Annotated in this window: 87 protein-coding genes and 1 tRNA gene (1 of these 88 running past the window's edge); 44 read left to right on the top strand and 44 right to left on the bottom strand. The window is 64.8% G+C overall.

What is annotated here, in order from left to right; all coding sequences use genetic code 11:
• The 5 genes from MFF62_RS23395 to ltrA all read right to left on the bottom strand — a co-directional run.
• A protein-coding gene (locus MFF62_RS23395; protein WP_238265502.1) for a type II secretion system F family protein crosses the window boundary here: on the bottom strand, positions 1 to 143 show its beginning. It extends 1,123 nt beyond the left edge of the window; only the first 143 of its 1,266 coding nucleotides appear in the window; the start codon lies at positions 141 to 143; the stop codon falls past the left edge of the window.
• Between the two features lie 156 nt (positions 144 to 299).
• Entirely contained in the window at positions 300 to 2,021 is a 1,722-nt protein-coding gene (gene pilB / locus MFF62_RS23400) for a type IV-A pilus assembly ATPase PilB (RefSeq protein WP_238265503.1), read from the bottom strand.
• Positions 2,022 to 2,341: 320 nt separating this feature from the next.
• A tRNA-Pro gene (locus MFF62_RS23405) sits at positions 2,342 to 2,418 on the bottom strand.
• A gap of 115 nt (positions 2,419 to 2,533) precedes the next feature.
• Complete coding sequence (gene ispB, locus MFF62_RS23410) at positions 2,534 to 3,463, bottom strand: octaprenyl diphosphate synthase (protein WP_238265586.1); 930 nt, start codon at positions 3,461 to 3,463, stop codon at positions 2,534 to 2,536.
• Between the two features lie 164 nt (positions 3,464 to 3,627).
• Positions 3,628 to 5,328: a group II intron reverse transcriptase/maturase gene (gene ltrA, locus MFF62_RS23415; RefSeq protein WP_238265504.1), complete on the bottom strand. Its 1,701-nt coding sequence runs from the start codon at positions 5,326 to 5,328 to the stop codon at positions 3,628 to 3,630.
• 1,631 nt (positions 5,329 to 6,959) lie between these two features.
• On the opposite strand from ltrA, the gene rplU reads away from it, so the two are divergent.
• The 4 genes from rplU to proB all read left to right on the top strand — a co-directional run bounded on the left by rplU (position 6,960) and on the right by proB (position 10,055).
• Entirely contained in the window at positions 6,960 to 7,271 is a 312-nt protein-coding gene (rplU, locus tag MFF62_RS23420; RefSeq protein ID WP_008647259.1) for a 50S ribosomal protein L21, read from the top strand.
• Between the two features lie 50 nt (positions 7,272 to 7,321).
• Positions 7,322 to 7,582 (top strand): 50S ribosomal protein L27, encoded by a 261-nt coding sequence (gene rpmA / locus MFF62_RS23425; RefSeq protein WP_061955320.1) that lies wholly within the window; start codon positions 7,322 to 7,324, stop codon positions 7,580 to 7,582.
• Between the two features lie 210 nt (positions 7,583 to 7,792).
• Positions 7,793 to 8,890: an Obg family GTPase CgtA gene (gene cgtA / locus MFF62_RS23430; protein ID WP_238265505.1), complete on the top strand. Its 1,098-nt coding sequence runs from the start codon at positions 7,793 to 7,795 to the stop codon at positions 8,888 to 8,890.
• 46 nt (positions 8,891 to 8,936) lie between these two features.
• The gene (proB, locus tag MFF62_RS23435; protein WP_238265506.1) at positions 8,937 to 10,055 is read left to right on the top strand and encodes a glutamate 5-kinase; all 1,119 of its coding nucleotides are present in this window, start codon (positions 8,937 to 8,939) and stop codon (positions 10,053 to 10,055) included.
• Positions 10,056 to 10,151: 96 nt separating this feature from the next.
• On the opposite strand, the gene MFF62_RS23440 is transcribed toward proB, so the two are convergent.
• Both MFF62_RS23440 and MFF62_RS23445 read right to left on the bottom strand, forming a co-directional pair.
• Positions 10,152 to 10,733 carry a CNP1-like family protein gene (locus tag MFF62_RS23440; RefSeq protein ID WP_238265507.1) on the bottom strand — a complete coding sequence of 194 codons (582 nt, stop codon included), beginning with the start codon at positions 10,731 to 10,733 and terminating at the stop codon, positions 10,152 to 10,154.
• Positions 10,730 to 11,395, bottom strand: coding sequence for an RNA pyrophosphohydrolase (locus MFF62_RS23445; protein WP_238265508.1), 666 nt, complete (start codon positions 11,393 to 11,395; stop codon positions 10,730 to 10,732). The genes MFF62_RS23440 and MFF62_RS23445 overlap by 4 nt, the downstream gene beginning before the upstream one ends.
• Before the next feature lie 196 nt (positions 11,396 to 11,591).
• Between MFF62_RS23445 and MFF62_RS23450 the strand changes: the two genes are divergently transcribed.
• The 4 genes from MFF62_RS23450 (at position 11,592) to MFF62_RS23465 (ending at position 15,756) form a co-directional block, all read left to right on the top strand.
• On the top strand, positions 11,592 to 13,313 hold the full coding sequence (locus MFF62_RS23450) for a proline--tRNA ligase (protein WP_238265509.1): 1,722 nt from the start codon (positions 11,592 to 11,594) through the stop codon (positions 13,311 to 13,313).
• A gap of 16 nt (positions 13,314 to 13,329) precedes the next feature.
• On the top strand, positions 13,330 to 14,100 hold the full coding sequence (locus MFF62_RS23455; protein WP_238265510.1) for a lytic transglycosylase domain-containing protein: 771 nt from the start codon (positions 13,330 to 13,332) through the stop codon (positions 14,098 to 14,100).
• The gene (locus MFF62_RS23460) at positions 14,097 to 15,008 is read left to right on the top strand and encodes a 2OG-Fe(II) oxygenase (protein ID WP_238265511.1); all 912 of its coding nucleotides are present in this window, start codon (positions 14,097 to 14,099) and stop codon (positions 15,006 to 15,008) included. Before MFF62_RS23455 ends, MFF62_RS23460 begins: the two co-directional genes overlap by 4 nt.
• 109 nt (positions 15,009 to 15,117) lie before the next feature.
• On the top strand, positions 15,118 to 15,756 hold the full coding sequence (locus MFF62_RS23465) for a LysE family translocator (RefSeq protein ID WP_238265512.1): 639 nt from the start codon (positions 15,118 to 15,120) through the stop codon (positions 15,754 to 15,756).
• Between the two features lie 22 nt (positions 15,757 to 15,778).
• Here MFF62_RS23465 and MFF62_RS23470 read toward each other — a convergent pair whose 3' ends face one another.
• Together MFF62_RS23470 and ffh are read right to left on the bottom strand one after the other, a co-directional pair.
• On the bottom strand, positions 15,779 to 16,321 hold the full coding sequence (locus tag MFF62_RS23470) for a hypoxanthine-guanine phosphoribosyltransferase (protein ID WP_238265513.1): 543 nt from the start codon (positions 16,319 to 16,321) through the stop codon (positions 15,779 to 15,781).
• 56 nt (positions 16,322 to 16,377) lie between these two features.
• Entirely contained in the window at positions 16,378 to 17,769 is a 1,392-nt protein-coding gene (gene ffh, locus MFF62_RS23475) for a signal recognition particle protein (protein ID WP_238265514.1), read from the bottom strand.
• Between the two features lie 117 nt (positions 17,770 to 17,886).
• Between ffh and MFF62_RS23480 the strand changes: the two genes are divergently transcribed.
• The 7 genes from MFF62_RS23480 (at position 17,887) to MFF62_RS23510 (ending at position 28,425) form a co-directional block, all read left to right on the top strand.
• Positions 17,887 to 18,831 (top strand): cytochrome C assembly family protein, encoded by a 945-nt coding sequence (locus tag MFF62_RS23480; RefSeq protein ID WP_238265515.1) that lies wholly within the window; start codon positions 17,887 to 17,889, stop codon positions 18,829 to 18,831.
• Between the two features lie 58 nt (positions 18,832 to 18,889).
• A complete protein-coding gene (locus MFF62_RS23485; RefSeq protein ID WP_238265516.1) occupies positions 18,890 to 19,159 on the top strand; it encodes a PP0621 family protein in 270 nt (89 codons plus the stop codon).
• The gene (locus MFF62_RS23490) at positions 19,156 to 21,174 is read left to right on the top strand and encodes a sensor histidine kinase (RefSeq protein ID WP_238265517.1); all 2,019 of its coding nucleotides are present in this window, start codon (positions 19,156 to 19,158) and stop codon (positions 21,172 to 21,174) included. The genes MFF62_RS23485 and MFF62_RS23490 overlap by 4 nt, the downstream gene beginning before the upstream one ends.
• A gap of 40 nt (positions 21,175 to 21,214) precedes the next feature.
• Complete coding sequence (locus MFF62_RS23495) at positions 21,215 to 22,894, top strand: sigma-54-dependent transcriptional regulator (RefSeq protein WP_238265518.1); 1,680 nt, start codon at positions 21,215 to 21,217, stop codon at positions 22,892 to 22,894.
• Positions 22,887 to 23,495 (top strand): 1,6-anhydro-N-acetylmuramyl-L-alanine amidase AmpD, encoded by a 609-nt coding sequence (gene ampD, locus MFF62_RS23500; protein WP_238265519.1) that lies wholly within the window; start codon positions 22,887 to 22,889, stop codon positions 23,493 to 23,495. Before MFF62_RS23495 ends, ampD begins: the two co-directional genes overlap by 8 nt.
• A gap of 666 nt (positions 23,496 to 24,161) precedes the next feature.
• Positions 24,162 to 27,104 (top strand): ribonucleoside-diphosphate reductase subunit alpha, encoded by a 2,943-nt coding sequence (locus tag MFF62_RS23505; protein WP_238265520.1) that lies wholly within the window; start codon positions 24,162 to 24,164, stop codon positions 27,102 to 27,104.
• A 130-nt stretch (positions 27,105 to 27,234) separates the two neighbouring features.
• Positions 27,235 to 28,425, top strand: a complete 1,191-nt coding sequence (locus tag MFF62_RS23510) for a ribonucleotide-diphosphate reductase subunit beta (protein WP_238265522.1) — start codon at positions 27,235 to 27,237, stop codon at positions 28,423 to 28,425.
• A 272-nt stretch (positions 28,426 to 28,697) separates the two neighbouring features.
• Here MFF62_RS23510 and MFF62_RS23515 read toward each other — a convergent pair whose 3' ends face one another.
• Positions 28,698 to 29,660, bottom strand: coding sequence for a tripartite tricarboxylate transporter substrate binding protein (locus tag MFF62_RS23515; protein WP_238265587.1), 963 nt, complete (start codon positions 29,658 to 29,660; stop codon positions 28,698 to 28,700).
• Positions 29,661 to 29,839: 179 nt separating this feature from the next.
• Between MFF62_RS23515 and MFF62_RS23520 the strand changes: the two genes are divergently transcribed.
• Entirely contained in the window at positions 29,840 to 30,805 is a 966-nt protein-coding gene (locus tag MFF62_RS23520) for a quinone oxidoreductase family protein (protein WP_238265523.1), read from the top strand.
• Between the two features lie 31 nt (positions 30,806 to 30,836).
• Here MFF62_RS23520 and MFF62_RS23525 read toward each other — a convergent pair whose 3' ends face one another.
• Both MFF62_RS23525 and MFF62_RS23530 read right to left on the bottom strand, forming a co-directional pair.
• Positions 30,837 to 31,772, bottom strand: a complete 936-nt coding sequence (locus MFF62_RS23525) for a recombination-associated protein RdgC (protein ID WP_238265524.1) — start codon at positions 31,770 to 31,772, stop codon at positions 30,837 to 30,839.
• Positions 31,773 to 31,936: 164 nt separating this feature from the next.
• Positions 31,937 to 32,536, bottom strand: a complete 600-nt coding sequence (locus tag MFF62_RS23530) for a BPSL1445 family SYLF domain-containing lipoprotein (RefSeq protein ID WP_238265525.1) — start codon at positions 32,534 to 32,536, stop codon at positions 31,937 to 31,939.
• 212 nt (positions 32,537 to 32,748) lie between these two features.
• On the opposite strand from MFF62_RS23530, the gene MFF62_RS23535 reads away from it, so the two are divergent.
• The gene (locus tag MFF62_RS23535) at positions 32,749 to 33,231 is read left to right on the top strand and encodes a hypothetical protein (RefSeq protein WP_309295915.1); all 483 of its coding nucleotides are present in this window, start codon (positions 32,749 to 32,751) and stop codon (positions 33,229 to 33,231) included.
• A 19-nt stretch (positions 33,232 to 33,250) separates the two neighbouring features.
• Here MFF62_RS23535 and MFF62_RS23540 read toward each other — a convergent pair whose 3' ends face one another.
• Positions 33,251 to 34,084, bottom strand: coding sequence for an aldo/keto reductase (locus MFF62_RS23540; protein WP_238265526.1), 834 nt, complete (start codon positions 34,082 to 34,084; stop codon positions 33,251 to 33,253).
• 113 nt (positions 34,085 to 34,197) lie between these two features.
• Positions 34,198 to 34,596: a tautomerase family protein gene (locus tag MFF62_RS23545; RefSeq protein WP_238265527.1), complete on the bottom strand. Its 399-nt coding sequence runs from the start codon at positions 34,594 to 34,596 to the stop codon at positions 34,198 to 34,200.
• Between the two features lie 141 nt (positions 34,597 to 34,737).
• On the opposite strand from MFF62_RS23545, the gene MFF62_RS23550 reads away from it, so the two are divergent.
• Positions 34,738 to 35,628 (top strand): LysR family transcriptional regulator, encoded by an 891-nt coding sequence (locus MFF62_RS23550; RefSeq protein WP_238265528.1) that lies wholly within the window; start codon positions 34,738 to 34,740, stop codon positions 35,626 to 35,628.
• Positions 35,629 to 35,633: 5 nt separating this feature from the next.
• Here the strand turns inward: MFF62_RS23550 and MFF62_RS23555 are convergent, their stop codons facing one another.
• From MFF62_RS23555 to MFF62_RS23575, 5 genes are all read right to left on the bottom strand, one after another.
• Entirely contained in the window at positions 35,634 to 36,320 is a 687-nt protein-coding gene (locus MFF62_RS23555; protein ID WP_238265529.1) for a Fe2+-dependent dioxygenase, read from the bottom strand.
• A gap of 65 nt (positions 36,321 to 36,385) precedes the next feature.
• Entirely contained in the window at positions 36,386 to 38,647 is a 2,262-nt protein-coding gene (locus MFF62_RS23560) for a TonB-dependent receptor (protein ID WP_238265530.1), read from the bottom strand.
• A 340-nt stretch (positions 38,648 to 38,987) separates the two neighbouring features.
• Positions 38,988 to 39,959 (bottom strand): Bug family tripartite tricarboxylate transporter substrate binding protein, encoded by a 972-nt coding sequence (locus tag MFF62_RS23565; protein ID WP_238265531.1) that lies wholly within the window; start codon positions 39,957 to 39,959, stop codon positions 38,988 to 38,990.
• A gap of 104 nt (positions 39,960 to 40,063) precedes the next feature.
• A complete protein-coding gene (locus MFF62_RS23570; RefSeq protein WP_238265532.1) occupies positions 40,064 to 40,537 on the bottom strand; it encodes a DUF2147 domain-containing protein in 474 nt (157 codons plus the stop codon).
• A 906-nt stretch (positions 40,538 to 41,443) separates the two neighbouring features.
• Positions 41,444 to 41,617 (bottom strand): hypothetical protein, encoded by a 174-nt coding sequence (locus MFF62_RS23575; RefSeq protein ID WP_238265533.1) that lies wholly within the window; start codon positions 41,615 to 41,617, stop codon positions 41,444 to 41,446.
• A 761-nt stretch (positions 41,618 to 42,378) separates the two neighbouring features.
• On the opposite strand from MFF62_RS23575, the gene MFF62_RS23580 reads away from it, so the two are divergent.
• A complete protein-coding gene (locus tag MFF62_RS23580) occupies positions 42,379 to 43,035 on the top strand; it encodes a histone H1-like DNA-binding protein (RefSeq protein WP_238265535.1) in 657 nt (218 codons plus the stop codon).
• 238 nt (positions 43,036 to 43,273) lie between these two features.
• Here MFF62_RS23580 and MFF62_RS23585 read toward each other — a convergent pair whose 3' ends face one another.
• The 10 genes from MFF62_RS23585 to MFF62_RS23630 all read right to left on the bottom strand — a co-directional run bounded on the left by MFF62_RS23585 (position 43,274) and on the right by MFF62_RS23630 (position 52,448).
• On the bottom strand, positions 43,274 to 43,741 hold the full coding sequence (locus MFF62_RS23585) for an outer membrane lipoprotein (protein WP_238265536.1): 468 nt from the start codon (positions 43,739 to 43,741) through the stop codon (positions 43,274 to 43,276).
• A gap of 65 nt (positions 43,742 to 43,806) precedes the next feature.
• Complete coding sequence (locus tag MFF62_RS23590) at positions 43,807 to 44,754, bottom strand: carbohydrate kinase family protein (protein ID WP_238265537.1); 948 nt, start codon at positions 44,752 to 44,754, stop codon at positions 43,807 to 43,809.
• A 106-nt stretch (positions 44,755 to 44,860) separates the two neighbouring features.
• A complete protein-coding gene (gene tpx / locus MFF62_RS23595) occupies positions 44,861 to 45,361 on the bottom strand; it encodes a thiol peroxidase (RefSeq protein ID WP_238265538.1) in 501 nt (166 codons plus the stop codon).
• A 76-nt stretch (positions 45,362 to 45,437) separates the two neighbouring features.
• Entirely contained in the window at positions 45,438 to 47,363 is a 1,926-nt protein-coding gene (locus MFF62_RS23600) for a DUF3426 domain-containing protein (protein WP_238265539.1), read from the bottom strand.
• Positions 47,364 to 47,369: 6 nt separating this feature from the next.
• On the bottom strand, positions 47,370 to 48,284 hold the full coding sequence (gene prmA, locus MFF62_RS23605) for a 50S ribosomal protein L11 methyltransferase (protein WP_238265540.1): 915 nt from the start codon (positions 48,282 to 48,284) through the stop codon (positions 47,370 to 47,372).
• A gap of 42 nt (positions 48,285 to 48,326) precedes the next feature.
• Positions 48,327 to 49,694 (bottom strand): acetyl-CoA carboxylase biotin carboxylase subunit, encoded by a 1,368-nt coding sequence (gene accC / locus MFF62_RS23610; RefSeq protein WP_238265541.1) that lies wholly within the window; start codon positions 49,692 to 49,694, stop codon positions 48,327 to 48,329.
• A gap of 116 nt (positions 49,695 to 49,810) precedes the next feature.
• Entirely contained in the window at positions 49,811 to 50,278 is a 468-nt protein-coding gene (gene accB, locus MFF62_RS23615; RefSeq protein ID WP_238265542.1) for an acetyl-CoA carboxylase biotin carboxyl carrier protein, read from the bottom strand.
• Positions 50,279 to 50,425: 147 nt separating this feature from the next.
• Positions 50,426 to 50,905, bottom strand: coding sequence for a type II 3-dehydroquinate dehydratase (gene aroQ, locus MFF62_RS23620; RefSeq protein ID WP_238265543.1), 480 nt, complete (start codon positions 50,903 to 50,905; stop codon positions 50,426 to 50,428).
• 240 nt (positions 50,906 to 51,145) lie between these two features.
• Positions 51,146 to 51,700: a TlpA family protein disulfide reductase gene (locus MFF62_RS23625; protein ID WP_238265544.1), complete on the bottom strand. Its 555-nt coding sequence runs from the start codon at positions 51,698 to 51,700 to the stop codon at positions 51,146 to 51,148.
• A 64-nt stretch (positions 51,701 to 51,764) separates the two neighbouring features.
• Positions 51,765 to 52,448 (bottom strand): UDP-N-acetylmuramate--alanine ligase, encoded by a 684-nt coding sequence (locus tag MFF62_RS23630; protein ID WP_238265546.1) that lies wholly within the window; start codon positions 52,446 to 52,448, stop codon positions 51,765 to 51,767.
• 151 nt (positions 52,449 to 52,599) lie between these two features.
• On the opposite strand from MFF62_RS23630, the gene mpl reads away from it, so the two are divergent.
• The 8 genes from mpl to mtgA all read left to right on the top strand — a co-directional run bounded on the left by mpl (position 52,600) and on the right by mtgA (position 61,015).
• Positions 52,600 to 53,997 carry a UDP-N-acetylmuramate:L-alanyl-gamma-D-glutamyl-meso-diaminopimelate ligase gene (gene mpl, locus MFF62_RS23635; RefSeq protein WP_238265547.1) on the top strand — a complete coding sequence of 466 codons (1,398 nt, stop codon included), beginning with the start codon at positions 52,600 to 52,602 and terminating at the stop codon, positions 53,995 to 53,997.
• A 17-nt stretch (positions 53,998 to 54,014) separates the two neighbouring features.
• Entirely contained in the window at positions 54,015 to 54,614 is a 600-nt protein-coding gene (locus MFF62_RS23640) for a YqiA/YcfP family alpha/beta fold hydrolase (protein ID WP_238265548.1), read from the top strand.
• A 23-nt stretch (positions 54,615 to 54,637) separates the two neighbouring features.
• Positions 54,638 to 55,282, top strand: a complete 645-nt coding sequence (locus tag MFF62_RS23645; protein ID WP_238265589.1) for a chorismate--pyruvate lyase family protein — start codon at positions 54,638 to 54,640, stop codon at positions 55,280 to 55,282.
• The gene (fabG, locus tag MFF62_RS23650; RefSeq protein ID WP_238265549.1) at positions 55,279 to 56,019 is read left to right on the top strand and encodes a 3-oxoacyl-ACP reductase FabG; all 741 of its coding nucleotides are present in this window, start codon (positions 55,279 to 55,281) and stop codon (positions 56,017 to 56,019) included. Before MFF62_RS23645 ends, fabG begins: the two co-directional genes overlap by 4 nt.
• 150 nt (positions 56,020 to 56,169) lie before the next feature.
• On the top strand, positions 56,170 to 58,302 hold the full coding sequence (locus MFF62_RS23655) for a ribonuclease catalytic domain-containing protein (RefSeq protein WP_238265551.1): 2,133 nt from the start codon (positions 56,170 to 56,172) through the stop codon (positions 58,300 to 58,302).
• Between the two features lie 117 nt (positions 58,303 to 58,419).
• Positions 58,420 to 59,355, top strand: coding sequence for an energy transducer TonB (locus MFF62_RS23660; RefSeq protein WP_404990826.1), 936 nt, complete (start codon positions 58,420 to 58,422; stop codon positions 59,353 to 59,355).
• Entirely contained in the window at positions 59,355 to 60,233 is an 879-nt protein-coding gene (gene aroE, locus MFF62_RS23665) for a shikimate dehydrogenase (RefSeq protein ID WP_238265552.1), read from the top strand. The genes MFF62_RS23660 and aroE overlap by 1 nt, the downstream gene beginning before the upstream one ends.
• 80 nt (positions 60,234 to 60,313) lie before the next feature.
• A complete protein-coding gene (gene mtgA / locus MFF62_RS23670; RefSeq protein WP_238265591.1) occupies positions 60,314 to 61,015 on the top strand; it encodes a monofunctional biosynthetic peptidoglycan transglycosylase in 702 nt (233 codons plus the stop codon).
• A 95-nt stretch (positions 61,016 to 61,110) separates the two neighbouring features.
• Here the strand turns inward: mtgA and corA are convergent, their stop codons facing one another.
• Together corA and MFF62_RS23680 are read right to left on the bottom strand one after the other, a co-directional pair.
• The gene (gene corA / locus MFF62_RS23675) at positions 61,111 to 62,073 is read right to left on the bottom strand and encodes a magnesium/cobalt transporter CorA (protein ID WP_238265553.1); all 963 of its coding nucleotides are present in this window, start codon (positions 62,071 to 62,073) and stop codon (positions 61,111 to 61,113) included.
• A gap of 469 nt (positions 62,074 to 62,542) precedes the next feature.
• On the bottom strand, positions 62,543 to 63,427 hold the full coding sequence (locus tag MFF62_RS23680) for a DMT family transporter (protein WP_238265554.1): 885 nt from the start codon (positions 63,425 to 63,427) through the stop codon (positions 62,543 to 62,545).
• Between the two features lie 220 nt (positions 63,428 to 63,647).
• Between MFF62_RS23680 and pyrF the strand changes: the two genes are divergently transcribed.
• A complete protein-coding gene (gene pyrF, locus MFF62_RS23685) occupies positions 63,648 to 64,466 on the top strand; it encodes an orotidine-5'-phosphate decarboxylase (RefSeq protein WP_238265555.1) in 819 nt (272 codons plus the stop codon).
• Between the two features lie 34 nt (positions 64,467 to 64,500).
• Here pyrF and MFF62_RS23690 read toward each other — a convergent pair whose 3' ends face one another.
• From MFF62_RS23690 to thiL, 3 genes are all read right to left on the bottom strand, one after another.
• Positions 64,501 to 64,998 carry a CinA family protein gene (locus MFF62_RS23690; protein ID WP_238265556.1) on the bottom strand — a complete coding sequence of 166 codons (498 nt, stop codon included), beginning with the start codon at positions 64,996 to 64,998 and terminating at the stop codon, positions 64,501 to 64,503.
• Positions 64,999 to 65,041: 43 nt separating this feature from the next.
• Positions 65,042 to 65,623: a phosphatidylglycerophosphatase A family protein gene (locus MFF62_RS23695; RefSeq protein ID WP_238265557.1), complete on the bottom strand. Its 582-nt coding sequence runs from the start codon at positions 65,621 to 65,623 to the stop codon at positions 65,042 to 65,044.
• Positions 65,624 to 65,726: 103 nt separating this feature from the next.
• On the bottom strand, positions 65,727 to 66,707 hold the full coding sequence (gene thiL / locus MFF62_RS23700; RefSeq protein ID WP_238265558.1) for a thiamine-phosphate kinase: 981 nt from the start codon (positions 66,705 to 66,707) through the stop codon (positions 65,727 to 65,729).
• A 233-nt stretch (positions 66,708 to 66,940) separates the two neighbouring features.
• Here thiL and MFF62_RS23705 point away from each other — a divergent pair, with 233 nt between their 5' ends.
• From MFF62_RS23705 to MFF62_RS23715, 3 genes are all read left to right on the top strand, one after another.
• Positions 66,941 to 69,265: an NADP-dependent malic enzyme gene (locus MFF62_RS23705; RefSeq protein WP_238265559.1), complete on the top strand. Its 2,325-nt coding sequence runs from the start codon at positions 66,941 to 66,943 to the stop codon at positions 69,263 to 69,265.
• Between the two features lie 431 nt (positions 69,266 to 69,696).
• Complete coding sequence (locus MFF62_RS23710) at positions 69,697 to 70,047, top strand: guanyl-specific ribonuclease (RefSeq protein WP_238265593.1); 351 nt, start codon at positions 69,697 to 69,699, stop codon at positions 70,045 to 70,047.
• Entirely contained in the window at positions 70,044 to 70,652 is a 609-nt protein-coding gene (locus MFF62_RS23715) for a barstar family protein (protein ID WP_238265560.1), read from the top strand. The genes MFF62_RS23710 and MFF62_RS23715 overlap by 4 nt, the downstream gene beginning before the upstream one ends.
• An 83-nt stretch (positions 70,653 to 70,735) precedes the next feature.
• Here the strand turns inward: MFF62_RS23715 and MFF62_RS23720 are convergent, their stop codons facing one another.
• From MFF62_RS23720 to MFF62_RS23735, 4 genes are all read right to left on the bottom strand, one after another.
• On the bottom strand, positions 70,736 to 71,359 hold the full coding sequence (locus MFF62_RS23720) for a YidB family protein (protein ID WP_238265561.1): 624 nt from the start codon (positions 71,357 to 71,359) through the stop codon (positions 70,736 to 70,738).
• A 14-nt stretch (positions 71,360 to 71,373) separates the two neighbouring features.
• A complete protein-coding gene (locus MFF62_RS23725; RefSeq protein WP_238265562.1) occupies positions 71,374 to 72,117 on the bottom strand; it encodes a 16S rRNA (uracil(1498)-N(3))-methyltransferase in 744 nt (247 codons plus the stop codon).
• Positions 72,117 to 72,551: a VOC family protein gene (locus MFF62_RS23730; protein WP_238265563.1), complete on the bottom strand. Its 435-nt coding sequence runs from the start codon at positions 72,549 to 72,551 to the stop codon at positions 72,117 to 72,119. The genes MFF62_RS23725 and MFF62_RS23730 overlap by 1 nt, the downstream gene beginning before the upstream one ends.
• Positions 72,552 to 72,620: 69 nt before the next feature.
• Positions 72,621 to 73,472, bottom strand: a complete 852-nt coding sequence (locus tag MFF62_RS23735; RefSeq protein ID WP_238265564.1) for a spermine/spermidine synthase domain-containing protein — start codon at positions 73,470 to 73,472, stop codon at positions 72,621 to 72,623.
• Between the two features lie 121 nt (positions 73,473 to 73,593).
• Here MFF62_RS23735 and tkt point away from each other — a divergent pair, with 121 nt between their 5' ends.
• Positions 73,594 to 75,630 carry a transketolase gene (tkt, locus tag MFF62_RS23740; protein WP_238265565.1) on the top strand — a complete coding sequence of 679 codons (2,037 nt, stop codon included), beginning with the start codon at positions 73,594 to 73,596 and terminating at the stop codon, positions 75,628 to 75,630.
• A gap of 87 nt (positions 75,631 to 75,717) precedes the next feature.
• Positions 75,718 to 76,716 (top strand): type I glyceraldehyde-3-phosphate dehydrogenase, encoded by a 999-nt coding sequence (gene gap / locus MFF62_RS23745; protein WP_092601396.1) that lies wholly within the window; start codon positions 75,718 to 75,720, stop codon positions 76,714 to 76,716.
• Positions 76,717 to 76,779: 63 nt separating this feature from the next.
• Here gap and MFF62_RS23750 read toward each other — a convergent pair whose 3' ends face one another.
• Positions 76,780 to 77,376, bottom strand: coding sequence for a flavin reductase family protein (locus tag MFF62_RS23750; RefSeq protein ID WP_238265566.1), 597 nt, complete (start codon positions 77,374 to 77,376; stop codon positions 76,780 to 76,782).
• 293 nt (positions 77,377 to 77,669) lie between these two features.
• Between MFF62_RS23750 and MFF62_RS23755 the strand changes: the two genes are divergently transcribed.
• Positions 77,670 to 78,683, top strand: coding sequence for a LysR family transcriptional regulator (locus MFF62_RS23755; RefSeq protein ID WP_238265567.1), 1,014 nt, complete (start codon positions 77,670 to 77,672; stop codon positions 78,681 to 78,683).
• Positions 78,684 to 78,790: 107 nt separating this feature from the next.
• On the opposite strand, the gene fur is transcribed toward MFF62_RS23755, so the two are convergent.
• A complete protein-coding gene (gene fur, locus MFF62_RS23760) occupies positions 78,791 to 79,222 on the bottom strand; it encodes a ferric iron uptake transcriptional regulator (protein WP_066732268.1) in 432 nt (143 codons plus the stop codon).
• A gap of 201 nt (positions 79,223 to 79,423) precedes the next feature.
• On the opposite strand from fur, the gene MFF62_RS23765 reads away from it, so the two are divergent.
• The 9 genes from MFF62_RS23765 to MFF62_RS23805 all read left to right on the top strand — a co-directional run bounded on the left by MFF62_RS23765 (position 79,424) and on the right by MFF62_RS23805 (position 89,171).
• Positions 79,424 to 80,026 (top strand): outer membrane protein assembly factor BamE, encoded by a 603-nt coding sequence (locus MFF62_RS23765; RefSeq protein WP_238265568.1) that lies wholly within the window; start codon positions 79,424 to 79,426, stop codon positions 80,024 to 80,026.
• A 94-nt stretch (positions 80,027 to 80,120) separates the two neighbouring features.
• Positions 80,121 to 80,918: a 4-hydroxy-tetrahydrodipicolinate reductase gene (gene dapB, locus MFF62_RS23770; protein WP_238265569.1), complete on the top strand. Its 798-nt coding sequence runs from the start codon at positions 80,121 to 80,123 to the stop codon at positions 80,916 to 80,918.
• A 181-nt stretch (positions 80,919 to 81,099) separates the two neighbouring features.
• Positions 81,100 to 83,721: a leucine--tRNA ligase gene (leuS, locus tag MFF62_RS23775; RefSeq protein WP_238265570.1), complete on the top strand. Its 2,622-nt coding sequence runs from the start codon at positions 81,100 to 81,102 to the stop codon at positions 83,719 to 83,721.
• Positions 83,722 to 83,750: 29 nt separating this feature from the next.
• A complete protein-coding gene (locus MFF62_RS23780) occupies positions 83,751 to 84,266 on the top strand; it encodes an LPS-assembly lipoprotein LptE (RefSeq protein WP_238265571.1) in 516 nt (171 codons plus the stop codon).
• 43 nt (positions 84,267 to 84,309) lie between these two features.
• Positions 84,310 to 85,380 (top strand): DNA polymerase III subunit delta, encoded by a 1,071-nt coding sequence (holA, locus tag MFF62_RS23785; protein ID WP_238265572.1) that lies wholly within the window; start codon positions 84,310 to 84,312, stop codon positions 85,378 to 85,380.
• Positions 85,381 to 85,473: 93 nt separating this feature from the next.
• Positions 85,474 to 86,754 (top strand): glutamate-5-semialdehyde dehydrogenase, encoded by a 1,281-nt coding sequence (locus tag MFF62_RS23790; RefSeq protein WP_238265573.1) that lies wholly within the window; start codon positions 85,474 to 85,476, stop codon positions 86,752 to 86,754.
• 20 nt (positions 86,755 to 86,774) lie between these two features.
• Positions 86,775 to 87,197, top strand: a complete 423-nt coding sequence (locus tag MFF62_RS23795; RefSeq protein WP_238265574.1) for a CopD family protein — start codon at positions 86,775 to 86,777, stop codon at positions 87,195 to 87,197.
• Positions 87,198 to 87,233: 36 nt separating this feature from the next.
• Positions 87,234 to 87,839 carry a 2-hydroxychromene-2-carboxylate isomerase gene (locus MFF62_RS23800; RefSeq protein WP_238265575.1) on the top strand — a complete coding sequence of 202 codons (606 nt, stop codon included), beginning with the start codon at positions 87,234 to 87,236 and terminating at the stop codon, positions 87,837 to 87,839.
• 69 nt (positions 87,840 to 87,908) lie between these two features.
• A complete protein-coding gene (locus MFF62_RS23805; RefSeq protein WP_238265576.1) occupies positions 87,909 to 89,171 on the top strand; it encodes a THUMP domain-containing class I SAM-dependent RNA methyltransferase in 1,263 nt (420 codons plus the stop codon).
• Positions 89,172 to 89,251: 80 nt separating this feature from the next.
• Here MFF62_RS23805 and MFF62_RS23810 read toward each other — a convergent pair whose 3' ends face one another.
• The 4 genes from MFF62_RS23810 to MFF62_RS23825 all read right to left on the bottom strand — a co-directional run bounded on the left by MFF62_RS23810 (position 89,252) and on the right by MFF62_RS23825 (position 93,588).
• On the bottom strand, positions 89,252 to 90,301 hold the full coding sequence (locus tag MFF62_RS23810; protein ID WP_238265577.1) for a response regulator: 1,050 nt from the start codon (positions 90,299 to 90,301) through the stop codon (positions 89,252 to 89,254).
• Between the two features lie 221 nt (positions 90,302 to 90,522).
• Positions 90,523 to 91,995, bottom strand: coding sequence for an NAD(P)(+) transhydrogenase (Re/Si-specific) subunit beta (locus tag MFF62_RS23815; protein WP_238265578.1), 1,473 nt, complete (start codon positions 91,993 to 91,995; stop codon positions 90,523 to 90,525).
• Positions 91,995 to 92,321, bottom strand: a complete 327-nt coding sequence (locus MFF62_RS23820; RefSeq protein WP_238265579.1) for a proton-translocating transhydrogenase family protein — start codon at positions 92,319 to 92,321, stop codon at positions 91,995 to 91,997. Before MFF62_RS23820 ends, MFF62_RS23815 begins: the two co-directional genes overlap by 1 nt.
• A 142-nt stretch (positions 92,322 to 92,463) precedes the next feature.
• Positions 92,464 to 93,588, bottom strand: coding sequence for a Re/Si-specific NAD(P)(+) transhydrogenase subunit alpha (locus MFF62_RS23825; RefSeq protein ID WP_238265580.1), 1,125 nt, complete (start codon positions 93,586 to 93,588; stop codon positions 92,464 to 92,466).
• Positions 93,589 to 93,929: 341 nt separating this feature from the next.
• Between MFF62_RS23825 and MFF62_RS23830 the strand changes: the two genes are divergently transcribed.
• Positions 93,930 to 94,724 (top strand): TorF family putative porin, encoded by a 795-nt coding sequence (locus tag MFF62_RS23830; RefSeq protein WP_238265581.1) that lies wholly within the window; start codon positions 93,930 to 93,932, stop codon positions 94,722 to 94,724.
• Positions 94,725 to 94,914: the final 190 nt, after the last annotated feature.

Genomic DNA, 94,914 nt, shown 5'->3' on the forward strand with positions numbered 1-94,914 from the left:
GCCCGCTGCTCGCCCTTGAAGGTCTTGCCCTTGCGGTCCTTGGCTTCCCACTCGAAGATGTACTGCGTGGGCGCCTTCCGCCCTGTCCTGGCCCGCGACGGCGCTGCCGTCCGGGCGCCCGCCGCTGGTGCGCGCGTCGCCATGATATGACCCCCGAATTATTTATTTGATACTGATATTGCTATTGTTTTTCCGGCGCCTGCAACCCGATGCGGGCACCCTTTTGCGCAGCCTGTCTCAACGGTGCACTGTCCCCGGCCGCGCGCCTGGTCAGTCCCACTTCAATACGTTCGATACGGCTAGCTGTTCGTGGTCGCCAGCACTTCCTCAAGCGACGTGACGCCCTGTTTTACCTTCTTCAGGCCAGCTTCGCGCAACGATAGCACGCCTTCTTTACGGGCCTGTTCGGCGATCTGCAGCGCCGTGCCATGCGACAGGATGATCTGCTGCATGGCCTCGGAAATCGGCATGACCTGGTAGATGCCACACCGGCCCTTGTAGCCGCTGCCGTTGCAACGCTCGCAGCCAACCGGGTGGTACGGCTTCCAGCTGCCGTCGATATCGTCCTGCGTGAAACCGGCGTCCAGCAGCACCTGCGGCGCCAGGTCGCCCTCGCGCTTGCAGGTGCAGAGCCGGCGCGCCAGGCGCTGCGCCGTGATCATCAGCACCGACGACGCGATGTTGAACGGCGCCACGCCCATGTTCATCAGGCGCGTCAGCGTGGTGGGCGCATCGTTGGTGTGCAGCGTGGACAGCACCAGGTGGCCGGTCTGCGCGGCCTTGATCGAGATGTCGGCCGTTTCCAGGTCACGGATTTCGCCGACCATGATGATGTCCGGATCCTGCCGCAGGAACGACTTCAGGGCCGCCGCGAAGGTCAGCCCCGCCTTGTCGTTGACGTTGACCTGGTTGATGCCCGGCAACTGGATTTCCGCCGGATCCTCGGCCGTGGAAATATTGATGTCGCCCTGGTTCAGCATGTTCAGGAACGTATAGAGCGACACGGTCTTGCCGCTGCCGGTGGGGCCGGTGACCAGCACCATCCCGTACGGCCGCTTGATGACGTCGAGCAGCAGTTCCTTCTGCTGCGGCTCGTAGCCGAGCTGATCGATATCGAGCTTGTCGGTGGACGAATCCAGAATCCGCATCACGATCTTCTCGCCAAACAGCGTCGGCAGCGTCGAGACACGGAAGTCGATGGCCTTCTCGGTGGTTTCCTTGCTGTCCTTGTCCTTGGGGATAGAGATCAGCAGCTTCATCCGGCCGTCCTGCGGCACGCGCTTTTCCGAGATGTCCAGCCGCGACAGCACCTTGATGCGGGTGGCGATCTTGTCGCGGATGTCCAGCGGCGGGCGGGCGACTTCCTCCAGTACGCCGTCCACGCGGAAGCGGATGCGATAGAAGAACTCGAACGGTTCGAAGTGAAGGTCCGACGCGCCGCGGTTGAAGGCTTCGTTGAGCAACTTCTGCAGGAAGCGCACCACGGGGGCGTCGTCGATCTCGTTGCCCGGACCCTTGCGCGCGGCTGCCGCGGCCGCCGGGTCGTATTCGATCATCTTTTGCGCGGTGGGCGTGACCGGCGATATGTTCTTGAGCGTGCCAAGCGCTTCGCTGGCCGAGCGCACATGCTTCATGAGCTTGTCGTGCTCGACCACGACGGTTTCCACCGGCAGGTTCATCTTCTGCCGGATGGCCTCGATGCCCGCCTGATTGGCCGGGTCGGACATCGCCACGATCAACCGGTTCTCGCGGCGCCCGAGCGGCAGCAGCCGGTGCGCATGGAATTCGCGGTTGCCGGCCAGCGCCGGCGGCACACGCGCAAGGTTGTACTGGGCGAGGTCGAGCAGCGGCAACTGGTACTTGTCGGCAGCAAAGATGGCCACGTCGTGCGCGGACATCGTGCCGCTGCCGATGATCTCGTCAATCAGCTGCGTTTTCTTTTCCCGTGCCGATTGCTCCAGTTGGGCGAGCAATGCCGGTGCGATCCGCCGGCTCTGGGCAAGCGCTAGACCTAGTGTCATGGCGAAATACGATGCAAGGTGCGCAGGCTGCCGAAGGCTGGTCGGAAAACGGCGGGCGGCGCGGTTGACAGCGGCGGGACGGCACAGGGCGGAGATCCCGGATCGGGGCAGTTTGCCGCCGGGGTCACTTTTTGTAAAGCTGGCCCGCGCGCGCGTTGGCGTTTGCGCGACACGGCTGCAACCCTACTTGCGCGGGGCACGGAATCGGAGGCGGGAAGGGAGGGCGCGCGAAGCGGCGGGGGAAAACAAAAAGGCCGCACATTGCTGTGCGGCCTTTCCGTCGATACTTGTGATGTCCGGCGTTGCCGTGCATCGAAATCTGGTCGGGGTGAGAGGATTCGAACCTCCGGCCTCTACGTCCCGAACGTAGCGCTCTACCAGGCTAAGCTACACCCCGATTTCTGTTGCTGCTCGTTGCTACTGGCAGTGCGTCGTCAGCAGCAAAGAACAAAATTCTAGCGACGTTTGCGCGGGTTGGCAAGCGCCATCTAAAGAAAATGTATGCGGGACCGTCAGCTCTGTCGCTGCAGCGAGAACGCGCACAGTTCGATCAGTGTGTTCTTGAGCGGCGAATCCGGAAGCAGCATGGCGGCGCGCTCGGCGGCTTCGGCCTCTTTTTGCGCGGCGGCGAAGGTTACCTCCAGGGCGCCGCTGGCATGGATGGCCGAGAACACGGCATCGAAGTGCTCGGTGCCGCCCTGGACGATGGCGTCGCGGGCAAGTTCGCGCTGTTCGCTCGTGCCGTGCTCCAGCAGGTGCAGCAGCGGCAGCGTGGGTTTGCCTTCGCGCAAATCATCGCCGGCATTCTTGCCCATCTGCTCGGCGCTGGCCGTGTAGTCGAGCATGTCGTCGATCAGCTGGAAGGCGGTGCCGATGCGGCGGCCGTATTCGGCGGCAGCTTCTTCCATGGTGGCATCGGCGCCGGCCAGCACCGCGCCGAGTTGCGCCGACGCCTCGAACAGCTTGGCCGTCTTGTAGCGGATCACCTGCAGGTAGCGTTCCACGGTGACGTCGGGGTCGTGCATGTTCAGCAACTGCAGCACTTCGCCCTCGGCGATCACATTGGTGGCGTTGGAGAGAATCTCCATGATGCGCATGCTGCCGGCATCCACCATCATCTGGAAGGCGCGCGAATAGAGGAAGTCGCCCACGAGCACGCTGGCGGCGTTGCCGAACACGGCATTGGCCGTCTGGCGGCCGCGGCGCAGCTCGGATTCGTCCACCACGTCGTCGTGCAGCAGGGTGGCGGTGTGGATGAACTCCACCACGGCGGCCAGTTCATGATGGCGATGGCCTTCGTAACCGAACGCGCGCGCCGACAACAGCAGGATTACCGGGCGCAGGCGTTTGCCGCCGGCGCTGATGATGTATTCGCCAATCTGTTCGACCAGCGGGACTTCGGACGACAGGCGTCGGCGGATGACTGCGTCAACGGCGCGCATGTCGGCAGCGACCGGGGCAAGCAAGGCAGTGGCGGAAGACTGGGACAAGATGAGATCACCGTTTCGGGAGGGTAGGAGGAACCCATTGCTGGATCCCTCCCCCCTAAGAACCGTACGTGCGAGTTTTCCCCGCATACGGCTCAAGCCTCTACAAAATGTATGAGTTACTCAAACACCGGCTTCACTGCGACTCTGCCGTAGTGATGAACCTGGACATGGCAGTCGGGATGTACCAGTACACGATTGCTTAGAGCGTCGGACCCGCCTACTACTCTGGGTTCGATGTGGTGGTCATGCCACCCGGTCTCTTTGCTTATCGCGCTGTGACACACCGCGCACAAGCCTCGCTGGGACATGAACAGCTTTGCCCACTGCTTCCGGTACGCCATGCTTTCTGCCATGCGTTCCTGCCGCAGCGTTTCGCCATACATTTCCTGCGCTGGGTCGAAAGGGTTGTAGTCCCCCCGCACCTTCTTGTGCCTCCGGATAGGCGTACTCGGGATCGAATACAGTCCTTTCCAGTAGCGTTCGCCAGCCTTGTTCACTTCCGTGGAACCGAACACCCAATTCCGATCATCGATTGATGCGAAGTATTTCTTTCGCACCCATTCAACTTTCTTTCTTCGATGCCGCCGTTTTGCCCACCTCCATAGCGCCCTAAATATCAGGTGCTCCATTCGGGTGAACGTCGCCTTCGCAACCACTGGGCTGTGATACTGCGCCCAGCCCCTGAGCATCGGGTTAAGCGTTTGGACTAGGTCCGCCTGCTTTCGTCCGCTGTGAGCACTGATGACCTCCTTGACCTTGCAATAAAACGTTTGTGCATTCTTCTTGCTCGGTTTGATGAGCAGGGTTCCCGAGTACTTCCGGAAATTCCACCCAAGGAAGTCAAAGCCTTCGGCGATGTTGACGATTCGCGTTTTCTCCGTGGACAGCGAAAGCCCCCTTGTTGCTAGGAACTGTTCCACCCACGGCTTCACTTCGTTTTCTAGGACTTCCGGCGTGTTGCCGGTGATCACGAAGTCATCCGCATACCGTACGACATTCACTTTCAGCTTCTTCGTGTTGGCTACTCCCAGCTTTGCCCGTAGGGACTCGGCCAGTTGTTGTTCCAACCCATTCAGTGCCACGTTAGCCAAGGTCGGGGAAATGATGCCCCCCTGTGGCGTTCCAGCGTTGGTCGCCTGAAACTGGCCCTGAAATACCACGCCAGCTTTCAGCCACTTCCACAGGATTGCTTTGTCCATCGGGACATTGCGCTCCAGCCAGTCGTGGCTGATATGGTCGAAACACCCTTTGATATCCGCTTCTAGGATCCATTGGGCCGAAGCCTTTCTGGACAAATTGACGAATAGCTGGGACATGGCATCCGCCGTGGATCGATTGATCCGGAACCCATAGGAGTTTGGATCGCTCGTCCCTTCGGACACTGGTTCCAGCGCCAGCAGATACAACGCCTGCATGACTCTGTCCAACATGGTCGGGATGCCCAGAGGGCGCTCCTTTCCGTTGGCCTTGGGGATGTAGACCCGCCTTAACGGCAGCGGGCGGTACCCCCGGTGCTTCAACCGCCCGATGGCTTCCCATCGGGCTTCGGGCGATTTCCACTTTTCGCGGTCGACTCCTGCCGTCCGCGCACCCTGGTTCATCGCCACTCGCCTTACCGCCGATGCTTTGGCGGAAAACGAGCGGGTCAGGGATCGTTGCAGGGCTTTCACCCGGCGCCAATCTCTGTCCTGTGTTGCCTTCGCAATTCGAATCTGCATTGCTCGAACATTCCGTTCGACGCGGCGCCAATTGATGTCGCCCCATCGTTGCGGGATGCCAGAGGGCGCAGATTCATCCTCTCGGATCAATACTTCCATGCTGCTCTCCTATCTTGAGGACTTCCCCAAACAGCAGAGACAACATGCCCCTTTGGGGGGGCATGTCACCCCCCAAAGGGAAGAAAATTAAACAAGCGAGTTCAGTCAGCCGTCTTGCGACGAAAGACCAGTTGGAAGTCTGCCCGCTTTCGCGTGAGATGATGTTTCAACCCCTATCCAGACAATTACAGCCTGGCGTTCGCTTTTTCCAACCTCCCATACCCGCACAGCCAACAGCGTCCCTTACGGTTCGCTTGCCTGAGTCAACTACACTCCGGCAGCTATACGGGCTTACCACGTTCCCTGCGCATTACACGACTGGGTTAGAGTCTGCCTCTCCGCCGGTGGTCATACTAGCGACGTGTCCCGAGTTTTGAGCGGGGCATCCGACCACGTACCTTTTGGTTAGTGCCTATCAGCAGCTTTGGCACCGCAATCCTTACGACGTTTATCAGCAGTTCACTTTCGTTACCCATACCAGCCAGCCCGCACCTCGACCCCTTTGCTGCTGGGAGCCTCTACATCCCCACCTCACGGCGTGGACGCACCCTTACGGGGGGCAGCGTTGTCAGGAGAGCTTCACACCCCACCGTTACCAGTGACGCATGTCTCCTTAGGCTACTGCTAGTCGCATAGCAGGTTCTCTATCGAGGCACCCTCTCGGGTGTACTCGACCGAACCATAACGCGCAGAGCTATCCGCTCCGGGAACCTCACTTCATTACTTCAGTGCCTCCATACTGGCAGGCGCTTGACGGCAGACGGACTCCTGCGAGCCCGTGATCTGCGTCCCAAAGAACGTAGCGCCGACCCAATTGGGTCGGTTCAAATGCTATGTAGCAGTGATGCAGCAAAATTTCGCCGCACACCGACCCGCACCTACCGAAGTAGGGCGCCTACAGAGAATCTGCCCAAAGGCAAGACTCCCCGCCTCTGGGCAATGGCTGGACATCCATCCAGCAATAGCAAGCTGCAAGTCAGCCGATCCGCTGGCCTTCCCGTAACACGAAGACGCGCTCCAGCCTGATGGCTGGTGCTTGTCGCAGTAAGAAATGGTCGAGATTAGACGGTTCAGGACGAAGCCTTCCCCTTGTCTCAACAAAGGTCGATGCTCAATTGAGCCTGCTCGCTCATAGGCGAGCTAACGGACACGAAGTACGTGTCGCACCAAAACCGGTGGATTATATGCGATGCGGGTGGGGCCATGGCCCTCGGCCGGTCGCGGTGGAAGGGATTGTCAGGTCGACGGGTGTCGCGTATCCGCTGCACGGTCGCCGCATGTCCAATTCGGATGGTGCGTACCTATAATGTCGCCATGGACAAGCCTCATGCATCCCAACGGCGCGTCCGCCGCACCGCCTGGTGGGTGGCCTTTGCTGCCCTGGCCGGGTTCCTGCTGGCCGACCTGACCTGAGCCGTTCGCGCACACCCCAAGTGCGCTGCCCGCCGCGAGACACCGCCGGCAGGCTATCTCTTTGTTTTCTTTGCGCTTTTCCGTAAACCGGTTTATACTTGCCGGTTCCTTCGGTCGTGCTTCACGCGCGCACCGTCTGCGGCGCATGAAACGGCGCCGGCTCTGGGTCTCTCAGAGCAGCATTCATCGTTTCAATCAATACATCGAGAGGTTCGACAATGTACGCGGTCGTAAAAACCGGCGGCAAGCAATACAAGGTTGCTGCTGGCGAAAAACTTAAAGTAGAACAGATACCGGCTGACATTGGCGCAGAAATCACGCTGGACCAGGTGCTCGCAGTGGGCGCCGGCGACCAAATCAAATTTGGTACGCCGCTGGTTAGCGGGGCTTCCGTCAAGGCTACCGTTATCGCCCAAGGTCGTCACGACAAGGTGAAGATCTTCAAGATGCGCCGTCGCAAGCACTACCAGAAGCGTCAGGGCCATCGTCAGAATTACACCGAACTGCGCATCGAAGCCATCGTTGCCTGAGCATTGCTCGGACACAGGCTTTCAACGCAATAGGTCAACAGGAGTAAGACATGGCACAGAAAAAGGGCGGCGGTTCCACGCGGAACGGCCGTGATTCGGAATCGAAGCGTCTGGGTGTGAAGGTGTACGGTGGTCAGGCCATCAACGCCGGCGGCATCATCGTTCGTCAACGCGGCACGCGCGTGCACGCTGGCGACAACGTGGGTATCGGCAAGGACCACACGCTGTTCGCACTGGTGGACGGTCACGTGCAGTTCGCCGTCAAGGGCGCTGCCAAGAAGCAGCAAGTCAGCGTCGTTCCGGCGGCCTGATAACAGCCTTTGCAGCATAAAGGCCCCGCATACGCATGCGGGGCTTTTTTCATTTGAAAACGCTACCAAAACGATACTGGCATCGTTGTGCGGCCTTGCCGTACCATTCGTATTGTCGCCGGCCCGCATGCCTGTACAGAACTGGCGTGCCTCGTTCTGGTAGCGTTTTCGGTCAGCCCCAGGCTGCCGAAATCACCACGGAAAACCAACATGAAGTTCATTGACGAAGCCCGTATCGAGGCGATCGCCGGCAACGGTGGCAACGGAAGCGCTTCGATGCGGCGCGAGAAATTTGTGCCCTTCGGCGGCCCCGATGGCGGTGACGGCGGACGCGGCGGCAGCGTGTTCGCGCAGGCCGACCGCAATATCAATACGTTGATCGACTTCCGCTACGCCAAGAAGCACGTGGCGAAGAACGGCGAGAACGGCCGTGGCGCCGACTGCTACGGCGCCGGCGGTGAAGACATCACGTTGCGCATGCCGGTGGGCACACTGATTGCCGACATGGATACCGGCGAAATCATCGCCGACCTGACCGAGCACGGCCAGGTCGTATGCCTGGCTGAAGGCGGCATGGGCGGCTGGGGCAATCTCCATTTCAAGTCCAGTACCAACCGCGCGCCGCGCCAGCAGGTCGACGGCAAGCCGGGCGAGCGCCGCATGATCAAGCTCGAACTCAAGGTGCTGGCCGATGTGGGGCTGCTGGGCATGCCCAACGCGGGCAAGTCGACGTTTATCTCCCACGTGTCGAACGCACGCCCCAAGGTGGCGGACTATCCGTTCACCACGCTGCACCCCAACCTGGGCGTGGTCCGCGTGGACCATGAGCAGTCGTTCGTGGTGGCCGATATCCCGGGCCTGATCGAGGGCGCCGCCGAAGGTGCTGGCCTGGGTCACCAGTTCCTGCGCCACCTGCAGCGTACCGGGCTGCTGCTGCATATCGTCGACATCGCACCGTTCGACGAGAACGTCGATCCGGTTGCCGAGGCCAAGGCCATCGTCAACGAACTGAAGAAGTACGACGAAACGCTGTACAACAAGCCGCGCTGGCTGGTGCTGAACAAGCTGGACATGGTGCCGGACGAAGAACGCGCCGCCCGCGTGAAGGACTTCGTCAAGCGCTACAAGTGGAAGGGACCGGTGTTCCATATCTCGGCCCTGTCTGGCGAGGGTTGCCGCGAACTGATCTACGCGATCAAGGATCACCTGGCTGCGCTCAAGGCCGAAGAGGCCGCCGCGCTGGCCGAGCCCGATATCCGCCTGGACGACCGCCTCCATAACGTCGACCGCGGTACTTCGGAAGCATAAGCAGGGCCCATAGCAATCACCACGGCTCGGAGACAGGGAAATCGTCATGCAATCGGTCATCGCCCAGGCAAAGCGTATCGTCGTCAAAGTAGGTTCGAGCCTGGTTACCAACGACGGCAAGGGGCTGGATCACGACGCCATCGCGCGCTGGGCGGCGCAGATCGCCAAGCTGCGTGGCGCTGGCAAGGAAGTGGTGCTGGTCAGCTCCGGCGCCATTGCCGAAGGCATGCAGCGCCTGGGCTGGGCGCGCCGTCCGAAGGAAATCCACGAATTGCAGGCGGCGGCGGCCGTGGGCCAGATGGGTCTGGCGCAAGTCTACGAAAGCCAGTTTGGCCGCTATGGCATCCGCACCGCGCAGGTGCTGCTGACCCACGCCGACCTGGCTGACCGCGAGCGCTACCTCAATGCGCGCTCGACCTTGCTGACGCTACTGTCGCTGGGCGTGGTGCCGATCATCAATGAGAACGACACGGTGGTCACCGATGAAATCAAGTTCGGTGATAACGATACGCTGGGCGCGCTGGTCACGAACCTGATCGAAGGCGATGCCCTGGTGATCCTGACCGACCAGCGTGGCCTGTACACGGCAGACCCGCGCAAGGACCCTGCCGCCGAATTCGTGCACGACGCGCTGGCGGGTACGCCGGAGCTGGAAGCCATGGCGGGTGGCGCGGGCTCGTCGATCGGGCGCGGCGGCATGCTGACGAAGATCCTGGCGGCCAAGCGCGCGGCCAAGTCGGGCGCCCATACGACGATCGCGTCGGGCCGCGAGCAGGATGTGCTGGGCCGGCTGGCGGCCGGCGAGGCGATCGGCACGCAGTTGCTGGCGCCCACGGGCCGGCTGACCGCCCGCAAGCAATGGATGGCCGACCACCTGCAACTGCGCGGCCGCGTGGTGATCGACGCCGGCGCCGTGGAAAAGCTGACGGGGGGCGGCAAGTCGCTGCTGCCGATCGGCGTGACGGAAGTGCAGGGCGAGTTTGCGCGCGGGGAAGTGATTGCCTGCGTCGACAACGCCGGCCACGAGGTGGCGCGCGGCATCACCAACTATTCCAGCGCCGAAGCCAGGTTGATCGCGCGCAAGCCGTCATCGGAAATCGAATCGGTGCTGGGCCATCTGAACGAGCCCGAACTGATTCACCGCGACAACCTCGTACTGATCTGAAGTCGCGTCAGAAACCAGAACGAACAACGAACAATAGAAAACGGCGAGTACCCAATGGGACTCGCCGTTTTTTCATGCCTGCCCGCGCCGTGCGATTTAGCGGCTGGGCGAGTAGGCCTTCAGGTCGCGGATGATCTGCTCGGGCTTGCCGGCCACCGTGCGGCCTTCGCAGAAGTAATCGGTCGCCAGCGTGGCGGCGTACGAATTACGGGCACGGGTTTGCATGCGGATCCACAGGTCGCGCTCCTCGCCCATGTTCGGCACCCATGCCGGGGCGCCCTTGGGCAGCGTGGCGTAGATGCGGCGCTCGAACGCGTCGCAGCGCATGCCTTCGTAGCTGACGTTGCGGCCGCCGCCCGAACTGGTGATGACGACCGTATAGCGCACCACGCGGTCGGTGCCCACCGAGATCGACTTGGGATCGACGGCGAACCGGAAGTCCGTCGACGAATCGTTGACCGAGAACGGGATCAGGTCCGCGTCGTTCGGCAGTGCCGGCAGTTCGGCCTGGACTTCCTGGAACGGGCGGTCCTCGAACGGGTTGAGGAAGCCGCTGTCGGTTGCCTTCTGTTCTTCCTCGGACATACCCTTGCCGGTGGTCTTGCAGCCGGCAAGCGCCAGGCAGGCAGCCGCCAGCAACAGGCCGGAGCGAAGGCCCCGGCCGCTGAAACTAGTCATCCATGACTCCGTTTGTTGGTCACCGGAAGCTCCGGTGAAAGAGAGGGCTCCGGCGCGATGGCTGCCGTATCGACAGAATCTGCCGTGGCCGCCTCCTGGATGGCAGCCGGCTGCCGTGGCGGCCGCATGCCGTCGCCATGCCGGCCGTGTCCCGCGTGATGGTGCCCATATGGGCTCAACGGCACGCGCGCACGGTTCAGGAACCGCGACAGCTCGGTGAGCGCAAGCTGGTAGACATCGCGCTTGAATTCGATCACCGCGTCCAGCGGCACCCAGTAGTCGCTCCAGCGCCAGGCGTCGAATTCCGGATGATCGCTCGCGCGCAGGTGGATGTCGCAGTCGCGACACACCATGCGCAGCAGGAACCAGATCTGTTTCTGGCCCTTGTAGTGGCCGCGGATCTCGCGGCGAATGAACTTGTCCGGCACCTCATAACGCAGCCAGTCGCGCGTGCGACCGACAATCCTGACGTGTTCCGGAAGCAGGCCGACTTCTTCTTGCAGCTCACGGAACATGGCCTGTTCGGGCGTTTCGCCGTACTTGATGCCACCTTGCGGAAACTGCCAGGAGTGTTCGCCGATTCGCTTGCCCCAGAAAACCTCGTTACGTGCGTTGATGAGGATGATGCCGACGTTCGGGCGAAAGCCTTCACGATCGAGCATGACTGCACCTCGAATCCTTTAGAATTACGTCGATTATAAGGGATGCGCGCGTATAGGCCCGACCCCGGGAATGCTGGTTTTCCCGAGCAGATGGGCAGTTTGCGCCGCGTCCCCCACTGAACCGGAAGCCCATGACTGCCGTCCGGCAGCGCGGCCGGCGCGACCCGCCACGACCAGTCTTACGAGAAACCTACGGATGAAAGCCTCGCAATTCTTCATTTCCACCCTCAAGGAAGCCCCCGCCGACGCGGAAATCGTGTCGCACAAACTCATGATGCGGGCCGGCATGATCAAGAAGCTGGGCGCCGGCATCTACAGCTACATGCCGGTGGGCCTGCGCGTGATCCGCAAGGTCGAGAACATCGTTCGCGAGGAAATGAACCGCGCGGGCGCCGTGGAACTGCTGATGCCGGTGGTTCAGCCGGCCGAGCTGTGGCAGGAAACGGGCCGCTGGGACAAGATGGGCCCCGAACTGCTGCGCCTGAAGGACCGCCACGAGCGCGACTTCGCCATGCAGCCGACGTCCGAAGAGGTGGTGACCGACATCGCCCGGGGCGAAATCCGCAGCTACAAGCAGCTGCCGGTGAACTTCTACCAGATCCAGACCAAGTTCCGCGACGAGCGCCGCCCCCGCTTCGGCATCATGCGTGGCCGCGAATTCACGATGAAGGACGCGTATTCGTTCGACCGTGACATGGACGGCCTGCGGGCGTCGTACCAGAGCATGTACGACGCCTATACGCGCATTTTCCAGCGCTTCGGCCTGGAATTCCGCGCCGTGGCGGCCGACAACGGCGCCATCGGCGGTTCCGGCTCGCACGAATTCCACGTGATCGCCGAAACCGGCGAGGACGCCATCGTCTACTGCCCCACGTCGGACTACGCCGCCAACATGGAGGCCGCCGAAGCCCTGCCGCTGACCGCGAAGCGCGCCGCCCCGGCCGAGGCCCTGCAAAAGACCTCGACGCCCGGCAAGGCCAAGTGCGAGCACGTGGCCGAATTGCTGGGCATGCCGCTGGCGCGCACGGTCAAGTCGATCGTGCTGGCCACCGACGGCGACGCCGGCACGCAGATCTGGCTGCTGCTGATCCGTGGCGACCACGAACTTAACGAGGTCAAGGCGTCGAAGGTGCCGGGCCTGACCGATTTCCGCTTTGCCACCGAAACCGAGATCGTCGACACGTTCGGCTGCCCCCCGGGCTACCTGGGCCCGATCGGCACGAAGAAGCCGGTCAAGGTCGTGGCTGACCGCACCGTCGCCAACATGAGCGATTTCTGCTGCGGCGCCAACGAGCGCGACTTCCACTACACCGGCGTGAACTGGGGCCGCGACCTGCCCGAGCCGGACGTGGCGGACCTGCGCAACGTGGTGGCTGGCGACGCTTCGCCGGACGGCAAGGGCACGCTGGAACTCTGCCGTGGCATCGAAGTGGGCCACGTGTTCATGCTGGGCACCCGTTATTCGGAATCGATGAACGCGGTGTTCCTGGACGAAAACGGCAAAAACCAGCCGATGCAGATGGGCTGCTATGGCATTGGCGTCACGCGGATCCTGGGCGCGGCCATCGAGCAGAACTACGACGAGCGCGGCATCATCTGGCCGGCGGCGATTGCCCCGTTCGCGGTGGTGGTGTGCCCGGTCGGCTATGACCGCAACGAAGCCGTGAAGGCCGAGGCCGACCGCATCCATGCCGAGCTGCTGGCCGCTGGCGTGGACGTGATCCTGGACGACCGGGGCGAGCGTCCGGGCGTGATGTTTGCCGACTGGGAACTGATCGGCGTGCCGCACCGCGTGGTGGTGGGCGACCGTGGCCTCAAGGAAGGCAAGGTCGAGTACCAGGGCCGCCGCGACGCGCAGGCTACGCCGGTTGCCGTGGCCGACGTGGTGGCGCATGTGCGCAGCCAGCTGGCCAGCTAAGCCACTGCCGACCGTCATGCGCGCCGCAGGCTTGCCCACTCCCCGCATTCCCCGCCGCTGGCTTGCCGCCATGGCCAGCGGGCTGCTGTGTGCCTTGCTGGCCACGGCGGCGCATGCCGGCGCGCAGAAGGAAGAGGCGTTGGCCGATTCCGTGCGCGGCGCGCTGGCCGCGGCGATTGCCGACAACCGGCCGGTTCGCCCCACCTTTGTCTCGGGCGGCGAGAAGCTGGGCTACCTGAAATGGCTCGGCGAGATGTCGCGCCGGCTCGAAGCGAAGATGCCCGATCCGCAGACGCGCGTCGAGCTGATCGAAACGGTGTACTACGAGGCCAAGCGCGCCGGGCTGGAGCCGTCGCTGGTGCTGGGTCTGGTGCAGGTGGAAAGCGGCTTCCGCAAATACGCGATCAGTTCGGCCGATGCGCGCGGGCTGATGCAGGTGATGCCGTTCTGGGTACGCTCAATTGGCGATGGCGACACGCGCAAGCTGTTCCATCTGCAAAGCAACCTGCGCTACGGCTGCACGATCCTGCGCCACTATCTCGATCGCGAGAATGGCGACCTGTTCCTGGCGCTGGGCCGCTATAACGGCAGCCGGGGGCGCCCGGAGTATCCGAACGCCGTGCTGGGCGCCTGGAAGCGCTGGCAGTATTCCGAGGCCACCGTGACCATCGCGGGCGACCCCGATGGCACGGCACCGGCCGCCACGGCGCCGGCACGCCGCACGCTGCCGCCTGAATCGCCGGCGCGTAACCCGTTTTCGCCCCAGCGACTGGCCAATCCGTCATGACACGTGAGACGCGCGCAGGGTATCGCGCTTCCTCGCCCGAGCTCGAACTATGGCTGGCGCGCCATATCGAGCAGGGTTTCGATGCCGAATCGCTGGTGTTGTCGATGCTGCGGTCGGGCTACGACGCCACGTTCGCGCGCGACACCGTCAATGCCGCGCTGGGCCACCGGCCGCCGCCCAGGCAGGCCCCGGCGCCCGCGCCGGCCGTGAAGGCCGCGACGCCGCGCGCGGAAGCCCGGCCAGCCGAGCCGGCTACGGTGGCCTCCGGCAGCAACGTCTTCCGCCACGAAGGGCGGGAAGTGCCAATCCTGTTCGCCCTGGAGGCACCACGCATCCTGCTGTTGCAGAACCTGCTCGACGGCACCGAATGCGACGCGCTGATTTCGCTGGCGCGCGACCGCCTGCAGCGCAGCCCGGTCGTGAATCCTGACACCGGTGACGAAAACCTGATCGACGCGCGCACCAGCATGGGGGCGATGTTCCAGGTGGGCGAGCACGCGCTGATTCAGCGCATCGAGGCGCGCATCGCCGCCATCTCGGGTTTGCCGGTCGAGCACGGCGAGGGCCTGCAGATCCTCAACTACAAGCCCGGCGGCGAATACCAGCCGCATTTCGACTTCTTCAACCCGCAGCGCCCCGGCGAAGCGCGCCAGCTCCGCGTGGGCGGGCAGCGCGTGGCCACGCTGGTGATCTACCTGAACAGCCCGCCGGCTGGCGGCGCCACGGCGTTTCCAAAGCTCGGCCTGGAAGTGGCCCCGGTCAAGGGCAACGCGGTGTTCTTCGGCTACCAGCAGCCGGACGGCAAGCTCGACGAGCGCACGCTGCACGCCGGCCTGCCGGTGGAGTCGGGCGAGAAGTGGATCGCCACCAAGTGGCTGCGCGAACACCCGTACCGCAGCAAAGCCTGACCGTCTGACAATCCGGTGCCGTACCGGCAGCTTTTGTGCCGACTGTACCGGTACTGTTCTGGTGAGTGTCCTTAGACTGAGCGCCTGTCCGTATTACTGGAGCGCCGTCATGGCTCTGACCCTTCCTTTCGAACTGGCCGCCAGCACTGGCGCGCTCCTGGCCTACAGCGCTTTCGTGCTGGTCTCGTCGATCACGCCCGGCCCCAACAACACGATGCTGCTCGCCTCGGGCGTCAACTTCGGGCTGCGGCGTACTGTGCCGCATCTGCTCGGCATCTGCATCGGCATGGTGGTCATGATGGTGATCGTGGGGCTGGGCCTGGGATCGGTCTTCACGGCGCTACCGTGGACGTGGGACGTGCTGCGCGTCTGCGCCACCGTATATCTGGTGTGGCTGGCCTGGAAGCTGGCCACGGCCGGTGGGCTACAAGATCGCGAGGTCACGCGGCCCATGACGTTCCTGCGGGCGGCGGCGTTCCAGTGGGTCAATCCGAAGGCATGGGTGATGGCCGTGGGCGCTTGCAGCGCCTACGTGCTGCATCCCAATTTGTGGGCCAATGCCGCACTGATGGCGGTGCTGTGCGGGGTGGTCAATCTGCCGAGCATCACCACGTGGGCGGTGTTCGGGGCGGCGTTGCGCCGCTGGCTGGCAAATCCGCGCGTGCTGCGCGTATTCAATGTGACGATGGCGCTGCTGCTGCTCGCCTCGTTGTGGCCGATCCTCGGCGCCCACCCGCACGGGGCGTAGCGCCGGGACGGCAGCGCGCTGGTCAGACCAGCGCGCGGATGGTGCCCAGGTTGCGCCAGTAGCCCTTCGCATCCATGCCGCAGCCAAAGACGTAGCGATCGGGCACGTTGAAACCGCAGAAGTCCGGGTGCATCGGCTTGATCTTGGTCAGCGTCTTTTCGCACAGCACGGCGGCGTGGAATTCCTTCGCGCCCATGTCCATGATGCGCTGGCGGATGGCCGCCATGGTCTCGCCTTCATCCAGGATGTCGTCGAGCACCAGCACCACGCGGTCCTTGACCGATTCGCGCGGCGCCACGCGCCACTGCATCTCGCCGCCAACGGTCTTGTTGTTGTAGCGCGACAGGTGGATGTAGTCGAATTCCAGCGGGAATTGCAGCTTGGGCAGCAGCATGCCCGTGAACACCACGGCGCCGCCCATCACGGACAGCACCAGCGGAAACGCATCGCCCATCTTGTCGGTAATCTCGCGGGCCATGCGGTCCAGCGAGTCCTGCACCTCCTCGGCGCTGACGATTTCCTCGGAGCTGGCCCAGAGTTCGCGGGCCTGTTCGGCGGTCATCATGATCTGTGTCCTGTTACTTGTCTTTTGCGGGAATCAGTCTGGCGGAGGCCGGCGGGTCAGCGGTTGAACAGACCCTTCATGCCGCCCTTCATGCCACCCATCTGGCGCATCATCTTCATCATGCCGCCGCCCTTGAGCTTCTTCATCATGCCTTGCATCTGGTCGAACTGGTTCAGCAGGCGGTTCACCTCCTGAACCGGCACGCCGGCGCCCGCCGCGATACGGCGCTTGCGGCTGGCCTTGATCAGCTCCGGCTTGGCGCGCTCGGCGGCCGTCATGCTGTTGATGATGCCTTCCATGCGGCGCACCTGCTTTTCGGCCTGATCCATGTTGGCGCCCTGCGCCTGCTGCGCGAACTGCGCCGGCAGCTTGTCCACCAGGCTGCCCAGGCCGCCCATCTTCTTCATCTGGCCGATCTGGGCCTTGAAGTCTTCCAGGTCGAAGCCGCCGGTCTTCTTGATCTTCTTGGCCAGTTTTTCGGCCGCGTCCATGTCCACGCCGCGCTGGGCTTCCTCCACCAGCGCGAGGATGTCGCCCATGCCCAGGATCCGCTGGGCCATGCGGTCGGCGTAGAACGGTTCCAGGCCGTCCAGCTTCTCGCCGACACCGACGAACTTGATCGGACGGCCCGTGATGTGGCGTACGGACAACGCGGCACCGCCGCGTGCATCACCGTCGAGCTTGGTCAGCACCACGCCGGTCAGCGGCAGGGCGTCGTTGAACGCCTTGGCGGTGTTCACGGCGTCCTGGCCCAGCATGGCGTCCACCACGAACAGCGTTTCGGCGGGCTTGAGCTCGGTGTGCAGCGTGGCGATTTCCTGCATCATCGCCTCGTCGATACCCAGCCGGCCGGCCGTGTCGACGATCAGCACGTCGTGATAGTGCTTGCGCGCCCAGTCCAGCGCCGCGCGGGCGATGTCCACCGGCTTCTGGTCGGGCTGCGACGGGAAGAAGTCGGCGCCCACCTGTTCGGACACGGTCTTGAGCTGGGCGATAGCGGCGGGACGGTACACGTCGCACGATACCGTCAGTACCTTCTTCTTGCGGTTTTCCTTGAGCCACTTGGCCAGCTTGCCCGAGGTGGTGGTCTTGCCTGCACCCTGCAGGCCGGCCATCAGGATCACGGCGGGCGGCTGGACGTTCAGGTTCAGTTCGTTGACCTTGGTGTCGGCCAGCGCTTCGTCGCCGCCGATGACGGCGGTCAGTTCGCGCTGCACCACGCCCACCAGGGCCTGGCCCGGGGTCAGGCTCGTGACCACGTCCTCGCCAAGCGCCTTTTCCTTGACGCGGGCGATGAAGTCGCGCACGACCGGCAGGGCCACGTCGGCTTCGAGCATGGCAAGGCGCACTTCGCGCAGCATCTCGGCAGTGTTGGCCTCGGTCAGTCGGGCCTCGCCGCGCATGGTCTTGACGACCCGCGCCAGGCGTTGTGTGAGGTTATCCAGCATGGCAGGAAAGGGGAGGAAGTTCGGCGTGAATGCGGGGCGCAGCCGGCTTTGCAGAAGGGCTGTGGCGGGAATCCATCGCCAGCGCCGCCCTTCATGGCACTAAGGTAAACTGCGCAAATGGCCATTGTACTGTATGCCTTGACGGCACTTCTCTATTGCGGCCTGGCCTTTCACGGCTGGGCGACGCGCAATCCGCAACTGGTTGCGGCCGGCGGGGCCACGGCCGGGCCCCCGGGACGCGCCGGCGGGGCGGCAACGGCCGTACTGATGCCGTCGCCCACGCCCAACGGCGGGCGTGCGGACGGCCAGCCCGCCTGGTGGCATGCGCTGGTGCTGGCCGCGCTGGTCAGTCACGGCGTGCTGTTGCACGAGACCATCTTCCCGGCGGACCACATGATGTTCGGCTTCGCCTTCGCGCTGTCGGCCATGCTCTGGCTGGGCGTGGGCATCTACTGGATCGAAAGCTTCTTCTTCTCGCTGGCCGGCCTGGGGCTGATCGTGTTTCCGGTGGCGATGCTGGCCAGCCTGATGCCGGTGGCATTTCCGGGGGCGCAGATCCTGGGCTACGCGGCGCGGCCGCTGTTCAAGCTGCATTTCGTGATCGCCAACGTGGCCTACGGGCTGTTCACGCTGGCGGCGTTCCACGCGTTCCTGATGCTGCTGGCCGAGCGTCGCCTGCACGGGTTCAACCGCCCGGCAGCCGGCGAGCCGGCGTCGGGGCAATGGCTGGGCCGCTGGCTCGATTTGCTGCCGCCGCTGCTGACGCTGGAAAAGCTGCTGTTCCGCCTGATCGCGGCGGGCTTCGTGCTGCTGACGCTGACCATCGTGTCCGGCTTCCTGTTCTCGGAGCAACTGTTCGCCCGCGCGTTCCGCGTGGACCACAAGACAGTGTTCGCGATCATTTCCTGGCTGATGTTCGGCGGCATCCTGATCGGCCGGCATTTCCGGGGCTGGCGCGGGCGCACGGCCTTGCGCTGGGTCATCGCATCGTTCGGCATCCTGCTGCTGGCCTATGTGGGCAGCCGTTTCGTGATCGAAGTGGTGCTGCACCGGATCACCTGACCGGCCATCCATTTCCCGCCTTCCGAACCAGGCCAACGTACTTCCGCTATCCCGATCCATGGCAAGAATCTTTCTCCTGCTGGCTGTCGTGCTGGGCATCCTCTGGTGGCTGCGCGCACGCGCCAGCGCCAGCGCGCAGGCCGATCTCGAACGGGCGCGGCGTAGCGCTTCGGCGCGCGCCTCCGAAGCGGCCGGCGCCCCCGAGGCGATGGTGCAATGCGCCCACTGCGGCGTGCACCTGCCGCGCGGCGACGCCATTGGCTGGCAGGGGCTGCACTACTGCCGGCGCAGCCATCTGCCGGACAGCGCGGGCGAGGGCGGCGCATGACGCGGCGGGCCTCGGTCTGGTCCACCGTGAGCGGCTGGCGCGTGCTGGTCGATCTCTGGCGCCAGCCCGAGCCGCCTGAATTCCACTGGCGCCTGCTGCGCTATTTCTGCTGGACGCGTACCGCGGTGGCACTGCTGCTGCTGGGCTACGCGTTGCTGCCGCTGGAGCGCGCCAGCAATGGCACCACCGTTGTCACGCTGGCGGCCACCGCGCGCACGGCCGCCGCCATTCCAGCGGTGGTGCCGTACCTGTGCATTGCCCTGGCGACCTTGCTGGGCACGCTGTGGCGGCGCCATTTCCATCTGCGCGTGCGCGTGCAGGTCGTGGTCGACCTGATCCTGCTGTCAGCCGTCTACCTGGTGCTGGGCCGTGGCGGCAATCACGGCGACGGGCTGGCGATGATCTTCCTGCTGCCCGCGCTGGAGGCCGGGGCGCTGACCAGCCTGCTGTTCGCGTTGTTCACCGCCGCCGTGTCGGCCATGCTGGTGATGGCCAATCCGTTCGTCCAGACCCTGCTGGTGCGCCAGGCCGATGCCAACCTGCTGGGCTCCGGCCTGTTCGGGCTGGTGTTCATGATCGCCGCGCTGGTGATGTACATGCTGGCCAATCGCCAGATCGCGCAGGAGCAACTGGCGCTGGCCCGCGAACAGGAACTGCGCCTGCAGCAGCTGGTGAACCGCCTGATGGTCAACGACATGCAGGACGGTGTGATGCTGGTGCGCGCCAACGGCGCGGTGGTGGCGGCCAATCCGGCGGCGTCCGTGCTGCTGGGCGTGCAGCCGCACGAACGCATCAGGCAGGGCCAGGTGCGCGCTGGCGAACGCGACAACGTGCTGTTCGACCTGCGCCGCATTCCGCGCCTGCAGCCGCTGATGGAAATGCTGCGCGACTGGATCCAGCGCAAGGACGACGTGCCGCGCATCCTGCAACTGCTGCCGCTCCCGTCGCGGCCCTCGGCGGGTCGTGCGCCGGTGTTGCACACGCGCTTGCGGCTGCGATTCGTGCTGCCCGGGCTGGCCGGCCTGCGCGCCACGCTGAACGGGGTGTCCACGCTGGGCGGCGACACCACGGGGTTGCACGACCTGTCGCCCGAAGGTGCCGCGCGGCTGCGGCTGGCCATTGCCCAGAACGAGGCCATGGCCTGGAGCCCCGAGGACGAGACGCTGCTGCGCAGCGAGATGCGCGACACGGTGCTGGTGCATATCGAAAGCTGGGAGCGCATTGCCGAGCAGGTGCAGCAGGAAAAGCTGGCGGCGATGGGGCGCCTGGTGGCCAGCGTGGCGCACCAGATCCGCAATCCGCTGGCGGCCATCAGCCAGGCCAACGAACTGCTTGCCGATTCCGGCGGCGGCGAGGGCACCATCGACGCCCGGCTGCTGCGCATCATCAGCGACAACGTGCGACGTCTGGATCAGGTGGTGTCCGATGTGCTGCAGTTGTCGCGCCGTCCCAAGACCGACCTGAGCGCGGTGGACCTGACCCACACGCTGCCGGAGATCATCGACCGCTGGCGGCTGGAGATGCGCTCGCGCGGGGGCGGCCGTGCCGACGTCAATGCCAATGCCATCCGCGTGGCGGTGGACCTGCAGGGCCCGGTGATCTTCGATGCTTCGCAACTGCAGCAGGTGCTGGGCAACCTGCTCGACAACGCCTGGCGCTACTGCAGCCGGCTGCCGGGTTCGATCCGCATGCTGGCGCATGCGCTGGACCAGCACCATGCCGAGCTGATCGTCTGGAACGACGGGGCCGAGGTCAATCGCGAGCAGCAGCGCGGCCTGTTCGAGCCGTTCTTCACCAGCAATCCGCAAGGCACCGGGCTGGGCCTGTTCATGGCGCGCGAGCTGTGCGGGGCCAACGATGCCCAGGTGCGTTACGGCGCCATCGTGCTCGACGCGTTGCTGGAACGCACCGGCATGCTGTCGGGCGGGGCTCGCGATACACTTCCGGCCAAGGCATTCGTGCTGACGATACGCATCCAGGCACCCGACATGGTCGATGCGGCCATCGCCGGCTAGAACGCATCGCATAACAAGAACCAACTCACCGCTCACCCTCATGCCAGCCAGACCTCCCGCCCCCGATCCGATTCTCGTCATCGACGACGAGGCTGACCTGCGCGAGCTGCTGGACATCTCCCTGCGCCGCATGGGGCATGACGTGGTGATGGCGGGGTCGCTGGCCGAAGCGCGGCTGCGTCTGGCCGAGCGCCGCTACAGCCTGGTGCTGACCGACATGCGCCTGGGCGACGGCTTGGGTATCGACATCGTGCGCCAGCTTTCCAGCTCGCCCGAACGCACCCCGGTGGCCGTGATCACCGCGTATGGCAGTGCCGACAACGCCGTGGACGCGCTCAAGGCGGGTGCCTTCGACTACATCGCCAAGCCGGTGTCGCTGGAACAGTTGCGCACGCTGATCCTGAACGCACTGGGCCGCCAGCACCGCGCCCCGGCCGATGACGGCAATGGGGGCAATGGCGGAGAGTCGTCGGAGCTGGCCGACCGCGCGGCGGCACTGCTGCCTGGCGTGTCGGCGGCCGTGGGCGAGGTGCGCCGGTCGCTGTCGCGCCTGGCGCGCAGCATGGCGCCGGTGGTGATCAGCGGCGAATCGGGCAGTGGCAAGGAGCGCGCCGCGCGTGCGATCCACGCCATCAGTGCCCGCTCGGCGCACCCGTTCGTGGCCGTGAACTGCGGCGCGATCCCCGAAACGCTGATGGAAGCCGAGTTCTTCGGCCACGTGAAGGGGGCGTTCACGGGCGCCGACGCCGAACGTGGCGGCTTTTTCCAGGCGGCCCACGGCGGCACGCTGTTGCTGGACGAGGTGGCAGACCTGCCGCTGGCCATGCAGGTCAAGCTGCTGCGCGCGCTGCAGGAACGCCGCGTGCGCAAGATCGGCGCCAGCAAGGAAGACAGCGTCGATGTGCGCGTGATGTGCGCCAGCCACAAGGACCTGGCGGCCATGGTGGCGGCCGGGTCGTTCCGGCAGGACTTGTACTACCGGCTCAACGTGCTGGAGTTGCGCATGCCCACGCTGCGCGAGCGCGTGGAAGACGTGCCCGTGCTGGCGCATGCCATCCTGGAACACCTGGCCACGCGTTATGGCGATGCCCATCCGAAGCGGCTGTCGCGCGCGGCGCTGGAGCGCCTGACCGCCTACCCGTTCCCGGGCAACGTGCGCGAGCTGGAGAACCTGCTCGAACGTGCCTACGCGTTTGCGGAAACCGACGAAATCGCGGTGGCCGATCTCGGGCCGCTCGAAGCCGGCATGGAACGCGCCAGCCTGCTGCAGCCCGGCATGCCCGCCGTGCCGCCGGGCTACGCGCCGGTGCCGGCACCGGCTGGCTACCACGCGTGGGGCAGCCCGGCGACCTGGCCGGCGATGGGTGGGGCGGGGGCAAGCATGCCCGACCTGCCGGTTGAACCGGAACCCTCGGAACCCGCAGGCCGGGCCGCCGAGCACGATCCGCTGGGCGCGGCGCTGGCCGGGCTTGCGTTGCCGATCGACCTGCCGGCCCGGCTCGAAGCCGTGGAGCGGGAACTGATCCTGCGCGCGCTGCGGCAGACCGGCTTCAACCGTACGGCCGCCGCGCCGCTGCTGGGGCTGAATTTCCGGCAGTTGCGCTACCGTATCCAGCAGCTTGGCATCCGCGACGAGCGCGATGGACGTGACGGGCGGGACAGTGCCGATGGCAGCGAGGACGGCGAGTCGCTGGCCGAAGGCGAGGGCCGCGATGGCTGACCCGGCGGCCGCCCACGACTTCGTGCCCGATGCCGATGGCTGGGTGCCCGCTGCGCGGCGCGTGCCGTCGCCGAACTTCGACGCGCGGCCGGACGGCGCGCCGCTTGACGTCGTGGTGATCCACAACATCAGCCTGCCGCCGGGCCAGTTCGGCACCGGCGATATCGAGGCGTTCTTCCAGAACCGGCTCGATGCCTCGCGCCATCCGTTCTTCGAGACCATCCGCGACGTGCGCGTGTCGGCGCACTTCCTGATTGCCCGCGACGGCGAGCTGGTGCAGTTCGTCGCCTGCACGCAGCGCGCCTGGCATGCCGGGCAGTCCGACTACTGCGGACGCCAGCGCTGCAACGATTTCTCCATCGGCATCGAGATCGAAGGCGCCGACGACCAGCCATTCACGCTGGCCCAGTACGACACCGCCGCAGCGCTGGTCACCGCGCTGCGCGCCGCGTATCCCATCGGCGGCGTCGCTGGACACAGCGACATCGCGCCCGGCCGCAAGACCGATCCGGGTCCGCATTTCGATTGGGACCGCTTCACGGCACTCGCCGGCCTGCCGGCGTCGCTGCTGCCCTACCGGGGGTCTCCGGACCAGGCGTAGGGATTTTCACGGATGTTGCGCGGACGCCGCACATTGCCCCCGTTCGATTGAAACGCCCCGAAGTGGCGCCGGCAAAACCTTGCTGCCCCAAGGGTGTCATCGTCCTGAAAAATTGCCGTGCAGTTACGTGTAAGTCGCCTCGTTTCGGCGCAATGGCGGCTACAATCGCGCCCCCAATGGTTGCAACCACGCCCCATCCTGGGTCACCTATCGATGATCCATTTCCATTAAAAAATTTTCGATTTTTTGTGCGCCACCGAACGTGACGCCGCCAAGCCTTGAGGCAGCGCGCTTTGCGGGAATGTGGCGCTGCCGCACTGGCGGCCTCAGCCCGGCCAGCGCGCTTGTCAAGACTGGTCATTGCGGCTCGTTTCACTATACTTAGCCCAGTTTTGAAACGGCACCACTAGATATAGTGGTTTCACCGGGGAGCCGGCCCACAGGTGCAGCGGGCGTCGTGGCGGTAAGCGGCGCCGGGTGCATATCAGCAGTGGGGCGGAGCAGTACCAAAAAGTCCCTAGCAAAAAGTGTCCATACGAGCAGTTGGGTTCGCATCCGGCCTGGCCGGAATCGAGTGTCTTCTGAGGCGCATTTTGCTAGGGACTTTGTTGTCTTCATAAAACACAGAAGAAGTATTCATCACAGGGTTAATACCGGAGTTACCTCATGCAAACGGCCCAAAACGAACAACAAACCACCGGCGTGACTGGCGCAACGGGCATTGCTGGCGCAGCAGCCGGCACGCAGAGCCCTGCCGCTGCAGGCGTTTCGTATCAGGACTACAAGCTGATCCGTCGCAACGGCTCCGTGGTGGCGTTCGAGCCGAACAAGATTGCCGTGGCCGTGACCAAGGCCTTCCTGGCCGTCAACGGTGGCCAGGGCGCAGCGTCCGCGCGTGTGCGCGAGCTGGTCGAGCAACTGACCCAACTGGTGGTGCGCGCGCTGGTGCGCAGCCGCCCGAACGGCGGCACGTTCCATATCGAGGACGTGCAGGATCACGTGGAACTGGCGCTGATGCGCTCGGGCGAACATGAGGTTGCCCGTGCCTACGTGCTGTACCGCGAGAAGCGCACGCAGGAGCGCGCCCAGGCAAACGCCCAGGCCGTGGCCCGCGTGCAGCAGTCCGGCGTGTCGGTCAACGTGACCGACAACGGCGCCGTGCGCGCGCTGGACCTGGTGGCCCTGCATGCACTGATCGACAACGCCTGCAGCGGTCTGGGCGACGCGGTCAGCGCCGAGCCGATCCTGAAGGAAACGCTGAAGAACCTGTACGACGGCGTGCCGATGTCGCAGGTCTACGACTCGGCCATCCTGGCCGCGCGTACGCTGATCGAGAAGGACCCGGCCTACAGCCAGGTAACCGCTCGTATCCTGCTGCACACGATCCGCAAGGAAATCCTGGGCGCCGAAGTGACCCAGACCGAAATGTCGACGAAGTACGCCGAGTACTTCCCGAAGTTCATCGCCCGCGGTATCGAAGCCGAACTGCTGGACGAAAAGCTGGCCACGTACGACCTGGCCCGCCTGGGCGCCGCGCTGGACGCATCGCGCGACTTCCAGTTCAACTACCTGGGCCTGCAGACGCTGTACGACCGCTACTTCCTGCATGTGGACGAAGTGCGCATCGAAATGCCGCAGGCGTTCTTCATGCGCGTGGCCATGGGCCTGGCGCTGGAAGAAGCTGACCGCGAAGCCCGCGCCATCGAGTTCTACCAGCTGCTGTCGTCGTTCGACTTCATGTCGTCCACGCCGACGCTGTTCAACTCGGGCACGCGCCGCTCGCAGCTGTCGTCGTGCTACCTGACCACGGTTTCCGATGACCTGGAAGGCATCTACGAAGCCCTGAAGGAAAACGCGCTGCTGTCGAAGTTTGCCGGCGGCCTGGGCAACGACTGGACCAACGTGCGCGCGCTGGGTTCGCACATCAAGGGCACCAACGGCAAGAGCCAGGGTGTGGTGCCGTTCCTGAAGGTGGTGAACGACACGGCCGTGGCCGTGAACCAGGGCGGCAAGCGCAAGGGCGCGGTGTGCGCGTACCTGGAGACGTGGCACCTGGACATCGAGGAATTCCTGGAGCTGCGCAAGAACACCGGCGACGACCGTCGCCGCACGCACGACATGAACACGGCCAACTGGATTCCGGACCTGTTCATGAAGCGCGTGATGGAAGCCGGCGAATGGACGCTGTTCTCGCCGGCCACCTGCCCGGACCTGCACGACAAGGTGGGCAAGGCCTTCGAGACCGCCTACCTGGGCTACGAAGCCAAGGCCGCCAACGGCGAGCTGAAGCTGTTCAAGAAGGTGCCGGCGCTGCAACTGTGGCGCAAGATGCTGGGCATGCTGTTCGAAACCGGCCATCCGTGGATCACGTTCAAGGACCCGTGCAACATCCGCAGCCCGCAGCAGCACGTGGGCGTGGTGCATAGCTCGAACCTGTGCACGGAAATCACGCTGAACACGAACGAAAGCGAAATCGCCGTGTGCAACCTGGGTTCGGTGAACCTGGTGGCCCACCTGAAACAGCAGGCCGACGGCACGCACGTGCTGGACCACGCCAAGCTGCAGAAGACGATCCGCACCGCGATGCGCATGCTCGACAACGTGATCGACATCAACTACTACGCGGTGGAGAAGGCGCGCAATTCGAACCTGCGTCACCGTCCGGTGGGCATGGGCATCATGGGCTTCCAGGACTGCCTGCACGTGCTGCGTACCCCGTACGCCAGCGACGCCGCGGTGAAGTTCGCCGATACGTCGATGGAAGCGGTGTGCTACTACGCCTACCACGCGTCGACCGAGCTGGCTGAAGAGCGCGGCCGCTACAGCACGTATGAAGGTTCGCTGTGGGACCGTGGCATCCTGCCGCAGGACTCGCTGAAGCTGCTCGCCGAAGAGCGCGGTGGCTACCTGGAAGTGGATTCGTCGTCGACGATGGACTGGGATTCGCTGCGTGGACGTATCAAGCAGCACGGCATGCGCAATTCGAACTGCATCGCGATCGCTCCGACCGCGACCATTTCGAACATCATCGGCGTGTCCGCCTGCATCGAGCCGACGTTCCAGAACCTGTACGTGAAGTCGAACCTGTCGGGCGAATTCACGGTGGTGAACGACTACCTGGTACGCGACCTGAAGGACCGCGGCCTGTGGGACGAGGTGATGGTTGCCGACCTGAAGTACTTCGATGGTTCGCTGGCCCGCATCGACCGCATCCCGCACGACCTGCGCGACATCTACGCCACAGCGTTCGAAGTGGAACCGACGTGGCTGGTGGAAGCCGCCAGCCGCCGCCAGAAGTGGATCGACCAGGCGCAATCGCTGAACATCTACATGGCCGGCGCCTCGGGCAAGAAGCTGGACGACACGTACAAGCTGGCCTGGCTGCGCGGCCTGAAGACGACGTACTACCTGCGCACGATCGCCGCCACCCACGTGGAGAAGTCCACGGTGTCGCGCGGTTCGCTGAATGCGGTGTCGTCGGGTGCCGACGGCCAGTCGGGCATCGACGCGGCCGCTGCATCGGCCCCGGCCATGCCGGAAGCCGAAGGCGCGGTTTGCACGATGCGTCCGGGTGACCCCGGTTTCGACGAGTGCGAAGCCTGCCAGTAACTGATTGAATCACCCCTGGTCTGCTCCCCTCTCCCGCTCAGGCGGGAGAGGGGCCGGGGGAGAGGGCAGGGCGCACGCGCTGAAGTGCAACCGCCGAGCCGCCCCTAAACGAATTTCCGGAGAACACAACATGCTGAGCTGGGACGACGACGTTCAAGCCACGCCGCAAGCTGCACCGCAGCCTGCCCTGCAACCCGCCGCGTCGGCCTCCACGGTCGACCAGCAAGGCGTACTGCCGCCGTCCGCCACGGCACCGTCGGGCATCCTCGGCAACAATCCGAACGCCGCCGCCGCGCAAAGCACCCGCCGCGTGAACGCCGCCGACAAGCGCGTGATCAACGGCGCCACCGACGTGAACCAGCTGGTGCCGTTCAAGTACAAGTGGGCGTGGGAAAAGTACCTGGCCGGTTGCGCCAACCACTGGATGCCGCAGGAAATCAACATGTCGCGTGACATCGCCCTGTGGAAGGACCCGAACGGTCTGACCGAGGACGAGCGCCGCGTCATCAAGCGCAACCTGGGCTTCTTCGTGACGGCCGACTCGCTGGCCGCCAACAACATCGTGCTGGGCACCTACCGCCAGATCACGGCGCCGGAATGCCGCCAGTACCTGCTGCGCCAGGCGTTTGAAGAGGCTATTCACACGCACGCCTATCAGTACATCGTGGAATCGCTCGGCCTGGATGAAGCCGAGATCTTCAACGCGTACCACGAAGTGCAGTCGATCCGTGACAAGGACGAGTTCCTGATCCCGTTCATCGACACGCTGACCGATCCGTCGTTCAAGACCGGCACGCCGGAAAACGACCAGAAGCTGCTGAAGAGCCTGATCGTCTTCGCCTGCATCATGGAAGGCCTGTTCTTCTACGTGGGCTTCACGCAGATCCTGGCGATGGGCCGCCAGAACAAGATGACCGGTGCCGCCGAGCAGTACCAGTACATCCTGCGCGACGAATCGCTGCACTGCAATTTCGGCATCGACCTGATCAACCAGATCAAGCTCGAGAATCCGCACCTGTGGACGCCGGAATTCAAGGCCGAGATCACCGATCTGTTCAAGAAGGCCGTGGACCTGGAATACCGCTACGCCGAAGACACCATGCCGCGCGGCGTGCTGGGTCTGAACGCGCCGATGTTCAAGGGCTACCTGCGCTACATCTGCAACCGCCGCTGCCAGCAGATCGGCCTGGAGCAGCTGTTCCCGAACGAGGAAAACCCGTTCCCGTGGATGAGCGAGATGATCGACCTGAAGAAGGAACGCAACTTCTTCGAAACGCGTGTGATCGAGTACCAGACCGGCGGCGCGCTGTCGTGGGACTGATCTGACTGACGAGAAACCAGTCAACTACCGGTTGAAGGGTCGGCTGCAGCATCAATACGAAGCAAACAAGTCCAGCAGCCAGGACGGGTGAGGAACGGCCATCGGGTGAGAGCCCGATGGCCGTTGTTCTTTTGGGGCGGGATATGGTGAATGCGGCCTTTTTTGTCGAGGCCGAGACTATGCGATCGCACGGTTTTTGGTCGAAAGCGGCTGATTTTGATGCTAAACCGTGCGATCGACGAGTTTCGCCCCAACGCCTCCCAACCCCAACCTCAATCCGCCGTCGCCCCCGACCGTTTCACCACGGTCGACCACTTCCTGATTTCGCTGTCGACGAACTTCGCGGTATCGGCGGGCGACATGGGCATCGGCTCTGATCCCCGGTCGGTGATGAACTTGTTCAGTTCGGGCGATTGCAGGGCCTTCACCGTTTCCGTGTTGAGTTGGTTGACGATGGCCGCGGGCGTGGCCGCCGGCACCATCATCACGGCCCAGCCGAGCGCTTCGAAGCCAGCCACGCCTTGCTCTCGGACCGTGGGTACCGAGGGCAGCTGGGGCACGCGCTTGGCCGTGGTCACTGCCAGCGGTATCGCCTTGTTGGTCTGGATCAGCGGCATGGCGGCGGTCACCGAGTCCACCATCAGCGGAATCTGGTTGCCCAGGAAGTCGGCCTGGGCCGGGCCGCTGCCCTTGTAGGGAATATGGACGATGAAGGTGCCGGTCTGCGCCTTGAGCATCTCGGCCGACAGGTGCTGGGTGCCGCCGATACCGGCACTGGCGTAGCTGTACTTGCCCGGCGCGGCCTTGGCCTTGGCAATCAGGTCGCGCAGCGACGTGAAGCCCGACTGCGGCGTGGCCAGGAACACCAGCGGCACCGAAAACACGCCGGACACCGGCGCGAAGTCCTGGCGCGGATCGTAGTTCAGCTTCTTGTAGAGTGTCTGGTTGATGGCCATCGCGCTGCCGGCCATCACGATCGTGTAGCCGTCGGCCGGGGCCTTGGCGGCCACTTCCATGCCGATGTTGCCGCCCGCACCGGCGCGATTCTCCACCACGATCGACTGGCCTAGCTGTTTGCCGAGTTTCTCGGCCAACGCGCGCGCAAAGATGTCGGTGGCCTGTCCGGGCGGAAACGGCACGATCAGCTTGATGGGGCGTTCGGGCCAGGCGGCTTGGGCGGTGCTGGCGGCGGCCAGCAGCAGGGCGGCCAGCGTCAGGCTGGCGTGGGGGCGCAACGACTTCAAGGGAATGTCTCCTCAACTGTGGGTGAAACGGCAGTGACGTCTTTGTCCGTGGCGTCCTTGACCGCTCTTGATGCGATTCTACGCGTGCTTCGCTTTCAGAATCGGCTCAAAGACGCTAGGCAATTGGCCGCATACGATCGTTTGCGATCCCAACCAAGGAGAACGTCACGATGCGAGCCGTTGTATTGCAACACCTGGGCGAAGTCCCGCGTTTCAGCCAATTCCATGACCCCGAGCCGCGCGAAGGGGAGACCCTGGTGCGCGCCAGTGCCGCGCTGGTGCGAGCCTCCGACGTGGCCATCGCACGCGGGCAGCACCCGCGTATGCCGCTGGAACTGCCCTATATCTGTGGGCGCGACGGGGTGGGCTATCTGGCTGGTGGCCAGCGCGTGTACTTCCACGCGGGCCGCAGCCCGTTTGGCGCCATGGCCGAGTTCGTGCCGGCAGAGTGGGTGGTGCCGGTGCCGGACGAGGTGGATTCGGTGGACGCCGCTGCGCTGGTGGGCCCCGCGTTGAAGGTATGGCTGCCGCTGGCCGTGCGCGCGGACTTGGCTCCTGGTGAGACGGTTCTGATCCTGGGGGCATCCGGCATGCTGGGCCGGCTTGCGATACAGGCTGCGCGCCTGCAGGGTGCCGGGCGGGTGATCGTGGCGGGGCATCGCATCGACCTGCTGACGATGCCGGGCGCCGATGCGCAGATCGATCTGGGCCAGGCACCGAGCCTGCTGCAACATGCGTTTGCCACCCATGCCGCCGACGGCATCGACGTGGTGCTGGACTTTGTCTGGGGCGAGACGCTGGAGCTGCTGCTATCTGCGCTGGTTCAGGCGGGCAGCATGCCGACGCTGCCGGGGCATCACGGCACCCGCGTGGTGTGCGTGGCCGATCGCCGGACGGGGAGCCTCATGATGGCGCCCACGGCCATGCGCGATTCCAACGCCATGCTGATGGGATGTGGGCCAGCCAGTCATCCTCCACCGGAAGACCTGAGGTTCCTGGTGGAGGATGTTCTCGGTTGCATGCGTGCCGACTACCTGTCGGTCGAACCGGCCGAGGCGATGCCGGCCGCCGAGGTGGCCGACGTATGGCGCCTGGCTGGCGAGTCCGAGCGCCGCGTGGTGCTGACGCTCGACTAACGGCAAAGGCCGCGGGGAGGCGGCTGGTGGATCAGGCGGCCTTGCGCTGCTCGACCGGTGCGGTGCCTTCGGCCTTGCGTTCGCCGCCAAGCGCGTCGGTCAGGTCCGCCAGCATGCCCGCCAGTTCGCCAGCCATCATCGCGAAGTCGGCGTCGAAGCGCTCGTTCTCGTCGTGGAGCGTGCCATCGGCCTGTTCCTTGATGACATCGAGCGGGTTCACGCGCTTGACGGCCAGCGCATCGGTCAGCACGAACGACACGCGGTCGTTCCAGGTCATGGCCAGCCGCGTGCAGCGCTTGCCGGCCTCGATGTGGCGGCGCAGGTCCTCGGCGTCGAGCGGATGGCGCACATAGCGCACGGTGGCCTTGCTCTCGCTGCTGCTCTGGAGTTCGATTTCCTGGTCGACCGTGAAGCCGGCCGGCGCGGTTTCGGTGGCCAGCCATTCGGTCATGGCGGCTACCGGCGACAGGTTGACCTGCAGGCCCACCACTGGCAGCGGATCGATGGCCTTGAACAGCATGCCGCGCACTTCGTCAGCCTTGGCGGTGCCGGCGGCATCGATGGCCAGCCAGCCGTTGACCGGGTCGATCCAGACGCGGGTGTCGCGGCGGATGCTGAACGCGCGCGGCAGCAGTTCCTCGGTCACCTGTTCCTTGAGCTCCTTGAGCTGCTTGCGGCCCGGCTTGAAGCCTTGCTGTTCTTCGATTTCGGCGGCGCGCGCCTTGGTCACCTGGTTGACCACGGTGGCGGGCAGCAGTTTCTTTTCGGTGCGCAGCACCAGCAGCATCTGGCGATTGACGCAGTGCACGAGCTGGTCGTTGTCGCGGGGCGATGCCCAGCCCTGGGTTTGCATTTCAAGGCTGGTGCCCGGGTAGAACGCATGCTTGGCCAGGCAGGCCTCGACATCTTCTGCACTCAGCGTCCACGGGGCGGAGAAACGGTGAACCTGGAGATTCTTGAACCACATGAAAATTCGGCCTCGCGTACGGGTTGGAAAATTGGCAAGGGTCGAATTCTAACGGCTCGGCGACGGCACGCGCCGAAGAAAAAAGTAAGCGCCCATGGCGCGGAACGAATGGTTCCACGCCATGGGCGCCATATGGCAGGGCCGGCAAGCCGCCGGCCCGCGTATCAGATGTCGAGCTTCGAGATCTTGGTGCCTTCCAGGCTCAGGCCGGCCATGACGCCCGCATTGGTCATGGCAAAGCCAATGATCGGTTGCTGGGCGGTATTGGTGTCGATCTGGCCATTCGCGCCGATCGTGGCCAGTGCCACCGTGGCGTCGGCACCGACTTGCCAGCCGCTGCTGCGCACAAACTTGTCGTAGGCATCCTGTGTCATGAACATCAGGATGAATGCCTTGGACTGCGCACCGATCTGCCAGCCGATCGAGCCGGAAATGGCGCGGTAGTAGCCGCGATTGGCGCCGCCGGATCGCAACACGCCGTCGCCGTACTCGCCCCCGACGATAAAGCCGGCCGAGAGCAGTTTCGGGAAGATCAGGATGCCCTTGGCCTTGGCGCCGAGGTCGCGCGCACCATTGGCTGTTGCATACAGCCGGCTCAGGGTATCGGTGGCACCCGTATCGATTTCGCGACGCTTCGAGGCGGCGTCGCCCGAGTCTTTGGGCCCGGTGAAGCTGCAACCTGTGAGCGACAGCGCGCCAACGGAAAGACCGGTGAGGCCGACAAGCCCAGCGCTGCCGGCGGACAGGAAGGTTCGACGTTTCATTATTTCCTCCAGGAGGGGTTCATGTGTTGCAACCGCCTCTACAGCATAGGCGGGCAAGGCACATCCGCAAATGCGATTTTGTCTGACAAGGAGGGGAGGGGACTCTGACATGACATCGACATACTTTCTTGCAAATCGCGGGAACTTCACCCGGAACCCGCGTTTATCCTCTGGGTCTGTCGTGCATGTACAAGTCAACCGCTCCCAACTCCATGTCCATCGGTCACACCGCTTCCCACACGTCGAACGAGAATGCTGCGTCGCAGCGTACCCGCCCCTGGATGCGCGCCGGCGCGCTCGCCACGCCGCTCGCGGCACTGCTGCTCGGTGCCTGCGCATCCCAGCCGTCCACGGAAACTCCGGAAGCCCGCCAGGAAGTGGCGCAGATGAACGCCGGCTGGCAGGCCGAGCGTGCCAAGTACATGGATTGCGTGCAGGACAAGGCCGGCGATGGCGCCAAGGGCAAGGGCACGTCGAAGGAAGTGGCCTCCGGGGCCATCGACGCATGCAAAGACCAGTTGAAGGTCATGCACGATGCCTTCCAGTCTTACCTCTCCGCGCAGATGAGCAGCGCGCACGGCCAGACCAGCGCGCGCCAGGCCGCTGACCGGGTCACGACCGACACGCGCGAGAAGGCGCGCACGTACCTGACGCGCTATGTCGAAGTGGAGCGCTACAAGGCCGGCCAGCGCTGAGCGCGCTGAACCCTGAAATCTAGAGCATCGCCAGCGGCTGCGCGTGACGCGGTGGCGGGAACAGCTTGTCCAGTTCGGCGAGCTGTTCCGGCGAGAGCACGATATCCAGCGCGCCGAAGTTCTCGCGCAATCGGTCGCGGTTGCCGGTCTTCGGAATCGGGATCACATCGTCGGACGCCAGCAGCCAGGCCAGCGCGGCCTGCGCCGGAGTCATGCTGTATTGCGCTGCAAAACGCTGCAGTCCGGCATTGCGCAGCAGGCGCGCCTGTTCAATTGGCGAATAGGCCATCACCGGCACGTTGCGTTCGCGCAGCCAAGGCAGCAGGTCGAACTCGATGCCGCGCCGGCTCAGGTTGTAGAGCAACTGGTTCACCGTTACCGCGTCGCCGCCCGGCGCCTCCCAGAATTCCTCCATATCCGCCAGGTCAAGATTGCTGACGCCGAAATGGCGGATCTTGCCGGCTGCCTGCAGCGCCTGGAACGCCTCCAGCGTTTCGTCAAACGGCACATCGCCGCGCCAATGCAGCAGATACAAGTCCAGCCGGTCGGTGCCCAGCCGGCGCAGACTGCGCTCGCACGCGGCCACCGTGCCCTTGCGGCTGGCATTGTGGGGATACACCTTGCTGACCAGGAACGCCTGGTCGCGGCGGCCAGCCAGTGCCTCGCCGATCAGCGATTCAGACAGCCCTTCGCCATACATCTCCGCCGTATCGACCAGTCGCAGCCCCAGGTCCAGGCCCATTTGCAGCGTGGCGATTTCCTCCGCGCGGGTTGCGCGGTGATCGCCGACATTCCAGGTGCCCATGCCCAGCGCGGGAACGCGCTCGCCGCCGGGCAGCGTGACTTGCTTCATTTGCGATGCCTCCGGTATCGGGAAACTTGCCCTCCACACTAGTGAACATCGCGACGCGGCACAAGCACGCCGCCCGCACGGCACTTTTAACCCTGGGGCAGGAATCGGGCGCTTCAACGGTGCTGGTGCCGGAATTCCTGCGTCTTGCCGCCGTAGCCATAGGCGGCGGCGCGGGCGTCGATCACGTAGATATAGGACACCGGGTTGACGTCGCCAATCAGCTCGGACAGCGCTTCGAACGACTGGCGCAGGTACTCGGCCTTCTCCGCCTTGGTGTTGGTCTCGTCGGTCACGCTGATATCGAGCTGGAACGCGTTGCGGCCCTTGTCATATTCGGACAGCGGCTTGCCGCCGATGAACCATTGTTCGCGCGGGATGTACGTCACGGTGGTGGCGATCACGGGGGCTTCCTTGCCCAGTACGCGCTGGGTCAGTTCACCCACCACCGCCACGGCGCGGCGCGTCAGTTCGGTGTCGGGATGACCGGAAATCTGCAGGGATACGTGGGGCATGATTGACTCCTTTGGGTTGGGTTTCTTACTTTGCGGTGCGCTGTAGTGCGCGCTGCGGTGATGTCATAGTAGGTACGGACTTGATATCGGAAAAGCGGGAATATACGATGCTATCTATCGTATTGGCCGAAGTGTGAAATCATGCGTGGATTCGAAACAGACCAGCTCCGGACCTTTGTGGCCGTGGCCGAAAGCGGCAGCCTGTCGGCGGCGGCGCCACGGCTGTTCCTGTCGCAATCGTCGGTCAGCGAGCAGTTGAAGAAGCTGGAGGAACGTGCGGGCGTGCCGCTGCTGACGCGCGGCAAGAAGGGCGCAGCGACGACGCCTGCCGGCGCTCGATTGCTCGACTATGCGCGGCGCATCCTGCTGCTGAACGAGCAGGCCATGGCGGAATTACGAGGGCAGACGCTCGATGGCGAGTTGCGGCTGGCGGTGACCGACTATTTCAGGCCGGGAGAGATTGCTGGCATGCTGCGTCGGCTGCGCGACCGTTACCCCTACTTGAAGCTGCACGTCACGGTAATGAAGAGCGCCGCGATCGAGGCCGCGTCGGATCTGGATGCTTTCGACATCGGCCTGAGCATGCGTCTGGTGGGCGCACGTGGCGCCGAGAAAGCGGTTGCGGCAACGCGCGGTGGCACGGTGCTGCGGCGCGAGGCGCTGGCCTGGGTGGCGGCACCGGAAATTTTCGAAATGCCGCAGTCGACGTTGCCGCTCGTGCTGCTGCCCGATACCTGTTCGATGCATCAGTTCGTGGTGCAGCTGCTGATGCGCCGCCGGCGCGAATTCGAGATCGCGCATTCGGCGTCCGGCGTGGCTGGCCTGCATCTGGCGCTGGCGGCGGGGCTCGGGGTGTCCTGCCTCAATGCGTCGGCTATCGGCCCGGGCGTGGTGCCGCTGGACGCGGCGGGCGTGGCGGGATGGAAGCTGCCCGCGCTGCCTTCGGCGGAGTTCTATCTATTAGGTGCGCGGCGCGGCGAAAGCGAATTCATCGGCCAGGCCAGGCAGGCGCTGGCGGAGCAGTTTGGCTGAGCGGGTCAGGTCTCGCTCCATTGCCGCAGCAGGTTGTGATAGCAGCCCACCAGGCTGCGCCGCGCGCGCTCGTCGGCGTTGGTCTGGTTCAACGTCTGGATGGCGTTGTCCATGTCGAAGAGCAGGGTGCGCTGGCCGTCGTCGCGAATCAGGCTCTGGATCCAGAAGAAGCTGGCCACCCGGGTGCCGCGCGTGATGGGCGTCACCTGGTGCAGGCTCGTGGCGGGATAGATCACCATGTCGCCGGCCGCCAGTTTTACAGAATGCACGCCGTAGGTATCTTCCACCTGCAGCTCGCCGCCGTCGTAGCTGGCCGGATCGGACAGGAACAGCGTGGCGGAGATGTCGGTGCGCAGCTTGCGCCCATTGTGCGGATGGATGCGCACACCGCCATCGACGTGCGCGCCGAACGTCATGCCCTCGCTGTAGCGGTTGAACATTGGCGGATAAACGATGTTCGGCAGCGCTGCACTAATAAATAGAGGATGGCGCTCCAGCGCCGCCAGGATCAGGTGCTGGCATTGCGCCGCCACTTCCGATCTTTCGTCGATCTGCTGGTTGAACTTCACCGGCGCACCCGAGTAGCCGGCCGACACGCGGCCGTCGACCCAGGCGTCGCCCGCATGTTCGAGCTGGCCCAGCACCATGGCAAGCTGCTCGGCGTTAAGAACTTTCGGAATGCGCACCAGCATGAATGGAGTCCGGTTGGGGCCGGGCGCCGTCAGGGCAAATGCCCTGCGAGCGGCCCCGGCGGCGCTTACATGCGATAGGTGAACGACAGCATGGCGGTGCGGCCCGTACCTGGCACCGACCGGCCGCCGTCCGACTGGATCAGCGCATCGTAATACTTCTTGTCGAAGATGTTGAACAGATTCAGCCGCACATCGTACTTGGGCTGGTGGTACGCGATCATGCCGTCCCAGCGCACGAACCCGCCCACCTGGACCGTGTTGGTGTTGTTGGCGTAGCGCTGCGACATATAGAACGCGCCGCCGCCCACTTCCCAGCTCGGCAGGATGGAGTAGCTGGTCCAGGCCGTGGCGGTGTGCTTCGGGGTGTTGGTCGGCACCTTGCCCTGGGTGCCGGCGGCGATGCCGTCCTTGATCTCCGCATCGAGGTAGGTGTACCCCGCGAATACCTGCCACTTCGGCGTGATCCGGCCGGTCACGCCGGCGCGGAAGCCATCCACCTGGATCTTGCCGGTCAGCGCGTACGTGGTGGCGTCGATCTGGCTGCGCGCGTTGTCCTTGGTGATGCGGAAGATGGCCGACGTCAGCGACAGGTTGCCGCTCATCAGATCCCACTTGCCGCCCGCCTCGTAGGCCTTGTTCTTCTCGGGGTCCAGCGACTGCTGGCCCACCGTGCCGACAAGCTGCTCCAGCGACGGGTTGAACGACGTGCCGTACGAAACGTAGTACGACTGCTGTTCGGTCGGCTGCCAGATGCCACCCAGCCGCACGCTGGTGAAGTGGGTATTCTGGTCGGCGTTGGCCAGTGCCGTATTGCCGGCTGTGTTGCCTGAATTGATCGAATTGCTGATGCTGGCGATGTACTTGTCGTAGCGCACACCGGCCACGGCTTTCCACTGCTTGGTGAATTCGATCGAGTCGTTGGCGTACACCGCCACCGTGTTGGCCGAGCCGCCCTGCAGGTTGCCGGTGCGGGTGGCCACGCTGCCCGGCGAGTCCTGGTACGGCGGGTCGATGACGGGCGTGCACGCCACGTAGCCAGAGGTGCCCGTGGCCGGGTTCAGTGCCGTGCTGCCACAGCTGCCGTTGCGGTAGTAGTTCTGGTTGTTGTAGCCGTCGTGGCCAAGCTCCAGGCCCGTCAGCAGCGTGTGTTTCACCGAGCCGGTATCGAACTTCGCGGTCAGCTCGGTCTGGTTGAAGATCGAGTAGTCGCGAATGCTACGGTCATGGCTTTGCTGGCGCACGTAGAGCTGCGACAGCGGCAGGTTGGTGGTGGTCAGTGCGGTAAAGGCGCCCGCCGCATTGATCGATCCCACGGCGTTCGGCGCCGTCTCTCGCGCATTGGTTTCCACATAGTTGAACGCCGTGTAGTTGCGCAGCCGCAGGTTGGGCGAAAACTTGTGGTCGATGCCGCCGTTGAGCGACATGATGTTCTGGCGCGTGTGGTCATTGTTGAAGCCATAGAACGTGTTGCGGTCGACCTTCACCGGATGGCCGTTGATGGCGGGCAGGCCGTAGTCGGGCATGTCCTCGTTGTGCTGCAGCAACGCCGACAGGGTGATCTCCGTCGAAGTACCGATGCCGAAACGCCACGACGGCGCGATGCCGAAATCCTGCACGGACATCTCGTCGCGCGTGCTGGGCTTGCCGTCCTGGGCCATGGCCGAGATGCGGAACGCCGAGGTGTCGCCGGTGGGCGTGTTCACATCGGCCGTGGCGCGCACGAGGCCATTCGTCGTGACCGATCCCGATACTTCCGTGGCGGCCTGCAGCTTGGGCTTCTTGGTCACCTGGTTGATCACGCCGCCCGTGGAGCCGCGTCCGAACAGCATCGACGATGGCCCCATCAGCACTTCCACCTGGTCCAGCGCGAAGGTGTCGCGGTAGTACTGGCCGCGATCGCGGAAACCGTCCAGGTAGATGTCGGTGCGCGCGGAGAAGCCGTTCAGGTTGATGTTGTTACCGATCTGGCCGCCTTCGGCGCCGCCGATGGTGATGCCCGGCACGTTGCGCAGCGCATCGGCCAGCGAGCTTGCGCCTTGCGAATCCATCAATGCCCGGTTCACGATCGTGACCGACTGCGGTACGTCGCGCAGGTCTTCCGGCAGCTTCGACAACTGGCTGCCCGTGGGATTGAAATCATCGCGGGCGGACGATCCTCGGACGGTCACCTCGCGCAGCGTCTGCGGCACGGATTCGGCGGCATTGGAGGCGGCTGGCGCGGGCGCGGCCGGCACCGGCTGCGTGGGTTGGACGGCGGACTGCGCGAAGGCGGCAGGCGCGGCAAACAGTGCCACCAGTGCGGTGGCCACGGGGGTGCGGCGGAGCATTGTCAGTTCCAGTGCGCCCCGTACTGCCGGGCCCTTTACCGGCGTCACGACCGGGGCTCATGTTCGGGCGAACGGGAATATAAATACGAACCATTCGCGTTGCAATGCGCGTTGCGCGCCGCTCACAGACAAGATGTAGAGACCGAGCTTGTCTGATCGTCATGACATCCTTGGTGCGGACTGACGATTCGCCGGGCAGTATCGTGCACTTTGTATGCTGCCCGAGACGCTTTCGATAAAGAGTGGACAACAACAAAACGGCCCGCATGTAGCGGGCCGCTTGCAGACATATGACCACCCGAACGGGTGATCTCATCCAAAATATTTTTCTTCTCCCGCGTCAGTCGGCGGTCATGTGGGCATTTTTTGCAATGCGGCCCAGGCGTTCGCGCTCCGACTTGATGAACGCCACGAAGCTTTCCACCGAACCGCCGGCGGGTTCGATGCCGTTCTGGATCAGGCGCTCGCGAATCTCCGCGTTCTGCATGCCGGCGGTCAGTTCGGCGTTCAGCTTCTTGATGATCGCGGGATCGGTGCCCTTGGGCGCGAAGATGCCGGCCCAATGGCCGATGCGCACTTCAGGCAGGCCCTGTTCGGCGGTGGTGGGGATGTTCGGTGCCGCGGGCATGTGCTTGTCCCACGTCGCGCCCAGTGCCTTGAGCTTGCCTGCCTTGATCTGCGGCAGCACCACGATCGATGCCTCGGACGTGGCCGCCACCTGGTTGCCGATCACGGCCGTGATGCTCTCCGATCCGCTCTTGTACGGCACGACGGTCAGCGAGGCACCTTTTTCCTTGAGCATCTCCTCGACGAAGTGGGGCGTGCTGCCGCTGCCCGCGGTGGCAAACGGCACGCCACCCTGCTTCTTCGAGTACTCGATCAGCTCCTTCACGTTGTTCACGGGCAGCGACGGCGACGCCACGATGACCGACGGGCTCATCGCGATCAGGCCGACGGGCACGAGGTCGTCGGGCTGGTACGGCATCTTCGTGCGGATCAGGCTGTTGGTGACGGTACCCACGGCACCCACCAGGAACGTGTAGCCATCGGGCTTGCTCTTGGCCACGTAGTCGGCGCCCACGATGCCACCGGCACCGGGCCGGTTCTCGATCACCACGGGCTGGCCGATCCGCTTGCTGACGGCGTCGGCACCGGCACGCGCCACCAGGTCATTGGCGCCGCCGGCCGTGAACGGTACGACGAACTTGATCACGTGGTTGGGCCATGCGTCGGCGGCGTGCGCCGTGGTGGCGATCAGCGATGTGGCGGCCAGTGCCAGGGCCAGCGTGCGACCACGAAAGGGGATAGGCATGGTTCGTCTCCGGTAGTTGTTTTGAAGAGGATCGGGAATCCGATCTTACCGAAGGAAGCTGTCAGTTGCCTGTAGGGGGGGCGCGCCGGCGGCCCCCGACCACGTCACTGCTGGCGCACCCAGGTTTGTGTCCGGCCGATCAGGCTGATGCCGATGAAGCCGCGCACATTGAGCTTCTTGCCGTCGTCGGCCATCGACATCTTGCACTTGTAGAGCTTGCCGGTCTCGGGGTCCAGGATCTCGCCACCGGTCCATTCGTTGTCGGCCGTCTTGCGCAATCCAGTGAGCAGCGTCATGCCGATGATGGGCTGGTCCTTGCGCGAATCGGTGCACTTGTCACACACCTTGGGCGCGCCTTCGGTGGGCACCAGGCTCTTCACGAGCTTGCCGCTGTACACACCGTCCTTCTCGGCGATCTCGATCACGCCGCGCGGCTTGCCGGTGGAGTCGTCGATCGTGTGCCAGGTGCCGGCCGGGGTGGACTGCGCCAGTGCCAGGGTGCTGGCAGCGAAAGTCACGGCGATCACGGCGGCACGGGTGGTGGCGCGAAGCAGGGTGCGAGGGTCGGTCATGCGCATGGAAGTCTCCAGTTCAGTGTCGCGATGGCGGATTCGCCAGATCGCGGCGCGGGTCTTGCCGGTCGGTACGGCGGCGGCCATCCTGCATGGCTGACACGCAAGTCGTACAACGTGTGCAGGATATCCGCGCGCGGTCAGGATGATTGCAAGGGTTCGATCGAATGCTTGCCCATCGGTCGGCATCGGCGCCACGCGACGCCAATCTACTGGGCGCGCTCGCTCACCGCAATCTCCATCGATCGTTTGCGTACGCACCAGAGCATACCGGCCCGGTGCTTGCAATCGCCCGCCGGGCGGCGCCTGGCCTGGATTTTGTCCTGCAACAAGTGGCATGCCGCAGCCGCACCCGAGACATTCCTCTAGCCGTTCGACTCGTGGCGCAACCACACCACACCCGACGCGCCAGATGCGGGCCGCCGTGCACGGCATCGGTGAGAACCCGGATGCGAGCGCGAAGGTCGCCACACCGTGCTGTCGCGGTGTCGGTGTTTGACGGCGCAGTCGCCGATTGCGACAGCGTCGTCGCACATGGCAGCGACGACGAGCGTCGCGCGCTGCCGTGCGTCAGTCGACGAGCCTGGTGCGCGTGCCGTCGTGGCGTCGTCGCGCAGCGCGTCGTCACTGCGCGCGGAAGAGCGCGCCGTCACGTTATCGAGCGCGCGACTGATGTGAAAACCTGGAAGCGAAAGTGTGTCGGCACGGCAAACCGTTGCGTAAGCGCATCACTCTTTCGTCGTACTCGCGCAACTGTCTGATCGACGCACGCGACGTCGCGCTGCGCGCAACGCAGGGTTGTCGTCGCAGCGTGTGGTCGCGGTGCTTGCGCGCGACTCGCAAGCGCATCGAAGCGCGATGGCGCGCGATGCTGACGATCTTCGCACGGTCGTTTCGATGCACGCTCCAGCGTCAGCGCACGCGCGGCGGAAAGCTAATGTCCATGCGGGTTTCAAGCCGGTCGCCAAGTACGCCGAACGTTGCATCGTGGCATCGCGCGCATCGCTCGAAGACGCTGCCGGAGGGTGCGCGCGACAGGTGTGAAAGCAGGTTGCGCAGTGACATCGCAAGCTGTTCATCGACCATCGAAACACACGTGCGATGGAACTTCGTTTGGTATGCGAGCGTCATGATGAGAGAGCGCTTCGATGATGGCGTCATCGAAGCGCGCGCGTGAATTAGATCGATTCGATCTTGCGCGCAAGTTTTTTTGCACTTTTTTCTTAACATCATCGAACAAACGAATTATGATTCGCCTTGACAAGAGTCTCACTTCATTGCATCGATGTGTTTGACGAAGCGAGCGTCGCAAGAAGGCAAGCAAGAAGCAACGATGACGCGACGCTTCGACGCAGTGAATGCGGGTAGCCGAGGAGCATTAGAACTTTGACGCAGACCGGGCCGATCAGGCTTCTTACAACGCGTGCAGTCTCCTGTAGCCCAGTGACGGGATGGGCGAGCTACCCCCGTAGGATTGCCGTTCGCAGTGCGCGAGGCCAAGCCCGTGCTGCGGACCTGCTGACCGATATCTCCTCTTTTGCGGTTGCGCGCCAACACGATGGTGGGCGCGGACCAGTCGAATATTCCAGGGCACGGCATGCCCGGGAAATCCGCCTGTACGCTGGCTTTGCAGCCCGCGCGCGGATTTTGCGCTGCCGTGAAACCACCGCGCTGCGCGACATGGGTCGCGGCGGAATCCCTGTCACCGAATTCATTAGCGTGCGGCCGAAACTGTGTCGTGCGCCGATGAATCGCTCGCTCGGTTGAGGCATGCGCGAATGCGCCTCGGATCGGTCGGGTCGTCCCTTTAGGTCATTCGATATTTCACGTTAGTGAAGGAGTTATCCATGGCAACTGCTGCAAAGAAAAAGCCGGCGGCCAAGAAGGCTGCCAAGCCGGCCGCCAAGAAGGCTGCTGTGAAGAAGGTCGTCGCCAAGAAGGCTGCGCCGGCCGCCAAGAAGGCTGCTGCCAAGAAGGTCGCAACCAAGAAGGTAGCCGCCAAGAAGCCGGCAGCCGCCAAGAAGGCTGCAGTGAAGAAGGTTGCTGCCAAGAAGGTCGCAACCAAGAAGGTAGCCGCCAAGAAGGCAGCACCGGCCAAGAAGGCTGCAGTGAAGAAGGTTGCCGCCAAGAAGGTCGCAACCAAGAAGGTAGCCGCCAAGAAGGCAGCACCGGCCAAGAAGGCCGCGGTGAAGAAGGTTGCCGCCAAGAAGGTTGCAACCAAGAAGGTAGCCGCCAAGAAGGCTGCACCGGCCAAGAAGGCTGCTGCTGCCAAGAAGCCGGCTGCTGCGAAGAAGCCTGCCGCTGCCAAGAAGCCTGCTGCTGCGAAGAAGCCTGCTGCCGCCAAGAAGCCGGCTGCGAAGAAGGCTGCTGCGAAGAAGCCGGCTGCCAAGAAGGCTGCCAAGCCTGCCGCTGCTCCTGCCGTTGCACCTGCTGCTGCTGCACCCGCCAAGACCGCGCTGAACCCGGCCGCGGCCTGGCCGTTCCCGACGGGCAACCGTCCGTAATCGTTTCGCCTAGTGCGAACGGTCACAACTGGGAATCGCCTGGGCACGCATTGCGTGCCGCAATGACCGGATACCGCGTATCCGGTCTGCAAGACAGCAAGTCTTGCCAACCCGCCGATGGCATCCGTGCCCGGCGGGTTTTTTATTGGCCGCTGCAGACAGCGGGCGCGGGCGGACGAAAAAAAACGCCGCGGCCCGGGGGCACGCGGCGTTCCTTTCTGACAGGTGCGTAATGTTCTCAGTGCGAGACGCGCGTCACGCCGCCTGACGACAGCAGCCGCACACGATCGCCTGGACGGAATACCTCGTCGGCTTCCTGCGTGATCGCGCGCATGTCGCCGTCTTCGAGCTGGACGGTGATTTCCAGGCCGCGCCGTTGCGTGATCCGGTTCTCGGCCGCGCTGCCTGCGATGCCACCCAGCACGGCGCCCAGCAGGCCCGCCGCCACCGCTCCGCCACCGCCACCGATGGTGCTGCCGGCGGCAACGCCACCGATCGCGCCACCGGCAAGCGTGCCGGCCCCGGTGGAGCCGCCCTGGATCATGACTTCGCGGACACCCTGCACCACGCCATAGCGCACCGTCTGCTCGCGCTGCGCCTGGCCAGGTGAGTAGACGCTGCCGGAGTTCGAGTAGTTGGCGCAGCCGCTGACCAGTGCAACAGTGGCCAGCACCGCGACACCGCCAATTCGAATGATCTGATTCATGGCAACTCCCGTCTGAATGCCGCGCCGTTCGTCATCGTCCGGTGCGCGCGGTGCACCGTTTCATCTTAGCTGTACTGGTAGCCGAATGCCGTGGCGAACCGGCTGCCGATCTCTTCACGCGAAATCCAGTGATTTTGCGGACCCTGCTGTGCAATCTTGAGCGCACCCATCAGCGACGCCAGGCGCCCGGTGGTTTCCCAGTCCATGCCCTGCTCGATGCCGAACAGCAGGCCGCCACGGAACGCGTCGCCGCAGCCGGTGGGGTCCACCACGCGCTCCGCCTGCACGGCGGGAATCGCGTATTGCTGGCCGTCCGCGAAGATGCTGGCGCCACGTTCGCCGTGCGTCACGATGAACGCGCGCACCTTGGCAGCCACTTCGGCGCTGGTCCAGGCCGTACGCTGCAGCATGACCTGTGCTTCATAGTCATTGACCGTCACGTAGCTGGCGAGTTCGATGAACTGGCGCAGGTCTTCGCCGTTGAACAGCGGCATGGCCTGGCCCAGGTCGAAGATGAACGGGATGCCTGCATCGGCAAACTGCTGCGCGTGGTGCAGCATGCCTTCGCGGCTGTCCGGTGCCACGATGCCCAGCGCCGGACGCTGGCCCGCGCCAAGAGCGTCCTGCACGCTGTTGACCTTCGACTCGCCCATCGCACCCGGGTGAAAGGCGGTGATCTGGTTGTTGTCCAGGTCGGTCGTGATCATCGCTTGTGCCGTGAACATATCGGCCAGCGTGCGGATGTATTCGGTGGAGATGCCCAGCTCGCGCAGATACTGCAGATACGGCGTGGCGTCCTGGCCGACGGTGGCCATCACCAGCGGTTCGCCGCCCAGCATCTTCAGCGTATAGGCGATGTTGCCCGCGCAGCCGCCGAATTCACGGCGCATGCCAGGGACCAGGAACGAAACGTTCAGCATGTGGATCTGGTCCGGAAGAATGTGTTCACGGAACCGCCCGTCGAACGTCATGATGGTGTCGTAGGCGACGGAACCGCAGATCAGGCTGGACATCTCTTCTCCAAAATGGCCCGCTGGCGGGCCGCAACATATACGTTAAAGAATTCCGCCCGTGCATGACGGGCGGAAGTGCTTGTAAAACTGTGTCCTACCGAACAGATTATTTCAGTGCCGCCAGAGCCGCGTCGTAGTTCGGCTCCTGTTTGATCTCGGGCACCAGTTCGCTGTACTTTACTGCATCGTTTTCGTCGACCACCACCACGGCGCGTGCGCACACGCCGGCCAGCGGACCGCTCTTGATATCCACGCCGTACGCGTTCTTGAAATCGGCGCCGCGCATCGTCGACAGCGTGACCACATTGGCCAGGCCCTCAGCGGTGCAGAAGCGGCCCATGGCGAACGGCAGGTCGGCCGAGATCGTCAGTACCACGGTGTTGTCGAGGCTGCTAGCGGCTTCGTTGAACTTGCGTGCCGACGCCTGGCAAACGGGCGTGTCCAGGCTCGGGACGATGTTCAGCACCTTGCGCTTGCCGGCAAAGTCGGCGAGCTTCACGTCCTTCAGGTCCTTGCCTACCAGCGAGAAGGCCGGTGCCTTGTCGCCAGCCTGGGGAAACTTGCCGCCAACTTCAATGGCGTTGCCGCCGAGGGTCACATTGCTCATGGTTGCTCCTGTCAGGAAGATACGAGCCCGCCGGCCCGGTGCATTGCCGGCCGGCGTGGCGGGGGGGCGATGGAATTCAGGGGTAGAAGATCAGCACGCGGTAGTTGGCTGCCACCTGCTGCGTCCGGAATCGTACCCGAACCGGCAGCTCGCTGCCCGCGCGAAGGCCCGTGGCGGCAAAGCCGCGCTGGGCCGCGTCCAGGTACTCGGCTGGCTGCAGCACGCGGCGCAGCAGCAACTGGTCCTGCAAATCGGTCATCACCAGTTCGATGGCTGGCAGTGCCGTGGTGGCGCGGCCCTGGTTGCGTAGCGTGACGGCCAACTGATAGACGTCGTTGGCCTCGTCCTGCTTTTGCAGTTGCGAGGTGTCGATGCGCAGCGCATCGAGATCGCGCCACGGCGGCACTTCGCAACCGAACGGCGCGCAGGCCGCTTCAAGTACCGGGCGAAGCACCGGCATGCTGCCGGCGATCTGGCTGCGGGCCAGGAACACGCCTTGCACCAGCAGACCAACGCCAAGGACGATCGCCGCCGTGCGTACCCACGTACGCTTGCTGCCCGGTACCGACGCGCTGGGACGTGGCGCGCGCGCCTGTTCGCGCTCGCGCGTATGGCGCAGGAAGTCCGGTGCGAACACGGGACCGGCAGCCGGCGCGGCATTCTGGCCCAGCCAGTGCCGCGTGGTGGATTCGCGGGCCACGGCGTCGGGCGTGCCATCGCGCGGGGTCACGCCCAGGTCGTGCTCGATGACGTCGCGAGCCTGGGCCGCCCAAGCTTCCGCCTCGGCGTCCACGGGGTCTTCCGCTCGCAGGAAGCCGCTTGCACTGGGCACCGGATCGGTCTGCGGGAACGGCTCCGGCGTTGGCAATGCTTCCGCCGGAGTCTCTGGCCATGCAGCCGTCGACGCTTCAGCGGCCGCATCGGCCACATCGGTCGCATGGGGCTTGTCGGTTGTGTCGGCCGTATCGGTCGCGTAAGTCGTGTTGTCCGTGTCGTCCACGTCCAGCGATGCCGGTGCGCTGACCGCTGCCGCCGGTGGCTCCGGGGCATCGGGCACGGCATTGGCCGCTGTGGGCGTGCTCACAGGCGCCATCGGCCTGGTAGGCGGTGCCTCGGTTGGCCGCAGCGGCGGCCAGCTTGCCTTGGCGCTGTACGCGCCATAGGGCGGCATGCCCGACGGGGTGGGGGGCGCGAACGCGGCGGCCGGGTCGAGCGAGGAATGCGTGGCACCCGCCGGCGGCCGCGCGGGCTCGTCGTCGAATGCCGAATGATTGAGTGTGGGCCAGGGCAGCGGCGGCTCGGTCAGCGGCGTTTCCACTTCCGGCGCGGCGTGCGCAGCGATGTCCGCCGGTGCGGCTTCCACCTGGGGCTCGACTTCGGATTCGGGCGCTGCGCTGGCAGCTTGTCCGTCGTCCGCTTCGGGAGTTTCCGTGGCTTCCGTGACTTCCGTGGCAACGGGCTGACCGGCAGTATCGTCCGCTTGCGCTTCTGCTACCGCTTCAGCTTCAGCTTCTGCCTCTGCCTCTGCCTCTGCCTCGTCCGCCTCTGCTTCGAGGCGATCCTCTGCCGGCATTTCCCGGGCAGCGGATGTTTCCTTCTGCTCCGGAATCGGCTCCGGTTCCCGCTCCGGTTCCGGTTCCGGTTCCGGTTCCGACATCATGGTCGTCGGCGAATCCAGCGCGGGGACTTCATAGCCAGGATCGAAACCCGGTTCGAACGGGGCTTCGTTCTCGCGTGCGCGGGCCGATGCCTGCGCCTGTTCGGCGTGCGCAAGCGCAGCGCTCATCGTCACCGGCGGCGTGGCCGATGACGGGGCGGGCGCGACAGCCGGGGCAGCGGCGCTGGCCGGTGCAGGCACCTCGATCAGGTGCTCGCGCGCATCAAAGACGGTGTCGCATTGTCCGCAACGGACCAGACCCTGACGCAGTCGCAGTTGGTCCGCAACAAGCCGGAACGCGGTGCGGCAGGCCGGACAGCGCGTGACGAGCTTGGCAGCGGCCATGGGAGATCAGGGTTGGTTGGTGCCGGTAGCCGGGCGCGAGCCGTGCAGGCACACCCAGCCTTCCTCGCTGCGCCAGACCGACATGGCGATCCACGGCGCATAGGCGGCGGCCACTTCGTCGGCCTGCCGCTCCAGCACGCCGGACAGGATCAGCCGGCCGCCAGGACGCACGCGTGCGGTGAGCATCGCGGCCATCAGCTTGAGCGGATTGGAAAGAATGTTGGCCACGACCAGGTCGTAGCTGGCGTCAGACACCGATTCCGGCAGCGCAAACGTGGCTTCCACGCGATTGCGTTCGGCGTTGTAGCGCGATGCCTCCACGGCATTCGGATCGATGTCGATACCCACCGTCGGGCCCGCGCCAAGCTTCTTCGCGACGATGGCGAGGATGCCCGAGCCGCAGCCGTAGTCCAGCACGGTCTCGCCGGGCTGCACGTTCTGCTCCAGCCACTGCATGCACAGGCGCGTGGTCGGATGGCTGCCGGTGCCAAAGGCCAGACCGGGGTCGAGTTCCAGGATCACTGCGTCGGGGTCCGGGGCATCGTGCCACGACGGCACGACCCAGACTTTTTCGCCCACGCGGATCGGTTCGAATTGCGACTGGGTCAGACGCACCCAGTCCTGGTCTTCCACGGCGCGCAGCGTGTACGCAGGCACCGGGTCGACATTAAGAGCATTCGCGGCGGCGGTCACCACCAGCGCGGGGTCGGTCTCTTCGTCGAAGAGCGCCACCACGCGCGACCGGTTCCACGCCAGCCGCGTAGGCTCCAGCCCGGGTTCACCAAAGAGCGGTTGCTCGTCAGGCGTATCGGCGTCGGCGTCTTCCACCGATACCGACAGCGCGCCGAGGTCGAACAATGCATCGGACCAGGCTTCAGCCTGATCCTGCGCAATTTCGATCACACATTCCTGGAAAGCCACGAGGTTCCTTTTCTACTGCGTTGCCGGCCGTCAGGCCACGCGTCAGGGCTTTTCGCCCTGGGCGTTGGCCTTCTGGGCCAGGCGGTGTTCAAGATAGTGGATGCTGGTGCCGCCTTCCACGAAGTTGGCGTCCAGCATCAGCTCGCGGTGCAGCGGCACGTTGGTCAGGATACCGTCCACCACCATCTCGGACAGCGCGATACGCATGCGGGCGATGGCCTGGTCACGCGTGGCGCCGTACGTGATGATCTTGCCGATCATCGAATCGTAGTTGGGCGGTACGAAGTAGCCATCATACGCGTGCGAGTCCACCCGCACACCAGGGCCGCCGGGCATGTGCCAGGCGGTGATGCGGCCCGGCGACGGCGTGAACTTGAACGGGTCCTCGGCGTTGATACGGCACTCGAGCGCGTGGCCGCGCAGTTCCACGTCCTTCTGGCGGAAGCGCAGCTTCTCGCCGTAGGCGATGCGGATCTGTTCCTGCACGATGTCGATGCCCGTGATCATCTCGGTGACCGGGTGCTCGACCTGCACGCGCGTGTTCATCTCGATGAAGTAGAACTCGTTGTTCTCGTACAGGAATTCGAACGTGCCGGCGCCACGGTAGCCAATCTTCTTGCAGGCGTCGGCGCAACGGTCGCCAATACGCTCGATCAGGCGTCGCGGAATGTGCGGTGCCGGCGCTTCCTCGATCACCTTCTGGTGGCGGCGCTGCATCGAGCAGTCGCGTTCGCCCAGCCAGATGGCCTGCTTGTGCTGGTCGGCCAGGATCTGGATTTCCACATGGCGCGGGTTCTCGAGGAACTTCTCCATGTAGACCTCGGGATTGCCGAAGGCACGGCCGGCTTCCTCACGCGTCATGTTGACGGCGTTGATCAGCGCGGCCTCGGTGTGCACCACGCGCATGCCGCGGCCACCGCCGCCGCCAGCGGCCTTGATGATCACGGGATAGCCCACGCGGCGTGCGGTAGCCAGGATTTCCTTGGGATCGTCGGGCAGGGCGCCTTCCGAACCCGGCACGCACGGCACGCCGGACTTGATCATGGCCTGCTTGGCCGACACCTTGTCGCCCATCAGGCGGATACTGTCGGACGTCGGGCCGATGAACACGAAGCCCGATTTCTCGACGCGCTCGGCAAAGTCGGCGTTTTCCGACAGGAAGCCGTAGCCCGGGTGGATCGCCTGGGCGTCGGTCACCTCGGCGGCCGAGATGATGGCCGGCATGTTCAGGTACGACAGCGGCGACGGAGCCGGGCCGATACAGACTGCTTCATCGGCCAGCTTGACGTACTTGGCTTCCTTGTCGGCTTCCGAGTACACCACCACGGTCTTGATGCCCAGCTCGCGGCAGGCGCGCTGGATGCGAAGGGCGATTTCGCCGCGGTTCGCGATCAGAATTTTTTCAAACATGGTCTCTCTCTGCGAGAACAGGGGCGGGCCCGCGCACGCCTGACAGTGGCGTACCGGACCAACGCATGCGGCAGGGCCTCAGGGGGCGCACCTGCCGCTGACAGCCGGCTGCCGGCTTAGCCGATCACGAACAGCGGCTGGCCGTATTCCACGGCCTGGCCGTTTTCAACGAGGATTTCCTTGATCACGCCAGCCTTGTCGCACTCGATTTCGTTGAGCAGCTTCATGGCTTCGATGATGCAGACGGTCTGGCCTTCCTTGACGGTATCGCCCACGTTCACGAACGCGGCGGCACCCGGCGACGGCGCGCGGTAGAACGTGCCGACCATCGGCGACGTCACCACGTGGCCAGCCGGCAGTTGCGGCGCGGCTTCTGCGGCGGCAGCAACCGGGGCGACGGGGGCGCCAGCCATGGGTGCGGCGGCGGCCGGCAGGGCCTGGTACTGCGGCATGGCGACCGGCGCCAGCACTTGCGGAGGTTGCTTGACGATCCGAACCTTGCCGTCGCCTTCGGTCACTTCGAGTTCCGAAATGCCGGATTCGGCCACCAGGTCGATCAGCGTCTTCAGCTTGCGCAGGTCCATCTTCTTATCCTCCAGAATCGGGTTGTCCGGTCACCTTCGTGTCAGCAAAGGCGACGGCGGCGGTCAGTCATTGATTTGGCCCGTCGCGGGATGCGCGCCAGGCCGGTAATGTCTCGGGCTAAACGGAAACGGCAGGGCGTTGCCGTGCTAGCTGTCCTGTTCCTGCGCCAGCGCGTATTCCAGCGCCAGCAGGTATCCCTGCCAGCCCAGGCCGCAAATCACCCCGATCGCCTGATCGGAGAAATATGAGTGATGGCGGAACGGCTCGCGGCGATGCACATTGGACAGATGCACTTCGACAAAGGGGATGTCCACGCCGGCCAGCGCGTCGCGCAGCGCCACGCTGGTATGCGTGAATGCCGCGGGATTGATGATGACCAGATCCACCCCTTCACCGCGCGCTGCCTGAACGCGATCCACCAGCGCGCCCTCGTGGTTGGACTGGAACGTATCCAGGCCAATGCCCGCGGACGCCGCGCGTTTTGCCAGCGCTTCGTTGATGTCGGCGAGCGTCGTATGTCCATACGTCTGCGGCTCACGCGTACCGAGCAGGTTCAGGTTCGGACCATGCAGAACCAGCACTTTACGGTAGCGGGCAGAGCGGCTTGCAGTTGGGTTGGAAGACACGGCGGCTCGACCAGTTCAACGAAATTGCGCGGAGATTACCGTAGCTTAGAGGGATTTGTCTAGCACGGGATACAAGGGTGGATGTCGAGAAAGCGTCATTCCAGGCACTCGAAGTGACGCATTTTCCACAATTTCCGGCGCTGTGCGGGTTTGTCCGCACGTTGGCGCCAAATTCTCGTGCTTTCGAAGCGAGATCAATGCAAATACCGGATATTTGCGATTTCGCATGTTGCGGGCCGGTCAGGCTCCGGGCAATTCCTTGCGCAGTTCGTCAGCGTGTACGCGTCCCATCTTGCGGTACTTCACGTCGCCGTCGGGCGTGATGACCACCGTGTACGGCAGCCCTCCCTGGGCGTTGCCAAAGCTCTTGGCCAGTTCCGTGCCGGCAAAGCCGGCCACGGCCAGCGGATACTTGACCGGGACTTTCTTGAGGAATTCCTGGATGTTGTTAGCCGAATCGATGCCGATGCCGATGAATTCGACATTGCGCTGCGCATACTCGCCGTGCAGCGCGGTCAGTTCGGGCATTTCCTCGACGCACGGGCCGCACCACGGTGCCCAGAAATTGACCACCAGCGTCTTGCCGCGATACTTCGACAGATCAAGCTCGGTGCCGGACGGATCGGGCATCTTGGCCAGGAACAGCGATTCCACCGCCTGGTCGGACGCCGGCTTGGGCGCCAGCGCGAAATTCGCCACCAGGGCGCCGGCTGCGGCCGCCACGACGGCCACGACGATCCAGATGGCAAGGGAAGAGCGGCGGGCCGGCGCGGGGCCGGGAGCAGATGCGGTCATTTTTGGATGGCGTTGAAGACAGTTCTATATAGATAGAGAGAATCGGCGGTGCAGGCGTAGCCGGTCAGGCGCTGTCGCCAGCCTCTGCCACCAGGGTGCGTACCGTATTGGCATCGGCCCGGGCCACACGGCCGCTGGCGTCGGCCCTGACCGCGCCGCGTTCATCGACGGCATCATACAGCGCGAGGTGAATCCCCACCGGGGCACCCAGCGTGGCCCGGACCTCGCCGGCCAACTGGCGCGCCTCGCGCAGCGCGGGCCACTGGCCGCGCCACAGGAAGCTCAGGGTTTCCACGTCGCCCCGGCCGGCGAAATGACGGCTTTCGCTGGTATCGAAATCCACGCCGGCATTGAGCAGGTGCAGGGCCACGTCCTTGGGGCTGTCGCAGAAGCACTGGAGATAGACGTCGGAATGCTCGGTTGCCGTGCCGTTGAGCACGGCACCCACCAGATACGGGCGAAACGGGGCCAGGTCGTCCATGGCCAGCAACGCCAGTTGGCGCAACAGCGCCAGGATGCGCGGCTGGTGCTCGCCGTGGAAGAGCGCCTGGTAGGCGCGAACCTCTTCTTCGATCAGTTCGTTGTCGGGCAGCCATTCGCCGGCCACGCGCACGTCGCCAAGCAGCTGGCGGGCAGCCTTGCGCTTGGCGGTGGCGTAATCGGCGCCATCTTCGGCGATCATGCGCGCCGCGGCCTGGGCGATTTCCTCGCGCAGGCGGGCGGGGTCGGATGGGGTGCGTCGTGACATGGTATCGATGATACCCGCATGGCCGCGCCGAGCATGACAGGCCGGGCGGCGGCGCAGCCGGGGAACCCTGCCGTGCAGGTACAATCAGACCCTTCTTTCCAGTGCCGCCCGGCGCTTACCGGCGCGGTCCCACGCATTCCCCGAAGCTCCCATGCATATTCACATCCTCGGCATCTGCGGCACATTCATGGGCGGCCTTGCGGTCCTGGCGCGACAGGCGGGTCACCGCGTGACCGGCTGCGACGCCAATGTCTACCCGCCCATGAGCACCCAGCTCGAAGCCCAGGGCATTGACCTCATCGAAGGGTTCGACCCGGCGCAGCTGTCGCTGAATCCCGACCTGTACGTGATCGGCAATGTGGTGTCGCGCGGTAATCCGCTGATGGAAGCCATCCTGGACCGCAACCTGCCGTACACGTCGGGCCCGCAATGGCTGGGCGAGCATGTGCTGAACGGCAAGTGGACGCTGGCCGTGGCCGGCACGCATGGCAAGACCACCACCACGTCGATGCTGACGTGGCTGCTCGAGGATGCTGGCTACAACCCCGGCTTCCTGGTCGGCGGGGTGCCGCAGAACTTCGGCATTTCGGCCCGCCTGACCGAATCCGACTTCTTTGTCATCGAAGCCGACGAGTACGACACGGCCTTCTTCGACAAGCGCAGCAAGTTTGTGCACTACCGCCCCCGCACGGCGATCCTGAACAACCTTGAATACGATCACGCTGACATCTTCCCGGATCTTGCGGCGATCGAGACTCAATTTCATCATCTGGTGCGCACGGTGCCGGGGCAAGGCCGTCTGGTCGTGAACGGCAACGAGCCGGCGCTGGCCCGCGTGCTGGAGCGTGGCTGCTGGAGCGAGGTGGAGCAGTTCGGCATGGGCGACTGGCGCGAAGGCGATGCCCGCGCGGAGGCACCGGCCGGCAAGGACGCCTTCGACGTGTTCTTCCGTGAGGAACTGCAGGGCACGGTGGTGTGGGACCTTCAGGGCACCCACAACCGCATGAACGCGATTGCCGCGATTGCCGCCGCGCGCCACGTGGGTGTGCCGCCGGCACAGGCCATCGAGTCGCTGGGGCGCTTTGCCAACGTCAAGCGCCGCATGGAAGTGCGCGGCGTGGCCAATGGCGTGACCGTCTACGACGATTTCGCGCACCATCCCACCGCCATCCAGACCACGCTCGACGGCCTGCGCCGCCGCGTGGGCAACGCGCGCATCCTGGCCGTGCTGGAGCCGCGCTCCAATACGATGAAGCTGGGCGTGATGGCGGCACAACTGCCGGCCAGCCTGGAAGCGGCCGACCTGGTGTTCGGATATGGCGCCCCGTCCGGCAAGGACGCGCTGGGCTGGAACCTGGGCGAAGCGCTGGCGCCGATCGGCGACAAGGCGGCCGCCTTCCAGGATCTGGGCGAGCTGGTGCAGGCGGTGACCGCTGCCGCGCGGCCCGGCGACCAGGTGCTGGTCATGAGCAACGGCGGCTTCGGCGGCATCCACCAGAAGCTGCTCGACGCGATTGGCGCCCAAGGTGCCAACGGCGCCAAGTCCTGACTTTCGTAGGAAATCCAATGCTGTTGTACCTGCACGGTTTCCGTTCCTCGCCGCAGTCGATGAAGTCGCGGCTGGTGCAGGAGCGGATGCGCGCCTGGGGCCTGGAGAAGTACTTCGCCTGCCCGGTGCTGAACGTGTCGCCGTCCGAGGCGATTGCCCAGGCCGAGGCCGCCATTCGTGGCGCGCGGGCTGGCGGCGAGACCGACATCGCCATCATCGGGTCGTCGCTGGGCGGTTTCTACGCCCGCTGGCTTGCCGAAAAGCACGGCTGCCGCGCGGTGCTGCTCAATCCGGCCATCCACCCGTGGACCGACCTGGAGAAATACCTGGGCGAGCAGCCGCTGTATCACGGCGGCGGTTCGGTCGTGGTGAAGCCGGAACACCTGCAGGAATTGCTGGCGCTGCGCGTAGATGCGATCACGCGCCCCGAGCGCTATTACCTGCTGGCCGCCACCGGCGACGAGGTGCTGGACTATCGCGAGATGGTCGAGGCTTGCCCCGGCGCGAAGATCCGCATCATCGAAGGCAGCGACCACGGCATCAGCGAATTCGACGACTACGTCGACGATGTACTGGCCTTCTGCGGCTATGTGCCCGGCGGAAAGCTCCCGGCATGACCGGGGCAAACAGCCTGGGTGGCCTGAAGGGCCTGCGAGCGGCCTGGCATGCGCACCTGCCGCATGACGCGGCCATCCCCCTGAACCAGCGGCGCTGGATCGCGGGTGAAGGCTCGCTGACTGCGCGGTTGATGTCGGCATCGTCGCGCTTCGGCGTACAGCGACTTGTACAGGCGCCACAACTGCCATTTGCCGACGAATGGCAGGCGCTGGGCCTGATTTGCCCGGTACCGGCCATCACGCGGGAGGTACTGCTGATCTGTGACAGCGTGCCGGCGGTGTTTGCGCACACGATCGTCGACCCGTACCGCGCCCGGCGCGACTGGCCGTTCCTGCGCGGCCTGGGCAACCGGCCGCTGGGCGGCGCGTTGTTCGTCGATCCACGCGTGCGCCGCGAACCGTTCCAGTTCGCGCGGCTTTCCACCAACCATCCGCTGCGCCAGGCGCTGCAGCGGGTGTTGCCGGCGTTTGCGTCGGTGCCGATGCTGCCCGCGCGGCGCTCGGTGTTCCGGCGCGGCGGCGGCGCCATGCTCGTGACGGAGGTCTTTCTGCCAGACCTGCTGGAGCGCGCGGCGCCCGCCAACATTGGCGCGGGCGGCACCAGACTGCCCCGCCGCATTGACATGCACCACACACCACCAAGACAGGAAGAGAGACGCGCATCATGAAACTGGAAGGACGGGTCGCCATCATCACCGGCGCAGCAGCTGGTATCGGGTTTGCCACGGCGGAGCGTTTTGCCGCCGAAGGCGCGAAGCTGGTGCTTTGCGATGTGAACGAAGCGCGCGTGCGCGAGGCCGCCGAGCGGCTGGCCGACAAGGGCGTCACCGTGGATGCCCACAAGGTGGACGTGACCAGCCGCGAGGAAGTGGACGGCGTGGTGGCGGCCACGCTGGCACGCCATGGCCGCATCGACATCCTGGTCAATAACGCCGGCATCACCAAGGACGCGCGGCTGGCCAAGATGACCGAAGCCCAGTTCGACGCCGTGATCGACGTCAACCTGAAGGGCGTGTTCCATTGCGCCCAGGCCGTGGCCGCCGTCATGACGGAGCAGGGCAAGGGCGTGATCCTGAACGCGTCGAGCGTGGTGGGCCTGTATGGCAACTTCGGCCAGACCAACTACGCGGCCAGCAAGTTCGGCGTGATCGGGTTCACCAAGACCTGGGCGCGCGAACTGGGCCCGAAGGGCGTGCGCGTGAACGCCGTATGCCCGGGCTTTGTGAATACCGAGATCCTGCAGAGCGTGCCGGAGAAGGTGCTCGACGGCATGAAGGAGCACTGCTGGATGCGCCGGCTGGCCGAACCGGCCGAAATCGCCGCGATCTACGCGTTCCTGGCCAGCGACGACGCCAGCTATGTGAACGGCACGACCATCGAGGCCAGCGGCGGCATGTCGCTCTGACCCGCCTGGACCCGGGAGGCGCCGGCGCTGCGGAGAAGACGCGGTGCGGTATCATCCCGGGTCGTATACCCGCCCGGACAAGCTTGCGGCCTGCGTGCTGAAAGCGCACGCGACACCGGCCTGTCCCGGCACTTCTGAAAGTACCGACCCATGCAGTTGCTGTTCGAAGAAGGCGGCGAGATTCGCGCCGGCACCGTACTTGCCCAACAGGGCGAGGCCTACCAGGTAGAGCTGCCTGCGGGCAAGCGCACCAAGGTCAAGGCCAAGGACGTGCTGCTGCAGTTTGCCCAGCCCTCGGCAATCGAAATGGTGCGGCAAACCGGCGACCTGACCGCCGAGATCGACCTCGACTTCCTCTGGGAATGCGCGCCGGCCGAGGAGTTCGGTTTCTCCGAACTGGCCGCCGAATACTATGGCGCCGACGCCGGCGCCGTGCAGCAGGCCGCGCTGGCCATGGCGCTGCATGGCAATCCCGTCTATTTCCGCCGCAAGGGCCGTGGCCGCTACATGCGCGCCCCGGAAGACCAGCTCAAGGCGGCGCTGGCCGCCGTGGAACGCAAGAAGCAGCAGCTTCTGGTGCAGGCCGAGTACGAGGAACAGCTCAAGGCGCGCAAGCTGCCCGATGCGTTCCGCGGCAAGGTGCTGCAACTGCTGTTCAAGCCCGACAAGAACAGCCTCGAATTCAAGGCCATGGACGCCGCGTGCACCGCGCTGGGCATGACGCCGATGCGGCTGATGGTAACCGTGGGCGGCGTGGAGAGCCCGCGTGCGCTGCACGAAGCCAAGTTCCTGGCCGACTGCTTCCCCAAGGGCACCGGTTTCCCCGACGTCGATGTGCCGTCGCCCCCGAACGATCTGCCCGTGGCCAACGTCCAGGCGTTCTCGATCGACGACGTCACGACGACCGAGATCGACGATGCGCTGTCCGTGACCCGCGCCGCCGATGGCAAGCTGCGTGTGGGTATCCACATCGCCGCGCCGGGCCTGGGTTTCAAACGCGGCGAGCCGCTCGACGCCATTGGGCGTAACCGCCTGTCGACGGTGTATTTCCCCGGCGACAAGATCACCATGCTGCCGGACAGCGTGGTGGACCGCTACACACTGCAGGAAGGCCGCACCTGCCCGGCGCTGTCGCTGTACGTGACGGTCGACATGGACGGCCCTGACGGCGTGGAGATCCTGAGCAGCGAAACGCGTGCCGAACTGGTGCCGATCGCCGCCAACCTGCGCCACAACCTCCTGGAAGACGTGGTCACGGAAGCCGCGCTGGCAGCCGGCACGGGCGACTACCCGTTCCGCGACGAACTGACCGAACTGTTCCGGCTGGCCAATCACCTGCACGACGAGCGCCAGAAGGCGCGCATGGCCAGCGGCCTGCGCCCGGAATCGCACAACCGTGCGGATTTCAACTTCTACATCGACCCTCTGGCGGGCGGCGGAGAGCGTGTGCGTATCGAGCAGCGCCGCCGTGGCTCACCGCTGGACAAGATCGTCGCCGAGCTGATGATCCTGGCCAACAGCACGTGGGGCAAGCTGCTGGCCGACAACGGCGTGCCGGGCATCTATCGCACGCAGAAGGCCTGGGGCATGCATCGCACGCGCATGCAGACGTATCCGGCGCCGCACGAGGGGCTGGGCGTGGCGCAGTACGCGTGGAGCACTTCGCCGCTGCGGCGCTATGTCGACCTGGTCAACCAGTGGCAGATCCTGGCGGTGGCGCAGCATGGCGTCACGGCCAAGCTGGTGGCGCCGTTCAAGCCCAAGGATGCCGACCTGCTGGCGGCCGTGGCCGATTTCGAAGGCACCTATGCCGCCTATGCCGACCACCAGTCGACCATGGAACGCTACTGGTGCCTGCGCTGGCTGGTGCAGGAAGGGCGCGACAAGCTGATGGCCACCGTGCTCAAGGACGGCGCGGTGCGATTTACCGAGATTCCGCTGGTGACGCGCGTGCCGGAACTGGCGCAGGCCAACCGTGGTACGCAGGTGCTGCTGGAAATCGGCTCGACCGACGAGATCACGCTGGAGGTGTCGTGCCGCGTGCTTGAAATCTTCGCCGGCGAGGGCGAGGTGCCGGAAGAAGAGCTGGAGACCGAAACTGACGACGAGATGTCGGAAGTTTCTGCGGAAGCAGCGGCTGAGTCGGCTGCCGAGGCCGCGGCCGAAGAGGCTGCCGAAGGCGAAGCGGAGGCAGCGGCGGGCGACGCCCCGGCGCCGGCCGATGGCCCGGACGCGGACGATGCGTCGGCGCCACGCGACACCGGGGCCAACCCCCCCGCCTGAGTCCTTCGGTAAACCGGGCGGCTCCCGTACAATCGAAGTCCGTTCCGGCCCCCCTCCACCGTGGGGTGGCCGGCTTTCGCGCGAGCCCCCATCGACCGCCCACGTTACCGATCCATCGTGAACGCCGTTCTTCCCGCTCCCCGCCACACGCACCCGCGAGACTGGTGGCAATCCAGCAGCACGCTGGTCAAGGCGCTTGCAGTGTCCGTGGTCATTCACGCGGTGCTGCTGATGGTGCGCATTGCCGCGCCGGAAGTCTTCGAGATCAAGCGTTCCGATCCCCAGCTCGACGTGGTGCTGGTGAATTCGAAGTCGGCCGAAAAGCCGCGCAATCCGACCGTGCTGGCACAGGCCAACCTGGACGGCGGCGGTGACCACGATGCCCAGCGCGCCACCACGCCGCTGCCGGCACAGACCGAATCCAAGCAAGGCGACCTCGTCAAGCTGACGCAGCGCCGGATCGAGCAGCTCGAGGAAGAGCAGCGCCGCCTGATGACGCAGTCGCGCGAGGCCGCGCCGTCGGTACGCAGCCAGCCCGTGAAGCCCGGCGAGCTGCGCACCGATTCCCCGCTGCGCGGTCAGGACGAGCGCACGTCCACCGACGAGATGGCCAAGCTCGAAGCAGAGATCGGCCGCAATCTCGAACAGTACGCCAAGCGGCCCAAGCGCATGCAGCTGACCGCCACCAGCGCGCAAGGCGTGGACTACGCGCAGTATTACGACCGCCTGCGCCGCCGGATCGAGGCGCGCGGCACGAGCGATTTTCCGCAGAAGAACGGCAAGCCGATCTATGGCCAGCTGATCCTGGTGATCAATGTGAATCGCCTGGGCAAGCTCGGCTACAACCGCGACGGCTACAACATCGAAGCCATCGACGTGGCCAAGAGTTCGGGTGACCCCGCGCTCGACCGCCAGGCGGTGGCCATTGTCCGTGCGGCGGCTCCTTTCGGCGCGTTCACGCCCGAAATGCAGTCGAAGCAGGACATCCTCGAAGTCATTTCCACTTTCAAGTTCACGCGCAGCGGGCTCGACGTCCGCCTGCAAGGACGCTGATGACCGCAGAACAGCAATCGGTCGACCGCTACGTCGTGGTCGGCAACCCCGTTTCCCACAGCCGCTCGCCGGCCATCCACGCCGCGTTCTCGCGGCAGACCGGCGAAGCCGTGCACTACGACCGCCTGGAGGCACCGCTCGACGGGTTTGCCGACGCCGTGCGGAAGTTCCTGGCCGATGGCGGCCATGGCTTCAACGTGACCACGCCGTTCAAGCTCGAAGCGTATGACCTGGCCGACCGCCTGACGCCGCGTGCCGAAGCCGCTGGCGCGGTCAACACGATGTGGATCGAGGACGGGCTGATCCACGGCGACAACACCGATGGCATTGGCCTGGTGCGCGATATCCAGGACAACCTGGACGTGCTGCTGGAAGACAAGCGCATCCTGCTGCTGGGTGCCGGTGGCGCGGCGATGGGCGCGATGCTGCCGCTGATCGAATGCCGGCCGGCCCGGATCGTGGTGGCCAACCGCACCGCGCAGAAGGCCAGCGACATGGTGGAAGAGTTCGTGGAAGCCGCCGACCAGTACGGCGTGGAGCTGTGGGCCGGTGGTCTGGACTCGCTGAGCGCGCTGTCCGACGAAGAGGGCTGCGACGTGGTCATCAACGCATCGGCCAGCAGCCTGCAGGGCGAACTGCCGCCGGTGCCCGACTATCTGCTGGGCGAAGGCGTGCTGGCCTACGACATGATGTACGGCGCCAAGCCGACCGTGTTCCTGGCCTATGCGGCAAAGTGCGGCGCGCGGACGTCGGACGGCCTGGGCATGCTGGTGGAGCAGGCGGCCGAAGCGTTCTACAACTGGCGCGGCGTGCGTCCGAGCACGGCCCCGGTGCTGGCCGAGCTGCGCACCGCGCTGCAGGGCGAAGCCGCCCGCTGACCCGGGACAAGCCGGCCTTGGCTCGCCAGCGAACCACCGCCGCGCGCACGCCGGCCAAAGCATCTGGCGCGGCCAACCCGCTGCGCTGGGTTGGCTACCTGGGCGAATGCGTGATCGTCGGCGTGCTGGCGCTGCAGGTCTATTTCTTCCTGCAGATCGCCGCCTGGCAATACCTGAATCCGTCGTCCACGTCGTTCATGCGCGCCGAACGCTGGCGGCTGTGCGGCTTCAATGTCTGGAGCTGCCAGGTCGACCGGAAATGGATTAACTACGACGAGATGTCGCGCAACATCAAGCGCGCGGTGATCGCCAGCGAGGATGCCGACTTCGTCAACCATCCTGGCTACGAACTCGACGCCATGCTCGACGCATGGGAGCGCAACAAGAAGCGCGGCCACATCGTGCGTGGCGGTTCCACGATCACGCAGCAGCTGGCCAAGAACCTGTTCCTGTCTTCGGAGCAATACTACGTGCGCAAGGGCCAGGAGCTGGCCATCACGTGGATGCTCGAATTCTGGCTCGACAAGCAGCGCATCTTCGAGATCTACCTGAATTCAGTGGAGTGGGGCGAGGGTGTGTTCGGCATCGAGGCTGCCGCGCAGCACTACTTCCACACATCGGCATCGAAACTCACGGTGGGTCAGGCCGCACGGCTGGCGGCCGCGCTGCCGGCACCGAAATGCTTCGACAAGAAGGAATACTGCGCCAACGTGCGCGTGAACTTCCGGGTCAAGGCGTCGATCATTGCGAGACGCATGGGCGCGGCGACGTTGCCGGATTGATCTTCAGAGTCTCTGGGTTTTCTGGATTTTCTCCCCTCTCCCGCAAGGCGGGAGAGGGGAGAAAATCAAAGGCAAACCAAGGGGACTTCAACCCCCTAGCTCAACCACCCCTTCCTGCGGAAGTACACCAGCGGAATCGCCGCCGATACCGCCATCAGCGCGATGGCCCACGGGTAGCCGACGGCCCAGTCCAGTTCGGGCATCAGCTTGAAGTTCATGCCGTAGATGCTGGCGATCAGCGTAGGCGGCATCAGCGCCACCGACACCACCGAGAACAGTTTGATGATCTTGTTCTGGTTGATGTTGATGAAACCGACCGTGGCATCCATCAGGAAGTTGATCTTGTCGAACAGGAACGCGGTGTGGTTCTCGATCGAGTCGATGTCGCGCAGGATCTGGCGGGCCTCGTCCTGCTGCTCGGCTGACAGCAACTGGCTGCGCATCAGGAATGACACGGCCCGGCGCGTATCCATGACGTTGCGGCGGATGCGGCCGTTCAAGTCTTCCTCGCGGGCGATGGTTTCCAGCACGTCGGCCGCGGCGGCATCGGTCACGTTCTCGGCCAGCACGCGGCGGCTGGCTTCTTCCAGGCGTTCATAGATCTCTTCGATCGAATCGGCCGAATACTCGGCGTCGGTCGCGTAGAGATCCATCAGCACGTCCTTGGCGTTGCGGACCGACCCCGGACGCATCCGCGCGCGCAGCCGCACCAGGCGGAACACGGGCAGGTCTTCGTCGTGGATCGAGAACAGGACGTCGCGGGTCAGTACGAATGCCACGCGCACGTTGCGCGACGCTTCGTCCTCGGCCAGCAGGAAGTCGGTGCGGATGTGGATATTCTCGTCTTCGCCTTCGAAATACCGCGCCGACGCCTCCAGGTCACCCAGGTCTTCCAGTTCCGGCAGGACCACGCCGTAGGCTTCCTTGATCCACGCGAGTTCCTCGTCGTCGGGGCTGACCACGTCGATCCAGATAGGCTTGTGCTGCAGCAGCTCATTGCGCTCGTCGACCTGCTCCTGGGCGAGCCGGCCTTTCTGCAGGACGAACAGATTGATCATCCCTAGGATTCCTTGTTACTGATTGCGCGTTGTCGGAGACAGGCGCAGGCAAGGCATCGCCAGCAAGCGACCATGAGGCGGCCGGCAAGCGTGATCGCGCTGCATGCGGACGGTGCGAGACGGTCCGTGGCAAGGCGATGGCGTTTGCCTGTTGCCTGTATCTGGCTGGCAAGCCGGGGGAGGGAAGATCCGAAGCGCGACGCGGCGGTCGGACGACGGCCACGGGGGGAAACGGAAAGACACACTCACCCGCAGGTGTCTGCGGGCAAGTACGGCGACGTGCAGGGCAATGGCCCCACGCGGATCGGCGTTACGCAGCCCGCAGTGACATGGCATCCGGCGATGAGGCAGCGTGGCTGCAACAACCCGAACACCCGATGCTACTGCCCACGTAGTTTCTCCGGGATTCTGATGGCCGCGAGTGTAATCCAACGGGAGGGGGCTTGTTAAGTGAAATCTCAGGTGTTGCTCACAGGCGCCGCCGCAGCAACGGCGCCAGCATGACCGACGACAATGCCGCGAACATCAGCACGATGGCGGCGTAGTCCTGCCAGTGCGGCGTCTCGCCCAGCAGCCACATGCCCGAGAAAACGCCCACCACGGGAATGAACATGATCGACAGGCTCGACACCACGGGCGGCAGGCTGCGCGCCAGCGCAAACCAGACCAGATGGCAGTACGCAAAGACCACCACGGCGTTGTACGCGATGGCGGCCCACTCGATGCCGGTGGGCATGCGCCAGCCGGACTCGAAGACCAGCGAACCGATGCCCAGGAACGGCAGCGTGATGGCCAGCATCCAGAACGTGAGCGTGCCAACGGGGATGTCGATCTGCGTGCGTTTCATCAACTGGGTGCCGAAGCCCCAGCCCGCGGCGGCCACCAGCATCAGCAGCGTGCCGGCCGGGCTGCCGGTCAGCGCGGCGATCTCGCCGGACAGCAGCAGCACGGTGCCGGTCAGCGCGCAGGCGATACCGATCCACGCCGACAGCGCGATCCGTTCCCTGAAAATGATCAGGCCCCAGACCACGGCCCAGATCGGCATGGTGTAGCCCAGGATGGCCGCGCGGCCCGACGACAGCAGCTTGACCGCGCAGATCGCGAACAGATGCCAGATCACCATGTTGGGAATGGCCAGCTTGACCACGGTGGCCCAGGTCTGGCGTGGCACGTGCAGGGATTCACCACGCAGCTTCAGCGCCAGGCCCAGTGCCACCAGCCCGCCGGCCATGCACAGCAGCCGGAATCCCATGGCCGGAAAATGCGCGACGCCGATCTTCATGACGGGCCAGTTCAGGCCCCAGGCGATGGTCAGGATGACAAGCAGGATGAGACCGCGGCGGTCGAGTTGCATTGGATCGTATGGCTGGCGACCTCGTGCCGGGTCGCTCTTTTAAGCGGAAGCTCCAGACAATATCACGCCAGCAGGTAGAATGCCGCCCACGCCATATGTTGCGTCGCGGAATGCCTCGTCAGCCCCGCCACGCCAACCGGCCGGTGCCTACCCGCGTTATGCTGTGAAGACTGTCGAACACAGCCGGGGCCGCCGGCTTCATCCGAATACCGAGCATCCCATGACCTTTACCGAGCTGCTGTCCAATGCCTGGCAGCGAAACGATTCCCTGCTGTGCGTCGGGCTCGATCCGGACCCGGCCAAGCTGCCGCTGTCGATGACCAGCACGGGCGGCGCGATTTTCTCGTTCTGCCGCGAAATCGTCGACGCCACCGCCGACCTGGTCTGCGCCTTCAAGCCGCAGATCGCCTATTTCCATTCCCAGCGCGCCGAAGACCAGCTCGAGCAGCTGATCGAATACATCCACGATGCGCACCCCGGGATTCCGGTGATCCTGGACGCCAAGCGTGGCGATATCGGGTCGACGGCCGAGCATTACGCCGTCGAGGCGTTCGACCGCTACAAGGCCGATGCCGTGACCGTCAGCCCGTACATGGGGTTCGATTCGATGTCGCCGTACCTGGCGCATCCGGGCCGCGGCGTGATCGTGCTGTGCCGTACGTCGAACCCGGGCGGGTCGGACGTGCAATTCCTGCAGGTCGACGGCAAGCCGTTGTACCAGGTGGTGGCCGAGGCAGCGCGCGAGCGCTGGAACACCAATGGCCAGATGGGCCTGGTGGTGGGGGCGACGTTCCCGAACGAGATTGCCAAGGTGCGCCAGATCGTGGGCGACATGCCGCTGCTGATTCCGGGCATCGGCGCCCAGGGCGGCGATATCGAGGCCACGGTCAAGGCTGGCCGCACGGCGGATGGCACCGGCATGATGATCAATTCGTCGCGGGCCATTCTGTACGCCAGCCGCGAAAAGGACTTTGCGTCGGCGGCCCGCAACGTGGCCCTGCAGACGCGCGAAACGATCAACCGTTACCGCCACGGCTGACCGGCTGCCCGGCCAGTCCGATCCACCAGGTCCGCTACTCCTCGTTGCGGATCAGTTCGATCAGTCCGCGCATCGCATGCTCCGCCGCCTGGCGGCGGATCTGCGCGCGGTCGCCCTTGAAACGCTGCGTCTCCGTGAGGGTGGTGATTCGGTTGCTCCAGCCGAAGCACACCATGCCCACCGGCTTCTCGGGCGAACCGCCATTCGGGCCGGCAATGCCCGTGACCGACAGCGACACCTGCGCGCGGCTGTTCAGCAGCGCGCCTTCGGCCATGGCATGGGCCACTTCCTCGCTGACCGCACCGTGGTCACGAATCAGCTTGGCCGGCACGCCGATCATGGTGGTCTTGGCCTCGTTCGAATAGGTCACGAAACCACGCTCGAACCAGCCCGACGAACCCGACACATCGGTGATGGCGGCCGCCACGAGCCCGCCCGTGCACGACTCGGCGGTGGCAAGCATGAGCGATCGTTCCGCTAGGGCGACTCCGGCCTGGATGGCGAGCTGGTCAAGCAGGCGGCTGACAGACATGGCGACGGTTCCCGAGATCCTGGTACAGAAGTGGTGGTAGCGCTCAGAACGAGCGCCACAGGGCGAAGACGAGCAGCGTGTAGAACGCCGCGAAGATATCGTCGAACATCACGCCGAATGCGCCGGTGAAACCGGGGCCCTTGAGCGTGCGGTCGTAGTAGCGGATCGGCGCCGGCTTGACGATGTCGAAGAAGCGGAACCACAGGAAGGCCGCGAACTGGCCCCAGAAGCCCGTGGGCGTGACAAAGACCAGCACCAGCCAGAACGCGATGATCTCGTCCCAGACCATGCTCCCGTGATCGTCCACGCCCATGTCGCGCGCGGTGCGCAGGCAGGCCCAGATACCCACCAGGAAACCGCCGGCGATGATCCACAGCCACGTGGTGGGCTCGATCCACATCGAGATCACCACGAACGACAACCAGCCGTACAGCGTGCCGACCGTGCCCGGGCTCACCGGTGACAGGCCGGAGCCGAAACCCAGTGCGATCAGCCGGGCAGGATGGCCCAGCATGAAGCGGGCGGTCGGGCGCACAACACGGGCGGTCTGGCCGGCTTCCAGCGTGATGGGCTCGGCAGGGTGGGCGGAATCGCGCGGCGCGGCTCCGGGGGGATAGGCGGACATCAAGAACCTGGCTCGAATTTTCTAGTGATATGTGGCGCGCAAGATCGCAGCACTCCCTGCTGCGCGCATGGTCGGCATCATGACACGGCTTACGCGTGGTGTGTCAGGGGGCGGCGAAATGATCGAACGAGGTGCCCTGGAACGCAAACGGGCTGCCGTCGCGGTCAACAATGCGCAGGCCGGCTTCCGATGTGATCGAACCGACACGGGTGAGCGGCAGGCTCAGTTGCCGGCTGATGGCGGCGATGGCCTCGCGGTTGCCCGCGGGCGCCGTGAAGCAGAGTTCGTAGTCGTCGCCGCCGGCCAGCACGCATTCGCGCTGGAGATCCAGCGGCTGCGCGCCAAGGATTTCGGAACGCGGCAGGGCGTCGACGTCGAGAATCGCCCCGGCCGACGAACTGGCCAGGATATGGCCCAGGTCGCCGATCAGCCCATCGGAGATGTCCAGCGCCGCGTGGGCAACGCCGCGCAGCGCCATGCCCAGCGCCACGCGAGGCGTGGGAGTGTCCATGCGTGCGCGGATGACCGTGAAATCGGGTTCGGGCAGCAGCCATTCGCCCCGGCAGTCGCCCAGCGCCAGCCGTGCATCGCCCAGCGTGCCGGAAATCCAGATGTCGTCACCGGGACGCGCGGCATCGCGGCGCAGCGCCTGGCGCGGCGGTACGTCGCCAAACACGGTGATGGACAGCGTCAGCGGCCCCTTGGTGGTGTCGCCGCCAATCAGTTCGCAACCGTGGTCGTCGGCCAGCGCCAGCATGCCGCTTGCAAAGGCTTCGAGCCAGGCCGGATCGGCCTCGGGCAGGGCCAGCGCCAGCGTGAAGGCGCGCGGCTCGGCGCCCATCGCGGCAAGATCCGACAGATTGACGGCCAGTGCCTTGTGCCCCAGCGAACGCGGCGGCACGTCCGGGAAAAAGTGACGCCCACTTACCAACATGTCCGTGCTGATGGCCAACTGGTGACCCGGCCGCGCCTCGATCAGCGCGCAGTCATCGCCAATGCCCAACGCTGCCTTGTGCACCGGGCGCGTGAAGAAGCGGCGAATCAGATCGAATTCGGAAAGCGATGCGGGGGTGGGATCGGACATGAGGTGCGGGGACATACCGGCTGGTCAAGCCCAGCGGCATGCGGCATATTGTACCGAAACGCAAAGCTGCCTCGCGCAAAACGCCCATTGTGAAATAGTTTTTCACAATATAAAATGCGCAGTCTTGCGTCTAAAACTTTCAAAGTCAGCAAGCGGAGACAGCGGGTTCGTGGAGCCGGCCCGTGCTCATCCATAGTGTTTTCATGCGGCTCCACCGATCGGAAGATGCGCAGATGACAAGCCCTCAGCAGTCCCCGTCCCAAGACGATCTGAAACAGCAGCAGCGTGAGGCGCTGCGCAAGGCCGCACTCGAATACCACGAGTTTCCGACCCCCGGAAAGATCTCCGTTACCCCGACCAAGCCGCTGTCGAACCAGCGTGACCTGGCCCTGGCGTATTCGCCGGGCGTGGCCGCCGCGTGCGAGGAAATCGTCGCCGACCAGGCCAATTCGTTCCGCTACACCGCGCGTGGCAACCTGGTGGCCGTGATCACCAACGGTACCGCCGTGCTGGGCCTGGGCGACATTGGTGCCGCGGCATCGAAGCCGGTGATGGAAGGCAAGGCTGGCCTGTTCAAGAAGTTTGCCGGCATCGACGTCTTCGACATCGAAGTCGACGAGAAAGACCCCGAAAAGCTGGTGGACATCATCGCGTCGCTGGAGCCGACGTTCGGTGGTATCAACCTTGAAGACATCAAGGCGCCGGAATGCTTCTACGTGGAGCGCAAGCTGCGCGAACGGATGAAGATTCCCGTCTTCCACGACGACCAGCACGGTACCGCCATCGTGGTGGGCGCCGCTGTGATCAACGGTCTGAAGGTGGTGGGCAAGGACATCGCCAAGGTCAAGCTGGTAGCCTCGGGCGCCGGCGCGGCCGCGCTGGCCTGCCTGGACCTGCTGGTCGACATGGGCCTGCCCATCGAGAACATCTGGGTAACGGACCTGGCCGGCGTGGTGTATGAAGGCCGTACCGAACTGATGGACCCGGAAAAGGCGCGCTTCTCGCAGAAGACCGACAAGCGCAAGCTGGCCGAAGTCATCGACGGCGCCGACATCTTCCTGGGCCTGTCCGCCGCCGGCGTGCTGAAGCCCGAGATGGTGGCCAAGATGGCCGAGAAGCCGCTGGTGCTGGCGCTGGCCAACCCGAATCCGGAAATCATGCCGGAACTGGCCAAGGAAGTGCGTCCGGACGCCGTGATCGCCACGGGCCGTACCGACTACCCGAACCAGGTCAACAACGTTCTCTGCTTCCCGTTCATCTTCCGTGGCGCGCTCGATTGCGGCGCCACCACGATCACGCGTGAAATGGAAATTGCCGCGGCCAACGCCGTGGCGGAGCTGGCGCGCCAGGAACAGAGCGATATCGTGGCCTCGGCCTACGGCATCCAGGACCTGTCGTTCGGCCCCGAATACCTGATTCCGAAGCCGTTCGACCCGCGCCTGATCGTCAAGATCGCGCCGGCCGTGGCCGAAGCCGCCGCCAAGGCCGGCGTGGCCCGTCGTCCGATCGAGGACATGGACGCGTACCGCCTGCAACTGCAGCAGTTCGTCTACCACTCGGGCACGCTGATGAAGCCGATCTATGCGGCCGCGCGCAAGGTGGAGATGGAAAAGAAGCGCATCGTCTTTGCCGAGGGCGAAGAAGAGCGGGTGCTGCGCGCCGTGCAGGTGATCGTCGACGAGAAGCTGGCCAACCCGATCCTGATCGGCCGCCCGGCAGTGCTGGCGCACCGCATCGAACGCTTCGGCCTGCGCCTGCGCATGGGCGTGGATTTCACGGTGGTGAATCCCGAGCACGACGATCGTTTCCGCGACTACTCCGACGCGTACTACCGCATGATGGCCCGTGAAGGCATCACGCAGCAGTATGCCAAGCTGGAAATGCGCCGCCGCACCACGCTGATCGGCGCCATGCTGGTCAAGAAGGGCGAAGCCGACGGCATGATCTGCGGCACGGTGAGCACCACGGCCGCGCACCTGCGCTACATCGACCAGGTGCTGGGCGGTACCAACTGCGTCTACGCCGCGATGAACGGCCTGGTCCTGCCGGGTCGCCAGATCTTCCTGGTGGATACGCACGTCAACGTGGACCCGACTGCCGAGGAACTGGCCGAGATCACGCTCATGGCCGCCGAGGAACTGAAGCGTTTCGGCATCGAGCCCAAGGTTGGCCTGCTGTCGCATTCGAACTTCGGTACGTCGGAAGCGCCGTCGGCACGCAAGATGCGCGACACGCTGAAGCTGCTGCGCGAGCGCGCGCCGGAACTGGAAGTGGATGGCGAAATGCATGGCGACAGCGCGCTGGACGAAAAGCTGCGCGATTCGCTGGTGCCGGATGGCGCGCTCAAGGGCGAAGCCAACCTGCTGGTCTGCCCGAACATCGACGCGGCCAACATTTCGTACAACCTGCTCAAGGTCGCGGCCGGCAACAACGTGGCCATCGGCCCGATCCTGCTGGGCGTGAAGGCGCCGGTGCACATCCTGACGCCGTCGGCGACGGTGCGCCGTATCGTCAACATGACGGCACTGGTGGTGGTGGACGCGGCCGCCAAGGCCTGATCCGACGAAAATCCAGGGCGGCGCTTTACTGGCCGCCAGGGTATGTGATGCAAGAGCCGGGTACGCCCGGCTTTTTTCATGTCCGTGTCAATAAGCCACCTGCACGGTTAGTATGCGCACACATATCAATAACATGTTGAAACAATTGAGGAAATCCGGGCGCCAACGGCGCAGGGATTGATTAATGGTGGACTTGCGCGTAACCTTACGCCTTTGAATGCGGACGCTCGCCTGGGCGTGCCGGCATGTGCGGGAATCCACAAAAGAGATCGACGCCGTGCCGGAATGACCCGCCATCCACTTTCGCCAACGATTCATTCACTATCGTGGGTTTCCGGATTTCACAAAGCCAGTCGCAGCGGCAGTCAACATGGCAGTCCCTGAGCCTGGCGCGAAGCCTGGGCCACGTATTGGCCGGCGCGGCGCTGTCGATGGCGCTGGTCTTGTCGCCGCCAGGCGCGATGGCAAGGCAGTCGCCCGATACCGTGGGGGTGGTGGGAACCATCCAGGCGGGGCAGTTGCCCAACGAGGCGCAGCAAACGCTGGACCTGATAGAAGGCGGTGGGCCGTTTCCGTACGGCAAGGATGGTTCGCGGTTCGGCAATTATGAACGCGCCCTGCCGCAGCAGCCGCGTGGGTATTACCGCGAATACACCGTCAAGAACAGCAAGAGCCGGAATCGGGGAGCCAAGCGGATAGTTTGCGGTGGTGATCAACGCGCCGCGAACGACTGCTATTACACGGAAGACCACTACAACAGTTTCAAACGGATAACCAAATGATGACTGACATTTTCGGATTGGGCGACGCCCTAGCCGCCCGCGAGGAGCGCGGCGCCGGAGATGGCTGGCAACGGGCTCACCATCAGGCCCAGAACCTTTATGACAACGTGCTGATGATGCCGCGCCAGGATCTGACGCACCCACTTCCGCCCGCTTGTGCCCCTGTCATGGCCACATGGGCTGACGAGGGTACCAACGAGGGAGCCATGAATCTGTTCAAGACGGTGCGCCCGAACATCGTCCAGTCGATCCGCGCGTTCCGCGTGCCCGAGCTGGCCCAGGCAGCCGCCGCGCTGAATCAGCATTTCCTCTATGCCAACTGCGCCGATTGCGCCAGCAAGGCCGAGGTGCTGGAGCGCATCGCCACGGAGTTCACGTTCCCGAAGCATTTCGGCAAGAACTTTGATGCGTTGTCCGACTGCCTGACCGACATGATCCACAAGTCGGGTCCGCAGCCGGGATTCGTGATCGTGCTGGAAGGCTTGCCGATTGCGCAGAAGTTCGACAAGGAAGGGCGCGAGGTGCTGCTGGACGTCTTCCGCGACGCCGCCGAGTTCTGGGGCGAGCGCAAGGTGCAGTTCCGGGTGTTCTACTCGTTCGCGTAAGCGCCCCTGAGCGTCAGGTATCCAATGAAAAAGCCCGCTGGTGTCAGCGGGCTTTTTGTTTGCCGGTCGTCCGTCGCCGCGCGTCAGGCGGCGGGTGGGACCTGGCCGTTCGGCGTCAGGCGGTCGATCAGTTCCGGCAGGCCCTCGCTGAGGCTGGCGGCCACGTCGTCCGACGACATGCCGGTGGTTTCGGCCAGCGACTGCAGCGCGCCGGTGCCGCCCAGCGCCGAGGTCAGGTCGGTGGGGCTCACTGCCTGGTTGGTGCCCGTGCCGATCCAGGAGTCGACCTGCTGACCCAGGCCGGCCTGGCCCAGGATGTCGCGCAGCGCGCCAATCCCGCCCGATGCCGCGCCCATGGCCTGGGCCGATGCGCCGGCTTCGCCCTGTCCGCCGAGCAAGCCGCCCAGCAGCGATCCGAGGTCGAGCCCACCCGGCGCGGGGGCGCTGCCGCCGCCCAGCATTCCGCCGAGCATGCCGCCCAGGCCACCCAGCCCGCCCAGGCCACCGAGTCCGCCCAGCGGATTGTCGCCAGCATCGGCTGGCGCCACGCTGCCGTCGGCGCCCTGGCTCTTGTGGCGCATGGCAAGCATGGCCAGCAGCCCCAGCGCCATCATCAGCTTTGGATTGATGCCACCGGACTGGCCTTCCTGCTGCTGGCCGCCCATCTGGCCCAGCACGCCACCGAGTACGCTATCGAGTAGTCCCATCTCAGACTCCTTTCTCAAAATCCGCCAAGGATGGCGTTCAGCGTCGCCAGGCAAGCCAGCCCGGCGGTTTCCGTACGCAGGATGCGCGGTCCCAATGACACCCCGATAAAACCGGCGCGCCGTGCGGCCTCTTCCTCATCGGGCGAAAGTCCGCCCTCCGGCCCGACCAGCAGCGTCACGCCCTGGGCGCGCCAGGTATCGCGATGTGCACTGGCAAGCTCGGGCAGCGAGCCCTCGGCACGCGGCGACAGCAGCAGCCGTGCCCCCGTGGCGGGCGCGGCCGCAAGCCATGCTTCAAAAGTAGCGACCGGCGCCAGCGACGGCAAGCGGTTACGGCCACATTGTTCGCATGCCGCCTCCACCAGCGCCTGCCAGTGCGCCTGGCGCTTCAGTGCCCGCTCGCCCGACAGACGGACTACCGAGCGGTTGGCCTGCAGCGGCTGGATGCCCGCCACGCCAAGCTCCACGGCTTTTTCGATCAGCCAGTCCATCTTGTCGCCACCGGCCAGCCCCTGGGCCAGCGTGACGGCAAACGGCGTCTCGGCCTCGGCCGCGTCATGCGTGCCGATCCGTGCCACGGCTTGGCGCTTGCCGATCTCGGCCAGCGAGGCGGCGTAGCTGCCTCCCTGACCGTTGAACAGCGTGATGGCATCGCCGGGCGCCAGGCGCAGCACCTGCACGTGGCGCACGACGGTTTCGGGTAAATCCAGTACGGCATCGGCGGCCAGCGCCGCATCGACAAAGAATCTAGGGGGCATCAGGGGTTGGGTTTGGCGTCGGGGGTCTTGGCCAGCGTTGTGGCAAAGCCCCATCGGTATCCATCGGGATCTTCGACCATGCAGTACCTGTCGCCCCAGAACTGGTCGGCGGGCGCGGTGACGCTGCCGGCGCCGGCAGCGATGGCCTGGGCGTACAGCGCATCGACATCGTCGCAATACACGTAGAAGGTCTGCGGCGCCTCGACACCCAGCGAGCGGGGCGTGCGGGCGGTGCTGCCCCACGCGCCCTCGGGGGCGAACATGATGACGAGCTGGCCGCGATAGTGCATCTCGGCGTGGGTGGGCACGCCGTTTTCATCGACGACATGACCGGCTTCGAAGCCGAATGCCCGCTGATAGAAATCAAGGGCGGCGCGACCGCTGGCGACCGTGAGATAGGGCGTCAGCCAGGGCGTGTTGGGCGGTCTGGACATGAAGGGTCTCCCGGATGGCACAAAGGCCCCCGCCGTCCGGTCAGGGCGGCGGCAGGGCGTTTGTGCATGTTACGCGGGACGGCCAGCGCTGTCGAAGATCGCCTGCAGATGCAGCGGATGATTGAACAGGGCCGCGTGCAATCCGGCGTGGTAGGCGCGCAGCGCCGTGTCGAGCTTCCACTGCCGCAGCCGTGCCTCGATGCGTTCGGACGGATGGGCGGCGATGTCGAGCGTGTCACTGGCCAGCGCGATGCCCCACTGCGCACCATACGCCGGTACGAAGGTGGTCAGCGGCGCCACGTGGCGGAAGACCTGGCGCAGGCGCAATAGCAGCAGGCGCGCACTGTCCGGCCGATGCCAGGGTGGGCCAAGATGCAGTGACATCGCCCCGCCAGCGGCCAGGCAACGTCGTGCGGTATGCAGGCCGTGCGGCGAAAACAATGCGGCCGCCGGGCTGCCGTCATCGGCTTCGGTCAGGTCGTAGACGATCAGGTCGAACTGGCGTCCGGCCCGTGCAAAGGCTTCCATGAGCCCCAGCCCGTCGCCGATGGCCAGGTGCAGGCGCGGGTCGCCGGGCTCGTCGAGCGATCCCCGGTGGATGCCGCGCAGCCATTCGCGCGATAGCCGCACCACCTCGGCGTCCAGCTCGGCCACTACCACTTCCCGCATCGTGGGAATTCGCAGCAGTTCGAAGGCCGATCCACCGTCGCCGCCACCTACGACCAGTGCGCTACGTGGCGAACCGTGCACTGCGGCCATCGGCACCGTCATCAGCTCGTGCTGGATGAAGGCGTCGGCTTCAGTGCTCATCACGCGGCCATCGAGCCGGAAAATCCGGCCAAACTGCGCGTTCTCGCCAATTTCGACCTGCTGGTGCGGCGTGCGTGCGGCCGCCAGCACGGAGATGTCGCCCAGCGTCACGCCGGCGCCGGGCGCCAGCCATTCGGTCCAGGTCTGACAACCCCTTCGAGGCGCCTCCGGGCGTCCGGAAATGCTGCCTGCTTCTGCTAAAATTGCGGTTTTCCCGCCGTCAGGTTCCCGCATGTCTGCCCTCGTCCATCCCGCCACCAGTCCTTTCGCCAATCAACCCGTCAAGCTGATGGCCGATGCCATCCGCGTGCTTGCCATGGATGCCGTCCAGCAGGCCAACTCTGGTCACCCCGGCGCGCCGATGGGTATGGCGGATATCGCCGTGGCGTTGTGGGGACGGCACCTGAAGCATAACCCGGTCAATCCGCACTGGGCTGACCGCGATCGCTTCGTGCTGTCTAACGGCCACGGATCGATGCTGATTTATGCCTTGTTGCATCTGACCGGCTACGACCTGCCCGTGGAAGAGCTGCGCAACTTCCGCCAGCTGCACAGCAAGACCGCCGGCCACCCGGAATACGGCATCACCCCGGGCGTGGAAACCACCACCGGCCCGCTGGGCCAGGGCATTACCAACGCGGTGGGCATGGCACTGGCCGAACGCCTGCTGGGCGAGGAATTCAACCGCCCCGGCTTCGACATCGTCAACCACCACACCTATGTGTTCATGGGCGACGGCTGCCTGATGGAAGGCATCAGCCACGAAGCCTGCTCGCTGGCCGGCACGCTGAAGCTGAACAAGCTGATCGCGATGTGGGACGACAACGGCATCTCGATCGACGGCGACGTCGTGCACTGGTTTGCCGATGACACCCCGAAGCGTTTCGAGTCCTATGGCTGGAACGTGATCCGCGGCGTGGACGGCCACGACGCGGTGGCGGTGGACAACGCCATCACGCAGGCCAAGGCCAGCGACAAGCCCACGCTGATCTGCTGCCGCACGATCATCGGCAAGGGCGCGCCGAACAAGGAAGGTGGCCACGACGTGCACGGCGCCCCGCTGGGTGGCGCCGAAGTACTGGCCACGCGCGAGGCGCTGGGCTGGGCCCACGCCCCGTTCGAACTGCCGCAGGACGTGTACACGGCCTGGAACGCCAAGGCCACCGGCGGCGCGCTGGAAAAGGCCTGGGACGCGCTGTTCGACGCCTATGCCGAAGTGCATCCGTATGAAGCCGGCGAATTCAAGCGCCGCATGCGCGGCGAACTGCCGGGCTCGTTTGACGCCGCCGTGGACGCGTTCATCGCCAAGTGCGAAGAGAAGGCCGAAACGATCGCCACGCGCAAGGCCAGCCAGAACACCATCGAGGCGTTCGCGCCGGTGCTGCCTGAATTCCTGGGCGGCTCGGCCGACCTGACCGGCTCGAACCTGACCAACTGGTCGGGCACCAAGGCCGTGCGTGTGGATGCCTGGGGCAACCACATCAACTACGGCGTGCGCGAATTCGGCATGAGCGCCATCATGAACGGCATCACGCTGCATGGCGGCTACGTGCCGTACGGCGCCACGTTCCTGACGTTCTCGGACTACAGCCGCAATGCGCTGCGCATGGCCGCGCTGATGAAGATCCGCACGCTGTTCGTGTTCACGCACGATTCGATTGGCCTGGGCGAAGACGGCCCGACGCACCAGTCGATCGAGCACGTGGCCAGCCTGCGCCTGATTCCGAACATGGATGTCTGGCGTACCGCCGACACGACCGAAACCGCCGTGGCCTGGGCCGAGTCGATCCGCCGCGAGGACGGCCCGAGCTGCCTGATCTTCAGCCGCCAGAACCTGCCGTTCCAGAAGCGTGACGACGCCACGCGCGCCAATATTGCTCGCGGCGGCTACGTGCTGCGCGATGCGAAGAACCCGCGCACCAAGCGTCCGGACGCCGTGATCCTGGCCACCGGCTCGGAAGTGGGCCTGGCCGTTGGCGCGGCCGACGCGCTGGCCGCCGAAGGCGTGCATGTGCGCGTGGTGTCCGTGCCTGCCACGACCGTCTTCGACAAGCAGGACGCCGCCTACAAGGCCAGCGTGCTGCCGGCCGGCGTGCCGCGCATCGCCGTGGAAGCGGGCGTGACCGATTTCTGGTGGAAGTACCAGGTCCAGGCAGTGGTCGGCATCGACACGTTCGGCGAATCGGCTCCGGCTGGCGTGCTGTTCAAGCACTTCGGCTTCACCGTGGAAAACGTGGCCGACACCGTGCGCGCCACGCTCGCCCAGTAAATTTCCGCCCGCGCGGTCAGCCGGTGCGATGCGCCGGCTGACCGGCGCGAGCCACCGGCTTCATCGATTGCACTCTAGGAGATAGACATGACCATCAAGATCGGCATCAACGGCTTTGGCCGTATCGGACGCATGGTGTTCCGCGCCGCCGCCGCGAACTTCAAGGACATTGAAGTCGTCGCCATCAATGACCTGCTGGAGCCGGACTACCTGGCTTACATGCTGAAGTACGACTCGGTGCATGGCCGCTTCGATGGCGAAGTGTCGGTGGACGGCAACACGCTGGTCGTGAACGGCAAGAAGATTCGCCTGACGGCCGTCAAGGATCCGTCCGAACTGAAGTGGGGCGAAGTTGGCGCCGACGTCGTCATCGAATCGACCGGCATCTTCCTGACCAAGGAAGGTGCGCAGAAGCACATCGACGCAGGCGCCAAGAAGGTGATCATGTCGGCCCCGTCGAAGGACGACACCCCGATGTTCGTGTACGGCGTGAACCACGAAACGTACAAGGGCGAAGCGATCATCTCGAACGCAAGCTGCACCACGAACTGCCTGGCCCCGGTGGCCAAGGTGCTGAACGACAAGTGGGGCATCAAGCGCGGCCTGATGACCACGGTGCACGCCGCCACGGCGACGCAGAAGACCGTCGACGGCCCGTCGAACAAGGACTGGCGCGGTGGCCGCGGCATCCTGGAAAACATCATCCCGTCGTCGACTGGCGCCGCCAAGGCCGTGGGCGTGGTGATTCCGCAGCTGAACAAGAAGCTGACGGGCATGTCGTTCCGCGTGCCGACCTCGGATGTGTCGGTGGTCGACCTGACCGTCGAGCTGGAAAACCCGGCCAAGTACGAGGAAATCTGCGCCGAGATGAAGGCACAGAGCCAGGGCGCGCTGAAGGGCGTGCTGGGTTACACCGAAGACAAGGTTGTGGCCACGGACTTCCGCGGCGATGCCCGCACCTCGATTTTCGACGCTGAAGCCGGCATCGCGCTGGACGGCACGTTCATCAAGGTCGTGAGCTGGTACGACAACGAATGGGGTTACTCGAACAAGTGCCTGGAAATGGCACGTGTCGTGGCCAAGTAATTGGCAACTGCCTCATGAAAAACGCGCCTTCGGGCGCGTTTTTTTATTGCTGCCGGGCGAGATTCACGGCGAAAGCGGCTTGGCGTCGACCGCATCACCATCCACCAGAAAATGCCCACCGGCCACGTGATGTATCGTGCGCAATTCGTCGTGCCCGGTGAAATGCCAGCGGCCTTCGCTGAATACGCGGCTGTCGGCATGGGCGGCCACGACTTCGCCGAGGAACAGGTCATAGCCGGCCTGGATGCCTGGCTCGGGCAGCAGCCGGCATTCCAGCCACGCGGCGCAGCCTTCGAGCAATGGCGCGCCCACTACACTGCCGGCGAACGTCTGCAGGCCGTAAGCCGCGAACTTGTCGATGCCTTGCTGTTCCAGCATCGTCAGGCCGGAACTGGAGCCGAGCGCCTGGGTGATGTCCACCTGGCTGACCGTCGGCACATGCAGTGCAAACTCGCCGCTGGCTTCGAGCAGTTGACGCGTCCAGGTAGCTTTGTCCAGCACAACGGCCACCTTGGGCGGGGCAAAATCGAGTGGCATGGCCCAGGCGGCGGCCATGATGTTGCGCTGGCCGTCATGGGCGGCGCTGACCAGCACGGTAGGGCCATGATTGAGCAACCGATAGGCCTTGGAGAGATCGACGGGGAGACGCGGGGAAGTCATGATGCGAGTCCGAAATTTCTGAGGTAATGTGCGCGGGCGCAAGACAGGATCAGGCCCTTATGCGTCAATATAGCGACCTCTCTGCGCGTGAGGGCTTCGCTTTTTGACATTATCTGTCTCTAAGTTGTCAAAAATGCGCTGATTTCCAATTCTCGTAGTGCAAGAAATGCTGAATTTGCTTTTCCCTGCCGATTTTTTCTCTTACACTCGGAAGAATCTGTTGATATCTGATGTGCAGCCAGTGAAAGTGGTGGGGCCATCGAAGCACGAGACATAACAAACCGGGCCTGATCATGGTGAACGTGGATACCAAGCTGCTCGTGATTTTTACCGAGCTGCTTAGCAAGCGGAACGCCACTTATGTGGCGGAAAAGATGCATATGACCGCCCCGGCGGTCTCGCACTCGCTTGGGCGCCTGCGCGAAATCTTCGACGATCCTCTTTTCATTCGCGTGCCGCACGGCTTGACGCCGACGCCGCGCGCGCTTGAACTGGGCCCGAAGATCCGCGACATGCTCGATCTCTGGTCGTCGATCAATGAGGGCGATGCGGACAATTTTGACCCCGCCATTGCCACCGGTACGCTCAGTATCGGTTTTGCGGCTGAACTCGGCGATACGGTTTTCAACCGTTTTATCCTGCGTATCAAGCAACTCGCTCCCGATCTGCATATTCGCCTGGTCGAATCGCATTCCTGGGAAAGTGACGTAGCGTCGATGCGCGCCAACGAGCTGGACCTGGCATTCTCGCCGTTCCCGACACGCCATCCGGAAATCGTCGAGGAAATGGTGACGTCGCTGAACCTGTGGGTGTGCGCACGCAAGAGTCATCCTTTGCTCAAGGAAGAGTGCACGCTGGAGCAGTACCTCGATTGCAGCCATATCTTCATGGCGCACTCCGGTGGCTCGGGGCGTCCCGCGCCGGCGCTGATTCCGCTGGACTACGCGCTGCAGCAACGCGGCTTGAAGCGGAATGCAACCCTGACGGTGCATTCCTGGCGTGCCCAGGCCGAACTGGCCGCGCAAACCGACATGATCTTCACGGTCAACGCGCTGACCAAGGACATGGCGTGCGAGACCTACGGCCTCAAGGCCTACCCGCTGCCGGCCGAGTTGAACACGACGCTGGGCCTGAACATGTTCTGGCACCGCAGCCGCAACACGCATCCGATGCTGGTATGGGCACGTAACTTGTTTCGCCAGGTGGTTGGAGAGTTCGTAGGCCTGGACAAGGTGGCCGCATCGCGCAATCTGCGCGTGGTGACCGAATCGGCCGAAGCCGAACAGGACGACCTGCCGCAGGAATAAGCGGGCAGAGCGTTAGAAACAGTTCGAAAAAAACCGGCGCCTGGCGCCGGTTTTTTCTTGCTGCTTGGCTCACTGCTGGGGCGGGCGCGATGCCAGCCCAGCGCGGCTCATCGTTTTGGTCTGTGGGGACAGTCGTTCTTGGTGCAATTGCCGTACAGCGACAATGCGTGTTCCTGCAGTGCAAAGCCGCGCTCGCGCGCAATGCTTTGCTGGCGCTGCTCGATGTCGCCATCGAAGAATTCCTCGACGCGACCGCAGTCCAGGCACACCAGGTGATCGTGGTGCTTGCCTTCGTTCAGTTCGAAAATGGCCTTGCCCGATTCGAAATTGTTGCGGGACAGCAAGCCCGCCTGTTCGAACTGGGTCAGGACGCGATAGACCGTGGCGAGGCCGATATCCATATGCTCGTTGAGCAGGATTCGGTAGACGTCTTCCGCGCTCAGGTGGCGCTGTTCGCTGGTCTGGAAGATTTCGAGAATCTTCAGGCGGGGGACGGTCGCCTTGAGGCCGATATTTTTGAGGTCCGCCGGACTCGGCATGGGCGTGACTCCCTAGAGTACAATGTCTGGATAGTTGAATCATAAGGGTTTTGGCGACAAAAGTCGCCCCGGTGCCATGGCGCCCGGACGCCACCCGCAAGGTGGCGTACCCGCGATGCGCCTGGCCGTGCCAGACACCTCCGCCTATTGTGCGGTGCGTCGGTTTCGGCACAGAAACATTCCCGTCTGGAAGCGAGATACATGCGTTCATTCCGTTCGTCCGCCACGCGCCCGGCGCTGGTGTCATCCCTGCTGGCGGCCGCGCTGCTGGCCGGTGCGTGCTCGGCCTACGACAGTACGTCGCGCAAGGTGGCCGAGGCCATCACGCCTTATCGCATCAATATCGTCCAGGGTAACTTCGTGTCTCGCGAGGCGGTTTCGCAACTGCGCGAAGGCATGACTCGCGACCAGGTGCGCTTCCTGCTGGGCACGCCGCTGCTGCAGGACGTCTTCCACGGCAATCGCTGGGATTACTACTTCTCGTTCCGCCGGGGCAGCACGCCGGTGGTGCAGTCGCGCAAGTTCACGGTGTTCTTTGATGGCGACACGCTGACGAAATGGCAGGGTGACGAGCTGCCGTCGGAATACGAGCTGATCGCCGAAATCGACGGCATGAAGGCCGCGCAGCGCAACCAGAAGCCGGGTATTGGCACGTCGAGCTCTTCCAGCACGCCGGCGCAGCCGGCTGCGGCCGCCTCGGCGCCGGAAGCTGCCCCCGCCGCAGAATCCCCGGCGCCCGCCGCTTCGGAACCCGCCGCCCAGACCCCGGCTCCGGGCGCCACGCCGGACAAACCGGCGAGCTGATCGCCATCGGGACCGGCATGCGCCGGTTGCCGCCCATCGCATCCATGCGCCCGGCCTGCCTGGCCGGGCAGCAGTCTTCCGATACCGCCACGCCATGAAAATCGCCATCGCAGGTGCATCCGGCCGCATGGGCCGCATGCTGATCGAAACCGTCCTGAATACCGAAGGTGTCACGCTCGCGGGTGCGCTGGAGCATGCCTCGTCGCCCGCGCTGGGCCAGGACGCGGCCATGTTCCTGGGCCGCACCACCGGTATCCAGATCTCGGCCGATATCGACGCCGTGCTGGGCGCCGCTGATTGCCTGATCGACTTCACGCGGCCCGAGGGCACGCTGGCTCACCTGGAAGCCGCGAAGCGGCTGGGCAAGAAGATCGTGGTGGGCACCACCGGTTTCGACGCCGCGGGCAAGCAGGCGCTGGCCGATGCCGCCAAGTCGATCGGCGTGGTATTCGCATCGAATTTCAGCGTGGGCGTGAATGCCACGTTCAAGCTGCTCGAAGTGGCGGCAAAGCTGCTGTCGTCGGGCTACGACATCGAAGTCATCGAAGCGCATCACCGCCACAAGGTCGATGCGCCGTCTGGCACCGCCCTGACGATGGGCGAGGTGATCGCCAATGCGCTGGGCCGTAACCTCGACGATTGCGCTGTCTACGCGCGCGAAGGCCATACGGGCCCGCGCGATCCGAATTCCATCGGCTTTGCCACCGTGCGCGGCGGCGATATCGTGGGCGACCATACGGTGATGTTCGCGGGCATCGGCGAGCGCATCGAGATCAGCCACAAGTCGTCGAGCCGCCAGTCGTACGCGGATGGCGCGGTGCGGGCCGCGAGGTTCCTGGCCGACAAGCCCAGCGGCATGTTCGACATGCAGGATGTGCTGGGACTGAAGTAACCCGGCCGATCATGAGCAATGCGGCTCGCCTCGGCGGGCCGTTTCCGACTTTGCGTACGCCGTGACGGCCCGGTTCCATGGCCCGCCACGGTTATAATCGCTTCTTTCGCAATCCGATCCCCTCGGCCGCACGGCGCGCCAGTCGCCGCGCGTGCCCGCTGTCCAGAACGTCGTCCCGACCATGCAAGACAAATATCTTCCGTCCGCCGTTGAACAAGCCGCCCAGCAGCACTGGCAAGCCATCGATGCCTACAAGGTGTCGGAGCACGCGGTCGGGCCAGACGGCAAGGAAAAGCAGAAGTTCTACGCCTGCTCGATGCTGCCCTATCCGTCGGGCAAGCTGCACATGGGCCATGTGCGCAACTACACCATCAACGACGTGATGGCGCGCTACCTGCGCATGAACGGCCGCAACGTACTGATGCCGATGGGCTGGGACGCGTTCGGCATGCCGGCCGAGAACGCCGCGCTGAATAACAAGGTGGCGCCTGCCGCCTGGACCTACGACAACATCGCTTACATGAAGAAGCAGATGCAGTCGATGGGCCTGGCGATCGACTGGTCGCGCGAAGTGGCTACCTGCAGCCCGGACTACTACCGCTGGAACCAGTGGCTGTTCCTGAAGATGCTGGAAAAGGGCGTGGCCTACCGCAAGACCGGCACCGTGAACTGGGACCCGGTGGACCAGACCGTGCTGGCTAACGAGCAGGTGATCGACGGCCGTGGCTGGCGTTCGGGCGCGGTGGTGGAAAAGCGCGAAATCCCGATGTACTACCTGCGCATCACCGAGTACGCGCAGGAACTGCTGGGCGACCTGGACGGCCTGGGCTGGCCCGAGCGCGTCAAGATCATGCAGCAGAACTGGATCGGCCGCAGCGAGGGCGTGCGCTTTGCGTTCCCGCACGACATCCAGGGCGCTGACGGCAAGGCGATCAGCGACGGCAAGCTCTACGTGTTCACCACGCGCGCCGACACGATCATGGGCGTGACGTTCTGCGCGGTGGCCGCCGAGCACCCGCTGGCCACGCACGCCGCCGCGAACAATCCTGAACTGGCCGCGTTCATCGACGAATGCAAGCACGGTTCGGTCATGGAAGCCGACATGGCGACCATGGAGAAGAAGGGCATGCCCACCGGCCTGAAGGTCACGCATCCGCTGACCGGCGAGCAGGTGGAAGTATGGGTCGGCAACTACGTGCTGATGACCTACGGCGACGGCGCCGTGATGGGCGTCCCCGCGCACGACGAGCGCGACTTCGCCTTCGCCCGGAAGTACAACCTGCCGATCAAGCAGGTAATCGACGTCAAGGGCCAGCCGTATTCGACCGACGCCTGGCAAGAATGGTACGGCGACAAGGAACACGGCACCTGCATCCATAGCGGCAAGTACGACGGCATGGGCTACAAGGCCGCCGTGGACGCCATCGCCGCCGATCTGGCAGCCAAGGACCTGGGCGAGAAGAAGGTGACCTGGCGCCTGCGCGACTGGGGTATCTCGCGTCAGCGCTACTGGGGTACGCCGATCCCGCTGATCCATTGCGATAGCTGCGGCGTGGTGCCCGTGCCCGAGAAGGATCTGCCGGTCGTGCTGCCCGAGGACCTGGTGCCGGACGGCACCGGCAATCCGCTGAACAAGGACCCGCGCTTCCTCGAATGCAGCTGCCCGTCATGCGGCAAGCCGGCGCGCCGCGAGACCGACACGATGGACACGTTCATCGACTCGTGCTGGTACTACATGCGCTATACGTGCCCGGACGCCACCACGATGGTGGATGCCCGCAACGACTACTGGATGCCGATGGACCAGTACATCGGCGGCATCGAGCACGCGATCCTGCACCTGTTGTACGCACGTTTCTGGACCAAGGTCATGCGTGACCTGGGCCTGGTCAAGTTCGACGAGCCGTTCACGAACCTGCTGACGCAGGGCATGGTGCTGAACGAGACGTTCTACCGCGAGGACGCGTCGGGCAAGAAGACCTGGTACAACCCGGCCGATGTCGATCTGCAGAACGACGATCGCGGTCGCCCGATGGGCGCCACGCTGAAGGCCGACGGCCAGCCGGTGGTGATCGGCGGCGTGGAAAAGATGTCGAAGTCGAAGAACAACGGCATCGACCCGCAGGCACTGATCGACCAGTACGGCGCCGATACCGCGCGCCTGTTCGTGATGTTTGCCGCGCCGCCCGAGCAACAGCTCGAATGGAGCGGTTCGGGCGTGGAAGGCGCGTCGCGCTTCCTGCGCCGCGTCTGGAACTACGGCGCCGCCAACGCCCAGGCCATTCGTGATGGCGCCGGCACGCAGGTGACCGCCGCCGACGCCGATGTGCGCCGCGAGCTGTACACGGTGCTCAAGCAGGCCAATTACGACTACGAACGCATCCAGTACAACACCGTGGTTTCGGCCACGATGAAGATGCTGAACGCGCTGGACGATGCCAAGACGGCGTCGCCGGCTGCGCGCCGCGAAGGCTTCAGCATCCTGCTGCGCGTGCTGTACCCGGTGGTGCCGCACATCGCGCACGGTCTGTGGGCGGAGCTTGGCTACGACGCGGAATCGGGCGACATCCTCGATGCCGCCTGGCCGCAGGTGGACGAGAGCGCGCTGGTGCGCAGCGAGATCGACCTGGTGCTGCAGATCAACGGCAAGGTCCGTGGCAGCCTGACGGTGCCGGCCGATGCAGACCGCGCGGCCATCGAGGCCGTGGCGGCCAACAGCGAAATCGTGGCGAAGTTCGCCAACGGTGCCGCGCCCAAGAAGATCGTGGTGGTACCGGGCCGGCTCGTCAACGTGGTGCTTTGAGCCCCAACACCAATCAGGAAGATATGGCAATGGATCGACCGGACATGGGACGCCGCGGATTTCTCGCCATCGGTGCTGCAATGGCGGCGGCCGGCGTGCTGGCTGGCTGCGGCTTTCACATGCGCGGTAACGCCGATTTCGCGTTCAAGCGGCTCTATATCGGCCTGCCGCAGAACTCGCTGATGGGTGCGGACCTGCGCCGCAACATCCGCAATGGTTCGGACACGCAGGTCGTCGAGGAAAAGGACCAGGCCGACGCGCTGCTCGACGTCCTGGCCGACACCCGCGCCAAGTCGATCCTCTCCATCACGGCACAGGGCGTGGTGCGCGAGTACCGCCTGACCCAGCGCTTCAGCTACCGCCTGCGCGATGCCGCCGGCAAGGAACTGATCGCGCCGTCGACGCTGGTGCTGACCCGCGACCTCACGTACAACGAAGCCAACACGCTGGCCAAGGACTACGAAGAGCAGCAGCTGTACCGCGACATGCAGAAGGACATCGTGCAACAGCTGATCCGCCGGCTGGCGGCGGTCAAGACGATCTGAGCGCGCTTCCGCCCGCACTCCGTCCGCACACACCCGGCCCCCGATGCAGCTCAAGCTCGACGCACTCGACGCACACCTGAAGCAGGCCCAGGCCAAGGGCCTGGCGCCGCTGTACGTGGTGCATGGTGACGAGCACCTGCTGGTGCTCGAGGCCGTGGACCGGCTGCGCCGCGCCGCGCGCGATTCCGGTTTTACCGAGCGCGAGGTGCTGGTGGCCGAACGCGGGTTCCAGTGGGGGCACGTGACCGAGGCCCAGCAGTCGATGTCGTTGTTCGGCGACCGCAAGATCGTGGAACTGCGCGTGCCGTCGGGCAAGCCCGGCAAGGATGGCGGCGAGGCGCTGCGCGCCGTGGCTGCCCAGCCGTCGCCGGACGTGATCATGCTGGTCACGCTGCCCCGGATGGACTTTGCTTCGTCGAAATCGGCCTGGTTCCAGGCGCTGGAATCGGCCGGCGTGTCGATCAAGGTCGATGCCGTGGACCGCACGCGCCTGCCGGCCTGGGTGGGCGAACGGCTGGCGCTGCAGCAGCAACGCGTGGAGCCGGGCGAGCCGGGCCGGCGTGCGCTGCAGTTCATTGCCGACAAGGTCGAGGGCAATCTGCTGGCCGCGCATCAGGAAATCCAGAAACTCGGGCTGCTGTATCCCCCCGGCGTGCTGAACTTCGACCAGGTGCACGATGCGGTGCTGAATGTGGCCCGCTACGACGTGTTCAAGCTGTCCGAGGCGATGCTGGGCGGCGACGTGCCGCGCCTGACGCGCATGCTCGAAGGGCTGCGCGGCGAGGGCGAGGCGACGGTGCTGGTGCTGTGGGCGCTGACCGAGGAAATTCGCGTATTATCCAAGGTCCGGCAAGGGCTGGCGGCAGGCAAGCCAGCGGGCGTGCTGATGCGTGAACTGCGCGTCTGGGGCCCGCGCGAGCGCCTGGTGCCGCAGGCCGCGCAACGGCTGTCGATGCCGCAGCTTGAGGCCGCGCTGGCCCTGGCCGCGCGCCTGGACCGCCAGGTGAAGGGCCTCTCCGACTTGCCACGGGCGGGGGGCGCGGCGGGCAGCCTGCCAGCCGAGCCGTGGGACGGACTGCTGCAGTTGGCGCTGCTGATCGCGCGGCCAGCCTGACGTCCCGAACCGAACCAGAACAAAGCTGGTAGCCGCGCCGGCGCTTCGACATCGCGGCACCCACAGCAGACCGGGCTGGACCCGGACACCATCATGACCGAGTTCGATCTCCACGCTTACATGAATCGCGTTGGCCAGCAGGCCCGCGCGGCATCGCGCGCCATGGCGCGGGCCTCCACGGCCGACAAGAATCGCGCGCTGCTGACGATTGCCGCGGCCATCCGCCGCGATGCGGACAAGCTCAAGGCCGTCAATGCACGCGATGTGGAACGCGCCCGGGCCAATGGCCAGGACGCCGCGTTTGTTGACCGCCTGACGCTGTCCGACAAGGCCATCGACACCATGGCCGCCGGCCTGGAACAGATCGCGGCACTGCCCGACCCGATCGGCGAGATCAGCAACATGAAATTCCGTCCCACCGGCATCCAGGTGGGGCAGATGCGCGTGCCGCTGGGCGTGATCGGCATCATCTACGAGTCGCGCCCGAATGTGACCATCGACGCCGCGGCGCTGTGCCTGAAGTCGGGCAACGCCACGATCCTGCGCGGCGGCTCGGAGGCCATCGAATCGAATACCGCCCTGGCCGTGCTGGTGGCCAAGGGGCTGGCCGCCGCCGGACTGCCGGCCGAGGCCGTGCAGGTGATAGAGACCACCGACCGTGCGGCGGTGGGGCGCCTGATCACGATGACCGAGTACGTCGACGTGATCGTGCCGCGTGGCGGCAAGAGCCTGATCGCGCGCCTGATCGAGGAAGGCCGCGTGCCGATGATCAAGCATCTGGACGGCATCTGCCATATCTACATCGACGACGATGCGGACGTGGAAAAGGCCGTACGCGTGGCCGACAACGCCAAGACCCAGCGCTACGCGCCGTGCAACACGATGGAAACGCTGCTGGTGTCGCGCAAGGTCGCCGCCACGGTGCTGCCGCCGCTGTGCCGCATCTACCAGGACAAGGGCGTCGAACTGCGCGTTTGCGCCGATACGCGCGCCACGCTCGAAGCCGCCGGCTTCAGCGGGCTGGTCGATGCCACCGAGGAAGACTGGAAGCTGGAATACCTGGCGCCGGTGCTGGCCATCCGTACCGTCGATGGCGTGGATGCGGCGATCGACCATATCAACACCCATGGTTCGGCGCACACGGATTCGATCGTGACCGAGAACTACAGCACGGGCATGCGCTTTATTCGCGAAGTGGATTCGGCCAGCGTGATGATCAACGCGTCGACGCGCTTTGCCGACGGTTTTGAATACGGCCTGGGCGCGGAAATCGGCATCTCGAACGACAAGCTGCACGCCCGGGGCCCGGTGGGGCTGGAAGGGCTGACGTCGCTCAAGTACGTGGTGTTCGGCCACGGCGAGATCCGCACGTAACGGACAAGCGAGAAACGCAGATGCTCTGGGTCAAGGCCTTCCATATCCTGTTCGTGATTTCGTGGTTCGCGGGCCTGTTTTACCTGCCGCGTATCTTCGTCAACCTGGCCATGGAAACCGATCCGGCCAGCGTGCAGCGCCTGCTGTTGATGGCGCGCAAGCTGTTCCGCTTCATGACCATGCTGGCCGTGCCGGCGCTGGTGTTCGGCCTGTGGCTGTTCCTGGGCTACGGCATCGGCCGCGGCGCGGGGCAGGGCTGGATGCACGCCAAGCTGGCGCTGGTGGTGGTGTTGATCGGGTACCACCACGGTTGTGGCGTGCTGCTGCGCAAGTTCGAGCGCGGCGCCAATACGCGGTCGCACACGTTCTACCGCTGGTTCAACGAGCTGCCGGTGCTGGTGTTGCTGGCCATCGTGATTCTGGTTGTCGTAAAGCCGTTCTAAGCTGTCGAATTCCTACCGTTTTTCGATGAGGTCGTGATGAGCAAGCAGGTCGAGTATTTTCTGGCGCCCCAGTCACCGTTCGTCTACCTGGGCCATGAGCGCTTTGTGGAGATCGCCAATCGCCATCAGGCGCAGGTGCTGCTGAAGCCGGCCGACCTGGGCAAGGTGTTCTCGGTGTCCGGTGGGCTGCCGCTGGCCCAGCGCCCGCCGCAGCGCCAGGCCTACCGTCTGGTTGAGCTCCAGCGCTGGAGCCAGTACCTGAACATCCCGCTGAACCTGCATCCGACGTTCTTCCCGGTGTCGGGCGACGCGGCGGCCAAGCTGATCATCGCCGCGCAACTGGCCCACGGTACGGCACGCGCGCTGGCGCTGACTGGCGCCATCACGCGGGCGGTCTGGGCCGAGCAGCGGAACATCGCCGACGGCGCCACGCTGACGCAGATTGCCGACGAGAACGACCTCGACGGCGCCAGCCTGCTCAAGGCCAGCGAAGGGCAGGCGGTGCAGGCCGCCTACGCGCAGAATACGCAGGACGCGATCTCAGCCAATGTGTTCGGCGCACCGTGGTTTGTCCATGACGGCCAGCCGTACTGGGGCCAGGACCGGCTCGAATTCCTCGACCGCGCGCTTGCGGTAGGTTGATCGGCACACCGGACCCCATGATTTGCCCGTCCGCGTTGCGGACGTTTTTGTTTTCAGGAATGACTCGCCATGACCCAAGCTTTCTTTGCACCTTGCCCGCGCGGCCTTGAACCGGCACTGGCCGAGGAACTGCGCGAGATTGCGCAATATCCGGCCGTGGCGGCTGCGGCCCCGTTCGAAGTGCATCGCGAGATGCCGGGCGGGGTGTCGTTCTCGGGCGAGATGTCCGCGGCCTACGCGGTCAACCTGCACTCGCGCATCGCCAGTCGCGTGCTGCTGCGGGTGGCGCAGCGCGGCTATCGCCATGAGGACGATATCTACTCGCTGGCGCGCCAGCAGCGCTGGGAGCAATGGTTCTCGCCCGACGAGACGTTGCGCGTCGATATCACCGCGCACAAGTCGCCGCTGCAGAGCCTGAATTTCACAGCGCTGCGCGTCAAGGACGGCGTATGCGACGCCATGCGCGACCGCCTGGGTGCGCGCCCCAGCGTGGACACGGTCAGCCCCGATGTCCGCATCTACGCGCACCTGACCGAGTTCGACTGCACGCTCTATCTGGACACGACCGGCGAGCCGCTGTTCAAGCGGGGCTGGCGCATGGAAAAGGGTGAGGCGCCGCTCAAGGAAAACCTGGCGGCGGGCATCCTGCGCCTGGCCGGCTGGACGCCGGGCCAGACGAACCGCCCGTTCTTCGATCCGATGTGCGGCAGCGGCACGTTCCTGGTGGAAGCCGCGCAGGTTGCGCTGGGCATTGCCCCGGGCGCTGCCCGTACCTTCGCGTTCGAATGGCTCAAGGGTGCGGACACCAAGGCCTGGCAGGCGCTGCGCGCTGACGCGCAACGCGCGAAAGAGACAGCAGCCAGCCGTAGTGCGACGCTGCAGATTGCCGGCTCCGATATTTCCACGGACATGCTATCGATGGCGCAGGCCAACTGGCAACGCGCCGGGCTGCCCGGCGATGTGCAACTGAAGCAGGTGGATGCCCGCTTCGTGCAGCCGCCGTTTGCCGAGCCTGGCGTGATGATGATGAACCCGCCTTATGGCGAGCGTATCGCGGTCCGTGGAGATCGTAGAAACGCCATGCAGGAGGCGCCGCGCGACGAGGCGGAAGAAGCAGCCGCCAACCAGTTTGCCAGCGCCTTCGCTACCACGCTGAAGCAGCATTTCGCGAACTGGCAGGCCTGGGTGTTCACGGGCGACCTGACGATCCCGAAGCGCCTGCGGCTCAAGGAGTCGCGCCGTACGCCGCTGTTCAACGGCAATATCGAATGCCGGCTGTTCCGGTTCGATATGGTGCGTGGGGGGAATCGGGAAGGGCAGAAGAAGGATTGAGGTCTAGCACTGCGGATGTCTTGCTCCCCTCTCCCACGTGGTGGGAGAGGGGAGAAAAACACTAGCGGGAGGGATCGAAATCAAGCGTGCTTGCCACGCCCCGTCAGCGCTTCCGCATTGCGCGAGAACTCCGACAAAAAACTCTGCAGGCTGACCACGGGTTCCTGCAGCATGTGGCGCGGCAGGTCGAACAGCGCGTAGAAGTATTCCTCGCGGCCCTCGCAGCGTTCGGCCGGCAGGCAGTACTGTTCCCAGTCGGCGCAGGCCGGCGTGTACATGCCGTTGCCGGGCCAGAAGAACGGCACGATACGGCCTTCCCGCAGGCCCTCGATCAATGCGGCCGGCGCTTCGTAGGCCTCGGCCGATTCCACCTGGTTCATCAGCCCGGCGCGGGTTTCGATGACCATCAGCGTGGCATGGCCCTGCGCGGTCAGCAGCAACATCCCCACCGGATTCGGAAACAGGTAGTACTCGATGAAGCCATAGCGCGCGGCCGTCTGGCGCACGCGATCCGCCATGACGGGGTCGGACAGGAACGAGTAGGAATGGCGCGTGAGCAGGTCGCGCAGCGTGCGCGAGATCGATGCGAAGTACTGTTGCTGCAGCGCGTCGATCTCATCGTTCAGGCGCGCCACCATGTTCGGATCGTGCTTCTTCACATAGCGGTCGATCAGGCCGTGATTGAAGCCTTGCACCGCGATGCTCTCGTCGGCCGTGCCGGTCAGCAGGATGGTCTTGCACGGCAGGTCTTCCAGTGCCTGGCAGAATTCCAGCCCGTCCATCTGCGGCATCGAGTAGTCCACCACCACCACGCCCGGCTGCAGGAACCGATGCACGTCGTGGATCTGACGATGGATGCGGTCGACATCGAGCTGCACCGTGCGGCGCTCGGACAGAAAGGTCAGGTCGTCGTGCGTGACGCGCACCGGAAGGAAGGCGGGGTGCCGCGTGGCGTAGGCTTCGCGAATCCACGCCAGGGCGTCGCGCGGATCGGTGAAGCTGACCACCGCACGCGATGCGTCCATCTGGAAAGCCAGGCTGTCGATAAACGATTTGCTATCGTCCACCAGCACCGTCAGAACAGGGTGATGGAAAACCGACAGATTCCGGTCATGCGCGGGAAATGTCATTGTGCGATCAAAGCCGGCCGCCGGCCGCAAGGGAAGAAAGAACGGGCAAGCCAGTATAGCGCCTGATCCCCCGCGCGCAACCTAACTGCACAAAAGGAAACGGCCAGCGTTGGTTGCTGGCCGCACCCGTTCGATTTTATTGATTTCAGGTCTGCGCGTTGCTTTATTCACGCGGCCGGATTGCGCCCCTGACGGGCGCGCATCCGGGTATTAACGGCAGCTTAATCGACCGCCTTGAACATGTCCTCGACCACCTTCTTGGCGTCGCCAAACACCATCATGGTCTTGTCCATGTAGAACAGCTCGTTGTCCAGGCCCGCGTAGCCGGAAGCCATCGAGCGCTTGTTCACGATGATGGTCTTGGCCTTGTAGGCTTCCAGGATCGGCATGCCGGCGATGGGCGACTTCGGATCGGTCTTGGCGGCCGGGTTGACCACGTCGTTGGCGCCCAGCACCAGCACCACGTCGGCCTGCCCGAACTCGCTGTTGATGTCCTCCATCTCGAAGACCTGGTCGTACGGCACCTCGGCTTCGGCCAGCAGCACGTTCATGTGGCCCGGCATGCGGCCCGCCACGGGGTGGATGGCGTACTTCACCGTCACGCCGTGCTCGGTCAGCTTCTCGGTCAATTCTTTAAGTGCATGCTGCGCACGGGCCACTGCAAGGCCGTAGCCCGGGACGATGATCACGGTCTCGGCATTGCTCATGACGAAGGCCGCGTCGTCGGCGGAACCCGACTTCACATTGCGTGCGGCCTGCGCACCAGCCGTCGCACCCGCCGTGGCGTCGGCGCCGAAGCCGCCGAGGATCACGTTGAAGAACGAGCGGTTCATCGCGCGGCACATGATGTACGAGAGGATGGCACCGGACGAGCCCACCAGCGAGCCGGCGATGATCAGCATCGGGTTGTTCAGCGAGAAGCCGATACCCGCCGCCGCCCAACCCGAGTACGAGTTCAGCATCGACACCACCACGGGCATGTCGGCGCCGCCGATCGGGATGATGATCAGCACGCCCAGCACGAAGGCGATGGCCAGCATGACCAGGAACGGCAGCCACGACTGCGACATGAAGAAGATCACGCCGAAGCCGACCATGGCGATGGCCAGCAGCAGGTTCAGCCAGTGCTGGCCGGCAAACACCACCGGGGCGCCCTGGAACAGCCGGAACTTGTAGCGGCCCGACAGCTTGCCGAACGCGATGACCGAGCCCGAGAACGTGATCGCACCCACAAAGCAGCCGATGAACAGCTCGATGCGGTTGCCCAGCGGAATCTCGTGCGAGCCAGCCGGCGTGATGCCGAATGCCGCCGGTTCGGCCACGGCCGCCACGGCGATGAACACAGCAGCCAGACCGATCAGCGAGTGCATGGCCGCCACCAGTTCCGGCATCTTGGTCATCTCGACCTTGCGTGCCACATAGGCGCCGATACCGCCGCCCACCACGAGCGCGCCCAGGATCAGCGTCATGCCGGTGCCAACCGACGACTGCGCGGCGCCTACGGCCAGGAACTCGTGCTTGATCTTGACGATCAGCGCCAGCGTGGTCACGGCGGCAATCGCCATGCCGATCATGCCGAAGGCGTTACCCTTGCGTGCGGATGCCGGGTGCGACAAGCCTTTCAGGGCCTGGATGAAACAGACGGACGCCACCAGGTACAGCAGCGTCACCAGGTTCATGCTGATGGCTTCCATTACGCGGCCTCCTTGCTGGCAGCGGCCTTGGCCTTCGGTTCCTTCTTCTTGAACATCTCCAGCATGCGCTGTGTCACCAGGAACCCGCCGAACACGTTCACGGCGGCCAGTGCCACGGCCAGAGTGCCCATGATGCGGCCCACGTTACCTTCGGTCAGGCCGGCCGCCAGCATGGCGCCGACGATGATGATGGCCGAGATCGCATTGGTCACGGCCATCAGTGGGGTGTGCAGCGCGGGCGTGACCGTCCAGACCACGTGGTACCCCACGTAGATCGCCAGCACAAAGATGATCAGGTTGATCACCGTGTGGTTAACCATCTCCATCGACTTCTCCTCCGTTGCTTTTGAATACTGCCGAGCGTCGCGTCCGCGCAGGCGGGCTGAAACTGCAGGATCAAGCTTGCCGGGGACGCGGCGGGCCGTGGCGCTGGGCTCTGTCAGCGCCGCGGCATCATCAGACGGGATATCAGGCGGCCTGCTGCCTGACGACCTGGCCGTCCTTGCACATCAGGCAGGCGGCGACGATGTCGTCTTCCAGGTTCAGCGTGTAGCGGCCATCCTTGTCCACGATCAGCTTCAGGAAGTCGAGCACGTTGCGGGCGTACAGCGCTGACGCGTCGGCCGCCACCATGCTGGCCAGGTTGGTATGGCCGATCAGGGTCACGCCGTGGCGTTCCACTACCTCGTCGGCAACGGTCAGCGGGCAGTTGCCGCCTTGCGCGGCAGCCAGGTCAACGACCACGGAGCCCGGCTTCATCTGCTTGACGGTGTCCTCGGCCAGCAGCACCGGAGCCTTGCGGCCCGGGATCAGTGCGGTGGTGATGACGATGTCGGCCTGCGTGGCGCGCTGGTGCACCAGTTCGGCCTGGCGGCGCATCCAGTCGGCGGGCATCGGGCGCGCATAGCCACCCACGCCCTGCGCGATCTCGCGCTCTTCGTCGGTGACGAACGGCACGTCCAGGAACTTGGCGCCCAGCGATTCGATCTGTTCCTTCACGGCCGGGCGCACGTCGGAGGCTTCGATCACGGCGCCCAGGCGCTTGGCGGTGGCGATGGCCTGCAGGCCGGCCACGCCGGCGCCCAGGATCAGCACGCGGGCAGCCTTGACGGTGCCGGCGGCGGTCATCAGCATCGGCATGAAGCGCTGGTAGTGGTGCGCGGCAACCAGTACCGCCTTGTAGCCGGCGATGTTGGCTTGCGACGACAACACGTCCATGCTCTGCGCGCGCGTGGTGCGCGGCGCGGCTTCCAGCGCAAACGCGGTAATCGCGGAGCTGGCCATGCGGGCGTTGTTTTCGATGTCGAACGGGTTGAGCATGCCGACGAGTACCGAGCCGGGCTTCATCTGCGCACGCTCGGCATCGTCCGGCGCGCGCACCTTCAGCACGAGCTCGGCGCCCAGTGCATCAGCAACGGACCCGACCCGGGCGCCGACTGCCTCGAAGGCGGCATCGGGGATGCTGGCGCGCACTCCGGCTCCGGCTTGCACCGTTACCTGGTGGCCCTGCGCGATGTACTTCTTGACGGTCTCCGGGGTGGCGGCGACACGCGTCTCACCTGCCCGCGTCTCAAGCGGGATACCGATATGCATCGTCAATCTCTCCTGTCTGGCGTCGTTCGTAATCGTGGTCGGGCCAACGTCCTCGCCCGTTGGTGCATTGCAAAAGAACGCACCAATTTTTGCGCAGCTTACCCGAAACTTACGTTCGATGGTGGCTGACTGTTGAGAGGTTTGTGCCTCGGCCGAGACATATTTTTGCTGCTCATGAAATGACTCGTTTCATGCAAGCTGGATTAAAGCCAAAACCGGCCTTTACGAAATGACATCGGCGTCACCTTCGATCTTGACGCCGATTTGATGCGCGGCTGCGTATCGTGGCGCACACGTCTCATCCGAGGCGTCAACCAACGCGCTCACGCTTTTTTCATCCCATGATTGCAACCCGCCTGATGACCTCGGCGCCGGCCACGCTGGCCGCCGCCATCCTGCTTGCCGCCCCGTTTTCCAACGCTTTCGCCCAGCAGGCACCTGTCGATGCCGCCGCGCCGGCGTCGCCGCACACGTTCACGGCCAATGTGTCCGTGGTCTCCGACTACCGCTACCGGGGTATCAGCCAGACCGACCGGCGCCCCGCCGTGCAGGGCGGCTTCGACTATGCACACGAGAGCGGCTTCTACGTCGGTAACTGGAACTCGAGTATCAGCTGGCTGGGCGACTCCGATCCCTCGGTTTCCGCGCCCGTGGAAATGGATTTCTACGGCGGCTTCAAGAACACGTTCAAGCTGGGCGACCAGGACTTCAACTATGACCTCGGCGTGCTGGAGTACTACTACCCCGGCGCCTACACGGCCACGCGCCCATACACCACCGAACTGTATGCCGGCATCGGCTGGGGTCCGGTGTTCCTGAAGTACTCGCACGCGGTGACCAACCTGTTCGGGTTTGCCGACAGCAAGAACAGCTATTACATCGACCTGAGCGCCAACGTGCCGCTGAACCTGTGGGACCTGACGCTGAACGCGCATGTGGGCTACCAGGGCGTGCAGCACTTCAGCGATGCCTCCTACACGGACTGGAAGATCGGCCTGACGAAAGACCTGGGCAACGGGTTCTCGGTGTCGGTGGCTTATATCGATACGAACGCCAGCAAGGCCGTCTATACGAATACGCGTGGAAGGTACCTGGGCAAGTCGACGGCGTTTGCTTCGGTTACGAAGACGTTTTGATTGCCACCGATCCTAGTGGTTTTCTCCCCTGTCGGTTTGCTCCCCTCTCCCGCTTGTACGTACCGGGGACATGGGTAACGGGTGTTCGGATACATAGGTAACACGTGATCTACGCGCATCAGGGTGCGCGTAGATCGATTTCTCCGATCTCGAAGCGGCTGAACCAGACCGCGAAGCAGCCATCCTCGGC

The organism is Cupriavidus pauculus (assembly GCF_022179805.1).
GTDB classification, from domain to species: Bacteria; Pseudomonadota; Gammaproteobacteria; order Burkholderiales; family Burkholderiaceae; genus Cupriavidus; species Cupriavidus pauculus_E.

Bases quoted from the DNA above. Each gene is read 5' to 3' on its own strand.
- MFF62_RS23690 (WP_238265556.1), bottom strand. From the start codon at position 64,998: ATGTCTGTCAGCCGCCTGCTTGACCAGCTCGCCATCCAGGCCGGAGTC.
- MFF62_RS23560 (WP_238265530.1), bottom strand. From the start codon at position 38,647: ATGCTCCGCCGCACCCCCGTGGCCACCGCACTGGTGGCACTGTTTGCC.
- MFF62_RS23630 (WP_238265546.1), bottom strand. From the start codon at position 52,448: ATGTCACGACGCACCCCATCCGACCCCGCCCGCCTGCGCGAGGAAATC.
- ffh (WP_238265514.1), bottom strand. From the start codon at position 17,769: ATGCTGGATAACCTCACACAACGCCTGGCGCGGGTCGTCAAGACCATG.
- MFF62_RS23555 (WP_238265529.1), bottom strand. From the start codon at position 36,320: ATGCTGGTGCGCATTCCGAAAGTTCTTAACGCCGAGCAGCTTGCCATG.
- MFF62_RS23580 (WP_238265535.1), top strand. From the start codon at position 42,379: ATGGCAACTGCTGCAAAGAAAAAGCCGGCGGCCAAGAAGGCTGCCAAG.
- MFF62_RS23495 (WP_238265518.1), top strand. From the start codon at position 21,215: ATGCCAGCCAGACCTCCCGCCCCCGATCCGATTCTCGTCATCGACGAC.
- MFF62_RS23585 (WP_238265536.1), bottom strand. From the start codon at position 43,741: ATGAATCAGATCATTCGAATTGGCGGTGTCGCGGTGCTGGCCACTGTT.
- fabG (WP_238265549.1), top strand. From the start codon at position 55,279: ATGAAACTGGAAGGACGGGTCGCCATCATCACCGGCGCAGCAGCTGGT.
- MFF62_RS23825 (WP_238265580.1), bottom strand. From the start codon at position 93,588: ATGCATATCGGTATCCCGCTTGAGACGCGGGCAGGTGAGACGCGTGTC.
- MFF62_RS23540 (WP_238265526.1), bottom strand. From the start codon at position 34,084: ATGAAGCAAGTCACGCTGCCCGGCGGCGAGCGCGTTCCCGCGCTGGGC.
- pyrF (WP_238265555.1), top strand. From the start codon at position 63,648: ATGACCTTTACCGAGCTGCTGTCCAATGCCTGGCAGCGAAACGATTCC.
- tpx (WP_238265538.1), bottom strand. From the start codon at position 45,361: ATGAGCAATGTGACCCTCGGCGGCAACGCCATTGAAGTTGGCGGCAAG.
- corA (WP_238265553.1), bottom strand. From the start codon at position 62,073: ATGATCAATCTGTTCGTCCTGCAGAAAGGCCGGCTCGCCCAGGAGCAG.
- MFF62_RS23780 (WP_238265571.1), top strand. From the start codon at position 83,751: ATGGATCGACCGGACATGGGACGCCGCGGATTTCTCGCCATCGGTGCT.
- MFF62_RS23480 (WP_238265515.1), top strand. From the start codon at position 17,887: ATGGCCATTGTACTGTATGCCTTGACGGCACTTCTCTATTGCGGCCTG.
- MFF62_RS23705 (WP_238265559.1), top strand. From the start codon at position 66,941: ATGACAAGCCCTCAGCAGTCCCCGTCCCAAGACGATCTGAAACAGCAG.
- MFF62_RS23830 (WP_238265581.1), top strand. From the start codon at position 93,930: ATGATTGCAACCCGCCTGATGACCTCGGCGCCGGCCACGCTGGCCGCC.
- MFF62_RS23720 (WP_238265561.1), bottom strand. From the start codon at position 71,359: ATGGGACTACTCGATAGCGTACTCGGTGGCGTGCTGGGCCAGATGGGC.
- MFF62_RS23765 (WP_238265568.1), top strand. From the start codon at position 79,424: ATGCGTTCATTCCGTTCGTCCGCCACGCGCCCGGCGCTGGTGTCATCC.
- cgtA (WP_238265505.1), top strand. From the start codon at position 7,793: ATGAAGTTCATTGACGAAGCCCGTATCGAGGCGATCGCCGGCAACGGT.
- rpmA (WP_061955320.1), top strand. From the start codon at position 7,322: ATGGCACAGAAAAAGGGCGGCGGTTCCACGCGGAACGGCCGTGATTCG.
- MFF62_RS23815 (WP_238265578.1), bottom strand. From the start codon at position 91,995: ATGGAAGCCATCAGCATGAACCTGGTGACGCTGCTGTACCTGGTGGCG.
- aroE (WP_238265552.1), top strand. From the start codon at position 59,355: ATGACCGCAGAACAGCAATCGGTCGACCGCTACGTCGTGGTCGGCAAC.
- MFF62_RS23445 (WP_238265508.1), bottom strand. From the start codon at position 11,395: ATGCTCGATCGTGAAGGCTTTCGCCCGAACGTCGGCATCATCCTCATC.
- tkt (WP_238265565.1), top strand. From the start codon at position 73,594: ATGTCTGCCCTCGTCCATCCCGCCACCAGTCCTTTCGCCAATCAACCC.
- rplU (WP_008647259.1), top strand. From the start codon at position 6,960: ATGTACGCGGTCGTAAAAACCGGCGGCAAGCAATACAAGGTTGCTGCT.
- MFF62_RS23470 (WP_238265513.1), bottom strand. From the start codon at position 16,321: ATGATGACCGCCGAACAGGCCCGCGAACTCTGGGCCAGCTCCGAGGAA.
- MFF62_RS23590 (WP_238265537.1), bottom strand. From the start codon at position 44,754: ATGTCCAGCCTGATCTGCGGTTCCGTCGCCTACGACACCATCATGACG.
- MFF62_RS23680 (WP_238265554.1), bottom strand. From the start codon at position 63,427: ATGCAACTCGACCGCCGCGGTCTCATCCTGCTTGTCATCCTGACCATC.
- ampD (WP_238265519.1), top strand. From the start codon at position 22,887: ATGGCTGACCCGGCGGCCGCCCACGACTTCGTGCCCGATGCCGATGGC.
- MFF62_RS23575 (WP_238265533.1), bottom strand. From the start codon at position 41,617: ATGGTCGATGAACAGCTTGCGATGTCACTGCGCAACCTGCTTTCACAC.
- MFF62_RS23450 (WP_238265509.1), top strand. From the start codon at position 11,592: ATGAAAGCCTCGCAATTCTTCATTTCCACCCTCAAGGAAGCCCCCGCC.
- MFF62_RS23715 (WP_238265560.1), top strand. From the start codon at position 70,044: ATGATGACTGACATTTTCGGATTGGGCGACGCCCTAGCCGCCCGCGAG.
- MFF62_RS23550 (WP_238265528.1), top strand. From the start codon at position 34,738: ATGCGTGGATTCGAAACAGACCAGCTCCGGACCTTTGTGGCCGTGGCC.
- MFF62_RS23810 (WP_238265577.1), bottom strand. From the start codon at position 90,301: ATGACATTTCCCGCGCATGACCGGAATCTGTCGGTTTTCCATCACCCT.
- ispB (WP_238265586.1), bottom strand. From the start codon at position 3,463: ATGCGCGCCGTTGACGCAGTCATCCGCCGACGCCTGTCGTCCGAAGTC.
- MFF62_RS23640 (WP_238265548.1), top strand. From the start codon at position 54,015: ATGCTGTTGTACCTGCACGGTTTCCGTTCCTCGCCGCAGTCGATGAAG.
- MFF62_RS23695 (WP_238265557.1), bottom strand. From the start codon at position 65,623: ATGTCCGCCTATCCCCCCGGAGCCGCGCCGCGCGATTCCGCCCACCCT.
- MFF62_RS23490 (WP_238265517.1), top strand. From the start codon at position 19,156: ATGACGCGGCGGGCCTCGGTCTGGTCCACCGTGAGCGGCTGGCGCGTG.
- accC (WP_238265541.1), bottom strand. From the start codon at position 49,694: ATGTTTGAAAAAATTCTGATCGCGAACCGCGGCGAAATCGCCCTTCGC.
- MFF62_RS23510 (WP_238265522.1), top strand. From the start codon at position 27,235: ATGCTGAGCTGGGACGACGACGTTCAAGCCACGCCGCAAGCTGCACCG.
- MFF62_RS23440 (WP_238265507.1), bottom strand. From the start codon at position 10,733: ATGACTAGTTTCAGCGGCCGGGGCCTTCGCTCCGGCCTGTTGCTGGCG.
- MFF62_RS23750 (WP_238265566.1), bottom strand. From the start codon at position 77,376: ATGACTTCCCCGCGTCTCCCCGTCGATCTCTCCAAGGCCTATCGGTTG.
- MFF62_RS23485 (WP_238265516.1), top strand. From the start codon at position 18,890: ATGGCAAGAATCTTTCTCCTGCTGGCTGTCGTGCTGGGCATCCTCTGG.
- MFF62_RS23625 (WP_238265544.1), bottom strand. From the start codon at position 51,700: ATGACCGCATCTGCTCCCGGCCCCGCGCCGGCCCGCCGCTCTTCCCTT.
- mpl (WP_238265547.1), top strand. From the start codon at position 52,600: ATGCATATTCACATCCTCGGCATCTGCGGCACATTCATGGGCGGCCTT.
- dapB (WP_238265569.1), top strand. From the start codon at position 80,121: ATGAAAATCGCCATCGCAGGTGCATCCGGCCGCATGGGCCGCATGCTG.
- proB (WP_238265506.1), top strand. From the start codon at position 8,937: ATGCAATCGGTCATCGCCCAGGCAAAGCGTATCGTCGTCAAAGTAGGT.
- MFF62_RS23820 (WP_238265579.1), bottom strand. From the start codon at position 92,321: ATGGAGATGGTTAACCACACGGTGATCAACCTGATCATCTTTGTGCTG.
- MFF62_RS23520 (WP_238265523.1), top strand. From the start codon at position 29,840: ATGCGAGCCGTTGTATTGCAACACCTGGGCGAAGTCCCGCGTTTCAGC.
- MFF62_RS23600 (WP_238265539.1), bottom strand. From the start codon at position 47,363: ATGGCCGCTGCCAAGCTCGTCACGCGCTGTCCGGCCTGCCGCACCGCG.
- MFF62_RS23790 (WP_238265573.1), top strand. From the start codon at position 85,474: ATGACCGAGTTCGATCTCCACGCTTACATGAATCGCGTTGGCCAGCAG.
- fur (WP_066732268.1), bottom strand. From the start codon at position 79,222: ATGCCGAGTCCGGCGGACCTCAAAAATATCGGCCTCAAGGCGACCGTC.
- MFF62_RS23455 (WP_238265510.1), top strand. From the start codon at position 13,330: ATGCGCGCCGCAGGCTTGCCCACTCCCCGCATTCCCCGCCGCTGGCTT.
- accB (WP_238265542.1), bottom strand. From the start codon at position 50,278: ATGGACCTGCGCAAGCTGAAGACGCTGATCGACCTGGTGGCCGAATCC.
- MFF62_RS23710 (WP_238265593.1), top strand. From the start codon at position 69,697: ATGGCGCTGGTCTTGTCGCCGCCAGGCGCGATGGCAAGGCAGTCGCCC.
- MFF62_RS23545 (WP_238265527.1), bottom strand. From the start codon at position 34,596: ATGCCCCACGTATCCCTGCAGATTTCCGGTCATCCCGACACCGAACTG.
- MFF62_RS23465 (WP_238265512.1), top strand. From the start codon at position 15,118: ATGGCTCTGACCCTTCCTTTCGAACTGGCCGCCAGCACTGGCGCGCTC.
- gap (WP_092601396.1), top strand. From the start codon at position 75,718: ATGACCATCAAGATCGGCATCAACGGCTTTGGCCGTATCGGACGCATG.
- holA (WP_238265572.1), top strand. From the start codon at position 84,310: ATGCAGCTCAAGCTCGACGCACTCGACGCACACCTGAAGCAGGCCCAG.
- MFF62_RS23655 (WP_238265551.1), top strand. From the start codon at position 56,170: ATGCAGTTGCTGTTCGAAGAAGGCGGCGAGATTCGCGCCGGCACCGTA.
- MFF62_RS23460 (WP_238265511.1), top strand. From the start codon at position 14,097: ATGACACGTGAGACGCGCGCAGGGTATCGCGCTTCCTCGCCCGAGCTC.
- leuS (WP_238265570.1), top strand. From the start codon at position 81,100: ATGCAAGACAAATATCTTCCGTCCGCCGTTGAACAAGCCGCCCAGCAG.
- MFF62_RS23800 (WP_238265575.1), top strand. From the start codon at position 87,234: ATGAGCAAGCAGGTCGAGTATTTTCTGGCGCCCCAGTCACCGTTCGTC.
- MFF62_RS23570 (WP_238265532.1), bottom strand. From the start codon at position 40,537: ATGCGCATGACCGACCCTCGCACCCTGCTTCGCGCCACCACCCGTGCC.
- MFF62_RS23525 (WP_238265524.1), bottom strand. From the start codon at position 31,772: ATGTGGTTCAAGAATCTCCAGGTTCACCGTTTCTCCGCCCCGTGGACG.
- MFF62_RS23795 (WP_238265574.1), top strand. From the start codon at position 86,775: ATGCTCTGGGTCAAGGCCTTCCATATCCTGTTCGTGATTTCGTGGTTC.
- MFF62_RS23565 (WP_238265531.1), bottom strand. From the start codon at position 39,959: ATGCCTATCCCCTTTCGTGGTCGCACGCTGGCCCTGGCACTGGCCGCC.
- MFF62_RS23535 (WP_309295915.1), top strand. From the start codon at position 32,749: ATGTCCATCGGTCACACCGCTTCCCACACGTCGAACGAGAATGCTGCG.
- pilB (WP_238265503.1), bottom strand. From the start codon at position 2,021: ATGACACTAGGTCTAGCGCTTGCCCAGAGCCGGCGGATCGCACCGGCA.
- MFF62_RS23725 (WP_238265562.1), bottom strand. From the start codon at position 72,117: ATGCCCCCTAGATTCTTTGTCGATGCGGCGCTGGCCGCCGATGCCGTA.
- MFF62_RS23805 (WP_238265576.1), top strand. From the start codon at position 87,909: ATGACCCAAGCTTTCTTTGCACCTTGCCCGCGCGGCCTTGAACCGGCA.
- MFF62_RS23505 (WP_238265520.1), top strand. From the start codon at position 24,162: ATGCAAACGGCCCAAAACGAACAACAAACCACCGGCGTGACTGGCGCA.
- thiL (WP_238265558.1), bottom strand. From the start codon at position 66,707: ATGTCCGATCCCACCCCCGCATCGCTTTCCGAATTCGATCTGATTCGC.
- ltrA (WP_238265504.1), bottom strand. From the start codon at position 5,328: ATGGAAGTATTGATCCGAGAGGATGAATCTGCGCCCTCTGGCATCCCG.
- MFF62_RS23530 (WP_238265525.1), bottom strand. From the start codon at position 32,536: ATGAAACGTCGAACCTTCCTGTCCGCCGGCAGCGCTGGGCTTGTCGGC.
- MFF62_RS23730 (WP_238265563.1), bottom strand. From the start codon at position 72,551: ATGTCCAGACCGCCCAACACGCCCTGGCTGACGCCCTATCTCACGGTC.
- MFF62_RS23755 (WP_238265567.1), top strand. From the start codon at position 77,670: ATGGTGAACGTGGATACCAAGCTGCTCGTGATTTTTACCGAGCTGCTT.